The sequence below is a fragment of the Paenibacillus sp. URB8-2 genome (genome assembly GCF_013393385.1).
In the GTDB taxonomy this organism is placed as follows: Bacteria; Bacillota; Bacilli; order Paenibacillales; family Paenibacillaceae; genus Paenibacillus_AQ.
The window spans coordinates 2017680-2133022 of record NZ_AP023239.1; the positions used below are offsets into that span (position 1 = coordinate 2017680).

A 115343-nucleotide genomic window follows, 5' to 3' on the forward strand; every position below is an offset into this window, starting at 1 on the left:
GGTAAAGTGGCTGAAAGAGCAGGGACATGAGCTGGAGCTTCGCCATATCGTAGAGCAGACGCCGGGAGTCGATGAACTGGCCGGGTTGGCCGCAGCAAGCGGCCTTGAGCTCAAAAAATTTTTCAACACAAGCGGCGAGGTCTACAAGCGGGAAAATCTGAAGGAGAAGCTGCCGGGCCTAGGCGAGCGCGAACAGCTGGAGCTGCTGGCCGGGAACGGAATGCTGATCAAACGCCCCATTGTCGTCTCAGGTAGCAAGGTTACGGTAGGTTTCAAGGAAGAAGAATACCGCAAAGCCTGGGGAAATGAGTAAAGGAGGAGAACGGCCATGAGTGGAGAAGGAAGAGGCCGCGTAATGATCGTGGACGGCATGGCGCTGCTGTTCCGGGCCTATTACGCCACCGCCTACGGAGGCTATATACGCAAGACAAGCGCCGGTTTGCCGACCAATGCCGTGTACGGCTTTTTGCAGTATTTTTTCGACGCCGTGTCAACTTTTGAGCCCTCTCACGTCGTTTGCTGCTGGGATTTGGGCAAGAGTACGTTCCGCACCGAAAAATTTGGCAGCTACAAATCGAACCGTGCAGAGCCTCCGCTGGAGCTGATTCCGCAGTTCGATCTGGTCAAAGAAGTGGTCGCCGAGCTTGGTGTTCCGAACGTGGGCATCCCCGGATTTGAGGCGGACGACTGCATTGGCACACTGGCTTCCTGCTTCAGCGGGGAGTCCGAGGTATACATTTTGACCGGAGATCATGACATGCTTCAGCTGGTTAATGACCGGGTCCGTGTCGTTATTATGAAAAAGGGCCGGTCCAACTACAAGGTGTATGATCCGGCGACCCTGCTGGAAGAAAAAGGACTGTCCCCTTCTCAGGTCGTCGACCTGAAGGGATTCATGGGCGACACGAGCGACAATTACCCCGGCGTCCGGGGAATCGGCGAAAAGACGGCGCTTAAGCTGCTGGCTGAATATCGAACGGTGGAGGGCGTAATCGAAAATCTGCATCTGCTGCCCAAGGGGGTGCGGAGCAAGATCGAAGCGGATCTGGACATGCTTCATCTGTCCCGGGAACTGGCGGAGATCCGCTGCGACGTTCCGCTCGTCTGCACGCTGACCGAGTGTCTGTGGGAAGTGCAGCGGGAATCGGCAGCGCGCAAGTTCAAAGAGCTTGAATTCGGCAGCCTGATGTATCTGATTGCGGCGGCGGAGGAAGAGCTGAAGGAAGACGGAATCGTTGAAATTGAGCTTCCGGACTGGCAGAGCCGCTCAATCGGAGCCGGTTCCATAAAGAACGACCCGTTTGCCTAAACGGGTATCGTATACGCAAGCAAAAGACTGTTCCAGATCGCGCGGCAGGCGCTCTGTGAACAGTCTTTTTAATGAGGGTCGAACGCGGCGGCCTCCCGTTATTTCTTCGGATGTATGGGCCCGGCGGATCATATGCACGAGTCGTCTAAAGCTTCATGCCTGTCTACAGTCTCAACGTTAGGGCAAGATTCCGGGCATCCAGATTATGCTATGCGCTTGTCATTCTTTTGGTACGCAAAGTATAATAAATAACGGATATGCGCTGCTGAGTGAAAGCGTATGCAAGAACAGAGGGGAGACGGGCAAGTGAGAGTATTGGGCGCGATTGAAGCGGGAGGAACAAAGTTTGTATGCGGTATTGGACATGAGGACGGAAGCATTATCGACCGGGTAAGCTTTCCGACTACCCATCCGGAAGAGACGATGGCGCAGGTGTACCGCTATTTCGAGGGTAAAAAAGTCGAAGCGATCGGCATAGGCTCGTTTGGGCCGATCGATCCGGTTCCGGGCAGCCCGACATACGGCTATGTTACGACGACGCCGAAGCCGTATTGGGGCCAATATAATCTGGTCGGCGCAGTCCGCGAAAAAATTGACGTGCCGATCGGCTTCGATACCGATGTCAACGGCGCAGCGCTAGGTGAATATACATGGGGCGCGGCGCGGGGATTAGACAGCTGCCTCTACATTACGGTAGGAACCGGCATCGGGGCGGGAGCCGTTGTAGGCGGCAGATTGATCCATGGGCTGTCCCATCCGGAAATGGGGCATATTTATGTCCGCCGCCATCCGGATGACGCTTTTGCGGGCACATGCCCTTATCATGGAGATTGCCTGGAAGGCCTGGCCGCAGGTCCCGCGCTTGGACAACGCTGGCAGGTGCCGGGTGCGGAACTGGGCCCGGATCATCCCGCCTGGGAGATGGAGGCCCATTATCTGGCTCATGCTCTGATGAGCTATGTACTGATTCTGTCTCCGCAGAAAATTGTCATGGGCGGCGGCGTCATGAAGCAGAGCCATCTCTTTCCGCTGATCCGCGCCAAGCTCCAGGAACTGCTGAAGGGCTACGTGCAGCATGCTTCGCTGACCGCCGATATCGACAGCTATATCGTGCCGCCTCAGCTCGGGGACAATGCCGGACTGGCCGGTGCGATCGGGTTGGCCGGCATGGCCCTCGCCCAGGAGTAGTAGACTGCTTATTCGTCTTTAGGACGTCTTTTGGGCAAAAGGGATTGACTGTTCGGAAATATATGGTATTGTATGAATTAACAGTATAGCCGTTAAGCAGAGGAAGCGCCTCTTTCACGATTGCCGTGAGAGAGGCGCTTTTTTTGCGTTAAACCTAACGGATGCTTCAGCTTGGAAGCTAAAGACGGCGTGCCTGCGGGCGCGGGATTCATGGTGAACGGTCCTTTGCCCGCCGCATACTGAACATTAAAAAAAGTAAAGGCAGGGAAGCAACATGCAAATCGTATTTATGAACCGGTTGTCCAAAAATTCAGGCGATTCCGCGGGAGGATTCGCCCAGCTGTGGATTGGCGAGGAAGAGGGGGAATGGCGTCTGGGCTGGCGTGATTTCGGCGAAAATCCGGAAAGCGTTGATTCCTTATGGTATGAGGGCAGCTCCTGGAACGAAATGTTGGGCGTATACAGGCATGAGCTGGCGGTCAAAATGGGGGAGGGCTACCGGCCGCTTATTGACGGTGTCTTCCATGAAGAGGAGGCCCTGACGGGACGGAATCAGGAGCAGCTGAAGCTCCAGTATTACAGCGAGCAGAACGTAAATGAGTCCATATATGAAGAATTGTGCGCATGGAGACGGAAGAAAGCTTCTTCTGAGCGCAAAGCGCCGTATTTGCTGGCGAGCAACCGCCTGCTGCGCCTGCTTAGCTCTTTCCTGCCTCATTCGGAGGAAGAACTCCTGCAAATTCCGGGTGTGGGAGAAGCCAAGGCTTCGCAGTACGGTCCGGAGATATTGGCCATTACTTCCGCGGCGGAGCGCAGCCATTCCTTCCCCTTAAGCTGGGTCGGCGGGGAGGTCGATGAGGACTCCTTTACCTCCTGGCTTTACAAGCAGAAGGAGATCAAATACAAGAAGCAGTTGGAGCGTTTGCGCTTGCGGCGGCTGCTTCTTCAGGGCATCGCGGACGGCTGCGGAATAGAGGAGCTTAAAGAGCGAAGCGCCTCTTCGCGCAGGGAGATCCTGGAGGCCGTGGAGGAACTGGAGAAGGAGGGTTATATTGTCGATTCGCTGATCGACCGGGAACTGGAAAGTATGCCTTCCGTGGAGCAGGAGGCGGTTTGGAGCGCTTACAGAGAGATGGGGGATATGCTCTTAAAGCCGGTGCTGCACAAAGTCTACGGTGAAGATATCGCGTCCGCGGGTAGCCTGGATCTGCATTACGAACGACTGCGGCTGATCCGGATCCGCTTTCGCAGGGAGAGCGAGGGAACGCAAGGAGTGGTCACTCACCCGCAGGAGCAAGTGTAAACCCGGTTAAGCCAAAAGAAGGTCTCCCGGCGCCGGCCAGCGCTTAAGGAGACCTTCTGATTAACGGAATCGTGGGACCGGCTGTCAGAGCCATTCCTTTTTACGGAACACATACAACATCCCGCATCCCAGCGTTACCATAACGCCGATGACGCCATAGTAGCCGTATTTCGTATGAATTTCGGGAATATTGTCAAAGTTCATCCCGTATATGCCTGTAATCACGGTCAGTGGCATAAATATCGTCGTAATCGCCGTAAACACCCGCATGATTTCATTGGCGCGGTTGGCGATACTGGATTGATAAGCTTCTCGCAAGTTGCCCATCAGATCGCGGTACGTCTCAAATGTCTCGGAAATTTTGACTGCGTTTTCGTAGATGTCGCTGAAATATTTCTGCAGCTGGTCGTCGATCAGCCGAAGATCTCTTTTGTTGAGGGTGTTGATGACTTCCTTCTGCGGACCGAGCATTTTCTTCAGCCACAGAATTTCGCTTCGCAGACCGATAATTTCGCTTAAGTGCGACTTCTTGGTATGCATCAGAATATCTTCTTCCAGCTTCTCGATCCTTACTTCGATCCGGTCGCCGACGGCGAAATAATTGTCCACGACAAGGTCGATCAGCAGGTAAAGGAACCGGTCAGGCGTGCTGACTTCCTGCTCCCACAAAATGGGCTTCAGTGCACGCAGCTCGTGAATCTTCTGCTTCGTAACGGTAATAATAAAATGCCGCCCGAGAAAAACATTAAGGGCCCGCAGGAAAATTTCCTCATCATCAAAGCGGATACTGTTAACTACAATAAAATAATGGCTCTCGTAAATTTCAATTTTGGGACGCTGCTCCTCGTCGCTGAGACAGTCCTCCACAGCCAAATCATGAAGATTAAACAGAGGCTGCAGCAGCTCCAAATCCTCCACGTCGGCGTCGATCCAGTAGAACCCTTCTGCCGGAGGGGTAATGGTCAGCTCAATATCGTCGACAGGCGTAAAGATGCCTGCGTTAACCAGCCGGATTTTCATCTGATTCACTCCTTCTCTCCCTAGCTTGCCCAGGGGATATGCTTATGAAAGCACAGGGAAAAAATCAGCTTGGCCGGAGTTTGTGTACGATATGGGCCGCTTTATATTCCGAAGGCATGAAGAAGAAGGGCTCCCGCCGCCGGCAAGCTGATGTTAATCCTGTACGGTTGTTCCTGATCAGCACTGTACTGCGTACTCGGGTCGCCTTCCATTCTTCTTCTCACCTCTTTATTAAATAATTTATAATTGGGGGTTCCCTCAAAGCACCTGCGATAGGCTTCACACCCAAGGCTCCGCTTGTGGGACGATCTTCTGAAACACTTGTCTAGTATAACGCCGGGTATTGGCTCTTTCAAGCTAAATTGTTGTCATAATCGGGACTCTAAAACCAGTGTATGGACTTGACGAAAGTTAGGTTCATGATTATAGTGATCTATAAGAATTTAAAATTGAATATGACCAAATCTTATCAAGAGCAGGTGGAGGGACTAGCCCGATGAAACCCGGCAACCGGCGTGAAAGCGCACGGTGCTAATTCTTGCAGAGACGCGAACGCATTTGAATGAGTTATGGCGCGTTGTCTGACAGATGAGAGAGTATCATATGTGCATAAATATGACCTTTCTCGTTTGCTGCGGGAAAGGTTTTTATTTGTTTCTATTACACCGCATCCAGCGGTTTCCATTTTAATGAAGGAGTGAGTAGCAATGCCGATCAAGATTCCCGACAGTTTGCCCGCCAAGGAGGTTCTGTCAGGGGAAAATATTTTCGTTATGGATGAAAGCCAAGCCTTTCACCAGGATATCCGCCCTTTGCGGATTGCCATCCTAAACTTGATGCCGACTAAAGAAACTACAGAAACGCAGCTGCTGCGTCTGGTCGGCAACTCGCCTTTGCAGGTCGACGTCACGCTGCTTCATCCGAGCTCGCATACGTCGAAGAATACGTCCGCGGAGCATCTCAAGAGCTTTTACAAGACATTTGACGAGATCAGCCACCGCCGATTGGACGGCCTTATCGTGACAGGCGCCCCGGTGGAGCAGATGGATTTCGAGGATGTGAATTACTGGGATGAGATGAAAAAGATTTTTGAGTGGAGCAAGGATAACGTCACTTCGACGATGCACATATGCTGGGCGGCGCAAGCGGGGCTGTATTATCATTACGGGGTCCGTAAGGTCGGTCTGTCCGAGAAGTGCTTTGGAGTGTTCCCGCACAGCACCGCTGCGCCGAATACGAAGCTTCTGAGGGGGTTTGACGAGTTGTTCTATGTGCCCCACTCCCGGCACACGGACATCTCCCGCGAAGATGTCGAGAATACGCCGGATTTGCAAATATTGGCGGAGTCGGAGGAGGCCGGCATTTATCTCGTCGCCACCGAAGACGGCCGGCAGATTTTTGTGACGGGCCACTCTGAGTACGATCCGTTCTCCCTGAAATGGGAGTATGAGCGCGATGCCACGAAGGGAATGGATATAGCGCTGCCGAAGCATTACTTCCCGAAAGACGATCCGACCCGGACGCCGCCGGCTGTATGGCGCGCCCACGCGAACCTGCTGTTCTCCAACTGGCTTAACTATTACGTCTACCAGGAAACGCCCTACGATATCGGACCGACGATATGATTGCTTTCCAGATTGGACAAACTTAACGTTGAAGATATAAGTTCTTTTACCCGCATTAGCTTTTTAGATACAACGGGAATCGCTAAGCTCCTAGTATCGGGGGAGGCAAATCCCGCACTAACTTTCTGGAGGTTAATCATGGACGACAAACTCAGGATTGAAAGCAGGCTGGCCCAAATCGGCTCGCAGGAGGACCCGGCGACGGGCGCAGTGAATTATCCGATATACCAGTCGACGGCATTCCGTCACCCCCGGCTTGGACAGAGCACGGGCTTTGACTACATTCGTACCAAAAACCCTACACGCTCTGTGCTGGAGCGGGCGGCAGCCGAACTGGAATCCGGTGACGCGGGCTTTGCCTGCAGCTCCGGGATGGCCGCGCTGCAGACGATTTTCACCCTGTTCGGGCAGGGGGATCACCTGATCGTTTCGCTGGACTTGTACGGCGGCACTTACCGGATGCTGGAACGGATTATGTCCAAATTTGGTGTCTCCGCTTCCTATGTAGATACGAATGATATGGACGCTCTGGAATCGGCCCGCAGAGAGAACACGAAGGCGGTCTTCATCGAAACGCCGACCAATCCGCTGATGATGATCACCGATATTCAGGCCGTGTGTACCTGGGCCCGCCGTCACGAAATGCTTACGATCGTGGACAATACGCTGCTGACACCGTATTTCCAGCGGCCGCTCGAACTGGGCGCAGATATTATCATCCACAGCGCGACCAAATATTTGGGCGGGCATAACGACGTGCTGGCAGGCCTGATTATCACGAAGGGCAAGGAACTGTCTGAGGAGATGGCCATCCTGCATAATTCGATCGGCGCCGTGCTAAGTCCAAGCGACAGCTACCAGTTAATGAGAGGCATGAAGACGCTGGCGCTGCGCATGGAACGCCATGAGAGCAACTCGCTGGCGATTGCACAGTTTCTGAAAGGGCATCCGGCGATTGCGGAGGTATTCCATCCGGGTCTTCCGGAGCATCCCGGATTCGAAATTCAGCAGCGGCAGGCAACCGGCAACACCGGTATCTTTTCATTCAAGGTGAAGGATGCGAGATATGTGGAGCCCGTATTGCGCCATATCAGGCTGGTTGCGTTCGCGGAAAGCCTTGGCGGTGTCGAGTCGCTGATGACCTATCCCGCAGTGCAGACCCATGCCGATATTCCGGTAGAAATCCGCGATGCGGTCGGCGTGGACGACAGGCTGCTGCGTTTCTCGGTCGGCATCGAGCATATCGATGATCTGATTGCCGATTTGAATCAAGCGCTGGAGGCGGCGCGGGCCGAACTTGAAGCGGATAACGGCCAAGCTGGCCAGCCGGTCCGAGAAGCGGCGGATTTGCTGTAAGGCCGTGAAACGGAAGCGGCGTCAACATTAAGTGAGACGGCATCGCCTTAAGCTGGCGGCGCCGTTTTTTTTATAATATAAAAATCTATAAGTTTCACGCTTATTATTGGCCTTATATTTCTACGAGAAACGGATGCCTCCTCTACGGAGGACGCGAAGCCGTTTCTTCTTGTGTTGGATTTTTTTCACAAAACCCCCCGAAAGATCAGGCAATTCTACGAATGAATATAACTTTTATTAGTTGTTATATGCAGTTAAGAGGGCAGGAGAATAAAAATACGTTTTTCAAGCACGGCGGATTGTGATACGATGAATGAACGAATATATTCCTTTGTCATATAAATTTTATGGATTCATTAGGGATGGTTGTATAAGGAGGCTGCGAACAATGGGATCAATCGATCGCATTTTGAATAAAGCGCTCCAGGGTGAACGCCTTGGGCTTGAAGATACGGTCAGACTGTTTGAGAGCAACGAAATTGAGAAAATGGGCGCTGCGGCGGATGTCATTATGAAAAGATGGCATCCCGAGCCGATAACGACGTTCGTCATTGGCCGCAACATAAATTATACAAATATATGCGATGTGTACTGCCGGTTTTGCGCGTTTTACCGCAGACCCGGTTCAGAAGAAGGCTATGTTCTGCCGGATGAGACGATTTTTGACAAAATCAGAGAAACCGTGGCCGTGGATGGAACCGAGATCCTGATGCAGGGCGGTACGAATCCCAATTTGCCGTTTGATTATTATACGAACCTGCTGCGTAACATCAAAGAGCGATTCCCCGGCATCACGATGCATTCCTTCTCCCCTGCGGAGATCATGAAGATGAAGGAGATCTCGGGGCTGTCCCTGGAGGAGACGGTGCGCCAGATTCATGCGGCAGGTCTCGATTCGCTGCCGGGAGGCGGCGCGGAAATCCTGGACAACCGCACTCGGCGCAAGATCAGCCGACTGAAGGGCTCGTGGCATGACTGGATGGACGTGATGCGGACAGCGCACCGGATCGGCATGAATACGACGGCAACAATGGTAATCGGCCTTGGCGAGAGCATGGAGGAACGCGCGCTGCATCTTCTCCGTGTGCGTGAAGCCCAGGACGAGTGCATTGAGCATAACTACAACTCGGAAGGGTTCCTGGCATTTATCTCCTGGACATTTCAGCCGGATAATACGAACCTTAAGCTGGACAGACAGACGCCTGAGGAATATCTCAAGACTGTCGCGGTCAGCCGGCTTGTGCTTGACAACATCAAGAACTTCCAATCCTCCTGGGTGACAATGGGCCCGGAGGTTGGCAAGCTGTCGCTGCAATACGGCTGCAACGATTTCGGCAGCACGATGATCGAGGAGAATGTCGTGTCCTCGGCGGGGGCGACGTACAAGGTCAACATCGAGTCGATCCTGCAAATCATCCGCGAGGCCGGCAAAATCCCGGCGACGCGCAACACACAATACGATATTCTGAAAGTATTCGACGACGTCTCCGCCAAAGTGCAGAGCGATTTTGTGATGCAGAACTGATAGGGGCAAGCAAACAGCCCGAGGCCGCTGAGGCTTCGGGCTGTTTGCGCTGAAGCTAGTGCCGGGTAAAGGGACAGCTTCGGCGGATAATTCGGACAGGGCAGCTTTCGGCCATAAGCGGCGAAGGCTGCCCTGTGCGACGTTGTAGGGCAGAATCTTAACGAAAATCTATTCGGCGGCTTCCCATTTGCAGCGGACCGGGGAGATAATCGCTTTTTCTTTTTTAAGCTCATTGAATGCCTTGTCAATCTCCTTGCGGTCCAGACCGGAGAGCTTCTCTACCTCGCCTGCGCTGACAGGCTTGCCTGCCGATTTAATCGTTTCCAGCACCTGCTCCTTAACGCTCATTGCTTCATTCACCTCCTCGTTTATAATCGCTTTAATTAAAAGCTTGTCCATAGATTAAATAGTAATTGTCTATCAGATTCATAGTATAGGAAGATCCGGTTACGCATCTGTGATATTTTTCTGAAGCATAATATTCCTGGAAAATTTAGATTTACAACAATATCCAAAAGTGATATCATAAAAATATCAAATACATATCCTTTTGGAGGTGCCTTATGAAAGAAAAAATGCTTAGGCCTGTCAGCGGTTTCTGGATTATCGCTTTGATCCTTGTTTGTGCGGGAGGCGGAGTTTATGGTGCGGTTCGGGGCTACGATGCCGTTCCGGTCATTTTGTTCTTGGCGGCTGCGGTTCTGATGACAAGCATTACGGTGGTGCAGCCCAACAAGTCGGTCGTGGTCACTTTCTTCGGCCAGTACGTCGGGACCATATCGGCAAGCGGCCTGTGGGCCGTTATTCCGTTCAGTGTGCGCAAGACGGTTTCCCTGCGGGTCCGCAATTTCAACAGCGTCAAGCTGAAGGTCAACGATGTTGAGGGCAATCCGATCGAAATCGCAGCCGTCGTCGTGTTCAAAGTCATTAACTCGGCAAAAGCGCTGTTCGATGTCGACAAGTACATGGAATTTGTCGAAATCCAGAGTGAGACGGCGCTGCGCCACGTAGCCAGCAAATATCCGTATGATGGTTTCAGCGGAACCGGCATGTCCCTGCGCGCTAACGCCGATGAAATTGCCAAGGAATTGGCCGGCGAGCTCCAGGACCGTCTGTCTCTGTCAGGGGTTGAAGTGCTGGAGGCGCGGCTGACGCATCTGGCGTATTCCACCGAAATCGCAAGCACGATGCTTCAACGCCAGCAGGCGTCGGCCATTTTGTCCGCGCGGCAGATCATCGTGGAAGGCGCGGTCGGCATGGTGGATATGGCGATCAAGCAGCTTAAGGAGAGCGGCGTAGTGGAACTGGACGAAGAACGGAAGGCGGCCATGATCAACAATCTGATGGTGGCTATCGTATCCGAGCGCGGAGCGAGCCCGGTCATCAACGCCGGCTCGTTGTATTAAGGCGGTCTATCATGGCGGCCAAGAAGAACTTTCCGCTGCGCATCGATCCCGGGCTGTACGAAGCGCTGGAGCGTTGGGCGGGGGAGGAGTTCCGCAGTGTGAACGGACACATCGAGTTTTTGCTGCGGGAGAGCCTGAAACGCGCTGGCCGCTTGCCGGATCGAAAGACAGGCGAAGAACGGTCCTGAACGGAACCTGTCGATTCTTTTTGAATTCACGGCTTGACGAAAGCAGCCGCCGGAATTATAATTACACATTATTCACGCAAACAGCATTGACAAAGACATGAATCGACTTCCAGGCCCGTACAGAGAGAGGAAACGTTAGCGCTGCAATTTCCTCCGGAATCCGGTTTTCGGTTTACCCCTTTGTAGCTGCGGTTATGAACTTTCCGTGCAAGGCGCATCGGTTGATCCGTTATGCCCCGGAAACAGTAAGAACCGCCGGTTCATGGCCGTTATCTCCATGCTGAACAAGGATTCTGCCGTTGCCTGACCGTTTCTTGAGTCTGGGGACATGACGCAGAATTGAATTTGGGTGGAACCACGGGTGCAACACTCGTCCCTGCGCGGGACGGGTGTTTTTTGTATGCGTGGATATGTCCGTTCCGCAAGGCCTTTACGCGGCTGACCGCCGCTGTGATAAGTTGACCACTACTTCGAGGAGGAAATGACAATGGCAGTAAGCATCAAGTTACCGGACGGCTCGGTCCGGGAGTACGCGGAAGGCAGCAGCATCGACGATGTAGCGTCTTCCATCAGCAGCGGGCTGCGCAAGAACGCCGCCGCCGGCAAGCTGAACGGGGTAATCGTCGATTTGTCCGCCAAACTGAGCGAGGGAGATCTTGTGGAGATCGTAACGCTGGACTCCCCAGAAGGACTGGAGGTTATGCGGCACAGCACCGCCCACCTGATGGCCCAGGCGGTCAAACGGCTGTTCGGCGCCAAAGAGGTCAAGCTCGGAGTCGGACCGACGATTGAGGACGGGTTCTACTATGACATGGATCTGGAGTATCCGCTGAATCCGGAGGACCTGCAGAAGATTGAGAAAGAAATGGAGCGCATCGTATCGGAGAACCTGCTGATTGTCCGTAAGGAAGTGAGCCGCAAAGAAGCGCTGGACCGGTTCGGGGAGCTTGGCGATCCGTACAAAATCGAGCTTATTCAGGCGCTTTCGGAGGACAGCGTGATCACGATATACGAGCAGGGCGAATTTTTCGACCTGTGCCGCGGGCCGCATCTCCCTTCGACCGGCAAAATCAAAGTGTTTAAGCTGATGAACGTGGCCGGAGCGTACTGGCGCGGCGACGCCAAGAACAAAATGCTGCAGCGTGTATACGGCACCGCCTGGATCAAGAAAGCACAGCTTGACGAGTATCTCCGCCTGCTGGAAGAAGCGAAGAAGCGCGATCACCGCAAGCTGGGCAAGGAACTGGAAATTTTCACATTCAATCAGCTGGTCGGCCAGGGACTGCCGATCTGGCTGCCTAAGGGCGCCAAGCTGCGCAGTATTCTGGAACGCTATATCGTTGATCTGGAAGCCAGCCTCGGATATCAGCATGTCTATACTCCGGTTCTGGGCAACGTCGATCTGTACAAGACTTCCGGACACTGGGAGCATTATCAGGAAGACATGTTCCCGAAGATGACCATCGACACCGAGGAATTTGTGCTGCGTCCGATGAACTGTCCGCATCATATGATGGTGTACAAGAGCAGCATGCACAGCTACCGCGACCTGCCGATTCGGATCGCCGAACTTGGAACCATGCACCGTTACGAAATGTCCGGCGCGCTGACCGGTCTGCACCGCGTCCGTTCCATGACTTTGAACGACTCGCATATCTTCTGCCGTCTGGATCAGATTAAGAGCGAATTCAGCCGCGTGCTGGAGCTGGTGAAACAGGTGTACAGCGACTTCGGCATTGATGATTACCGTTTCCGGCTGTCCTACCGTGATCCGGCCGATACCGAGAAGTACTTCCAAGACGATAATATGTGGGAGACCGCTCAGCGCATGCTGCGCGAGGTAGTCGAGGATGCGGGCCTGCCGTTCTACGAAGCGGAGGGAGAAGCCGCGTTCTACGGTCCGAAGCTGGACGTGCAGATCAAAACTGCGCTCGGTAAAGAAGAGACGCTATCGACCGTTCAGATCGACTTCCTGCTGCCGGAACGCTTTGAGCTGGAATATGTCGGCGACGACGGGCAGAAGCACCGTCCGGTCGTGCTTCACCGAGGCGTCCTGAGCACCATGGAGCGTTTCGTCGCCTTCTTGCTGGAGAACTTTGCTGGCGCGCTGCCGCTCTGGCTGTCTCCGCAGCAGGTGAAGGTCATCCCGGTATCGAGCGCTTTTGACGACTATGCGGGTGAGGTGGTCGACAAGCTGCGTCGCCGCGGTCTGAGAGCCGAAGCCGACCTTCGGAACGAGAAGCTGGGCTACAAGATCCGCGAAGCCCAGTTGGAGAAGCTGCCGTATATGTTCATCGTCGGCGAGAATGAGAAGAACAGCAGCAGCGTCTCCGTCCGCAAACGCGGCGAAGGCGATATCGGGGCGAAGCCGCTGGATGAGGTGATCGAAAGCCTCGCTGCCGAAGTTTCAACCAAGTCCATCTTCTAAAATAAACAAATTATTGGTCACGTAAGACCTCTGCCAACACTCCGTGAGGCGGTTAATCCGCCTCATGTATAAAATTTTGGGAAACGGGAAACCTTCGCTAATAAGGGGGAGGGTTTCATGATGAACAAAATGGGTGTTTGGCAGAGGTCTTGGTGTATATTGGTTACTTTTGCATTATTGGTTGCACTATCCTTCATATATACGAAGGCGGGTCGCGAAGCGGACCGGGAGTACCGGTTTCCGCCGGTCCAGGCTGAGGCTGCGTCCGCGCCGATCTTCCATGCCGGTTCTGCGGCACAGGCTTTTGACAGCGGCGGGGGCCGGCCGAGAATTAAGCTGCTCCGCGCTACGATATTTCCGCATCAATCACCGGAGTTCGTCACTGCGTCCGAACGCTCCGAGGCATTAAAACACCGGGCCAAAATACCGGCACCCGGAAATAAATCTTCCATTCCCGTTGCCGCACCGGCGCCGGAACAAATCATCCGTACCTTCAAAGTGACGGCCACCGGTTATACCGCGGGCTTCGAATCGACCGGCAAGCGTCCGAATCATCCGGAATACGGAATTACCTACTCCGGCGTCAAAGTGCGGAGAGACAAGAATGCCGTTTCAACCATTGCCGCCGATCCGAAGGTGCTGCCGCTGGGAAGCATATTGTATGTGCCGGGATATGGTTATGCGGTGGTCGCGGACACCGGTTCGGCGATCAAGGGGCATAAAGTAGATCTGTACTTTTCGACTACCAGGCAGGTGTACAAAGAATGGGGCAAAAGAATGGTCGAGGTCCAACTGATCAAACGCGGCAGCGGCAAATGCACGGAAGCCATGCTGAAAAATATCGGCAGAGCGATCCGCGCTTACGACACTGTACCTCAGGAAATGCTTGAGGAAATTATTTAAAGGGCAAGCCATGAACTTTATTTCACATGACAATTGTATAATCGGCCGCCTGCCTAGCCATAATACGGACTGGGGCACAGCAGTTAGCCTCTGATCCGTCCTCTGTGCGGCGTTAACACGGCATCGCGTGAGGAAGCAAAGGGAGGTGACCAACGTGGCTAAAAAACCGAAGGTTCAAGAAAACTACAAGACACCGAACGAAAAGTTCAACGCCGAGTTCGCTGTCGAGAATGATGCGGCAACGAAGCAAGGTGGCATCGCCAAACCGGTCCAAAAACCGCAAGCCTAACCATGCCATAAGAAATAACCGTCGGCTCTTGGCCGAAACGATGTCCCGTTCTCGTGAGAGGCGGGGCATTTTTGTTTGTCCAAATATATAATGTTCACGCTTGTAAATAGCCCTGACTTTCTATGAGAAACGTACTGCGGCAAGACGTAAGTTTTTTTCCTCGGTGTAAAAACTTCCAACCCCTCCGTCCGAAGACCGAGAAGGTTTTCATTCCCCCGCCGCTGTTATCAAGACAAAGCCTGTTGTAAACTTAGTCCATAAGGCAAAAGAGCTACTCTAAGCTAAAGGGGAAATGACAGATGAGAAGACGAATAGCCAGCCAAGTATTCGGCGGTTTGATTCTGATCGGAATCGGCGTGCTGTTTCTGCTCCGGCAGATGGGATATGCGAAATTTGATATCGGTTACCTGTTCTCCAATTTCTGGCCGGTTGTGCTGATCATAATAGGAAGTAAGCGGCTGCTGGCGGGAGGCCGTGACGGCGGCAGAGGCTTTTCTTCTATCGGAGCGCTGTTCATTGTGGCCTTGGGCGTTTATTTTCTGGGGCGGAATCTAGAATGGTTCGACCTTTCCGCAGGGGATTTCTTCACCATGATCATTCCGGTCGCGCTGATTGGCGGCGGGCTCATGGTTATCTTCAGACCGCACCGTTCTGGACCGCCTGTACCGCCGCCTGCACCGCCGAGATTCTATCCTGAGGACAAGCCGGCGAACGACGCGCCTCCCCGGCCGCTGGAATCGACATTTGACGAAGAATTTGAACGGAAATTCGGCAGAACCAACGAGGAAAACGGCTCCATCGGCAGTTCGTCAGGCAAAGCAGGAGTGACCGATTGGGATCGTTATCTGCGCAAAGATGAAGATATGGACCGGACAGGTGAGAAAGGCTGGCAGGAGAACCGTGATCGCCACCAACGCAGACGCCAGGAGCGGGAGGAACGCCACGAACGCAGGAACCAAGAGCGCTGGGAACGTCATGAACGCAAGCATGGACATTATGACGGGCATGAATGGAGCCATAGCGGCGACAAGGAAACGACGAACCGATCCACTTTTATCGGCGATATCCATATGGGGCGTGAGCATTTTCAGCTCAAAAATACGAATATTTCCCAGTTTATCGGCGATACGGTGCTCGATCTGACCAACGCGCAAATTCCGTACGGCGAGACAAAGATCAATCTTTCCGCATTTATCGGCGATCTCAAAGTCTACGTTCCGGACGATATGGATCTCGGCATTTCCGTTAACAGCAGCTCGTTCATTGGCGATATGGAAGTGCTGGAGCAGTCGCGCAGCGGGTTTATGAGCAGCATGCAGTGCAAGACGCCTTATTATAAAGAAGCCGGCAAAAAAATCCGTATCAATGTCAGCGCTTTTATCGGAGATATCAAGGTTAAGACGGTGGGTTGACCGATGGGAACGATTATTAAAAATACGAAATGGGTGCTGCTGCTCTATTTTCTGCTATGCGGAAGTGTAACGGCCGTGCTGATGTACGCCGGAAGCTGTTTGGGCTATATTGAAGTTGAGGATTACCGGATGTGGGTGTATCTGTGCCTGGGCATTGTGCTGTTCACTGCCGTTATCGGATATATGGCCGTGCAGCGGATCCAGAGGCGGATCGATCATCTGGATCTTAATATGCTTCAGGTCGCCAAGGGCAATCTTTCCGTGAGGATGCCGGATAGCGACGATCCTTCTTTTGCAAGAGTGTATCATGAGTTCAATACAATGATGGATACGGTTGAGAAAAAAATGAAGCTGCTTCAGCGTCTGGGCGAGCAGGAGGTCATCGAGAAGGAAAAGGCGGCGGAGAGCGCCGTGCTCGAGGAGCGGCGGAGGATGGCCCGCGATTTGCACGACACGGTGAGCCAGCAGCTGTTCGCCATCCATATGTCAGCCTCTTCGCTTCCGAAGGTGCTTGAACGGAATGAAGCGCAGGGGCGGACGGTGATGGACCAGCTGATCACCATGTCGCAAATGGCGCAGAAGCAGATGCGGGCGCTGATCGCCCAGCTTCGGCCGGTGGAGCTTGAAGGCCGGAACCTGTTCGAGGCGCTGGAGAAATGGTTCCCGGATTACTGCCGTCAGAACGGGCTTAAGGGCATGAAGGAGCTTGAACTTCAGGGCGAGCTGTCCGAGGCGATTGAGCATCAGCTATTCCTGATTATACAGGAAGCGATGGCCAATATCGTGAAGCATTCGGGGGCGCGGCTGGTCAGTCTGTCTCTGCGCGAGGGACCGCGGCTGGTTGCGCTCAGCATCAGCGATGACGGGCAGGGGTTTGAGCTTGCGCACAGCAAGCAGGGATCGTACGGGTTGACAACGATGCGGGAACGCGCGGAGAAGCTCGGCGGCCAGGTTGAAATCATCAGCCGCAAGGGAGCGGGGACGACGATCCGCGTACATATCCCCAAGTTTGTTCAGGGGAACGGCGGCCGGATGCCTGCCGGAGGAGCCGAAAAGGCAAGTAATGAAGACGGGGAAGAGGAGGCAAGCGGCGAATGAACGCGATCAAAATACTGCTGGTGGATGACCATGACATGGTCCGGATGGGACTTAAAACGTATCTGATGCTGGAGCCGATGTTCGATGTGGTCGCCGAGGCCTCGAACGGACGGGAGGCGCTGGAACTGCTGCGTTCCGGCGGCGAGGAAGGGCTTCCCGATCTGGTTCTGATGGATCTGATGATGCCAGTGATGAACGGTGTGGAGACGACCCGGGCGGTGCTGTCCGAGTTTCCGGGGATGAAGATTGTTATATTGACTAGCTTCCTCGAAGATGATCTCGTAGTGGACGCCATCGAGGCGGGAGCGGTCAGCTACGTGCTGAAGACGGTGTCGGCGGAGGAGCTGATTTATGCGCTTCAAGGTGCATACCGCGGCATGCCGGTGATGACCGGCGACGTATCCCAGGCCTTGACGCGCGGCATCCGCCAGCGCACGGTGCAGGACGATACATCCGGGCTGACCGAACGGGAGAGGGAGGTTTTGCTGCTGATTGCGGAAGGCAAGAGCAACAAGGATATCGGCGAGGAGCTGCATATCAGCATCAAGACAGTCAAGACGCATGTCAGCAATCTGCTGATGAAATGCGAATTGGAGGATCGCACGCAGCTCGCCATCTATGCGCACCGCAAAGGATGGGTTACACAGGGCTAGGCATCCGGTGCGCTTTCCAGGATGAACGGACGCAATCTTAAACTCTATTATTCGGATCTTGTGTTATACAAAAAGCAAACTTGTCCAATGAAGTCCGGCGCTGTACGGAAAAAGCGCAGGGCTTTTTTACTATCTGCCGAATGTTTTATCTTCGTTTAAATTGTTTTTAATGTCAGTTTAAGGTTTGAAGTACAAAATAAAACCAAGAAAGCAAAATGAATTCTTGTCCTTGAGGACAGAGTGCGGGAGGGCAAAAACAATGGACGACAACAAAAACAGATATAACGGTGAAGGCGATGGCCGCTTCGAAAGACAATCTCCGGATCGGGAACAGAACGGCGACGGACAATCTCCAGAATCGAACTCTTCTTATTATTATTCATACGGCCCTTTTAAATCTCTTAATAATAATGAGAGAAACAGTGAAGGCGTAGAGCATTATAACCGGCGGGAGCCGGAACGGGTAGAAATTACCCCTCCCCAGCCGATCAAGCCTGTCCCTTACCAGCTGTCGCGCCCTTCGGGTTACGGAGGCGGCTATGGAGGCGGCAACGGTTCGGATGGCGGAAATGGCTGGCAGTATAACCGCAAGCCGAAGAAACCCGTGAAAACCGCAGTCCTGTCCTTCATTGCCGGCATGCTCGTGCTCTCCGGCTCCATGTTCATGGCCGATAGGGGGAACTGGTTTACAGGGGATCAGGCAACGTCGGCAACGGCCTTGAGCTCACAGGGCCAGGCGGCTGACGAGAGCGCAAGCGTAGCGCCGGCGACGACAACGACAAAGCTTGTGACCGGTTCTGACGGCGTGTCCAGTGTCGTCGATGAAGCGGGACCGGCAGTCGTCAAGATTGAGACGCTGGTCAAGACGAGCTCCAGAGGCAGCCAGAGCAATCCGAACGCCAACGATCCATTCTATCAATTCTTTTTCGGAGACCAGTTCGGCGGCAATTCTTCGGGAGGTTCGCAGCAAAACAATGGCGGCAACGGTTCCGGTTTAAATTCGCAGCTGACGCCATACGGTATCGGCACCGGATTTATTTATGATAAAGCCGGTTACATTCTGACCAATCAGCACGTTGTCGAGAATGCCGACGTCATTCAGGTGACCGTCGACGGCAACACGAAGCCGTACGAAGCGAAGCTGCTCGGCTCCAGCAAGGATTTGGACCTCGCGGTGCTGAAGATCGAAGGCGACAATAATTTTTCGACTGTGCCGCTTGGAGATTCGAACACCATCAAAGTCGGCTCTGAGGTTGTGGCGATCGGCAACCCGCAGGGATTCGATCATACGGTTACCGCAGGAGTGCTCAGCGCGAAAGGGCGCAGCATCGATATTAATGAAGAGGACGGAAGCGGCACCCGCAATTATTCCGATCTGCTTCAAACGGATGCTTCCATTAACCCCGGCAATTCCGGCGGGCCGCTTCTTAACGCCGAAGGCCAGGTTATCGGCATGAACGTTGCCGTCAGCACGGACTCACAAGGTATCGGCTTCGCGATTCCGGTGAATAAAATCAAGGAAGTCGTCGACAAGCTGGAAGCCAATCAGGCTATCCCGAAAGATCCGGTTCCGTTTATTGGCGCTTCGCTAATGACGATTACCGATGAAGTGGCGAAGCAAATGGGTACCGACATCAAGGAAGGCTCCGTCGTGGCGGAAATCATTTACAAATCTCCGGCCTACGTTGCCGACCTGCGTCCGTACGATATCATTACCGGCATTGATGGAACAAAGTACGCGACCAGCCAGGAACTGATCGACTTTATCAAGACCAAGAAGGTCGGCGATAAAATTACGCTGAACGTCGTCAGAGACGGCAAGAATCTGGATCTGTCCGTAACGATTGGCAACAAGAACGACTTTAACACCACACAGACCGGACAGCAGTAATCGGGTCAACAAGGAAGCGGGAGGGGCAGCCCTTCCGCTTTTGCGGTATAAGTGCGCGCGAATGCGTTCACTGCTACAATAGAGAAAAAAAGGAATCGAACAAAGGGGCGGCTTATGCGACCGAATATTTTAATTATTGACGATGATGAAAAAATCATTTCTATGCTGCGGAGAGGACTCGCTTTCGAGGGGTATGACGTCAAGACGGCTTCTAACGGGGCGGACGGCCTGCGGGCCGTATTAAACGGTGATCCGGATGTCGTTGTTCTCGATGTCATGATGCCGCAGGTGGACGGCTTTGAGGTGTGCCGCAGGCTCAGAGAGGGCGGCAGCACCGTTCCCGTATTGATGCTTACGGCCAAGGATGAGGTGGAGCACCGGGTGAAGGGGCTTGATCTTGGAGCGGACGATTATCTTGTCAAGCCGTTCGCGCTCGAAGAGCTGCTGGCGCGGGTGAGAGCCCTGCTTCGCCGCAAGAGCGAACAGAGTGGAGGCGGCGAGCAGGCCGTCGTCTATGAGGATCTTATGCTGGACGTCGACTCGCGGGAAGTAACACGCGAGGGCAAGCGGCTGGAGCTGACAGCGAAGGAATTTGAGCTGCTACATCTTTTTATGCAAAATCCGAAACGGGTATTGTCCCGGGATCTGATTATGGATAAAATCTGGGGCTACGATTACAGCGGAGAATCCAACGTGCTGGAGGTTTATATCGCCATGCTTCGCCAGAAGACGGAGGAGCACGGAGGCAAACGCCTGATTCAGACGATCCGGGGAGCTGGCTATATCCTAAGAGGTGACAACTAAGATGTCGATCAAGCTGCGGCTGACCGCGTGGTATTCGGGAATATTGGCCGTCATGCTGCTGGCCTTTTCAGCCGCCATTTACGGTTTTTTCTATATTAATACTTACGGAGATTTGAAAGACCGGCTCCGGGATCAGGCGAAAGGCGAATCGCTGGACGTTGTCTTTGATAACCGACTGGATGCCCAGAATTTGTACGGGCAAATGTACTTTTACGACAGCGGCAAGCTTATCCAGAGCTTGAATTTGACGAATATTGATCTGCGGTTCGATATTCCTCCGCGGAAGAACCTCAAGGGTGATGGGTTTAAAGATGCCTATTACAAGGGTTATCATTTTTTGATTTACCAAAAAGCGGTCAATGTCCAAGGCTACGATCACAATCCGGCGGCTATTCTGCAGATGGCGGCATATACCGGCGAACAGGATAAGCTGCTCGAACGGCTGAAGACCATTCTGATCGCCGGCTCCTTCGCCACGCTGATCGCCGCCTTTACCTTCGGCCTGTTCCTTGCCCGCAAGGCGATGAGTCCGATCGGCAAGGTGATCGAAGCTGCCGAGGGTATCCAGACCGGCAATGACCTCAGTGTGCGGATCGAATACGACGGACCGCCTGACGAAATCGGAAGGCTGATCCGGACGGTGAACAGCATGATTGGACGGATGGAAGGGTTTTACAAAAATCTGGAGGAATCGTACGCGGCCCAGCGCCGCTTCGTGTCGGACGCCTCGCATGAGCTTCGCACCCCGCTGACAACGATCCGCGGGAACATCGAGCTGCTCCAGAAGGTGTGGGAACTGGAGCCGGGAGAAAATCTGGTGATGGATGAGGCGGCCATCCGGCAAATGTCGATGGAATCGGTGCGCGATATCGCGGACGAGGCGAAGCGCATGAGCCGGCTTGTCGGCGACATGCTGTCTTTGGCCAGAGCCGATACGGGCCGGACCTTCGAGAAGGAGCCGGTGGCGCTGGAGCCGATGATGGTCGAGGTGGCCCGCCGCGCCGCCTTCCTTCCGCGTGAAGCGGAGTGGGTGGCGGGCGACTTGTCGGTGCTCAACGGCAAATATGTGCTGGGCAACAAAGATTATTTGCAGCAGATGCTGTTCATTTTCATTGACAATGCGTTCAAATACACGCCGTCTGGAGAGGTGAGCTTTGACGCCGTAGTTTATCAATCCCAGGTCGGCTTGCGGGTTAAGGATACCGGCATCGGTATGGAGAAAGACGAGGTGCCGTATATATTCGACCGGTTCTACAGGGCGGATGAATCCCGAGGCATTACCGAAGGCATCGGACTCGGGCTGTCCATTGCAAAATGGATCATTGACGAGCACGGCGGCTCGGTCGAGGTGGTTACCCGGCAGGGCGAAGGCACAACGTTCGTAATCTGGCTGCCCCTTCTCTTTGCCGCCCCTCTGGAATAGGGTATAATGAACGGGCTTGATTCTATTACACTCAATGACGGCAGAAAGCTGGTGAAGCAATGGAAGTGATGAAAATTTCTCCCCGGGGATACTGCTACGGCGTGGTCGATGCGATGGTCATGGCGCGTCAGGCCGCGAAAAATCTCGATCTTCCCCGGCCGATTTATATACTAGGCATGATTGTTCATAACAGTCATGTTACCCATTCTTTTGAGGACGAGGGCATCATTACACTGGACGGAAGCAATCGTCTGGACATTCTGGACAAGATCGACAGCGGCACCGTCATTTTCACCGCGCACGGTGTTTCGCCCGAGGTTCGCAAGAAAGCGCGGGCCAAGGGGTTGACGACAGTCGACGCAACTTGCCCCGATGTAACGAAGACGCATGATCTCATTCAAGAGAAGGTTGCGGAAGGCTGTGAAATCATCTATATCGGCAAGAAGGGCCATCCCGAGCCGGAAGGCGCCGTGGGTATCGCTCCGGAACATGTGCATCTGATCGAAAAGGAAGAGGAGATTTCCTCGCTTTCCCTTCCGGCAGGCTCCCGAATTGTCATTACGAACCAGACGACGATGAGCCAATGGGATATCAAGCATATTATGAAGAAGCTGCTGGAGACCTTCCCCGGCGCCGAGGTGCATAACGAGATTTGCATGGCCACACAGGTTCGGCAGGAAGCCGTGGCGGAGCAGGCCGGACAGGCTGACCTCGTCATCGTTGTGGGCGACCCGCGCAGCAACAACTCCAACCGGCTTGCCCAGGTGTCCGAGGAGATCGCCGGCGTTCCGGCTCACCGGATCGCCGACGTATCGGAGCTGGAGCTTGAGTGGCTGAAGGGCGTATCGAAAGTGGCCGTCACTTCAGGGGCGTCTACGCCGACGCCGATCACTAAGGAAGTCATTGCCTTTCTGGAGCAGTACGACCCGGGAGATCCCGATACATGGGAACTAAAACGGACGGTCAACATGGCAAAGCTGCTACCGCCGGTCAAGGCCAAAGCCGGGCAGTCCTCCTGACAACCGATTCATACGGTGCGCGGGTTTCAGCGCTCTGCTTCCTCAGCGACACAGGGCGCTTTTTCTCTGCCATCCACATCCTCTTTATTTGATTTTCACCGTATTTTCCGTCAGCCGGTTGGCGCCGATTTCACGAAAGCCTGCTGCGTTCAACTCAAAAGCGGCTCGAATATTAATTTTTTTGAATAAAGGGTTGACGGATTTGGCATTCTATCATAGAATTACTTTAGTGATTAAAAGCATAAAAGCTTAAAAGCGTCGTAGCATAATAGTATTGATAATCCACCATTAAATTATACAGGTTCGGAAAGGAAGGAATCAGATGATCGTTATTACATCCAATCAAACACCGGAGGAACAAATCAACGACATTATCGCAGTAATTGAGAAGGAGGGCCTTCAGGCGCACCTTTCCAAAGGAGCGGACCGTACGGTCATCGGTCTGGTAGGCAGTGTAACCCCGAAGCTTGCGGAGCATCTTCGCCAAATGAAGGGCGTAGAGAATGTAGTCAAAATCTCCAAATCCTATAAGCTTGCGAGCAGAGACTTTCATCCGGATGATACGGTCATCGAGGTTAAAGGAGTTAAGATCGGCGGAGAGCATCTGGCTATCATGGGCGGCCCGTGCGCCGTGGAATCACCGGAGCAGATTGACGAAATTGCAAAGCTCGTAAAAGCGGCCGGAGCACAGGTGCTTCGCGGCGGAGCGTTCAAGCCCCGCACCGGACCTTACAGCTTCCAAGGAGTCGGCGTGGAAGGGCTGAAGATGATGGCGGACGCTGGTGAACGCCACGGCCTGCTGACCATCACAGAGGTTATGACGCCAGAGTATGTTGACGTGTGCGCGGAATACGCAGATATTCTTCAAGTGGGCACGCGGAATATGCAGAACTTTGATCTGCTGCGCGCGCTTGGCACCTGCGGCCGTCCAGTACTGCTGAAACGCGGTTTCAGCGCGACATACGACGAGCTGCTGAATGCGGCCGAGTACATTTTGGCCGGCGGCAACCGGGACGTTATGCTCTGCGAGCGCGGTATCCGCACCTTCGAGACCTACACCCGCAATACGCTGGATCTCTCGGCAATTCCTGTCCTTCAAGGACTGAGCCATCTGCCAGTTATTTCCGACCCGAGCCACGGAACGGGCCGCCGCGAGCTGGTGGAGCCTATGGCCAAAGCGTCCGTAGCCGCAGGCGCCAACGGTCTGATTATCGAAATGCATACCGATCCAGACAACTCCATGACGGGAGACGGAGTCCAATCCCTGTTCCCGGACCAATTCGACAACCTGCTGCGCGATCTGGAGAAACTGGCTCCGCTGGTCGGCAAGAAATTCTCCAGCCAAGTGGCCGTACCGGTTGTTTAAGGGAAATGTATGACCCGGCCTGTGCTCTGTGAAACAGGGCGCAAGCTGAATATCTAATATTTAGTACAATTGTTAAAAACGGGTTTGATGTTAGAAAAGCAGACAGCCTTTTCTCCTCAAAATATGAGGAAGCGAAAGGGCTGTTTGCCGCGTTTTTCCATCTCCAAATGCCATCTGCGAAATAATTCACTAAAGCGTAAGAATATCTCACATTGGCTTAAAAAATACCTCACATAAGCATTGACGATGTCAGGTTTGAGTTTTATAATGACGACAGTTAAAATTAATACAAGAACATTTGCATAGTGGGTACGGCTTAATGTTCAAACTTGAGGAGGAAAAAATTTCATGTCGGTTGAAAAAGTGTTGCAAACGATTAAAGAGAACAACATTGAATGGGTAGATTTCCGCTTTGTTGATTTGGGTGGACGGGCCCATCATATTGCTTTGCCGGCTGCTGCTGTTGACGAGGAGACCTTTGTAAATGGCGTAGCTTTTGACGGTTCTTCCATCGCCGGGTTCCGCGGAATTGAAGAGTCTGACATGGTAATGATGCCGGATACAACTACTACATATGTTGATCCTTTCACTGCTCATCCTACGCTCAACATTATGTGTGACATTTTTACTCCTGACGGAGAGCGTTATGAGCGTGACCCGCGCGGTATCGCAGTTAAAGCGGAAGAATACTTGCAAAAGAGCGGCGTAGGTACCGCAGCATTCTTCGCACCTGAATCCGAGTTCTTCATTTTTGACGACGTTCGTTACGAGAGCGGAATGAACAGCTCTTCCTACTTCGTTGATTCCGAAGAAGCGGTCTGGAACTCGAACCGTAAGGAAGAAGGCGGCAACCTCGGCTTTAAAGTAGGCGTCAAAGGCGGTTATGTACCGGTTGCTCCGGTTGATACTCAACAAGACATCCGCAGTGAAATGTGTCGACTGCTGGCTGAAGCCGGACTGGTTATCGAGCGTCATCACCATGAAGTTGCTACAGCTGGACAAGCTGAGATCAACTTCCGCTTCGATACACTGAAGAAAACTGCCGACAACCTGTTGACTTACAAATACATCGTGCAAAACACTGCCCGTCAATACGGCAAAGTGGCAACTTTCATGCCAAAACCGATCTTTGGCGACAATGGTAGCGGCATGCACGTTCACCAATCGATCTTTAACGGCGACAGCCCGCTGTTCTATGAAAAAGGCGGATATGCTAATCTGAGCGAGATGGCTCTGAACTACATCGGCGGTATCCTGTATCATGCTCCGGCACTGATCGCTCTGACCAACCCGAGCACGAACTCCTTCAAACGTCTGGTTCCTGGCTACGAAGCTCCGGTTAACCTGGTATTCTCTAAAGGTAACCGTTCCGCAGCAGTTCGTATCCCGGTAGCTGCCGTAACACCTAAAGGTTGCCGCATCGAGTTCCGTACTCCGGATACCACGGCTAACCCTTACCTGGCCTTCTCCGCAATGCTGCTGGCTGGTCTGGACGGCATCAAGAAGAAGATCAACCCAGTTGAGCTTGGCTATGGCCCGCTCGACAAGAACATTTACGAACTGCCAAATGAAGAAAAAGCGAAAATCCGCAGCGTACCGGGCAGCCTGAACGAAGCGCTCGACGCTCTGGAAGCTGACTATGAGTTCCTGACAGAAGGCGGCGTCTTCACTAAAGACTTCATCGACAACTACATCGAACTGAAACGCGGCGAGGCTCAAGCGGTTGCCATTCGTGTTCATCCGCATGAATACTCCCTGTACTTCGATGTATAAGAATTAATAATTCAAGAAAGGGTGTCCCACAAGCCATGCAAATGGCTTCTGGGGCACCCTTTTATTTTTGTGTAGTATGAGTGGGTAAGAAGCCCCTGGTGTGAATCCGGGCAAGGATGCCTCCATATCCGGGACGCCGGTAGAATTAATAATAGGGTGGGTCTTTCAGCTTGCTACCGCAGGACTCCCTTATGATGAGTTCCGGCTCGACCACAAAGGAGCTCGTCTCGGACTGGTTATTGATGAGATCGTACAGCATAAGCGCCGCCAGCCTTCCGATTTTCTCTTTGTTCTGCCGAATGGTGCTTAGCTGGGGTGTCGTGAAGCGGGAAGCCTCAATATCGTCGCACCCAATCACGGCTACAGTCTCAGGGACCGACAGCGAGCATTCCTTGAGCGCCCGCATGGCTCCTATGGCCAGCTGGTCTGAGGCGGCGAATATGGCCCTTGGTAAGCTTCCTGACGCAATCATACGCTGCATGGCCTCGTAGCCGCTCGCTTCGAAGAAGTTCCCCCCGTTAACAAACCACTTTTCGTTCACAGGCAGACCGAAGCTTTCAATCGTATTTCGGTAGCCGCTCTCACGCATATTAGAAATGTCCGATTCCTGCGTGCTGCCGATGTAGCCCAACTCCCGATATCCAAGCAGATAGAAATGCTCGACAACTTTGGAGGAGATTTTATAATTGTCGGACATAATGTAGCCGGAGCTGCGCCCGGATAGTTTCATATCCACGCCTATACACGGAATGTCGCTGTTGTCCAATTGGCTTATGGAAGGTTCCAATTCCTGTCCGGAGATAACCACACAGCCATCTACATGGTAATGACGGCAGCGGGCCAGATAATCGTTGTTGCCGCCGCTCTGAAATTTTTCATTGGAGAAGAAGACAAGATCGTAGCCGAGAAGGCCCATCTGTTTTTTAAATGAATTTAGAACCTCGACAAAAAAAGGATGAGTGAAATCGACGTTAAGCTTGCCCGCAAAAATAACGCCAATGAGATTTGAGGTTTTCGTGGCCAATGTCTTCGCGGAGTTCGAAGGAACATAGCCTGTCTCCTGCATAATCTGCAGCACTTTGCTTCGGGTTTCTTCCGAAATTTCGCTGTAATTATTAATAATTTTAGAAACTGTAGAGACAGAAACACCAGCAATTTTCGCAATATCTTTAATATTCAAGGACATCGTAACGTCTCCTTTTGTAAAAATGTCTGATGCTTAGGACGCAGAAAGCACTATTAAAACTTTCAAATTAAAAAGATAGTTTACGAAAATGGTTTCGCAGATAATTCTATAGAAGTTGCTCCGTTCAGTCAATAATGAAATGATGATTGAACACAAAAATGCTGATACATCAATGATTTCTTATAAAAGCACCCCTAATATTTAGGAGGCGAAATCAAAATAAAAAACAGTTTACAAACCTTCCCAACAGTGCAATAATGAAATCGACGAAACCGCTTTCCGAACAAGGATGACATGAGCAAATGAAATTTACGAAAACGGAAAAAAGTTTCGTTATATTTCATCTAATTTTAATTTGGGGGGTAACCAAATGTTCAAGAAGCTTTCTGTGGTTATGTTGAGCAGTATGCTCCTGTTCACCCTAACGGCATGTGGAAGCGGCAATAACGGTGCGGCGAACGGGACCAATGCTTCGAGCACTGCAGCCGCCGGCGACCCAACCGCAAAACCGGCATCTGTGGAGAAAAAAGTGATTAAGATTTTGCATTGGAAGCAGGAAAATATCAACAAAGCGATTGAGGAAATCAACAAGAAATTTGAAGAGAAATACCCCGAATATAAGGTGGAATACACGACAACAGGTCCAGACGATGAGTACAAACAAGCGCAAAGAGCAAGAATTACCGCTGGCGATGTGGATATCCTAGCCGATCTGTCAGGCATGAGATTGTCGCCGAAGGAATGGACCCCGGGAGCCAAGGTTCCGGACTGGCAGCAATGGATTGACTCCGGTCTTATCGCCGATCTCTCGGACCAGCCATTCGTCAAAAATTACAATGCGAACGATATTTCAAAAGCAGGGACTTACAACGGCAAAGTTTACGCGCTGCCGACCGGCAAAGTCGCAATGTCCGGATTTTTTTACAACAAAGAAATTTTCGAACAGAACGGCCTAGCTGTCCCAACGACATGGACTGAATTTATCAAAGCACTCGATACAATAAAATCCAAGAATATTATTCCGATTGTAGTGGCCGGTAAAGATGTATGGCCTCTAAAACTGCCGGTATTCGGCCTGCAGGCGAAAATTCTGGGCGGCGGCGATCAGGAAAAATGGATTGAGGGCGTATGGAAGGGCGAAACGAAGTACAACGACAAGGAAGCTGTGGAAGTGCTCGACAAAATGAAAACGCTTCAAGATAAGTATATCATCGAGGGATTCATGGGTATTGACTATGCGACAGCGCCTTCCATCTTCGCGACCGGCAAAGCGGCGATGATAGCAGACGGAACCTGGGATGCTCCGACGATCGCGACGGCCAATCCGGATTTGAAGTTTGGTTTCTTCCCGATTCCGGCTACGGAAGATGCGGCCAAGAACAAGTCGCTTGTCGGCAAATACGATGTAACCTGGTATGCGGCTGAAAAGGGCCCGAACAAAGAAGGAGCGATAAAGTGGCTGGAATTCTTCTCAGAACCGGAAAATTACTCTGCGTATGTTCAAGCGGCAGGCTTCCTGCCGACTCAAGACAATATTCAAACGAACAGTGAATTTATCGATAAAGAACTTTCTCCTTATCTGACCGGCGGTTTCGAGCTTGCCTATGAGATTTTGATGATTAACCGCGATAATGTCGGCGAGCATCTGGCTGCCGAAGGCGTTCATACCGAATACCTTGCCCCTGGCGGAGAATTTAAAACGGCAAAAGAATTGGCTGATGTTCAGCAAAAAGAATGGGAAGCCGCTGCTCCCAAATAAAAAAGTCTAATGGACGGAATTAGGGTCTGCCCATAGCAGGCCCTAATCTTTTATAAAAGAGTTGGGCGGGTGAGAGAGATGTATCCATTCGGGAAGGGCATATCGCGGTTTGTGCCGTTTCTGCTGCTGCTAATCCCTTTGGCACTGTATGTTATGTTCTATTTTGGACCTTCGGTGATGACGGTTATTTACTCTTTTACAAATATAACGAATGTGCCCGGAAACGGGATGAAATTTATAGGTCTTGATAATTATCATGATGTCTTTTTCTCCGGAAATTCAGGCGAGCGGGTGGATTCAATCATTCGGACGCTTTATTTCATGTTCATCGTAACGGTTGTGCAGAACGGTGTCGCGCTGCTTGTGGCCGTCATCATTAACCAGAAGCTCAAGGGCGACTATTTTTTCCGGTCCGTATTTTTTCTTCCGGTTGTTCTCGGGGTAGCGGTTGTGGCTCTGGTCTGGAGCATGATGTTCGATCCGCTCAGCGGTCCGGTCAATCAGCTGTATAATGCGCTGTTCGGTTACAAGGACATGTTCTTCGGAAGCTTTACCCACGCCTTTCGCTACATTATATTTGTGCAAATCTGGATGTATATGGGGTACTCGATGCTGATCTTTCTGGCCGGTCTGCAATCGGTGCCGAAAGAATTGTATGAAGCGGGCTATATCGACGGAACAACCAAATGGCAATCCTTTAGGCATATTACCTTTTCGCTGATTGCTCCCTCTTTTACGGTCAACATGCTTCTCTCGATTATCGGGGCGATGTCCACCTTCGATATTATATTGGCGACAACCGACGGACGCTTCAATACCCGAACGATGGCCTATGACGTCTATAAGGAGACCTTCCGCGGCAGTTTGGAAATGGGCTTGCCCTCCGCTCTTTCCGTTGTGCAGTTTCTGATTATACTTGTCTTTGTCATCGTTGCCGTCAAACAAATGCGCAAGAGAGAGGTGGAGTACTGATGAAGCAATCGAAATCCGCCAAAGTTCTCTCTTATGCGGTCGTGACTCTTCTGCTTGTGCTTTATATCGTGCCGCTGCTGCTTGTATTTAACGTCTCTTTTAAATCCTTTACGGAATATCTTCTTAACCCTATCGGTCTCGTGTCCGATATTCAGTGGAACAACTATAAAGACGCGTGGACGCAGGGGAATTTCTCCAATTATTTTCTGAACAGTCTGCTGTACACGGGTGTAGCGACGGTATTGACGCTGATCGTCTCGTTGTTCGGAGCTTTTCCGGTAGCCAGGAACTATGTGAGATGGAGCGGGCTGATCTATCTTTTCTTTTTGCTGTCGCAGTTTTTGCCCAATCCGATGGTGGCCCAGTTCAAGCTGATGCTCGCCATGAAACAGGAATTCGGCTTTGTGGGCTATGATACGAAGCTGGGATATATTTTGCTGAAAACAAGCGGCACCGGCATCGTGTTCATGATGTTTACCGGTTACATTAAATCGATCAGCCGGGAACTGGATGAGGCTGCCGGAATGGACGGTTGCGGCTACAGCCGGTATTTATTCCAGATCGTGCTGCCGCTGATGAAGCCGGTGATTGCCACGGGCGTCATTTTGACCGCAATCGGCATTTGGAATGATTTTGTCGGCCCGGTGATGTATCTGCCAAGTCCGGCGAATTATCCGATTACATTCGGGCTCAAGGAATTCCGCGGGCAATACGGAAATAACTGGCCGATGCTGGCCTGCGGCATTATGATCGTCTCCACGCCGCTGATCGTGCTGTATACCTTTATTCAAAAATATATTGTGGACGGCGCTCTTGCCGGCGCGGTGAAAGCCTGATGTCGTTGTAAATGCCGGCGGTTTGACATGGGAATATACGATGACGGTTCCAACCGGAGCAACGATCGATTATTTCTTTTACGTATATCACTAACGGTTTCGGCGGATAACATAGGTGTAACGGGGTACGATATTTACAGGGACGGCGCTATGGTTGGATCGACAACCGGCGCAACGACGTATACGGATACGGGCTTGACGGCTAACACCGCTTACAGCTTCACGATCAAGGCGAAGGATGCGGCGGGCAATGTATCGGCGGCAAGCTCCGCGCTGACCGTAACTACACGTCCCGCCATTGCGGGAGTCTTTACTTACAGCGTTACGTAAGTATCTGCGACTTCGGCCAAATGGGTATTCACGCCGAATCCATCGGTCAGTTCAGTTATCCTGCACTATACCGCCTTCTTGGATCAATTCCGCCCGGATAATAAATTGTATAAACAGTCGGCTTATGCATTAAGAGTATTCAGTACTTTTGCGCAAATGCGGGCGCAAACCTCCAAAAACATACATATATCTCCTATTTCCCATTTTTCATGTGAATAATTATACTTGCTGCCATGTTAGATTATTGCTATCATTACGATATTGAAAGAAGAGAAAGGGTGGGAATATTTTGAGCAAGAGAGCTTATAATTTCAACGCCGGTCCGGCGGCTTTACCTCTTGAGGTGCTGGAGCGCGCACAGGCGGAATTCGTCGATTTCCGGGAGACTGGAATGTCGATTATGGAAATGTCGCACCGCGGAGCCGTATACGAATCCGTTCACAACGAAGCGCAGGAACGTCTGCTTTCGCTTTTGGGCAATCCGCAGGGCTATAAAGTATTATTCATTCAAGGCGGCGCCACGACACAGTTCGCCATGATTCCGCTGAATTTCCTCTCCGAAGGCAAAGTGGGCAGCTACGTAATGACGGGAAGCTGGGCCGATAAAGCGTTCAAGGAAGCCAAAATCGCGGGTGGAGCTCATGTTGCGGCTACATCCGAAGACAAGAAATTCCTTGCCATCCCGGATCTCGGTTCGATCAAGCCTGCGGACAACGCAGCCTACCTGCACATTACTTCCAACGAAACGATTGAAGGCACCCAGTATAGCGAGTTCCCGGATACCGGTTCTCTTCCGCTGATTGCGGATATGTCGAGCGATATCTTGAGCCGCGCGTTTGACGTTAACAAGTTCGGACTGATTTATGCCGGCGCGCAAAAAAATCTCGGACCTTCGGGTGTGACCGTTGTGATCGCGAAAGAAGAGCTCATTGCTGAATCTCCTTCCAACATTCCGACAATCTTGCGTTACAGCACCCATTACAAAAATAACTCTCTCTACAATACGCCGCCATCCTATTCGATCTACATGGTTAACCAAGTCCTGAAATGGATCGAAGAGCAGGGCGGCTTGGCCGGCGTCGAAGCGAAGAACCGCGACAAGGCCGGATTGCTGTATAACACCATCGACGGCAGCGGCGGGTTCTACCGTGGCGTAGCGGAGCTGGGCAGCCGCTCCATCATGAACGTTACGTTCCGGATGCAGTCCGAAGAGCTGGAGAAGAAATTTATCAAGGCTTCGGAGCAGGAAGGCTTCGTCGGTCTTAAAGGACACCGCAGTGTAGGAGGACTTCGCGCTTCCATTTATAACGCCGTTCCTTATGAGAGCATCAAGGCGCTGACCGATTTCATGAGTCACTTCCAGAAGACTCAAGGCTAATCAACTATTCAGAAGAAATTAGAAGACCTTCCGCCGCTGGCGGAAGGTCTTCTAAACGAATGGATACTTTTTTCAAAATCCCCGCAAAGTAACAGAGGCATGGCTTCGATCGCAAGCTCCGCTTTGAGAGGTTATTACCTGCGCTGGAAATCTTGGAACCGTAAGGAGAGACTTGCATGGCACTTCACATTGTACTGGTAGAGCCGGAGATTCCGGCCAACACGGGGAACATTTCCCGCACCTGCGCGGCAACCGGCACCCATCTGCATTTGGTGCGTCCGCTCGGTTTCCGTACCGACGATGCTACACTAAAGCGGGCCGGACTGGATTATTGGCACGCCGTTCACATTGAATATCACGATTCTTTCGGAGAAGTCCTTGAGATGTATCCGGATGGACGTTTCTTTTATGCAACGACCAAGGCTGACAAGCGGTACACCGATTATTCTTTTCAGGACGGCGACTTTTTTGTATTCGGCAAAGAAACGAAAGGATTGCCGGAGAGCATCCTGAATGCGGGACGGGAAACAACGATGCGTATGCCGATGACCGGAGATGTAAGATCGCTGAATTTGTCCAATTCGGCAGCAATTATCGTATACGAGGCACTCCGGCAGCTGAACTTTCCGGGGTTGACCTAAAGAAGTTACAGAAATTTATTTTTTATCAGCAGGATTCGACATTTCGGCATCGAATTATTCAACGTATATGGAAATTTAATCATATCTATTAATCAGTTGAATAGGAAAGGTGTGCGTTAGATGAAGCCTGCTGGTGTAGTGCGCAAGGTGGATCAGCTCGGCAGAATTGTTCTGCCCAAATCCCTGCGTAAAAGGTATCAAATGAATGAGGGGGACCCTGTTGAAATTTTGGTTCAGGGGGACCATATCATTTTGGAACGTTATCGTCCAAAATGCGTATTTTGCGGTTCGATGGAAGAGGTTAGCGAATATAAGGATCGTTACATTTGCGGCCAATGCCTGGGTGAAATGACCCAACTGCAAAGACACGCTTAAGCAAAATAGAATCTTCCCGAAACGCTTCAAGCCGTAAGCGTATTCGCCGGAAGCAGAGCGCTGCATTCATGCGGCGCTTTCTCTTTTACAGGATGTGAATCTCTCTCTCCTGCCCCAATAAGAATATCCTTCCTATCTTTCTCTACAATTCCCTGAAAAAAAAGCCCCCTCCTTGATTCCGGAGGAAGCGCAGCCTTTATAGGCCCTTGGTCTTATCATCATTATAAGAGGCGGTAAGAATTCCGGTCAGAAACAGCAGGAATACAAGGAAGACAATCCAAAAGGTCAATGAGAACGACATTCGGGCACCTCCAAAAGGAAATGTTATCATCACTATCATTATAACCGGGACGTAAATAAAAACAAATGTTATTGTGATATGCCGCATAGACATTATTGACTGAATTGTTATTTGAAAAACAAAAAGCTTGTCGGTACCGGCCGCAGAGCGCCGTCCGACGGCTTGTTCACGACTCGCCCGTTAAATACTAGCGAGGTGGAACCCCCGCCATCCAGATTATAGGCATCGCTTACGCCCATCCGGTACAGCTTGTCTTGAATTTCCTCCAGCGTAGCTCCCGAGCTGCCGTTCTCATTGTAGCCCTCGGCTACGATAATAAGCAGCTGATTGTCTTTGTATTTGCCGATTGCTGTGCGCGGCGCACGTCTCGGGGATATCTCCCATTTCGCGGGTATTTCCGTCTTGTAACCGTCCTGCAGCAGCACCGGCACAAAGGAGGCACCAAACGCCGGCTTCAACTCGTCGAGCTGCTCTCGGCTGTGAAACTTCCCGCCGATCAGCCGCCCCTCCTTGTTCAGCCCAACGAAGCTTAAATCCTTGTAGCTGGGTTCAAAGCCCGTTAAATATTGACCGCCCACGATCGTGGTGCTGAGCGGGTATCTTTTGCCGTCCTGATCGGCAAAGCCTCCGGCGTTGATGCCGGCGACGGCTCCGTACCGGTTGGCCGCCTGGAGCGTTGTTTCCGAGCTGCCGGGACCTCCCTCTCCGAGACTCATGGTCATCGCTGTCTTATCCTTGAGCTTGATCTTCAACGCGTAGCCTGTATAACTACCGGGATTGACCCGGTACAACTCTATCGAAATCCGGCTGCTGTTAATGGTATCGTACGGAAAGCCAAGCTTGGCCGTAATTCGCCGGTTGTATATCGACTCCGGGCGGCCCGCCTGTGTCTTGGCCTTATCCACAATCGCATTCATAGCGGCGGTCGTTTCCATGTACCGCTTCGCGCTGGAGCTTACGGCGTGGATAGTGTAAGTGGCAGTGTCCTGGGCTTTGTCCAGCTGATCCTTGATTCCGGACGTCAGCTGCACAGGACCCGCAGAAGGCGCAAACCGCTGCGTTTCCAGCTTCAGCGTAAATGACGGCTGATACAACGTCAGGCACAGCAGCAGGCCGATGAACGGGGCGGTAACGAGCATAAAGAAACGGTTCACTCTTTTGACCGGCGTTATCATTTCAGCAAATCCATCTCTTTCTGCAACGCGTCCAGCTGCTTGCGGACTTCGCTTAACTGGGTGTAAAGCTTGTTGCTGTTGTCCGTCTTTGTACTTGCGTTATCTTTGGTAAAAGTAAGAAGCTCATTGAACGACTGCACTTTATCCTGCAAATCGCTTACTTCCTGTGAAAGAACCGACAGTTTCTCCTCGTAATCCGTTTGCACCGCGGCCAACTGCTGCTGGCTCTGCGCGGCAAGTTGCTTAAGCATCTGATCCTTCAAATGATTCGTATAGCCGTACACGGCATAGCCGCCGGCGGCGATCACGATTAACCAGAACAACAGGAACCATTTGACGGAGGAGCCGTTTCTCGTCGCGGCGCGTGAAGGATAGACGTCCGGCGATTTCATTGACGGCTGCATAAATTAATCACCTCGAACCTATTTGTGAGACCCTATTCTACCAGAATTGCGCCTGTTTCGCAAAAAGAATAGAGGAAGATTCAGGAAAAAAGTGATTGCATCCTTTGAAAGCAGTGCGTTACAATTTCACTAGATTATTCAATGCATAAATGTATCCAAGGCATAGGAAAAAAGGCGGAATATCATTGCGTCAATCTTGAAAGATCAGAACGCACAAGCTGTGCTCTTATCCTTGTTCTGATCTTTTTGCGAGAAACGGATGTCTTCTCTTTCGTAGGGGACCTCAGCCGTTTCTTCTTATTTGCATCATCCGGGAAACGCGAAATGCATGCCTTTGTCGGGTAAATTACATAGTAGCAGGAGGTTTGGGCTTTAATGAGGAAGGTTTGGCAGGTAGTGATTATGGGCTGTCATCCCACGAGTATGCTGGGAACGAAATTGATACTGGAAGAGGCGGGAAATCTGATTGTACTCGGAACCTACTCCAATTGGGAGGAAGGAGCCGCCATGGTGAAGGAGGAGCAGCCGGAGCTGGTGCTTCTGGACTACTGTATGCCGGATGACATGATCGAGACAATACTGCCCGGGATGAAAAAAGAGACTTCGGCGTCCCATTTTGTCGTTATGACCGACAGAGAAGGCAGGGAACTGCTATTGCCGCTGTTAAAATTGGGCGCGAGCGGCATTATATCGAAAGGAGCGTCGCCCAGCCAGCTGCTGCAGATGATCGAAGGACTGAGGGAAGGCTTTCTATCCATGCCGCTCGACTGGCTGGAGATGGGGATCTGGCCAATCAGTCCGTCCGAAGAAGGAGACATCCTGCTGAAGCTTACCCCGACCGAGAGATTTATTATGGAGCGGATCGTTCAGGGAATCACCTACGATAAAATAGCGACGGAGATTGAAGTGAGCCGCCGATCCATTGACAATTATCTGCGCAAGATTTATGTTAAACTCGAAGTTTCCACGCGGGCGCAGGCAATTGAGAAGTATGCGCTGTATTCGCGTCAGGTCCGACACGTGTACGCATAGCATCCGGCGGGGCGTCATAACGCGGCTTCTTCCGGAATATTCATTCATGAGAGCATGAAGGGAGGGACGCCGCATGAAATACGATTTTTCCGCCCGGGCGCATACGCTGATGTCTTCGCCGCTGCTGAGCATCCGGACACAGACCCGCAGAGGTTCTGTGATTTCTCTGGCCGAAGAGCTGCCGGCGGAAGAACTGTTCCCGCTGCCATTGCTGGCCGAAGCGGCGTCTACCGTTATTTCGGCCGATGCACAGGCGCTTCAATACGGAGATCCCGAAGGATATGGGCCGCTAAGAGAATGGCTAGCAGAGGATTGGCTGAACAGCAAAGGAGTACATATTTCCCGGGACGGCGTTCTGCTGACAACGGGCAGCCAGCAGGCGGTAGATCTTCTGTCCCGGGTATACATTGATCCGGGCGACTGCGTGCTTGTGGAAAATCCCACTTCTCCCGGTTTCCTACAGGCGCTGCGGATGCAGGGAGCGGTCATTATTCCGGTCAATGGCGACCGCGAGGGACTGCTGCCGGAGGATTTGCGGGAGAAGATTATTAAGAACCGTCCCAAATTGCTGTTTGCCGCACCGAGTTTTACGAATCCGAGCGGCATCCTCTGGAGTCTGAAGCGCCGCAAAGAAGTGCTTGAGCTGTGCATTTCGCATAATGTGCTCATTTTGGAAGATGATTCTTATGGAGATCTGCATTTCAAGAACCAGGATCGGAGCGGTCGTAAATATCCTTCTCTATATGCCCTGGAAGACGCGGGTGAGAGCGGACATGTGCTGTACATCGGTTCTTTCAGCAAGACGGTGGCGCCAGCGCTTCGGACGGGCTGGGCGGCGGGCAGCCGTGAGCTGATCAATGTAATGGCGGCCGCAAAGGGAATGGCGGATTGGCAGTCCAGTTCGCTGAACCAGCGTTTACTGTACCATCTGCTGCATGTGTCCGCGTTCGATCTGCGCGAGCATATTGCGCTGCTGAACCGCGAATACGGCACAAGGCTGAAGCTGATGGCAGAGCTGCTCAAGCGCGCCGCCTGGAAGGACAGCACTTACGATCTTCCTTCCGGCGGCATGTTCCTGTGGGTTTCGCTGCCGGAAGGACTGGATGCCGGAATTTTGCTGAAGAACGCCCTCCGCAAGGGCGTCGTCTTCCTGCCGGGGCCGCTCTGTACGGCCGACGACAGCGGGAGCCGTTATATCCGTCTTAATTTTAGCCATCCCGGCCGCGACGAGCTGCTGCTTGGGATGAATTTGATGAGTGAAGCCGTAACGGAATTTACGGCCCGCAGTTAATGAGAATATACGCGGCGGAGTTGCTTCCGCAGGCATAACCAAAGAGCCCATTCTCCAGACCGTCCTAGGAGAATAGGCTCTTTTTCCGCGCCGCTGCGCAAGGAAGTTGATGTTAATCTTCGCCGGCGTTTATGCGGTCCGCCAGCGACTGGGAGACCGACACGGCGGCATATTCCAGCAGCGCAGCGCTTCCCGCCGCCTCAAGCGTATACCGGCCGCGGGCGACCCGCTTGAACCAGCCGTAGTAGTTGTTCTGTAGGATGGCCGCCGCCGCGGGCACCCCGCTGCGCCGGCGTAGCTCCGCCGGCGTCACGCCCCTCGGCGGCGCGCTCCTCGTCGCCGCGCCCCCGGCCACGGCGACGGGCTTCGCCGCCGCCGTGCCGCCGCCGGTCCCCGCGGCAGAGCGCGGCTCGCCCACGGCGGCGGCCAGGGCGGCCTCGCGCTCCGCGGCCTCGCGCTCCGCGGCCTCCAGCGCGGCGGCTACGCGCAGCGCCTTCTCGCGGTAGGCGGTGACGAGCTTCACGCGCGCGCTGCCGCCCGTGTTGTAGTCACCGCTGCGCTCGCGGAACTCATGGAGCAGGCGCTCCCGCCGCCGCCCGCCGCTCCGGACCGGGCCCGCTGGCGCCTCAGGCTCCGCCAGCACCTCCACTAGCGGGGCCTTCGTCTTGTAGAAGACGACAGTGACGAGCCCGAGTCCCAGGCGGCGGCACAGGCTGCTCAGTTCGCCCCAGCGCTGGCTCGCGGCCCCTTTTTTCTCCCGGCATCTCTCGACCGCCAAATAGACAACCGGACTCAGCTTCAGCCGCTCGATCCCCTGCAGCAGCAGGGAGAGGTTGAAGGTCTTCTTCATCTCCACAATCAGCGGCGGTTCTCCGTCTTCCCGGACGCCGACCAAGTCGCAGGAGCGCACCTCGCCCTTGATCACATAGCCTTGTCGTTCAAAAAAAAATTTTAAAGGAGCATACAGTTCTGTTTCGCGCTTCACCGCCATAGTTTGTCTCCTTTGTCACATTTACAGCCGATTCTCTATTATAGCACATCAAAAAAGAGGTCAATATTTCGGGTTTTCCGCATAGGTATGTATTACACTTTTCGAATGCAGACCCCGCTGGGCGGCGGAAGCGTCGGAAGGGACGGCGGCAGGCAGGCGGATATTTGGCGAGGGTAACCGGGCGAAGCCCGAAGGACATCACGCGAGGGTCACAAGAGCGCAAGGTGAGGAGGCAGCGAGCAATGGACATTTTTGAACGTATAGCATCGTACCGGGCAGAGAACGAACGTATGGCGTGGAGCGGAACCTTCAAGGAATATATAGAACTGCTAAAAAAAGATCCCACTCCCGCCAAAACAGCCCATGCCCGTGTGTATGACATGATCAAATCGCATGGTGTGGAGGAAATCAACGGCCGCAAACGCTACAAATTTTTCGAGCAGGAAATTTTCGGGCTGGACCGCGCCGTCGAGAAGCTGGTGGAGGAGTACTTCCATTCGGCCGCGCGGCGGCTGGACGTTCGCAAACGGATACTGCTGCTGATGGGTCCGGTGAGCGGCGGCAAATCGACGCTGGTTACGCTGCTGAAGCGCGGGCTGGAACAGTATTCCCGTACGATACAAGGGGCGGTATACGCGATCGAAGGATGCCCGATGCACGAGGAGCCGCTGCATTTGATTCCGAATGAGCTTCGTCCGGAGATCGAGAAGGAGCTGGGCGTGCGCATCGAGGGCAACTTATGCCCTTCCTGCCAGATGCGGCTGAAAAATGAGTTCAGCGGCGACATTGAGAAAGTGAAGGTAGTGCGGGTGCTTCTGTCGGAAGAAGAGCGTATCGGCATCGGAACATTCAGTCCGTCCGACCCGAAATCGCAGGATATAGCCGACTTGACAGGCAGCATCGACTTTTCGACCATAACCGAATTCGGTTCGGAATCCGATCCCCGGGCTTACCGGTTCGACGGCGAGCTGAACAAGGCCAACCGCGGACTGATGGAGTTCCAGGAAATGCTGAAATGCGATGAGAAGTTCCTGTGGAACCTGCTGTCGCTGACGCAGGAGGGCAATTTCAAGGCCGGACGGTTTGCGCTGATCAGCGCCGACGAGCTTATTGTCGCTCACACGAACGAAACGGAGTACAAGGCGTTTATTTCGAATAAGAAGAACGAGGCGCTTCAGTCGCGGATGATCGTTATGCCGGTGCCTTACAATCTGAAGGTCTCGGAAGAGGAGAAGATTTACGCCAAGCTGATCGCCCAGAGCGACATGAAGCATGTGCATATAGCGCCTCACGCGCTGCGTGCCGCCGCGATTTTCTCGGTCTTGACAAGGCTTAGAGAAAGCAAGAAGCAGGGCATGGACCTCATCAAAAAGCTGCGGATGTACGACGGCGAAGAGGTTGAAGGCTATAAGGAAGCCGACCTGAAGGAGATGCAGAACGAATATCTGGACGAAGGCATGTCCGGGATCGACCCTCGCTATGTTATCAATCGCATCTCCAGCGCGCTGATCAAGGGCGATCTGGAATGCATGAACGCGCTTGATGTGCTGCGGGCGATCAAGGACGGCCTGGACCAGCATCCTTCGATTACGAAGGAGGAGCGGGAGCGGTATTTGAACTTCATTTCAATCGCCCGGAAAGAATACGACACGCTGGCCAAGAACGAAGTGCAGAAGGCGTTCGTCTACTCTTTCGAGGAGTCGGCCAAGACGCTGTTCGAGAACTATCTCGACAATATCGAGGCGTTCTGCAACTGGACCAAAATCCGCGATCCGCTGACCGACGAGGAGATGGAGCCGGATGAGCGGCTGATGCGTTCCATCGAGGAGCAGATCGGCATCTCGGAGAATGCCAAGAAGGCTTTTCGTGAAGAGATTCTGATCCGGATCTCCGCGTATTCCCGCAAGGGTAAAAAGTTCGAGTACAGCAACCACGACCGTCTCCGTGAGGCGATCGAGAAGAAGCTGTTCACGGATCTCAAGGATATCGTCAAGATCACGACTTCGTCCAAAACCCCGGATGAAAGCCAGCTGAAGCGGATCAACGAGGTTTCCCGCCGGCTGATCGATGAGCATAACTACTGCCCGATCTGCGCCAATGAGCTGCTGCGGTATGTGGGAAGCCTGCTGAACCGGTAAGCATTTGTCGAATATATAGGCAAGTATGCAATAAATCTTTAAAAAGGACCGCTGGCGGCAGCGGTCCTTTTTCCATATGGCATATAATTATTTCACTATATGAAAAATCATCAATAGTAAATCAATAGTGATCATCATCCAAGGAGCCGCACCTGCGATTCATGCCGGGTTGCTCTTTTTTCTCAGAAAAAATTCAGACTCGGGGGGCGCAATATCATATATAATAGATTTCAATGTACTATTGACAGGGGCGAGAACATGAAAAAACGATTTTACATTTTACCCTCCATTCTTTTTTTGTTCTTCTTTTCTTATGGGCGTATCCTCTTATACCGGCAGAAGGATATCCGCGTGGGATTTACCGCACTCTATGCTCCAACCTTGAAGGATATCGGGATCGGCATTTTGATTTTGTTCGTTTTTTATACGCTTTCAAAGGTGAATCTTATCGCTTCGTTTGTTTTGGCGCTGGTACTGGGCGTTTTCCATTTGGCGAATGTCGAATATATTTACGCGCTGGATCACGTGGTCAACCTGAAAGATATCACCATGGCGTCGGACAAGGAATTTATTGCAGGCACGTTGTTTCACGTCAGCTTCCCGATCTATTCCATCCTGCTGATGGCGTCTCTAATGGCGTCGATCTTTTTTCTCCGCAAACTGCCGTTGTTCCCGCTAAAGACCAAACGGTATAATCTGCTCGCATTCGCCGGGCTGCTGATTCTCTATCTGGTCATCGCCATTCAATCTAGCGGGGATTGGAAGAACGGCAATTTCGTCTCGGCTTCGATCCGCAATTCGGTCGCATTGCTGACTTTCAATGAGGAAGCGCTGACGGATTATCCTCCGGATATCGAGCGGCAGATCAACACTTCGCAGCAGCTTAAAGACGGTGAATATTTGCTTAACAATCATACGGGCAAGAAAAATATTCTGATGGTCGTCATGGAAGGCATTCCCGGCGCCTATTCGCCCGCCAACCAGGAGTTTCTGAATATCCCGAACGATATCAAGATGACGAGTCTGGGTAAAATCAAAGATCACAGCCTCATTCTTCCCAACTACATAACCCATAACAACCAGACGATCAGAGGGATGTACTCGCTCGTCAGCGGAGACTATCCGAAGATGGACGCGTCCACGCCGAAGGCGTACGAATATTTGCAAAAAGACCCCAGCTACCGCGAAGAGCTTCTGCCGAAGCTGCTGAAGAACCGCGGCTATAACACGGCGTTTATCCAGGCGGCGGAGCTGGAGTATATGTCCAAGGGCGATTTTATGACGGCGGCGGGCTTCGATACGGTAATCGGCGGGGAGAGTTTCAGGAATCCTTACGTTCCCTTCGGATGGGGACCTGATGATAAAGCCTTTTTCGAGCAATCGCAAAAATATATCGACGAACTGAACGGCAAGGGCAAGCCGTGGTTTGCCGCCATGCTGACGGTCGGAACCCATCATCCCTACGCTGTGTCGGACGATTATGCGAAGCAGTATCCGAGCCGCAAGGCGGCGGCTGTAGCTTATCTGAATGAGGCGCTGTCCGGGTTCATCGACTATATTGATCATTCAAGCTTTGCCAAAGACACTCTGGTACTGTTCGTGTCCGACGAATCGCATGGGGTCAATGACCAGCCTTACGGTTCGAACTGGGGGATTTTTGCGGCATATTCACCCGATATTGACGGCCAGATTGTCAACGACGGCGTATACGGGCAGAAGGATATTCTTCTTTCGCTCCTGGATTATGCCGACCCTGATCTGGATGCTTACACCACAGGCCGAAGCGTGTTCCGAAAATATACCGAAGATTCGCCGATCCTGTTCGCTTCCCACTATAACGGCGATATTTTCTACTCGACCGGGAAGGGGACCGTGTATCAGGTGGATAACAGCGGCCAGCTGTACAGCCTGACCTCTGAGAACGGGGAGCTGTTCAGCAGCAAGTACGAGAGAACTTCCCTGTCGGACAGCACACTGAAAAAGAAAATACTTACCTATAAAAATTACATCGACAAGTCCTCGGCGGGGGATCAAAAAATCGTGATCACCAAAGACAAAGAAATCCCTTTTGCGGGTGGAGGGGAAGCCGTCGTTACCGACGGACAGTTCATCACGCTCCCTGCGGAATCGTATGTCGACATTCAGGTGGACTATGATGCTTCTTCGATGGCCGCCGCCGATTGGCTTGTTCTGAAATTTGAAGATTACAGCGGCCACAAAAGCGTACGAATGATCGACAAGCAGACGGGCAGCGGCAAAATAACGTTCCGGTTCTACAATGAGAAGGTGGGCTACGGATACGCCTTCAATTTGAAGACCGCGCTTCATTCCAATGATTATTCGGGTGCCGAAAAGGCAATCCAAATCAATAGGATCACTGTGGAATTTTCAAAGACCGTTCCGGCTGCCAGCCCGTCACCGGCTGCAAGTCCCGGAATATCGGCTGGTCCGTCGCCGGCTGCCAGCTCCGGGCCGGAGCATGTGGAGGTCGTCGACATGGATGCAGGGAACGAGTAGGCGAAAGAAATGGCGTCAAAAGAAATGGTGTCAAAAAAGGAAAGGCCCGCGGACATTGTCCACGGGCTTTTCGATTGGACGGCGCATCCTGCCGTCTTTGCGTATTCTTCGGCGTTCAAGGCAGCGGCTCAGACGAACTTCCGCAGCACCTTTTTGCCGTCGTAGGAGAAACACGCTTTCTTGTCTTCGATGACGGTCTCCAGATGGACGGTCTTGCCCCACAGTGTGTAAATATGAGGCAGCGTCCGTTCCAGATACTTCAGATCAAGCTCGATGCCCTCATAGCAGTGGACGATGTACAGCTCGCCGTTGCGCTCAAAGTTGCCGTCCTGTACGACCAGATAAGGCGAACCGCCGTTGATGCGGGCCTGCACCAGCTGATCCCTGACATTTTCCCAGGCCTTGTCGGTGATCTTCCATTCCGGCCCTTTCTTCTCGAAGACGTACAGATCGAGATCCTCGACCAATTCTTTGGTCAGATAGCTGCGGATGAAGGAGATATCGGAGTCGAGCTCCCGTACCTCGAAGATTTTGTCCCGGTCCCAGCGGCGCTCAATATCTTCGAGAATCTTCAGGCCCAAATAATACGGATTCAGGCTCTGGCGGGAGGGCTGCACGACCGAAGAATTCAGCTTGGCGTACTCGACCGTCTCCTCCGGCGTCAGGTCCAGCTCCCGCATGATACGCTGATGCCAGTACGAAGCCCAGCCTTCGTTCATGATCTTCGTCTCCATCTGCGGCCAGAAGTAGAGCATCTCGTCATGCAACATTGTCATAATATCGCGCTGCCAGTCCTCCAGGCTGGCGGAGTACTGCTGAATGAACCAGACGACATCCTTCTCCGGCTCCGCAGGGAAGGGCTTATATCCGGCCGCCGGATTCTGTGCGGTGGCTTCGGCGTCCTTATCGAGCCGCCAAAGTTCCTCGTAAGGGTTGGCATCCAGGATATCCTGCGCCGATTCCCGGCGCTCCTTCAGCCGCCCCTCAACAAAACGGCTATTGCCCGCCTTGCCCTGCTGGATCAGACTCGGGTCGATGTGCTCCTGGATGGCCAGAACGGCGTCGATGAATCTCTCAACCGTGTCCATCCCGTACTTGATCGCATACTCGCCGATCCGGTCTGCCGTGGCCGACATGCTTTCCACCATATTCCGGTTCGACTGGGAGAAGCGCATATTGTTCTTGAAGAAGTCGCAGTGCGCGAGCACGTGGGCGACGATCAGCTTGTTCTGGACCAGCGAGTTGCCGTCGAGAAGAAAGGCGTAGCACGGATTGGAGTTAATGACCAATTCGTATATTTTGCTCAGACCGAAATCATATTGAGATTTCATCTTGTGAAACGTCTTGCCGAAGCTCCAGTGGCCGAAACGCGTCGGCATTCCGTAAGCTCCGAATGTATAAATAATATCGGCAGGGCAAATCTCGTAGCGCATGGGATAGAAATCCAGGCCAAAGCCGGAGGCGATTTCCGTAATCTCGGCTATAGCCTTCTCAAGCGCCTGTATCTCGTCGCTGGGCATGTACCCATCTCCTTTCCACCTGTGAATACTGTTAGCGGCAGAGCCGTTCACAAGATGTATATGGCTGGAGGAATGTTTTTATGCTCCCTAAGAGCAGGCGAGAATCCGTTAATGGCTTGTTGAAATTGAAAAATATTTTTAACCCCATTGCCAATCAAAGTCCAATAATATCCGTTAAATTAAAATTCGGGAAATTCGGAAATTCCATCTGCTTTATACATTGGTTCATCAGATAAAACGGATTTTGAGCGCTTGAATATATTCATAGGGATCAACTTTAAACTCCTTCATTCGCGCAAGCGCTACACGAGCGTAGTGGTCCAGAGAACTTTGTAGCGGTCATGTCTCATTTCCAACCTCATTCAGCAATTTCTCGAACTCTTCATCGCTGTCACTGTATGTGGAAATACCATTCTTACGATCATTTTGTGCTTGGTGAATTTGGGATAGAACACCGTCATCGTTAAATATTAACGAAGTCATTCTTTTCTTCTGTTCCTCTGTAAATGTAGGCTGTTTATCTTTCCATTGCAGAGTAACATTAAATCCGAAGTTTTCTTCAATCAGCTGCACTAGATCTTTAAGCTCAACATAAGTTTTGTCCTTAAAGCTTTGCTCTAATTGTTCTTTGGAAATGGACATTCGGATTACCTTCCTTTTCGTTATAATAACATAAGCGAGATAGTTTTCTTATGATAAGATTACACTAATTAACACTTAAGCAACGTTAAGTTTTTTTGACTATAAGGGCCGTTCTGCAAAAACTGACCCGAGCGCTGGAACAAAAGGAGACGATTGCTGAAGAGCTTCTAAAGCTACAACACCGTATGCTTTGAAAAAAACAAGGATCAGCCGAAAAACGGTATGGAGAATAACGTTGAAAAATACACTTCACTCTATCGATTTTTACTGAACACCCAAGGGGAACAAGCGACTATGACTATAGGTCAAATTGAAGTGGTATTAGGTTTCGCCCTGCCTCCTTCTGCAAGTAAGCATCACCCATGGTGAGCTAAGACACATTCATATGCCAAGTCGTGGCTGCTCGCAGGTTAGGAGTGTATTCGGTTACGCTTGGAGTGGAGATAGTATTTAGAAAAATAAGCGAGGTGTAGCTCTGTTGAAAATTGAAATCGGAGAATCCTTGATGCTCTCATGGCTGAGACATGCAAAGAACTGCCAACTTGTCCAATTGAACTGGAAGCCATCGGTGAAGTCATGGGAATCTTATAATGATGCTGTCGTCGAAAGTATGATGAAGGATTCAGACCAATACTTTAAAGGGAAATACAGCCTTGACTTGTTTAAGCAAAACAGTTCTTACTCGCAGTTGCTCCAACAAGCCGAGATTGATGCTTTGGGCATGGAGGTAGGAGGGGCGAACGTTGTTCAAAACATATACGGCATTGATGTGGCTTTCCATGAAAATGGCTTGAATTATGGTTCGAAAAAGGAAGAGACGATATCCAGAGTACTGAAGAAAATGATTCGCACAGCGATGGCAATTCATGGATATTTTAATTTGAATACTGGAAATATCATATTTGCAGCTCCTAAAATATCTGCTGCGATACGTGAACCTCTGCAACTCTACATAAGTGAACTCCAAGAGCTGTTTCACGGAAAAGGGTTGAATTTTCGCTTTGAGCTCCTGTGCAATGCGGACTTCAAGGAGAAGATTTTCAATGTGGTTACAACCTTATCAAATTCTGTGTCCGACACTTCGGAGTTATTTATGCGAAGCATACAAATGTACAATCTCTTCGTGGATGATAAGCAGGCTATGAGCTTGCCGAAAACCGCAACTAAGACGAAGAAATTACCTGCTGTTTTTAAAGGGTCTGAGGTTATTAAGATTGGTGCTTTGGTTAGTTCTAGTTTTGAGCGTCTGATTGCAAATGATGTATTAACTGAGCAAGAGATTGAGCGGTTGCAGCGGCTGGACTACGCCAAGAGAACATTTAATATCACTTATCCTGTTTTAAAAAAGGTCGATTCTACTATATCCATGACGGAACAGCGGAATGTGAACGGTCATCCCAGATTCTACGCCGATCCATATAAGATTAATGGAACAGATTATTTGTTATGCAATCATTGGGTGGAGGAGCTTAGCAGAAGTTATTTCGATGCGTGGCTTAGACGGATTGATGAGACAAATTAAGGGGGCTCAACTTGAGCAGTATCGAGACTTTCTCGACAGCCTGAAGATTAGGTATCTCCAAACCTAATCTTTTTATTTTGTCGTCGAATACATAACAAGCTCTGCCAAATCGAGCACAATATTAGCTTCCATCAATACATCCAATCCAAGTAACCCATTGATCTTAAGTTTCTCGTGAAGCGATCCAATATCCAACTTGTAATCGTTGATTTGAAAACTACCTAATTGAATCGAATCAATAGTTTTGCGAAAGCAACTTTCTTCACCACCAATGCCGAATGCAGTAACGATCTCATCTCCAGTCTCAAAGTAAACGCCAATGTCTGCTACAGTATCAGCAGATAGCAAGGTATGAGAAGCCCCTGTATCAATAACTAGTTTGTCTATAGTCAGAGCTTGTCCTTTGTAATTCAAGATAAGGGACGTTTGCAGCAAACCATCGACGTATTCAATTTTCATGTTGCACTACACCCCGCAAGCCTCGAAGCGTGCGGATCTCGACCTTCAGTTCATCATTTGCAGTGTGGGACACGATCACGCCGTCCTTCGATTTAAGCAGTTCTTTGGTTGCTTCCTTCGGGTCCTGAATGGCACGAATCAGTGCGACTTCATCTACAAACTTGGTGTTTCCTTCAATATGGGATGCAAGGATTTGCAGCTTGACGTATTGATCGGGATATATCTTACGAACTTCTTCCCATTGCACGGCTGGCACCTCCAGTTCGGTTTGTCCTTTTATTGTATCAGATAATGGGCAATTAAAAAGCTCTCTATAACGATGCATATCGTTCGTGGAGAGCTGCTTTGCGTAAGCACTTATCGAGCCGCCAAAGTTCCTCATAAGGGTTGGCATCCAGGATATCCTGCACCGATTCCCGGCGCTACTTCGGCCGCCCCTCAACAAAACGGCTGTTGCCCGGCTGGTCCTGCCGGATCAGACTCGGGTCGATGTGCTCCAGGATGGCCAGAACGGCGTCGATGAAACTTTCGACGGTATCCATCCCGTACTTGATCGCATACTCGCCGATCCGGTCTGCCGTGGCCGACATGCTTTCCACCATATTCCGGTTCGACTGGGAGAAGCGCATATGGAGAGAAGCCTTTAATTATGAGTATGCCTTACCATGAAAGTTAACAAAATATCCTGTTAAACCTTTCAAAATTTTTGCTATAATAATCTTAACTTCTACTCGAATCTACACCAGCAGACTATTTTCGCCTACCGGATCGGCTGGCGGTGCTTTTTATTTGATTACAATCGCAACAATGCAAAGCGGTTACATGGCAAAGTGCCCGTCGCAATGCCTTTTTACGGAGGCATTTAGTTAGTTTAGAGAGGAAGTAGACTGTGCATAGGGATAAAATAGCCATTTTAAAGCGGCTAATTGCCGAAGAAGGCATATATAGAGCACTGTATGAGCACCATCCGGACTGCGTCTACGTTCTCGATCTTGGGGGGCGCTCCATCGGTGCGAACCGCTCCGCTGAACAACTGGCTGCACCCGAGGAAATAAGGGGTATCTGGAGCAAGGCGCTTTTGTTCGGAAGCCGGACCGAAGCCGGGCGTCATTTTGTGCTGGCCTCCGCGGGCAATACGACTTCGTTTCATTTAAAGTTCATTCAAAGATCCGGCATCGTCGCGTCCGCCGAGGTGACATTTATTCCGATTAAGAATAAGGAAGAAGTGGTTGGCGTATTCGCCATTGTCCGGAATATCACTGCCGAGATTGTGGCGGAGAATGAAGGGCGCGCGCCCGGGGCCGTCTATCCGGAGCTGGACGCGTTGCTTAAAGACCCGCAGAGCCTGATCCTGGATTCGGTAACGGAAGGCATCTTCGGACTCGACAGGGAAGGGAAAATTATCTTCATCAACAAAACCGCGATGTTCATGCTGGGATACTCCAGCGAGGAGATCATCGGTGTACACAGCCTCTCGCATATCCATCATACCCGGCCTGACGGCTCCCGTTACTGCCCGAAGGAATGCCCGATTCTTATGACGGTCGAGGACGGGACTTCAAGGACCATGATTGAGGAGATTTTCTGGCGCAAGGACGGCACCAGCTTCTGGGTGAACTACAGAGTGTCTCCCATCATGGAACGCGGCCAGATTGATGGTGCGGTCGTCGCCTTCAGCGATATTACGAACGAGCGGGAAGTTAGAAGGGCGAAGGAGTCCGCCGAACAGGCTTCGCGGGCAAAGTCGGAGTTTCTGGCTATGATCAGCCACGAGATCCGGACACCGATGAACGGCATGATCGGAATGGCCGACCTGCTGCTGGACAGCGAGCTGGGGGAAGAGCAGCGGACGTATGCGGATATCCTGCGCAGCAGCAGCTACAGTCTGCTTAATATTTTGAACGACATTCTAGATTTCAGCAAAATCGAAGCCGGCAAAATGCCGCTGGAGCCCGAACAGTTCGGCCTGAGAGAGATGCTTAGCGTCATCATCGATCTGTTCACTCCGAAGGCGGAGGAGAAGGGATTGGCCCTTCGCTGGTGGGCGGATACGAGCGTCCCGGAGACCATCAAGGCCGATCCGAGCCGTCTCCGGCAGATCATCGTCAACCTGGTTGGCAATGCGCTGAAATTCACCGAGAAGGGAAGCGTGACGCTGTCCGTCAAGAACATTCTGCTGCCGGAATCGCCGAACTATCTGCTGGAATTCTCCGTAAGGGATACTGGGGTCGGCATTGCCGAGGACAAGCTTGGCTTGCTGTTTCAGTCGTTCTCCCAGCTTCATCCGATGATTAACCGCAAATACGGCGGCACCGGGCTGGGGCTGGCCATCTGCAAGCAGCTGGTGGAGCTTATGGGCGGCACGATCTTTGTGGAGAGCGAGGAAGGGCGCGGTTCCATCTTCAGGTTCATGCTGCCCTTTGTCAAAGAAGAGGCGGAAGTTCAAGTATAAATTCAAACCAACCTTCTCAAATCTTTGGTTCAAGGCGCTGCGAAATCAGTGCCGATCGCGATCCTCGTTCTTAAGATACATCAGCCCCACAGTATGCGGTCCGCAGTGGCTGCCGATAACGCAGCCCGCTTCAATAACAACGATTTCCTTCACGCCTGCAGCTTCCAGAGCGTCACGCAAATACTTGGCGTCTTCCTCGGCCTGCGTATGCGCGACGATCAGCAGTTCCCTGTCCATCCGGTCGATGTCTGAAAGCGCGTGGGAGAGCATCTGCTCCACCGCTTTTTCTTTTTTGCCGCGGACCTTGCTCACGGGAACGATGGTGCCGTCGACCATTCGAAGCACCGGACGAATCTTGAGCAGGCTGCCGATAAAATTCTGCATGCCGGAACAGCGGCCGCCCATATGTAAATAATCAAGCGTATCAATGACGAATTCCGTACTGAGCCGGTTCCGTTCCTGCTCCAGCATCGAGACAATCTCGTCGGAGCTGCCGCCATGGAGCGCGGCCTGGGCCGCCTTAACAGCCAGCAGGGCAATTCCGCCGCACAATGTGCCGGAATCCACTACCTTCACGCGTTCGGAAGGAAATTCCTCTGCGGCAAGCCGCGCGTTCTGATAGGTGGAGGACAGGGAGGAGGAGAGGCTGAGATAGACAATGTCGTCGCCGTTCTCAATCGCAGGTGCAAAGGCATTCATGAAATCGGCAGGCGAAGGGGCTGCCGTCTTGGGCAGCGCGGAGGTTGCGCTCACCTTCCGGTACACCTGATCCGGTGTAATATCCACGCCGTCTCTGTAAGTGGCGTCATCAAACACAACATACAGCGGGATAACGCCGATATCATAGGTTTCTTTCCAGCCTTGCGGCATATCGGAGGTGCTGTCGGTAAAAATTTTAACGTTAGGCATGAAATTCTCCTTCACCGATGATCGGATCTCCTTGAGTCTGAGCAAGTATCGCGTATACGTTTATTATAACATCCCTATGCTCCTGCTGGCGATGGTCCGTTCCAGCCTGTTCAAGATTGCATGCCCTATGTAATCAAAATCGGCCGGACACATAGATTGCGTGTGCCCGGCCGGTTCTTATATTGCTCAATACGCTTGGTCAGTTTATGACTTCTTCATAACCGGAACCCATACCTCGCAGCGGTAATCTTCCGAGGACGGGTCCCCGGGCGGATACAGCTCGAATTCGGGTCCGCCCGAATGCTCGTAGCCGGTGCCCGGGAACCATTCCTGGAAGATCCGTGCCCATACACTCTGAATTGCACTGGGCATGGGGCCGACCGAAGTGAAGACGGCCCAGGTTGCGGCCGGAATGACGGTAGAGGAATAGCCTTCCGGGGCGGGTTCACCGTTCTCCACGGCAATCCAATAAGTCAGCGTCTCCTGCTCGTGATTCATTTCGGCGCATATCCCGAGCAAATCGTGGATGCCCTCTCCCAGCTCAAGCAGTTTGTCATACGTGCCGTCCTCGTTGCATTTTAGCCAGAAACGCGGAATCTCCCGCAGGTTCTCTCCATCACGGCAGGAAGTCTCCATCTTTTTGCCAACTACCTTGAACACTTCTTTGTGTACGATACGATAATCCATTTCTTTATCTCCCTTCAAGGACAAGTGGAAGGAGAGGCGGGGAAAAGCTTTCAGAACGGTCCCCGGCTCGCGCGCCGCCGAGGGCGTAATCCCGTGCGCCTTGCGGAACGCCTTGGCGAATGCCTCCGGCGAGTCGTAACCGTATTTGAGCGCAACGTCCAGCACCCGGACCGGCGTCATCGCCAGCTCCTGCGCGGCCAGCGTCAGCCGGCGCTTGCGGATGTATTCGGCTACGGTTACGCCGGTTAGCAGATTGAACATCCGCTGAAAGTGGAATGGCGAAGAGCAGGCCGCTTTGGCGATTTCATCCATATTCACCGGTTCCGTCATATGGCGTTCCATATAATCCAAAGCGTCCCTCATGCGGTTCAGCCATTCCATCGCTCGCCATCTCCTTTGCATTTATCCTATCATGCAGCGCTGCCCCGGTCCTGTTCTTCCGTGCTCCCTTGGGACAGTATCCCTCGATCATCCACACCAGTATAACCCACATGTGGAAGCTGCGCTCGATCCTTTGCTCTCGTTGCGGCATCGCACAATAAAACCGCCCGGCCAATAGCCGGGCGGCAGCAGCGTTTAAATGATTACAGGGATGCCTTGCGCAGTTACTTCGCCAAGTCCGTTCACCGTGTACTCTTTATCGTAGATCAAGATGGAAGCCGGAGTTTCGGTTTCGTTGGAAACCGTAACGCCTTGGTCGGTAACGGATACCTTGAGCCGGGAACCGCGGAACATGATTTTGAACGAATATGATTTCCAATGGCCAGGGTTGAACGGTTTCAGGATCAGACGGTCGCCTTGAACACGCAGTCCGCCGAAGCCGTGTACAATGGACATCCAGGTGCCGGCCATGCTGGTCGTATGGCAGCCGTCCTCGGTATCGTTGTTGTAGTTGTCCAGATCGAGTCTGGAAGTGCGCAAGTACATCTCGTATGCCTTCTCCTTGTATCCGAGCTCGCAGGCGAGTATCGAATGGATGCATGGAGAGAGGGAGGACTCGTGGACGGTGATCGGCTCATAGAAGTCGAAGTTCCGTTTTTTCGTCTCCAGGTCGTAGCGGTCGTTCAGGAAGTAGAGTCCCTGAAGTACGTCGGCCTGCTTGATATAGCAAGAGCGCAGAATGCGGTCCCATGACCATTTCTGGTTCAGCGGCAGATGCTCGGGCGCCAGTTCCTTGACCGGGAGAATCACTTTATCGAGGAAGCCGTCCTGCTGCAGGAAGATGCCTTTTTCCTCGTCGGCCGGATAGTACATTTTGTCGATAATCTCCCGCCATTTCTCCGTCTCGCTTTCCAAAAGTCCAAGCTTGTCAACCAGTTCGCCATAGCGCGATTCTTCATTCTGTTGCAAATAGGCGAGCGCTTCCAGCGTATACTCCATCGTCCAGGCTGCGATCCGGTTCGTGTACCAGTTGTTATTGACATTGTTCTCGTACTCGTTCGGTCCGGTAACGCCGAGCATGACGTATTTGTCTTTATGCGGTACGTAGTGCACGCGCTCTTCCCAGAAACGGGAGATTTCCGCCAGCACCTCAAGGCCGTATTGCCCGAGATACGACTTGTCGCCGGTGTAGTTTACATAGTTGTAGATGGCATAGGCGATAGCCCCGTTGCGGTGGATTTCCTCAAAAGTGATCTCCCATTCGTTATGGCATTCCTCGCCGTTCATCGTCACCATCGGATACAGCGCGCCTTTGGTGAAGCCGAGCTTGCTGGCATTCTCCTTGGCCTTCTCCAGATGTTTGTAGCGGTAAATCAGCAGGTTCCGGGCAATGGAAGAATCCGCGGTGCTAAGATAGAAAGGAACGCAGTAGGCTTCCGTGTCCCAGTAGGTGCTGCCGCCGTATTTTTCACCGGTGAAGCCCTTGGGTCCGATATTCAGCCGGTCATCCTCTCCAGTATAGGTCTGGTTCAGCTGAAAAATATTGAAGCGGATCGCCTGCTGGGCGGAAGGGTCGCCTTCAATAATGATATCGCTTTCTTTCCATTTATCCTTCCAGGCATTCGTCTGCTCGGTCAGCAGAGCCACAAAACCGGCTTCCCTTGCCGACTGGAGAGCGCTTTGTGCCGCCTGGGCGAGCTGTCCCAGACCGTAGTTGCGGGAAGTCACGCTTGCGGCGTATTTGTAGATAACGACCTGCTCCCCCTGATGCACCGGAACCTGGACGTTGTTAGCCACATATTTGTCTCGCTGAACCGGTTCGGCGTCGGCTTCCAGTTTAACTCCGGCAACGACAATATCATACGCCATGGCCGTGGTTATATGAAAATCGAGCTTTTTCGTCTTCAGGGTCAGATAGCCGCCCCCTGGGAAACTGCTCTTCTCGACCTCATTCCAGAACTTCTCGTCATAGTTGGAATCCTTGTTCTTGATGTCCCCGTCCAAATAAGGGGTTACGGTGATCGTTCCCGCAAAATTGAGCGGTGTAACCGAATAGCGGATGGCTCCGATCTCCCGCCGGGTCATGCTGACGATGCGGATGCTCTCCACTTTGACTTCCTTACCGTCCGCGAGGGCAGCGGTGAAGCTGCGGGACAGCGTGCCTTCCTTCATGTTCAGCACCCGCCGGAATTCCGATACAATGCATGCGGCGAGATCCAGCGGAGCGCCATCAATATCGATGTCGATGCCAATCCAGTTGGTGCTGTTCAATACTTTGGCAAAATACTCGGGATAGCCGTTCTTCCACCAGCCGACCCGGGTCTTGTCGGGATAGTACACACCGGCCATATAGCTGCCTTGAAGGCTGGGCCCGCTGTACCGCTCTTCAAAATTGGCGCGTCCGCCCATATAGCCGTTGCCCAAACTGAATACGCTTTCGGAAATCTCTTGGGTTTGGGGATCGAACGAGTCTTCAATAATGGACCATTCATCGATTTTTAAATACGCTTTCATTGCGGACCGTCTCCTTTTATTTACATTTAATCTAAAATGAATCGTTAGTATGCCTGAATTTAAACGGAGGCAAAAGCTTCCTTGAGCCGGGCGACGCTCATCTCCTGCAGAGAAGGGACGACAATGTTCGCAGCTCCGAGCGTCTCCGGCGAACCGATGCCTATGCTCGCCATGCCCCCGCGGATCGCGGCCTCGATTCCGGCTTCGGCGTCTTCGAAGACGACGCATTCGGCGGAAGAGACCCCGAGCGCTTCGGCTCCCAGCAGGAACACTTCCGGATCGGGCTTGGCAGCGGACGTTTTGGTTCCGTCGATAATCGCGTCAAAATATGGGGTGAGCCCGGTATTGTTCAGAATCGTCATCGCGTTCTTGCTGGCAGACCCTAGTGCGATCAATATTCCCTGGCTGCGGCATTCCTTCAGGAAGTCCAGCGCCCCGGGCAGAATCTCCGAGCTGTCCATCTTCGTAATATACTCTACATAGCGGTTATTTTTACTCTCGGCCAGCTTGGCTTTTTCGGCCTCGTCCAGAGTCAGTCCGCCGATTTCCAGCAGGATGTTAAGCGAAGCAGTGCGGCTCACGCCTTTCAGCCGCTCGTTGTCCTTCTCTGTGAACTCGAAACCGAGCTGATCCGCAAGCTCCTTCCAGGCGATGTAATGGTACTTGGCTGTATCGACTAGCACACCGTCGAGATCGAACAGGCAAGCTTTGACTTCTTTCATTTTTATCCTCCTCAACATTTGTATTGCCATTATTGGAGTTAGTGCAAACGTTTGTGCAAAGCTTAAAAAAACAAATGAAGCATGCAGAGCTTCATTTATTTACATGTTCCCGGCATCATTTCTTGCCGGGTGAATACATGGAGGATTCGCGGACAATCAAACGATGGGGAATGATAAAGCGGTTCGTGTAGCCAGGTTCGGTATTCTGCTTCTGAATCGCTTGAATCAATATTTGGGAAGCGGTATAGCCCAGATGGTAAATTCCGATATCGATGCTGCTGATCGGCGGAGTGGACAGCTCGGACAGCGGAATATTGTTAAAGCTGACGAGCGCGAGATCTGCAGGAACCGTGTAATTCAGTTCGTTCAGTCCGCGGAGTACGCCGAAGGAAACGATATCGTCCACCACAACAAGCGCCGTCGGACGGCTCGGGAGATTCATGAAGAATGACATAGCGCGGTAGCCGCTGTCCTGCAGAAACTCCCCTTCCACAATCCATTCGGATTTCAGTTCCAGGCCGTTCTGCTCCATAGCTTTCCGGTAGCCCTCCAGCCGGTCTCGGGAAACGATCAGATTCGGAGGTCCGCTGACGAAGCCAATTCGCTCATGTCCCATGGAGATAAGGTGACTCGTGGCATCATAAGCCGCCATCATATTATCGGTATCTACCGACAGGATATCGTCATACTTGTCGCTGCGCCCCACCAGGACGAAGGGGTAGCCGCCTTCCTTGAGAAAATCGATCACGGCGTCGTCTTTGCGCGAGTAGAGCAGGATCGCGCCGTCGACGCGCCGGCCTTTCAGAAGCCGTGAGACCGCTTCCAGTTCTTCTTTTTCCGTCGCGCCGGAGCTGATCAGGACATCGTAGCCTGAACGGCTTGCCTGTGTGACAATGCCGCGAATCAATTCCATAAAGAACAGATTGGAGAACAATTCTTCAGCCGGCTTCGGGAGGATGATGCAAATACTGTTCGTCGTCTTCGATACGAGACTCTTGGCCATGATGTTCGGATGATAGCCCATTTCTTCCATAATGCTCTTGACCTTGCGGGAGGTTTCCGCGCTGATTCTCGGATGGCCCGACAAAACCCGGGAGACCGTGGAAGGGGATACGCCCGCTCTCCTGGCCACATCCTTGATGGTAACCGTCATAGAAGCCTCCTTATGGAAACGTTTGCTTAAGCATATCTTAATCGAAGTCCAACCAATTGTAAATAGTTGAGCTTGTAAGCCGAGGAACATAAAAGCTAAGTAAAAGTTATAAATTTGCTGCGCCCAGGACTGCAAAGCCGTAAGCAGGCAGCTTGGCGGACAATACGCCCCGGCTTATCCGTAGCGTTTCTCCGGTGAACAGGTCTTTCCAACGTTCCTTCTCTACATTAAGACGGAAAGATTGCGCCGTATCCTCATTGTTAAGAAGCACAATCACCGATTCATCTCCCAGCCGGCGTTCATAGGCCAGCTTGCTGCCGTGGCATTTGGCTTCAAGAAAAGCCATTGTACCTGTCCGGAGCGAAGGGTGACTCTTCCGAATGGTGATCAGCTTGCGGTAGAAGCCGAACAGCTCGTGATCCTGCTTGTTCGGGTCCCACTCCATACATTTTCGGCAGCCTGGATCTTCACCGCCGTCAAGGCCGATCTCATCGCCGTAATAGATACAGGGAGCACCCATAAATGTGAATTGGAACAGCGCGGCCAGTTTCATTTTACGCTTGTCGCTTCCGGCGAGCGTCAGCAAGCGGGCGGTATCGTGGCTGCCCAGAAGATTGAAGGCGACTTCGCTGGCTTGAAGCGGGTAACGGGATAACTGCTTGCCGATCGCATGGGCAAAGCCTTCCGAGTCCAATGAGCCGCGTATGAAGAAATCGAGTACCGCCTCGGTAAATGGATAGTTCATGACGGCGTCAAATTTGTCTCCCTCCAGCCACGGGGAGGATTCATGCCAAATTTCGCCCAAAATATACGCTTCGGGGTTGGCCTGCTTGACGACCTTCCGGAAATCGCGCCAGAAACCGTGATCGACTTCGTTAGCCACGTCCAGACGCCAGCCGTCAATGCCTACTTCCTTGATCCAGTATTCGGCAACGCCCAGGAGATAACGCTTGACGTCCGGATGTTCTGTATTCAGCTTCGGCATTTCTCTCACAAAGCCAAAGGCATCGTACGTAAGAATTCCATTCTCCGAATGAACCGGAAACTTGCGGATATGAAACCAGTCCTTATAAACAGAGTTCTCCCCGTTCTCGGCGACGTCGACAAACGGGGCAAAGGTACTGCCCGAATGATTGAACACGGCGTCGAGCAGAACGCGAATTCCTCTTTCGTGACAGGCGTCAACAAGCCGTTTTAACGTCTCGGTGTCGCCGAAATGCGGATCGACTCTCATGTAGTCTTCGGTGTCGTATTTGTGATTCGAGGCAGCGGCGAAAACAGGCGTAAAGTAAATACCGGTAATGCCGAGTTCGGTCAGGTGGTCCAGATGATCGATCACACCCTGCAGGTCGCCTCCGAAAAAGTTGTCCTGTTTCGGAACGCCGCCCCAAGGCTCAACGTTTTCCGGATCAAGGCCGGGGTCACCGTTAGCGAAACGCTCCGGGAAAATTTGATAAAAGATCGAATCCCTGACCCAGGCCGGAGGAGCGAAGACGTCGCCGCGGTTGATATAAGGGAATTCAAACAGCCGATACGGACTCAAGGGACGCTCGGCTTGAAATTCGCTTTCCGTCATCCAGATCCGCTCTTTGCCCTTTTGCAGCAGAAAGCCGTATTTCAGCCGGCGGAAAGGCGGAACGGACTCGCATTCCCAATAATCGAACATCTCGTCTGAGGCAAAAACAGTCATTTGAATCAGTTCTTTGGTTTGATCCCAGGCGTATTTGTCCCCTACCCAGGCGAATACTTCGGTTAAATCGCCTTTTTTGGCGCGTAGCCGCAGATGAATCGTGTTCTCATCGTAAGCATAGGACCAGTTGACCCGAGGGCGATGATAGACAGCTTCCAGTAACATGAACAACAACCTCCCAAAAATATTTATTGACGGGGCTCTGCTTGTTCCAAGACGCCTCGTTATTCAAGCCATCCCTGTCAGGGCACAAGGAGATTACGGGTTGGAAACCATAACAAAAAGGCACATCCAAAGCCGGGAAACGACCGAGGATGTACCTGTAACAAGTAGCATTGCCTTTAAATTGGTATCCGGGAAAGCGATTACTTCCGGAATGATTAGGATTATAGCATGAGGCCAAGATTTCAGGCAATAGTTAATTCAAACCTTTGCACAAATTTGTTTTTGCTTTGAACTGGCTCATGGAAGAATAGAGATTTATTGCAGCCTTGCTCTGCTTAAAATGACTTTCTTGTTAAACCTGAACATGCATAAATATTGCTGTTCAGTAATAAATGTTTCAAACAAAGAAACGAAAACAGGAGATATCGTTTGACTTGGGAAGGTAATAGGTGATTTACCTAGTTAAATCAGCCTAAATGAGGTGAAATCCTATATGAAAGCGTTTTTACAAACAAGATATGCTATTGTATGATTGGTTCGAAATGAAGCGCTTCCAAGTTATGGGATTGTCTAATTCGACGAAATAAGATAAGAATTACGGTCCTGTGGCAGCTTTTTTGCAATCGTTTGCACAAACTGCCGAACTTGATCGCTTCAACTCAAAAATTAAGGGAATTGAACACGAAAGGGGCTAAAGAAATTGAAGATGAAAAAGTTTGTCACTCTCGCCGCTGCGTTCACAATGGTTCTTTCCATTACGGCCTGCGGGTCCGGCAATAACGAAGCGAATTCCACCCAAACGAGTGCGCCTACAGAAAGCGCTTCCGATTCTGGGGGTACGAACACAGGATCAGTGTCTTCTCAAATCGCACCCGAAGACGGAGCTGCTTTGACGGTATGGGAAAGTAAAGAAGAAAGGGCGTTCACCGAGCAAATCGCCAAGGAATTTACCCAAAAATATAATGTACCGGTCAAAATCGAAGAAGTGTCTCCAGCCGATCAAGTAACGAAGTTGTCTCAGGACGGTCCTTCGGGATTGGGGGCGGATGTTATCGTTATTCCGCATGACAATCTCGGCAAAGCGGTAGCCGCGAGTCTTATCCTTCCAAACGATGTGTTTGCCGAGGAAACCAAAAAGAACAACACCGAGGCCGCGATTACAGGAGCCAGCTTCGAGGGAGAACTGTACGGCTACCCGCGCTCCGCCGAGACCTACGCCCTGTATTACAACAAATCACTGGTGAAGGAAGCCCCGAAGTCTTTTGACGATGTACTTGCTTTCAGCAAGACGTTCACGGACAAATCGAAGAATAAATACGGGATTATGTGGGAAGTCGGCAACCTGTATTTTAACTATATGTTTATCGCTTCGACGGGCGGTTATGTCTACGGCGATAACGGCACAAACAAGGACGATATTGGCCTGAACTCCGATCAAGCCATTGAAGGCTTGAAAGCCTTTGTCAAAATAAAAGAGGCTCTGCCGATTAAGAGCGGGGATATCAACCCGGATATTAAGCGCAGCCTGTTCAATTCCGGAGACGTAGCCATGGATATTAACGGTCCGTGGGAACTGGCCGGTTATAAACAAGCACTTGGAGACAAGTTGGGTATAGCTCCACTGCCTACGGTTGACGGTAAAACGGCGGTTTCATTCTCCGGCATCAAAATCTACGGAGTTAATGCCTATTCGCAGTATCCGAATGCAGCCAAATTGTATGCTGAGTTCGCTACCGGCAAAGATGCCCAGCTTCTGCTGAATAAGCTTATCGGCTCCATCCCGACGAACAAGGAAGCTTTAGAGGACCCGCAAGTTAAGGATGATCCTTATGTGTCGGCCTTTGCCGAACAAGCGAAGAATTCCCAGCCTATGCCGTCCATACCGGAGATGAGCAATGTGTGGAGCCCGGCCAACGCGGCGCTGCCGGAAATTTGGGATAAAAATGCCGATCCGAAGGCGGCAATGGACAAAGCGGTTCAGCAAATCAAGGATTTAAACAATGGAGCCGCAGCTCAATAATCTGTGGATAAAAGGAATCACTATCGCCCGCCGCGCCAAGCCTGGCGGGCGATATAAATTCCCCGGGAGAGGAGAGCGGAGAAGGATGCGGCGACAACGCGCAACAGCCACGATACTGTCGACGATTTTTATGGGACTCGGACAAATATACAACCGCCAATTCGTTAAAGGTATCATTTTATTAATGATTGAATCGGCTTGTATCTATTATTTTGTCGGAAATTTGGGAAGAGCCTTGTGGGGGATCGTCACTTTGGGAGATACGCCCAACCATTTGGCAAAAGTGAACGGTATCACGAAAATGGTGCCCGGAGACCATTCCATTTATATTTTGATTCAGAGCTTGATTACCTTGTTTATTCTAATTTTGTTTCTGATCGCCTGGTTTATGAACATCAGGGATGCATTCCAAACCGCCAAGAAGCGGGAAGCCGGAATTGCGGTTAACAATTTCAAACAATCATTCCGCTATGTAAAGGATTATAAATTTGCGGAAACCTTTCTGATTCTTCCCGCGGTCGGTATCCTGTTCTTCACCATTATGCCGATTATCTTCATGATCCTGATTGCCTTTACGAACTATTCCGCCCCCTCGCACGTTCCGCCGGCGAAGCTTGTGGATTGGGTCGGCTTCGAAACATTCCGCAATTTACTCGCACTGAAGACATGGAGCCATACTTTTTACGGGGTCCTGACCTGGACAATCATATGGGCAATTTTATCGACGGTTACAACCTATTTCGGAGGTCTGCTGGTAGCATTGCTGATCAGCCAGCAGGGTATAAGATTCAAGGGTTTCTGGAGAGCGATTCTGATTATTCCGTATGCTGTTCCGCAGCTGATCTCCCTGCTGCTCATGCGTAATCTGTTCAATGGGCAATTCGGCCCGATCAATCAATACCTGAGATATTTCGGACTTGGCGGGCTGCCGTGGCTAACCGATCCATTTTGGGCCAAGGTAACTGTAATCATTGTGAATATGTGGGTTGGCATACCGGTGTCCATGCTGCTGATTATGGGCGTTCTTACCACGATTCCGCGGGATATGTACGAAGCGGCTGAGGTAGACGGAGCTTCCAATTTTCAAAAATTCCGCATTGTCACTCTGCCAATGGTTCTGTTCACCACCGCTCCTACGCTCATTACGCAGTTTGCGGGCAATATTAACAACTTTAACGCGATTTTTCTGCTTACGGGCGGAAATCCGGTAAACGGGAACTATCAGTATGCAGGTTCAACGGATTTGCTCGTAACATGGTTGTATAAATTAACGCTTGACCAGAACAAAAACAACATGGCGGCCGCCGTTGGGATTATTATCTTTATCATCATCGCTTCCTTTTCCATATACAACTACCGCCGGACCAATTCTTTCAAACAGGAGGACATGATCCAATGATCGGACGTAAATTGGCCAATATCATTCGTCTGGCTGTGAGTTATATCATCCTGATTGTGCTGGCGATATCCGCTTTGTATCCGGCGATATGGATTGTTCTCGGATCGCTTCGGCCCGGAAAGTCGCTGTACAGCAAGCGTTTTATTCCGGATCAGCTAACGCTTGTCCATTATAAAGAGCTCTTTACCTCTCAGGTCTATTTGTTCGGCACATGGTACATGAATACGTTGAAGATCGCTCTTTGTTCTATGGTGATCGGCGTATTGTTGATTCTGCTGACAAGCTATGCGGTATCGAGATTTCGTTTTAAGGGACGTCAGACAGCGTTGTCCACGCTGCTGATTCTCGGCATGTTCCCCGGCTTTATGAGTATGATCGCCATTTATTTGCTGCTGAAGGAGTTTCATCTTCTGGATACTCATCTGGCGCTAATTATCGTCTACGCGGCCGGCGCTCCTCTCACGGGAACGTTCATCGCCAAAGGCTTTCTCGATACGATTCCCCGTTCACTTGACGAGGCCGCGCGGATTGACGGGGCAAGCAACTTCGGCATCTTCACAAGAATTATTCTGCCATTATCACGTCCAATGATTACTTATATGGCACTGACCCAGTTTGTCGGACCGTGGGTTGACTTCATTTTCGCACGGCTGATTCTGCGGACGAAGGAAAACTGGACTGTCGCGGTTGGGATGTGGGACATGGTCAATACCATCCAGAACTCCAACTTCACCCTGTTCTCGGCCGGAGCCGTACTGATTGCTGTTCCGATTATGATATTGTTCGCCTTCCTCCAGCGCTTGCTGGTAGACGGATTGACAGCGGGAGCCAGCAAAGGGTAAGACCGTAGTAAAGGGAAATAGTTGTTATCTCGAAGAAAATAGTAAAAAGCTTCCCGCTTTTATAGCAGGGAGGCTTTTTTAGGTAATAAACTTCGTTTTCCGTTTTGTATGCTCCGCAGGCTTGATGGAGAGAGTCAAAGAATCGGCCTGTTCCCATGGCGTCCAGGGAAAATGTATTACCGCCCGGCGGGCTCTTTTTTGCCAAAAAAGGTCTTCAGCGCCTGATACACTTCTTTCTTGTCCTTGATGACATAGTGCATGAACTGCGGCTGCTTAATATGCTTGTATGCGGACATCAGCGTGCTGCTCCGGTTATACTGATTAACCTCGCCGTAGCCGAAGATGTTGCTGCGCTTCAGGAGCTCCCCGATCAGCTTGACGCAGCGCTCGTTATCGGAGCTTAAGTTGTCGCCGTCGGAGAAATGGAAAGGGTATATGTTGTACTTGGAAGGCGGATAGCGCTTGTCGATGATATCCAGCGCTTTTTGATACGCCGACGAACAGATCGTGCCGCCGCTCTCGCCCCGGGTGAAGAAATCATGCTCAGTGACCTCTTTTGCTTCCGTATGATGGGCCAGAAAGACGATCTCGACCTTCTCGTACTGGCGGCGCAGGAAGCGGGTCATCCAGAAAAAGAAGCTGCGGGCGCAGTATTTTTCAAAGGTTCCCATACTGCCCGAGGTATCCATCATGGCGATGATGACCGCATTGGAATGCGGAATGGTCGTTTCGTCCCAAGTCTTGTAGCGCAGGTCGTCGGGGCTGATGCCGTGGATTCCCGGCTTGCCTCTTCTGCCGTTGCGCCGCAGGTTTTCAAGCAAGGTGCGTTTTTTGTCGATGTTGGACATCATGCCTTTTTTGCGGATATCGTTAAAGACGATGGATTGCACTTCGATCTCTTCCTTGTCCTTCGGCTTCAGATGCGGCAGCTCGAATTCCTGAAACAGAATATCCTCCAAATCCTCCAGATCGACTTCCGCCTCTACCAGGTCCTGACCCGGCTGATCGCCCGCTTTATCTCCTTTGCCCGGACCTGCTTGGGATGGTTCCCGTCCCAGAACATCTCCGATTTGGCTGTCTCCGTCGCCTTGGCCGACATGCTTTTGCTTGCGGTAATTATAAATGATCCGGTACTCATCCAGACTGCGGATCGGCACTTTTACAATTTGCTTTCCATCGGACATGATAATATTTTCTTCCGTAACGAGATCGGGCAGATTGCTTTTGATCGCTTCCTTGACCTTCTGCTGGTGACGTTCCTGATCCTGATGGCCTTTACGGTGCAGGGACCAGTCTTCTTTCGAGACGACGAACGAAAAGGGCTGTGATGATTGCGACAAAGAGGACCACCTCCCATGGAATATGGAAAAACGAAATTCAATCGCGGCTTAGGCGCGAACCGGCATATGGGATAGAGTTCGGCTGAGAGCCGAGGCGAGGTAAGCCGTTAGTTGTAACTAAAGTATATTCACAGGGGCGAGGGATATGTGCGCTTAAAGTAGCGGAGATGGCAGGATGAAGGACCCGATCCGACTTCACTGTAATGGACCGCGATATTTTGGCAGAACCGGAAGAAATACTGTCGCCAAAGCCCGAATGACGATAGTTAACGGCAGAATCGCATACAGCGCTTCCCATTAGAGATTGCAGGAGACAGACCCCGGAGCGGGTCCGTTTTTTGTGCAGCTTAATCACTCAGTGTTCAAACTTGTAAACGTTTGGTAACTCTTGGGTAAGCGGTTTTCATTATAATAAAAGAAATCCCTGCTAAAAGGAGCTTCTTCAATGAAACTTAAAGCTGCCGCGCTACTGCTCTCCGCCCTGCTTATACCCTTTTCCCCCTCTGCGGCATCGGCTTCCGGGACGGGCGGTGTTGCAATAGACTGGAACGGCGAATCCGTCCGCACAACCGTGCCTTCCTATATTGAGAACGGGGTTACCTTCGTATCCATCGATTTGATCTCGAAGCTGAATGGATTATCCGCAAGCTGGCTCCCGGACGAAGGGTTAGCCAGACTCTGGGTGGACCGCGGAGGCGTCTTCAATTTCAAGCCGGGGACCGGCTATGCCGACGATATGGACAAGCGTTATCCGCTGGGAGCGGTAATCGCTGTTAAGGATGGAGAGGTGATGCTGCCGCTGCGGTTTATCGCCGAAATGGCCGGAGCCGACATCTCATGGGATCAAACGAACAACAAAGTGTCGGTCATACAGAAGCGGATGGCCGTTGCATCCGTACCCGGAACCCGAAACCGTCTTTTTGCCATGTCGGAGGATAAAGGGGAGTACATGGGCATCACTTTGGAGTGGAACGGAATGCTGAAATCCTTTCCTTTATGGCGCAATCCCTACACTGTGGGATCGCCTCCGCAGCTGCTGGCCCAAGATATTAGCGGCGACGGGAGGCCGGAAGCGATTATTCTGCTTAATGCGGGAAGCGGAACGGGTGTTTATCTTGAAGAACCGCATGTTGTCGACAGCCGAACGTTTAAAGAAATCCGGATACAGGATCCGCTTGAAGCCGCCCGACAAAGGCTGGTTTCCACCGTGGAACGCGCAGGCAAAGATACCGTGATCCGTGTAACGGCGGACGGAACGGTCTGGGAACGGCATTTGGACAAGCAGGAGAGCGACGGGGAATCGCCAGGCGGTCTAACCTTCGGTTCCATCATTAAATACGAAGTGCGCGGCGGCAAGCTTGTCGCCATACTCGCAGGCGCGGAGGGCATAGAGAACTATCTCGGTGAAGCCGTTGTAACGTACACTTTGCAGAACGGAGCTTACACCGCCAAGTCCGTCTCGTTTTCTTTTTACCAGTAATTCTTCATCATCGGTGAAAACCATTTGCAACCTTAGCGCGGGGTGGGACGTTAAAAGGGTAAGTGTGCATCGCACGAGAACCTTAAGGAGGCAGAACTACATGAAACCACAACGTTCCATTTCGGCCGCGGCTGCTTTTGCCGTATTTTTGCTTGCCCTTACGGCTTGCACGGGAGATAAGCCAGCCGCAGACCCCACGGATGCGCCCGTCACGGCTTCGCCGACCACCGCAGCCACGGCCAGTCCCGAACCGACCACGGCGCCCGAACCGTCCCTCTTGCCGAGCCAGCCGGCGGACGGAGAGACGCAGGTTATTAAAGGAACGGGCATATACAATGGACAAATCGATAACCATTCAATAGAAATCCAGACGGAAGAAGGTCCGCTTGCCTTTGAACTCGGTGCCGGAATGGAGAATATGCCGGAAATGCTGAATGAAGAGGACAAGGTCGCCTTTGAATACGTGGAAAAAGAGGTAGCAGGCGACACTTCGATCAAGCAGCGGGTGCTCACCAAGCTGAGCGCTTCGAAAGGAAGCGCGGATAACTCGTCCGAATTGCCGCGCACGAAGCAGTTGGCGCTTACGCTTGAAGGCAACCGGGAAGAGAAGACCGCTACGCTCGCTTCGGGCGACGGTTATGCGCTGTATGTGTTCGACATTCTCAGCTTCGATCCGGCGAAGGGCAGGCTTTATCTGAAGGTGGATTCCGACTATTACGCCGATATCGAGAAGCTTCCAGCCGACTTCAACCTCGACTATCTGCTCCTAGAAGGGCGTGAAGAGCTGTCCAAGACCGGAGAGGTCAAGGAGCTTAAAGGAGAAGAGAGAGAACAGGCTATGCAAGGCACCCGGCTGTTTCTGACTGCGACCGGCAATAACGGGATAAAAAAGTATATCGTCAAAGAATCCGGCGGGCAGGGCTATATTATTAAAATGAATATCCCGTACGGCGATGCCACGGAAGGATTTCCGCCGCATGCCTTCGCTTCATTGAATTCGCTGGTGAACCGCTAAACGAAGGAAAGAGCGCACACGCTTGAAGGACAAAACGGCCCCTCAGGCCTTGTCTTCCGAAGCTTCCGGAGACAAGCAGAGGGGCCGTTCTGCGTTCGAAGCTGCATTTTTGGAGGAAGGCAATAGCTTCCGATTCTACTGCAGGGCGCCAGCACTCATCAGGACGACCGCAATGAGCAGCAGGAACACAAGCAGTATAATTCCGTTGATAATCGTTCCGATGACCCCGAATACTTTGCGCCTTCCGCGCAGGGCAAGACCGATGATCCCTACCACTACGCCGATGAAATTAAGCGCCGCTAGCGCAAGCACTGCCATGCCTAGAAACAGGAAAGCCCCGCCCGATTGGCCATTCAGCATGCTTGTTTCATTCATCGCGGGTCCGACCATGGCTCCGGCGACGATGAAGGTAACGATGTATCCCGCAAGTGTCACCACCCCGATGACAAAGGAGGCGATGCCCGGACCGGAATGCTTGAGCTTTCGCTGTTCCTCGGGGTATGGAGCGAAGGCGGAGGCGCCGGGATAGGGTTCGATTTGCGGCGTGTCTTTTTTCGGGAATTCATGTTCATCCATAGGCTTAAGTCTGCTCCTTTACGAATGATTTAACTGCATTCCGAGAGAAGTCCCCTTCCTCTACAGGGAGGGGATGAATTTCGGTCAGCTCTGAATGGAAAATTATTGCTCTGCGTCGCGATCATTTGATATAATCAGTCTTAGTTAGATATAAGGCTGGTGTATCAATGAAATTAGATTCAAATAATCACTCGGTATTCTCCTTAAACTACCATCTCATCCTCAGCATTAAATACCGCGAAAAAGTGCTTTCCGACGAGATCTCCGAGTATGCTAAGGCCATTTTTGAACGGATTGGAGAAAACTATCATATTACGCTGAGCTAGTGGAATCACGATAACGATCACATTCATGTACTTTTCAAGGCGCATCCCAACACCGAACTATCCAAATTTATCAATGCCTATAAAAGTGCCAGTTCTCGCCTCATCAAAAAAGATTTTCCCGAAGCCAAAACGAAGCTGTGGAAAGAGTACTTTTGGTCGCAAAGCTTCTGCCTAACTACTGTGGGCGGCGCTCCCTTGGACGTATTGAAAACCTATATTGAAAATCAGGGAAAGAAGGCGAAAACCAAATGATCCGATGTGTCAAAACACCATTCCACACCTCCAAAACGGATCTGGAACGTTTGTTTGCGTGTAACCGGATTTCAGCGGAAGTTTGGAACCAGTGTCTGGTCATCGCTAAGGACTATGCCCTACAGCACGATGGAAAGTGGATCGGGAAAACGGAACTTCAAGCGGCGCTCAAAAATCAGTTTCCTCTGCATTCCCAGTCGCTACAGGCGGTTTGCCATAAATATCTCTTTGCCAGAGATAGTGCAAAACAAGCCAGAAAGCAGGGCCTGCGCACCAAATACCCTTACAAAAAGAAGAAGCACTTCAACAGCAAGTGGGTGGATCAAGCATTCAAAATCGAGGGCAACACGATCTACTTAAGTCTGGGTATCCAAAGCGGCAAGCGCCAGCAGCCGATTAAAATCACCGTCCCGCGTATGCCGGAAGCGGACATCAAGGAAATCGAGCTGGTGTATGACCGGAAACTGATGATTTCCATGAGTTATGATGACGGACAAGCGGCAGCAGAGAATCCAGGCAGCCAGACCGTAGGCGTTGACCTGGGGGAAATCCATTCCATCACGGCAACGACCACCGAAAACAAGTCGATCATCATCACCGGAAGAAAAGTAAGAAGCATTCACAGGCTGAGAAACAAGAAGCTGGCCGAGATCCAAAAGCTCATGAGCAAATGCCAAAAAGGCAGCCGGCAATGGAAAAAATACAACCGGACTAAAAAATACATACTCAGCAAAAGCGAGCGCCAACTGAATGATGCCATCCACAAAACCACAAGGCAATTCGTAGAATGGTGCACGGAAAACGAGGTCAAAGAGACGATTGTCGGCCAAGTGGACGGCGTGCAGCGGAACACGAAAAAGAAGAAGAGAAAGACATTAAATCAAAAGCTATCCAACTGGAGCTTTGGCAAGATTCAGAAGCAGCTTGGCTACAAACTGGAAGCCAAGGGAATCGCCATAAAAAAGATAAATGAAAGCTACACCAGCCAACAATGTCCTTGTTGCGGTCGAAGAAAAAAGACGTCCACCCGAAATTACAACTGTTCCTGTGGCTATACTGAACACCGGGATGTGCATGGGAGCAAAGGGATATTATCCAAGTATCTGCATGGAGATATCCGTTATTTGGGCGAAACGAAAGAAATCAAGTATCTACGGATCGCGTGAGTGCGAGAAGTAGTAGAAGGTGAGTTCCCACCCACTTGTACAAGTGTTGCTTACTGAACCCTGCCGTTAGATTTCCGCATTCAGCGAAAGCAGATAGCCAACCTATGTGCTTATCGAAAGTAACGGTAGGGGCTGGTAAGAAACTCCTGCTTCTAAGCAAAGTGTAAGCAGGGGAGGTTCATTATGTATATGCTATTACCTATTTTTCACAACGCGGCCAGAAATGCAAGGTCCTTTGTAAAAAGGTGAACACTGGATTTGAAGGCATTGCATCCGTTATGATAGAAGTATTCGATACGCGTGCCGCAAAAGCCTCGTTATTCACGGCACATGATAAGGAGTTGTCAGTCTTTGCAGCGGACATTTATGACTTGGGGGGCCCTGCTCGCCATGCTGGCGGTAGCCGTCGGCGCTTTCGGAGCCCATATCCTGAGAGCCTCGCTCGATGAAAGGGCGTTGGCGGTTTATGAAACGGGCGTCCAGTATCACATGATGCATGCGCTGGGTCTGCTGATTGTCGGCCTTGCCGCTGGACAATGGGGCGAAAGCGGCCGGCTCCGCTGGTCCGGCGGATTGCTGCTTGCCGGCATCGTCCTGTTCTCGGGCAGCCTCTATGCGCTGAGTATTTCCGGAATCAAGGTTCTGGGGGCTATAACGCCCCTGGGCGGAGTATGTTTCATTGCCGGTTGGCTGCTGTTTGCTCTGGAGGGCTGGTCTCGGAGAAAGGCAAGCTGATGGAAGGACGGACGTTCCGCCAAAAGAGCGCGCCTGAACCTCACTGAGCCGATCATATGCGCTTAAGCAACGAGGGTGCCTTTAGACCAGCTCATGGTCTAAAGGCACCCTCGTTTGTTTTTACAAAAACTCGTCGATTTCATTCAGCCTGAACGTGTATACCTGCTTCTCGTCTACATGATAGACATTAATAGTGCTTGTCTCTTCGTCAAAATTTAGAATGCGGCACGGGAGCGACATCTGCTTGCCCTGACGGTTGGCCCTTAACCGGACCAGCCGGTTATCCCGGATAAACGCGCGAATCTGTCCGAAGGCGTCTGCGGGGCTTTCTATGGTCGCCGGCGGGGGAGACGCAGCTTTCGAAGACGAAGCCGGAATGGAAGACTTATAGCCCGATAGCTTCTTTAGTAGAGCACTTTCATACTTGGACAACGTTTTGGGCGGATTCAGCAGGCTGTCGATCTTTTTTCCCAAGGGAAGTTCCGATTTGATTTTGAAATCAGCTACAACATCGCTGCCGTTCATCAGTTCAAGCAAATATTGTAAAGCAAGCGGGTTGGTACGGGCATTAATCAAGATGTCGATGTTAAACAGATAATGATCGTCTGCGCTTAGTGTTTTTTTGTCCATAAATCCCCCAGCTTTTATCCTTAGGAATGGTTCTTTGTAAACAAACTATAACATTAAATGCGAAATAATTATATAGTATAATTTTAAGTGAATGGGCCTTTTGTCTCCTAATTATCCCGAGAAATCGGGACCAACGTCCACACGCCGTCTTCAATGCAGGAATACACATAGAGCGGGGAAATAATATGGGAGGTGCCTGTTGATGGTGACTTTGGAGCCTGTTGCGGTTGGCGATTATATCATGCTTGGCGTCGAAGTAAAGCTGCCCAAAACGACGCTGCTGACGATCAGCACCGATAAAGGTTATATTATGTGCGGCGCGCTTGATGTCGGATTGCTTAACGAACGTCTTGCGGATCGGGGAATCATTGCCGGCAGAGCGGTGGGAGTGCGCACCTTGGAGCAGCTGCTCGCCGCTCCGCTGGAATCCGTTACGTTCGAAGCGGAGAAGCTTGGAATCGTTCCGGGCATGACCGGATCCGAAGCTTTGCTTAAGATGCTGTAGAGAAACACACAGTGGAATGGGGCCAAAGGGCCCCTTTTTCAAAATATAAGTTAAGATGAACAAAAAGGCCAGCTCACGTTTGCAGGACGTAGGTTAAAATGGAAGCGAGAACCCCCATTTCAGAGCTACAAGCAAAGGAGCTGGTTGGAATGAATTATACCACAAAATATGTAGGATTGGATGTATCGAAAGAAACAATAGCGGTGGCGGTAGCGGAAAGCGGCAGAGACGCCGCCCGCTATGTGGGAGCGATCAAGCACGAAGCTGGAGCGATCCGCAAACTGCTGAAACAACTGGGAAAAAAGGGAGATCTGGAGATTTGCTACGAGGCTGGACCGACAGGCTACGGACTGCACCGTTTGCTGACGAGCCTGGGTGTGCGTTGCATGGTGGTGGCGCCATCGCTCATCCCGGTACGGCGTGGAGATCAGGTCAAGACGGACCGACGGGATGCTTTGCGCCTTTCGGAGCTGCTTCGGGCCGGCGAACTGAGCGGGGTCTACGTGCCAAGCGCGGAAGACGAAGCGCTGCGGGACCTGGTGCGGGCGCGGGAAGACGCCCGGGAAGATCTGCACCGGGCGAAGCAGCGGCTGCTGAAGTTTCTGTTGCGGTACTCAATCACACCGCCGGCGGGAATTAAACGTAGATGGACGAAACGCTACCGGCTGTGGCTGGAAGGGCTGAAGCTGGAGCAGGAAGCGCAAGCGATAACGTTTCGGGAATATTTGCACGCCGTGAAAGAAGGAGAAGAGCGGCTGAAGAGGATCGAAACGGGACTTTTGGAGCAGGCCGCCCAGGGCGCGAACGGAGCGTTGGTCAAGGCGCTGCAAGGGTTGCGAGGGGTGGCATTCGTGACGGCGGTGTCGCTGGTGGCCGAAATCGGCAGTTTCCGGCGTTTTCGCAGCCCGATGCAACTGATGGCGTACCTGGGGCTGGTGCCGAGGGAGTATTCGTCAGGGCAGAGTGTGCGGCGGGGGAAACTGACAAAGACGGGGAACCGGCATGCGCGGCGTTTGCTGGTGGAAGCGGCGTGGAGCTACCGGCACAAGCCGGCGGTGCGGGGCGAAATCGCCAAGCGACAGGAAGAATTAAACCCGCAGATTCAGCTGATTTCATGGAAGGCCCAGGAACGGTTGCATACGAAATACCGGAAGCTGGTACAACGAGGTAAGGCGAAGAATCTGGCGGTGGCCGCAGTGGCGCGTGAATTATGCGGGTTTGTGTGGGCGGTGGCCTGCGAAGTGGAGAGCGCTGCGGCCCACTAGAGTCATCTCCCTCTGCAACAGGCAGAAGCAGAACGTCCGGGCTGGAAGGCTGGGCCCGGGACAAAAGAAAAGGTTGGAGAGAATCCGCGATACATTCTTGCACCCGGGATTCATCCCAGGACGTGCGTTCTAAGTTTGCGGAAGCTCTCCATACGAAGGCTTACCCTGTGGTATCCAACCCACGAATAGCAGTGTGCAAGCCGACGACTGCATTTTTGTCCCGTGCCGAGCCATTTAGCCCCTGTGTGTAACTGTGTGCTTGACAGATTTGTTCATAGCAGACTGTATAAGCTGTGCGCTTAACATTTTGACTTATATTTCTACGAGAAACGGTACCTAAAAGCGATACTCGTATCGCCACTTCGGAAGCTTAAGCTGCTAAAAGGACGGCGAAGCCGTTTCTTCTTGATGATCAGCGTTCCGCCGGATTTTACATATATAAAAATGGGTTACGCGTTTGTGAAAAACCGCTGGTAGGGCGGGCAGGCATAAGCGGGAATTCCTTTGAGCATCCTACGGAAGTCGATCAATCCTGTATTTTGACAAATTTATGGATATCCGGTCATATTGTTTCGTCTGGGCGCACATAGGGGTAATTGGTCATTAGACAGCAGCAGGGGCCGGATCACGCATGATATGCCGGCTACATTTTGGAATAAGGAAGGGATTAATAATGGCTAAAGCAACGAACAAAGTAGATTCTACCTCAATCGAGCAAGTATTGAACCGGCAGGTTGCCAATCTGAATGTACTGTATGTCAAAATACACAATTTTCACTGGTATGTAAAAGGCGAGCAGTTCTTTTCGCTTCATGTCAAATTCGAAGAATTGTACGATGAGGTTACGGTGAAAATGGACGAGGTAGCTGAGCGTTTGCTGAGCATCAAGGGAACGCCGGCGGCTACTTTGAAGGAATATCTTGAGATTGCGACCATTCAGGAAGCAACCGGCAAAGAGGACACTCGCGCGATGGTACAATCGCTGATCGAGGATTTTACGACCGTGGCCGAAGAGCTGACGGAAGGCATTGAGCTGGCGGAGGAAGGCAGCGACCACCCGACGGCGGACCTGTTCATCAAAATCCGCAGCGACTTCGAAAAGCATGCTTGGATGCTGCGTTCTTACCTCGGCTGAGGGCAGGGGTTAGGCGATATCATTCACAGGTATTCTTTTGCGGACAAGCCTCCTTCGGGAGGCTTTTTGCATTATCAGACAAATCGCTCTAGCTTCTGGAACGGCTGTTTTGGAAAATATTTCAGAGGTATGCCGCGGCTAAGGAAGGAAATGTATACATGGCGTGCTTTTTTAGCTCTATTCAGACTCCGGACATAGGGTTTGGACGACCGCTCGCGGAAGCTTTTTTAACATCGGCCTGTCGAAATAGACCGAATACCGTTATAATAGAAACATAATCAGCCGAAATATTGGGATGGAAGGAGGGATAAGCAATGAAACTCAACCCTGTCGCTCTGAAAGAATGGGCTTCTGTCATTGATGTTCTTGCCGAGGGAGATCAGATCCTGGTTATGCGAAAAGGCGGCATCGAGGAAGAAACGAGGCGGTTTGAGCTAAAGAGCCGCTCCTTTTACTTGTTTCCTACCTATGAGCATCAGCGGACCCATCTCGTCAAGGATCCCTATCAATCATTCGTGGAACGTTCACTTGCGGAATATGATGCGGGGGCCGAACTTGTGAAGCTTACCGCCTATGCCGAGGCCGTCGATGATCTTGAAGTGCGAGATCATGAACAGCTTGAGCTGCTCTATCCCTATCATATGTGGACCGGGAATTTGGCCGAGGAGCGGTTGAGATGGAAGGCGAAGGAGCCTTTGCATGTATTGCTGCTCAGGGTATACAAGCTGGAGGAGCCGGCTCAGATCAAGGCGCTTCCGGAATATGGCGGCTGCCGCTCTTGGATCGAGCTTCCGTCGCTCCCGGATGGCGCCGGATTAAGTCCGGTTTTGAGTGAAGAGTCCTTTGAAGAACAGCGCAGGAGAATTAAGTCCATATTAGGGCAATAATATGACAATAATGGTGAAAATTCGTTGAAACATTTTGAAAAAATGAAAATTCAGTTTGTAAAGACAGATCCATTATAATAAAATTAGTGAAAATCATTGATAATCAGTGAGAATCAAATTATAATTATTTTAATTTGATAAGCACTCTAAAACATAATGCTGGGATCAGGGCTAACCTGTTTAAATACACATCTGATTTCGCAAATCGATCAATGGAGGGAATGAACGTTATGGCAGCAGAATTTGTCATTGAGGGTTTGAAAGCGACGATTGAGGGGAAAGAGATTTTAAAGGGGTTCAACCTTCAAATGAAGGGCGGCGAGGTTCATGCCATCATGGGGCCGAACGGCACCGGTAAAAGTACGCTTGCTTCTTCGCTCATGGGCCATCCGAAATACGAAGTGACGGAAGGAACCGTAACCCTTGAGGGCGAAGATGTGCTGGAAATGGCCGTTGACGAGCGCGCTCGCGCCGGATTGTTCCTTGCTATGCAGTATCCCAGTGAAATCGCCGGTGTAACGAACTCCGACTTTCTCCGCAGCGCGATCAACGCGCGCCGTGAAGAGGGAAGTGAAATTTCGCTGATCAAGTTTATCCGCCAAATGGAAGGAAAAATGAAGGAACTGGAAATGAACCCCGAGTTCATGCACCGCTATTTGAACGAAGGCTTCTCCGGTGGCGAGAAGAAACGCAACGAAATCCTGCAAATGATGTTGCTGGAACCGAAAATCGTCATTCTGGACGAAATTGACTCCGGTCTGGATATCGACGCTTTGAGAGTTGTAGCCCAAGGGGTAAACGCTATGCGAAGCGAAGACCGCGGATTCCTGGTTATTACCCACTACCAACGTTTGCTCAACTATATCAAGCCTGACTTTGTTCATATAATGATGCAGGGAAGAATCGTCAAATCCGGCGGTCCGGAGCTGGCGGAACGTCTGGAAGCCGAAGGCTACGAATGGGTGAAGGAAGAACTCGGAATCGAAGATGAGACCGTAGGACAGGAAGCTTAAGAACACCTGGAAGGAGGAGACCATAATGATGACCCAAACCATTCTTCCGGTGGACGCCGGCCGATTGAGTGAACTGTCGCTAAGAAGCGGAGAGCCGGAATGGCTGAAGGAAAGCCGCCTGAAGGCGCTGGAGCTTGCCGCGGAACTGGAACTGCCGAAGCTGGAGAAGACACGGATTGAGCGCTGGAATATACACCAATACGGGAGTTATAAAGAAAGCGCGGCGATTGCCGCATTGAACGAAGCACCCTCCTCCATTGCCGCAATTGTAGGCAGCGCGGAGGAAGGCAGCCTTATCATTCAACGGAATTCCGGAGCGGTCTATACTCGTCTTGCCCCAGAACTTGCGGAGCAGGGAGTAATCTTTACGGATCTGCAGACGGCGGTGAAGGAACACGGAGAGCTCGTGCAGCGCTATCTGCACACTGCAGTCAAACCGGAGGAGCATTCGGTCGCGGCGCTGCACGCGGCGCTGTGGAACGGAGGCGTGTTCCTGTACATTCCGAAGAATGTAGTGGTCGAGACACCGGTGCAGGCCGTATTCCTGACGGACGACGCGGAGGCTGCGTTTGCCCCTCATGTCCTGATCGTGGCCGACAGCAACAGCTCGGTGACTTATGTCGACAACTACGTGTCGGGCAAGAATGAAGCCGGACTTCATAACGGCGCCGTGGAAGTGTTCGTCGGAGCCGGAGCGAAAGTTCGCTTCGCCACGGTGCATCAATTCGGAGCGGATACTACGGATGTTACGTACCGCCGTGCCATCGTTGAGAATGACGGAACGGTCGAGTGGATTGTCGGCGAGTTGAACGACGGCAATACAGCCAGCGATACGAAGTCGGTGCTCAAGGGCAACGGGGCAAGCTCCGACGCGAAAGTCATTGCGGTAGGCTCGGGTTCGCAAAAGCTCAACTACACGACGCAGGCGCAGCATTTTGGCAAAAATACGCCAAGTAATATGATTACCCGCGCGGTTATGCGGGAAAGTGCCACGTCGATTATCAACGGAATCACCAAAATTGAGAAAGGCGCTACGCGCGCAGACGGCCAGCAGACGGAAAAAGTGCTGATGCTGAGCCCGAAGGCACGCGGCGACGCCAATCCGATCCTGCTGATTGACGAAGACGACGTGACTGCAGGACACGCGGCTTCCGTCGGGCAGGTCAATCCGGAGCAAATCTACTATCTGATGTCCCGCGGCATTTCGCGCGCCGAAGCGGAGAGACTTGTTATTTATGGCTTCCTTGCGCCGGTTGTTTCGCAAATTCCACTAGAGGGACTGCGTGAACAGCTGAAGTCTCTTGTGGAAAGGAAGTTGGGACAATGAACAAGGCCATCCGGGAGCAATTCCCCATTCTGAATCAGAACGTCAACGGCCATCCGCTCGTGTACCTGGACAGCGCTGCGACTTCGCAGAAGCCCCGGCAGGTCATTGAAGCGATCAAGGCCTATTATGAACATGATAATTCCAACGTTCACCGCGGCGTCCATACGCTGGGCAGCCGCGCCACCGATGCCTACGAAGGAGCCCGAGAGAAGGTTGCTAAATTTATTAACGCGCGCAGTACCAAGGAGATCATATTTACCCGCGGTACGACGACTGCTCTTAATCTGGTAGCTTCTTCTTACGGTCCTTCCGCCGTCGGAGAGGGCGATGAAATCGTAATTACCCTGATGGAGCACCACAGCAACCTGATTCCGTGGCAGCAGCTTGCCAAGAAGACGGGAGCGACGCTGAAGTTCATTCCGCTGCAGAAAGACGGAACCATTCTGCTGGAAGACGCCGAGAAGACGATTACGGACAGAACGAAGATCGTATCCGTAGCCTATGTTTCCAACGTAATGGGCGTTACAAGTCCGGTGAAGGAGCTGGCGGCGATTGCCCACCGGCACGGCGCGGTTATGGTGGTGGACGGCGCGCAGAGCACGCCGCATATGAAAGTCGACGTTCAGGATCTGGACTGCGACTTCTATGCACTGTCCGGCCATAAGATGTGCGCGCCTACCGGCATTGGCGCCCTTTACGGCAAGAGAGCGCTGCTTGAAGCGATGGAGCCGGTGGAATTTGGCGGGGAAATGATCGATGACGTCGGTCTTTACGAGTCGACCTGGAAGGAACTGCCGTGGAAGTTCGAGGGAGGCACGCCAATAATTGCGGGCGCTGTCGGCCTCGGAGCGGCAATTGATTTCCTTCAGGAGGTTGGTCTGGATGAGATTCACCGGCATGAGATCAAGCTCGCGGCCTATACCGAGCAGCGTCTTGCCGAAATCGATGGTATATCCATCTACGGACCGCGTAACCGGCAAGTGGGCGTCGTAACCTTTAATCTGGGGGATGTTCACCCGCATGACGTAGCCACCGTGCTCGATGCGGAGGGAATTGCGGTCCGGGCGGGGCATCACTGCTGCCAGCCGCTGATGCGCTGGTTGGAGGTTAGTTCAACGGCACGGGCCAGCCTGTACTTGTACAACAACGAAGAAGATATTGAACGGCTGGCCTCGGCATTAATCCGGACAAAGGAGTATTTCGCCGATGCAATTGGATGATTTGTACAGACGTGTGATCATGGATCATTATAAGAATCCCCGGAACCGTGGCTTGTTCGAAGATGACGCCATGAAGGTGGAACTGAACAATCCTACGTGTGGAGACCGTATTACGCTGCAGCTGAAGGTGGAGGACGGAGTCGTTAAAGAGGCTCGGTATGTCGGTGAAGGCTGCTCGATCAGCATGTCCTCCGCATCGATGATGACCGAGGTCGTTAAAGGCAAAACAGTGGAACAGGCACTCGACATGGCTGGCCGATTCTCTGCACTGATGAAAGGCGAGGACGTGACGTTCGGCGATTATGAAGATATCGAAGCCCTTTCCGGCGTTAACAAATTCCCGGCGCGGATCAAGTGTGCGACATTGGCCTGGAATGCGCTGCGCAAAGGCATCGACGAGGAAGAACGACACCACTAAATGAAATGAAGGAGGCATACCCCCATGGCCAAAAAAGCGCCTGAAATTGAAGAGTACAAATATGGTTTTCGGGACGAGCACAAGGCGGTATTTCAAACGGGTAAAGGGCTGACTCCGGAAATTGTCAAGGAAATTTCGGCTATCAAGAATGAACCGCAGTGGATGCTGGACTTCCGTCTGAAGTCGCTCGGTCAATTCGACAAAATGCCGCTGCCGCGTTGGGGCGGAGACCTTGACGAGCTGGACTTCAACGACATTCAGTATTATGTCAGACCCTCCGAGAAGCAGGGCAAAACCTGGGAAGAAGTTCCTTCCGAAATCAAGGAAACATTTGATAAGCTCGGTATTCCCGAAGCGGAGCAAAAGTTCCTAGCGGGCGTATCCGCACAATATGAATCCGAAGTCGTGTACCACAGCATGCAGAAAGATCTTGAAGAGCAGGGCGTTATCTTTACGGATACGGACACGGCTCTGCGTGAGCATCCCGAGATTTTCAAGGAATATTTCGGCACCGTCATTCCTCCTACCGACAATAAGTTCGCCGCACTGAACAGCGCCGTCTGGTCGGGCGGAAGCTTTATCTACGTTCCGAAGGGCGTTAAATGCGAAGTGCCGCTGCAAGCTTACTTCCGCATCAACTCCGAGAACATGGGACAATTCGAAAGAACGCTGATCATTGCCGATGAGGACAGCTTCGTGCATTACGTTGAAGGTTGTACCGCTCCGGTGTACAGCACAAATTCACTGCACAGCGCTGTCGTTGAAATCATCTGTAAAAAGAACGCACGTGTCCGTTACACGACCATTCAGAACTGGGCGCCGAATATCTACAACCTCGTTACGAAACGCGCCGTTGCGGAAGAGAACGCGACGATGGAGTGGGTTGATGGCAACATCGGTTCCAAGCTGACGATGAAATATCCGGCGGTTGTTCTGAAAGGACGCGGCGCCAAAGGCTCCGTACTCTCCATTGCGGTGGCCGGCAAAGGCCAGCACCAGGATGCGGGGGCCAAAATGATCCATTTGGCACCGGACACGACGTCCACCATCATTTCCAAATCGATCAGCAAGCACGGCGGCAAGGTTACTTACCGTGGGCTCGCTTCCTTCGGCCGTCAGGCGGAAGGCGCGAAATCGAATATCAAATGCGATACACTCATTATGGACAACGAGTCCACTTCGGATACGATTCCTTATAATGAGATTATGAACGATAACATTACACTCGAGCACGAAGCGACGGTCTCGAAGGTATCCGAGGAGCAGCTCTTCTACCTGATGAGCCGCGGTCTTACGGAAGCCGAAGCGACCCAAATGATCGTCATGGGCTTCATCGAGCCGTTCACCAAGGAACTGCCGATGGAATACGCCGTCGAGATGAACCGTCTCATCAAGTTCGAGATGGAGGGAAGTATCGGTTAACCTTGATAATTTAAGGTTTTCCGGCTTTCGGCCAGAGTTTTACCGGTTAATTCAATATCATCCAGATACGTGTCCGCCAGTGAACTTGACGCTCTTATGCCCAAGACGCTCGGACACGTATTTTATTTAGGAATACATATTTTAAATTGTGTTGAAAAATTAGGGGGAGTACCATGAGTTTCGTGTCTGTTTTGGGCCGGGAGAAATTTTTGTGTGTAATGAGCGATGGAAAGCTGCTCGGCGAGAACAATGAGATTTTGCAGGAAGACTATCAGAAATTTATTAATATCGGAAACAGCGCTTTTATTGCTTTCGCAGGCAGTCAAGGGGCTTGTGAAGAGCTTTCGGTTCAGATGCTTCCATACTTTGATGAAAAAACGGACTTTTCCGCAATTAATAATGCTTTGATCGATTTTTTTAATGCTGAAGATCCAAATCAAAGGGATGTAAAAGTAATGATTGCTTTTGGAGGAATAAACCTCGAAGGCCATATTGAGTTCTATACGATTGATTCAAAAACGAACAAAAGTGAGAAGTACTTCCCGGAAGGAGAAGATATTAAATTCTGTTTTCTGCGCAGCGGAGATTTCCTCAATGACCTTAATGTTAAGGGGAAAATGATCGAGCTGCTTCGGACAACGGGGGTTAATACGCCTACCGAGTGTATTTCCGCGCAAAAACTGCTGAATGATTATGTTGCCGACCATGATACTTCGGTTAATAAGAAGACTTCGAGAATGGTCATCAAAAAATAAGGTGTGAAAGCTGAGACAGAATAAATATTAGTAGACGCGAACACTTGTTCTGTGATAATATGGCAGTAGAAATTCAAACCCAGGAATGAAAGGATGTTGAAGGCATGGCTAAACTGACCCCTTACATTTTTTCGGAGGATGCTAGATCACAAGCTTCGTTTTACACTGAGGCGCTTGGCGGGGAAATTTTGGGCGTTATGACTTTCGCAGATGGTCCAGGGCCGAATACGGAGTACAAGGACAAGGTTATGCATCTCAGCTTTACGGCTGCCGGTATTTTGTTCTATATGAGCGATTCTTTTAAGCCGATCGAGCGGGGAAACGGGTTGGCTCTTACGCTGGAATTCTCTGCCGAAGAAGAGGCTTATGCAGCTTTTGATAAGCTTGCTAAGGCGGCAAAGTAATCGACGGGTTGAAGAAGCAATTTTGGGGAGCGCACTTCGGCCAGCTTGAGGACAAGTATGGGGTAACATGGCAAGTTACGACGGAGATGGAAGCGCCCGAACCATCCTGATGCCATCCGAGGCCTCTATGTCCGACATCTAAGAATAACAGGGTTAACGACGAGCGTTTCCGCAGTGGAGACGCTTTTTTATTTGTTATCGATCTTTTCCCAGGAAGAGCAGCATTTGTGAGAAAACAGAAGCATTCTATGAACACGGGTACCTGTTTAGATAGGCTAATCGGGGAATTCCAGGATTTAGCACAGAATCCGGCCATTTTTCCGCTTTGCTCCATTAAATTAGGAGTGATAAACTGCTTAAAGTCGCTAAAAATTGAAAGCGTTAAATTATGGAAATGTGTGAAATAAAGGAGGAGAGACATGGATGTTCTTAGGCAACTGCGGGGCTTTTACCGGGAGAGGCTGCATTTTCTGATTCTTTCGATTGTTTGTTTAGCCGCCGCAACGGCAGTGGGGCTGATTACACCAAACCTGCTGAGGAAGCTGATTGACGATGTTATCTTGCCCATGAAATTCGATGAAGTTCCTCTGCTTGCTCTGACGGTACTGGCTGTGGTGTGCGTGAAGGCAGGTTTACAGTTCGCACACGGATTTTTCGGAGGAAGGGTTGGGAATTATCTGGCCTATCGTCTCCGCAACGCCTGCTACGAGAAGCTGCAGTTTTTGTCATTCCGTTATTACGACACCGCGAAGACCGGAGATCTCATGTCCCGGCTGACCGGCGATCTGGAGGCGATCCGGCTGTTTATCGGCTTCGGATTTGCACAGCTGCTGAATGTCTTCTTCATGGTGCTCTTCGGATCAATCATGATGTTCTCGCTCAATTGGCAGCTTACGCTAGTGACGCTCGTAACGATGCCGTTACTGGCTGCAGTAGCTTTTAAATTCGAATCCCGCATTCATCCGGCTTTTCAGGAGATGAGACTTGCGCTCAGCGCGCTGACAACAGCGGTTCAGGAGAACGTAACCGGCGTGAGGACGGTCAAATCTTTTGCCAGAGAGCCTTACGAGGTAGAGAAATTCTCCGGACGCAATGAGCGTTATAAGAATAATCAGATTTTTGCAGCCGGCCTGTGGAGCAAGTTCTTTCCGATCATGGAGTTTCTGGCTTGCGCCTGTGTGGCTATTCTGCTTGGAGTGGGCGGGACGCTGGTCATTAACGAAAGAATGACGCTCGGCGAACTGGTCGCTTTTTTCAGTCTGATCTGGTATATTATCGCTCCCGTATGGGGTTTGGGCTTTCATATCAACAATTATACCCAGTCGAAGGCTTCCGGAGAAAGAGTGCTGGAAGTGTTGAATCATTGGATCGACGTCAAGGACCAACCGGATGCGCTGGAGGTGGATGCGGCTGAAGTAAAGGGTCATATCGAGTTTGATCATGTTACTTTTGCTTATGGAAATAAGCTGGCGGCCGTTACGGATATTGACTTTGAAGCAAAAGCGGGCTCGGTTATCGGCTTTCTTGGCGGGACCGGCTCGGGCAAATCGACGATAATCCAGCTGCTCATGCGGGCTTATGATGTCAATGAGGGCAGCATCAGACTGGACGGCACCGATATCAGGGAGCTGGGAGTCCGAAGTTTAAGGTCGCAGATCGCCACCGTGTTCCAAGAGACTTTTCTGTTCTCTTCCTCTATCCGGAACAATATCGCTTACGGGCTGAAGGATGTAACGATGGAGGAGGTCATCCGCGCAGCCAAGCTGGCACAGGCGCATGATTTTATAATGGAGATGCCGGAAGGGTACGACACTGTTGTCGGGGAGCGCGGCATGGGGCTCTCGGGAGGCCAGAAGCAGCGGGTAGCCATCGCGAGAGCTCTATTGAAGAACCCGCGGATTCTGATCCTTGACGATGCCACAAGCGCCGTTGATATGGAAACGGAGCATGAAATACAGGCAGGGTTTCAGGAGGTCATGCGCGGGCGGACGACGCTGATTATCGCGCACCGCATTTCTTCTCTCCGGCATGCCGATCAGATCCTTGTTCTGGATGAAGGGGAAATCGTGCAGCGCGGCACCCATGAACAGTTGATTCAGGTTCCAGGAGCTTACCGCGATGTGTACCGGATTCAATACGCCGATTATTTGGCGAGAGCCGCCGGAGGTGAAGACCAATGAGCCATGTAACGGTGAAGAGTAAAAATGGAGTGCCCGGCTCTTTGGAGACCGAAACGGACGTGTCGGCGCAGGAGAGATTTGTCTACAAGGATGACGACGTCATCGACAAAGCCTTCGACTGGAAGCAGTTTAGCCGGCTATTTGGCTACATGAAGCCGTACGCAAGACAAATGCTGCCGCTTGTCCTGCTGATGATGGTATTAGGCACGATCACAAAGCTTGCGGTGCCGTTCCTCACCAGTCAGGCGATCGATAAGGCCATCGCGCCGAAAGAAGGAAGCCCGAATCTAACACTGCTATATTTTCTGACGGCAGGCGTTATCGTACTATACATCGTTCAGTGGATTGCCGGTGTCTACCGGATCAAATACACCAATGTGATCGGCCAAAGAGTCATATACGATCTTCGCGCCGATCTGTTCAAGCATATCCAGAAGCTGTCGTTCAACTTCTTCGACAAGCGTCCGGCAGGATCGGTGCTGGTGAGGGTGACCAATGATATTAACTCTCTCCAGGATCTGTTCACGAACGGGGTCGTCAACTCGATTATCGACTGCGTACAGCTTGCCGGAATTATCGTTATTTTGCTGGCTCTGAACTGGAAGCTGGGCCTTGCGGTCATGGTGACGGTGCCGATCATGTTCTTCGTCTCGACCAAGCTCCGCAAGACGATCCGCATCGCCTGGCAGGAGGTCCGGATCAAGAACTCACGGATCAATTCGCATTTGAACGAGTCGATTCAAGGCATTCGGGTAACCCAGGCCTATACCCAGGAACTCGAAAATATGAACTATTTTGACGCCATGAACAGAGACAGCAAGAAATCCTGGGACAAGGCGTCGGCAATGAACCAGACTTTCGGACCGATTATCGAGATAACGGGCGGTATCGGAACACTGATTCTGTTCTGGCTCGGGGCGCACCTGATCCAGACCGGCAATCTGACGGTCGGCGTGCTCGTGGCATTCAGCACCTATGTGAGCAACTTTTGGGACCCGATCAACCGGCTGGGGCAGACCTATAACCAGCTACTTGTAGCCATGGCCTCTTCGGAGCGTATTTTCGAGTATCTCGATGAAGAGCCGCTTGTCAAAGATAGTCCTGGCGCTAAACCGCTGCCGACGATCCGCGGCGATATCAACTTCCAGAAAGTCTATTTCGAATATGAAAAAGGCCGCGCCGCGCTAAAAGGAATCGACCTTGATGTAAAAGCGGGGCAGTCGATCGCGCTTGTCGGCCATACCGGTTCGGGCAAGAGCACCATCATTAATCTGATCGGGCGATTCTATGACATAACGGGCGGCAGGATTACAATAGACGGCCAGGACATCCGGGAGGTCAATTTGAGCAGTCTCCGAAGCCAGATTGGCATCGTGCTGCAGGACACGTTTATATTCTCCGGCACCATCCGGGATAATATCCGCTTCGGTCGGCTGGGTGCCTCAGACACGGATGTGGAAGAAGCGGCCAAAGCGGTGGATGCCCATGATTTTATCAAGAAGCTTCCGGGCGGCTACGATACCGAGGTGGAGGAGCGCGGCAGCGCGCTGTCCATGGGGCAGCGTCAGCTGTTGTCTTTTGCCAGGGCGCTGCTGGCCGATCCGCGCATTCTGATCCTGGATGAAGCGACGGCGAGCATCGATACCGAGACGGAGTTGAAAATACAAGAGGCGTTGAAGGTGCTGCTTAAAGGCCGGACGTCGTTTATCGTCGCCCACCGGCTGTCCACGATCCGCCATGCGGACAAAATCGTCGTTCTCGATCATGGAGAAATTAAGGAAATGGGAACGCACCGCGAATTAACGGAACGGGAAGGCATTTACAACGGTCTGATCGAAGCGCAGTTCCGGTTTCTGTGACAAATGCCCCTGCGGCGCCTTGATTTGATAGGCGCCGCCGGGGCATTTTTGTAAGAATATGTAGCGAGTTACAGCTTCTCAATCTTGAATACAAAGCGCCATGTGGCCGTATTTCCGGAATACCGTCCGCGATTCTCGGTAACGGTGACATTTAAGGTTTTATTGATCGAGGATTTAAGAGAAGACAATTTGACCGTGACAGTGTCGAATCCGTCTTCGGGATATTTGTCCTGCTCCTGTGCTTCCGCTCGAAGCTTGATCGAACCCGTTGCGCTTACGGTCACTGAAGACCCTTCCTCAAGCTCCTTGCCGTTGACATAACCGCCCCACCACCACTCATTGCCCACATGCTCGTTCTCAACCAGTTCCGCGCTTACGTAGGTTACTTTAAACTTCGCTGCCTTTCCTGCCGCTAAAAGCGGCTGGGCCGAGAGGATAAAGGCCAGCATGAACAAAAGACTCACCTTTACCGCTTGCTTAATCACGTGTTGCATCTCCTTGTGAACTATTTTCTTCCAATTATAGCACCCGAATTTTACTAGGTATATAGAACTATATGGAAATAGGATGAGGTATGATACATTCAGGGCATCAGATTGAAAAGGAATGATCACAAGCCATGGACTGTTAACCTATCCGCCATAAGAAAATCGGTTGATCCGAGTTTTCCGGGATAGGAGCAGTATGCGCTTTTTTATAGCTGCAGCAAGTAAACCGGCCTTCATTAAGAAGGATGGTATCTTTGTACACAGCATGCGCCTCCTATCCGATTACCGGACAAGGGGGCTTTTTGTATTTTGAGAGAGTGCAGTAGAGGAGGGGTTAATGATGACAAATCGGCAGTATGAGATTTTGGAGCGTCTTCCAACGGTGATGGAGCATAACGCTCTATGGAAATCCGTCGGTTGGGGAGAGGTCGATCCGGAAATGACGGAATGCTCCATCGCAGGCTCCGTGCATGGCGTTGTCGCGGTTTGCGGTGAGGAGGTTATCGGTATGGGGAGAACCGTCGGCGACGGATCGATGTATTTTTATATCCAGGACGTGGCGGTTCTGCCCGAACATCAGCATAAAGGAGTAGGCCAATTAATCGTTGAGCGTCTGCTGGCTGATATCGAAAAGCGCCGGATTTCCGGCGGCATCGCTTTTGTAGGGCTTTTTGCGGCTACCGGAAAGGAGGTCTTCTACGAGCGCTTCGGATTTAAAGATCATTCGCCCGATATGACGGGCATGTTTGCCGTGCTGAAATGAAATAAAAGGAGCAGCTGTGCTGTGTCCATTATTCCATATAAATTTCTACGATTGCGATCTGCCGTTCCCGGGCCAGGTCGATGAAGCGGCCTTCGCTCTGTACGAGAGGCCGAAATACGTCGATTGGATTATTCATAATGATGATGCCCATTTCGCCGGTGCTGAGCAGCACTCTTTTTCCGATAAAGTTCGGAATCAGATGCTGGATAAAGGCTTGTACGAATTTGCCGTTCAGCTTGCCGAAGCCGAGATTGTGCAATTCCCGCAAAACACTGATAAATTCCTGCTTTGACTGAAACACGCGGGCTGTTGTCATTGCACTGTACACGTCCGCGATTGCGGCGATTTGGGCGTAAGGATGAATCTCGCTTGATACCAGACGGGCGGGATAACCCGAACCGTCCTCGCGCTCATGATGCTGAAGAGCCACGAGCGCCGTGTTCTGGTCGCTCATGGAGTTGCGGATGATTTCATAGCCGTATGTAGTGTGCCGCTTGACCTCCTGAAATTCCTCCGGAGTCAGTTTGCCGGGCTTGTTCAGTAAGGCTGTCGGGATTCGGCATTTGCCGATGTCGAGCAAATATCCTGCCCGGGAAATTTCGTAGCATTCCTGCTTGGTATAACCGAGCCAGGAAGCAATATAATAGGTTAGCATGCCGACCTGAAGGGAATGGTTGTAGGTATATTCATCCTCACGATCCAGCAGAAGGAGCAGAGTAACAATATCTTTATGCTGGTCGAGCGAATTAAGCAGGGGGTTCAGGATATCGTCAACCATGGACCGGTTAAAGCTTCCTGTGGTTAACGCTTCCAGATAGAGGGATTTAAAACCTTCAATACTTTGGTTAAATTCCGTATTGACCGTCTGAAAGACACGCGGAACCGAAGCGCTCGATTGAGGAGCGTCCTCAATGTCAACATAGTCCACATCATGCTGCATCAGTCTGGAAATGTCATCCTCCCGGAGCTGGGCTCCTTTGGAAAGCACATAAATGCCCCTCTTGCTGAAGGTATCGTCCTTCAGACAATCGCCGGGCTTTAAATCCGTGACGTGCACTCTCAAAACTAATGTCACCTCTTCCAGTTATTTACTTAAAGAATAACAAGAACAGGTAAAATTTTCAATGAAAATCAGCGGGGGGGAATAGGCCGATTGTTGCTGGAAGCGGGGTCCGCACCCTTCCATGTTTCGGATGATTCGCCTATGTCTTTCTTCCATATTGGCACCATGCGTTTCAGCTCTTCGATCGCATAGCGGCTGGCCTCGTAACAGGCGGCACGATGCGGGGAAGATACGGCGATTACGACGCTGGCCTCTTGTACGCCTACATGTCCGATGCGGTGGGAAATGGCGCAGCGCGCCTGCCATCGTTCCATGACTTCCCTGCCGATTTTCTCAAACTTGGAGAGGGCCATCGGAACATAGGCCTCGTAGTGCAGGGCCGAAGTCCGCTCGCTGCCGGTCATCTCCCGTGTCGTCCCGACAAAGACTAGGGAAGCACCGTGATCCTTGTCCAGCACTTTGTTCAGGATGTCTTCCGTACGGAGCGGCTGCTCCGTTACGGTATAGAGTCCATCCTGAGTGCTGTTCTCCTCCGGGGAGGGCTCTCCTCCGGAAACCGGAGGAATAAGCGCCACTTCAGAGGATTCGGTAATTACAGTGTCTTCGGGAGCGTATTCGCGATCGACGGCCACCATGGAAACGGCGATCTGACCGGCGGCTTCCGGATAGGAAGCGGACAGGAGCTCCTTGAGCTTACCGGCGGTTACCGGAGGCTCGGCTACGTGGAAATTCAGGGTCTGGGAGCCGATGACTTCAGCCAGCCCCGCGAAAAGACGAATGGAAAGTTGCATGCTCTGTTCACCTCGCTAATGATCATAATGACTACAATATACCATAATGTCTTTGAAAATGTTATGCTAGGCACTATAGACAAACTGCCTGCCGCCCCTTATGGGCGCGGCTTCACAGCCGGAAGGAGCTTGGACGATGAGGCCTGAAACAGGGCGTCTTACAATTCTTCATACCAATGACATTCACAGCCACTTCGAGATGATGAGCCCGCTTGCCGCCGCTATTGCAAGGCAGAAAAAAGAGGCCTGGAGCAGTCCCGTACTGCTGTTCGATATCGGTGATCATATGGATCGGGCCGCCGCGGAAACCGAAGGCACCTTGGGGCAGGCGAATATCGATATGATCAACCTTACGGGCTATGACGCCGTTACGATCGGAAATAATGAAGGCCTGACCTTTTCTAAGGAGATGCTGTCATCCGTCTTTACCGGCATCCAGTGCCCGGTCGTCTGCTGCAACATGGTGGAGATTGCAACGGGTGAGCCGCCGCATTGGATGCAGCGCCACGCGATTCTGGAGAAAGAAGGCGTGCGGATCGGAGTAACGGGAGCAACCGCGCCCTTCGCCTCGTTCTATTCGCTGCTCGGATGGGATGCGCTTGAGCCGGAAGAATGCCTTCGGGAACAATGCCGGCTGCTCGCGCCGCAGGTGGATATTGTGATTATCCTTTCGCATTTGGGCCTGCCCGCAGACCGGCGGCTAGCTGAGCGTCTGGACGGGGTTCATGCCATTCTGGGCGGCCATACGCATCATGTACTGGAACAGCCGCTGATTATTGGCGGGACGGCGGTGTGCGGCGCCGGCAAATTCGGACGCTATCTGGGGCGCCTCGATTTTGAACGTGACGAGGGTTCGGGACATTTCCGTTATGTAACAGGAGAGTGCGTACCCGTCGATCCGACATTCTCGGAACCCTCGGTCTCCTCGGCTGCCATCCAGCATTTGGAACGCGGAAGAGAAGTGCTGAGCGAGACGGTTGCCATTACCGACCGGCCGCTGGCTCTGGATCTCGGGGGAGAGTCCCCTTTTGCCAATCTGCTGGCGCAGTCGGTAAGAAGATTCACAGGGACTCCTCTTTCGCTGGTCAATGCCGGTCAACTTCTCGGCCCCCTTCCGGACGGAGAGATCACGACCGGCATGCTGCATGCGCTGTGTCCATCCCCGATTAATGCCTGCATTATGCGGCTGTCCGGCCAGGATATCCGCACAGCGCTTCAGCAGAGTCTGACGGCGGAGTTCCGTCAGAAGGTCATTTACGGATACGGCTTCCGGGGAGAACGGCTCGGCGGACTGGCAGTGGACGGATTAAAAATCTTGTACGATCCTCATGCGATGCCGTATGATACAAATATTGCAGTTTTTGTCGACGGACAGCCGCTTGAGGACCGCCGGGAGTATACGGTCGGGACGCTCGACATGTTCACTTTTCACATGGGATATGAGTCGATTGGCAACGGCGATGACGTTCGGTTCCTGCTGCCTCATTTCCTCCGGGATTTGCTGCGGCTGGAGCTGCAGCGTCCGGGAAGTCTGGACGAGTGCGCGAAGACCCGCTGGGAGCTGAGAAACCACTAGCGGGAGCACCCGTTCATTTCTCTCGGAATTTCAAATTTCCGGGGTTCCCGCACAGTGTACGAGCAAGCATCGGAGCTGAATCCCCGCATTACGGGGCTGTCTTATCACCCAAATTGCAGAACTGTTTAGGAGGCCAAATATGGACACAATCACAGCTATTATTCTCGCTATCGTTGAGGGGATCACCGAATTCATTCCCGTATCCTCCACCGGTCACATGATCCTGACGACCGTGCTCCTTGGATTTGACGAACAGGATAATTTGATGAAGACGTTTGAAATCTTTATCCAACTTGGGGCGATTCTCGCGATTGCTCTCGTTTACCGCCGCCGGATCCTTAATCTGCTCGGAATCGGCCGCAAGACCGAAAGGGGAGGCGTCATGCCCCGTTCGCGGCTCAACCTCATTCACGTTCTTCTTGGTATCGTGCCTGCGCTTGCCGTCGCTTTTGTCGCCCGCGATTTTATCAAGAGCCTGTTCGGAGCGAGCACGGTGCTGTGGGCTCTGGTCGCAGGGGGGATTCTGATGATCGTCGCCGAATGGGTCAACAAGCGCAAAGTGCGGATCACCGCGCAAGAATTGGATGACCTGTCCTACGGACAAGCTCTGGCGATCGGATTGTATCAGATTATTTCCGTGCTGTGGCCCGGCTTCTCGCGCTCCGGGTCGACAATTTCGGGCGGCATGCTGAGCGGGGTCAGTTACAAGGCTTCTGCGGATTTCTCCTTTTTGATCGCTATCCCGATTATGTGCGCGGCGTCCGGTTACGAACTGCTCGATTCCTACAAGGATATCACCGGCGACACGATCGGAATTTTTGCCATCGGATTCCTGGTTTCGTTTGTTGTAGCATATCTCGTTGTTATTATGTTCATGCGGCTGATTCAAAAAATCCGGCTCACCCATTTTGCCATTTACCGCTTTTTACTTGCCGCTTTCTTCTGGCTGTTCGTTATGCGCTAAGATCCGTTTTTCGCGGAGGCGTCACCTTTATCGACTCGCTTACTGGATGTAACGGTATAACTACCCGAGCAATCATGAATATTTTGTATGGCACCCAATTACCGTTAAGGCAGGAGTGAGCCCAAGTTGCGTTTGGTACCTATCAATCGGCTTCAAGAGGGGATGAAGCTGGGTAAAAAAATATATAACGATGAAGGATTAGTGCTGCTCGCGGATGGTGTGGAGCTTACCGGTCCGCTGATCAACCGCTTGGCCAGAATGGATATCGGTTATGTATACATACACGATGCGCTGACGGAAGATGTGGAAATTCCGACGATGCTTCATGATGAGACCCGCAATCAGGCGCTCAAGACGATACGTACCCAGTTCCAGGATATGTCGAACTCATCGGACATTAAGAAAGGCTTTTATCATCTCAACAAAAAATTTTCCAATGTCATGGACTCCATTCTCGACGACATGTCTTCGCAGGAAGATCCGATGATTATGCTTCATGATATGCATACGACCGACAATTACCTGTATGTCCATTCACTGAATGTTTGTCTTTATACTTTGGTGCTCGGAATCGCTCACGGCTACAACAGCGCCGACTTGAGAGTACTCGGGCTTGGCTCGCTGCTCCACGATATCGGCAAGACGCAAATTCCCGTCAAAATCGTCCAAAAGCCGGGCATGCTAAGCGATGAGGAATTCCGGCACATGCGCGCCCATACCGAGATCGGTTATAAGATTCTGAAAGAGGAGCCGAACATTCCTCTCCTGGCCGCCCATTGCGCCTATCAGCATCACGAACGAGTGAACGGGTCCGGGTACCCCCGCGGTATTCTCGGTCCGCAGATTCACGAATATGCGAAATGGATCGGCGTGGCGGATTCCTATGATGCTATGACCTCTAACCGTGTGTATAAAAAGGCCATGCTGCCGCACCAGGCGGTGGAGGCGCTGTACGTCGGTTCTGGTACGCTCTACGAGCAGCAGCAGCTGGAGATCTTCCGGGATCGTGTGGCGATTTACCCGATCGGCTTGAACGTCAAACTGAGCACGGGAGAGACCGGTGTTATCGTCAAAATCGATCCAAGCATGCCCCACAGGCCCGTAGTTCGGATAAATGAGGGTCCGGAAGGCGAGAAGGTGGCTCCCTATGAACTCGATCTGCGCAAAATCCTGTCGGTGGTGATCTCCGATATGACGGTTTAGCAGCGGGTATCTGCAAAAGAATCTTTAAGGGTTCCGTATGGAACCGGCCCCCATGCAGCGGGAACGGGGACGAAGGCGCCTCCAGCCGGAGGATGTCTTCGCCCTTTTTTGTTGCATCTTGCTTTTTGCCCTCCTGCCGCCGCAGAAGCGGCCTTAACGTTTGCGGAACAATGCGTTTTTTTAAAAGTTCATGGTATGATATAGGGTAAGGCAGACGTTTTTCGCGGTTTTTTTGGTTAATAAAGAGAATAAGCATTTGCTATTGAAGGAGTTATTGCCACATGAACAGGATTCAATCACCAACCTCAATACCAAAGGAGCTGTCGCCAAGCTACGATCCGTGGGACCCTATCTCCTCTCTGAGCCGATACGGAAAGCATATGCTTACCAGTGTGGAAATGACAGTCACCAATCTGTGCAATATGCGCTGCGAGCACTGTGCGGTCGGCGACAGTCTGACGACACGGGAAGGAGAATTGCTGCCGCTTGAGAATATGCTGAACCGGCTGGAGGAAGCGGAGCATCTGGAGACGATCAGCATTACCGGCGGAGAACCGATGTTCCGCGCGGATACCGTGGACAACATGATTGTGCCCTTGCTTAAATATGCGAGGGAGCGCGGATTGCGCTCGCAGATTAATTCGAATCTGACGATGCCCTATTCCCGGTATGAGAAGCTGCTCCCTTATCTTGACGTTATGCATATCTCGTTCAACTATGTGAACGGGGACGATTTTCATGAGGTTGGTTTTGCGGGCAGCGGCCATGCCGTGGCGAAAGAGACGGCTTACCGGCTGTATGACACGATGCTGGAGAATGCGCAGCGGCTCAGCCGGGAGGGCATGTTCATTTCCGCGGAATCGATGATCAACTACCGGACACACGGCAAGCTGCCGGAAATTCACCGGTTAATCGGGGAAATGGGCTGCCGTAGACACGAAGTTCATCCGATGTACGCTTCCAATTTCGCGTCTTCGCTTCCGGTCCTGTCGCTGAAGGAGACGGCTGCCGCCATTCAGGCCCTTCTGGACCAGCGGAATCCTGATTTGTGGATGCTGTTCGGAACGCTGCCCTTTTTTGCTTGCAGCTTTCTGGAGGAGGACCGCGAGCTGCTGCGCCGTCTGAAGTCCGAGAAGAACGTTACGGTGCGTAACGACCCCGACGGCCGAAACCGTGTCAATGTCAATCTGTTCACCGGCGATGTATTCGTTACGGACTTTGCCGATATCCCCGCCTTTGGAAATATCGCCGAGCGGAAGCTGGACGATATTTTTGCGGAATGGCTGAGCGAGCACCCGCTCAATCAAAAGGTGAACTGCCACTGCGCCGACGCCGGCTGCTGCGGCCCCAATCTCTTGGTAAAAGATATGTACTACCCGGATATTGACTTTAAATCGAGAAAAGCGATCACTCTGTAGAAATGGGGCGTTGTTATCGTGCATACGGAATTTGAGATCGGAAGTTTAGTGCTTAACCTTCTGCTTGTTCTGTTGCTCGTCTTTTTAAACGGTGTCTTTGTGGCCGCGGAATTCTCACTTGTGAAGGTCCGCCAGTCCCGGCTGACCCAACTTCAAAGCGAAGGCAATAAACTGGCCGGTTATGCACTCAAGGTCAACCATCGGCTGGACTCTTATCTGTCCGCCACCCAGTTCGGCATAACGCTGGCTTCGCTCGGTCTCGGCTGGGTGGGGGAACCGGCGATTTCGGAGCTGCTCGTGGAGCCGTTGATGTTCAAACTGGGGGTTACCGACCATTCCCTGATTTCCACCGTATCGGTCGTTATCGGCTTCTCCATCATCACCTTCCTACATATTGTGCTTGGTGAGCTTGCGCCCAAATCCCTGGCGATCCAGAAGACGGATGGCACAGCGCTTCTGCTGTCGGCTCCATTGATGTTCTTTTACAAGGTGTTCTTGCCGTTCATCTGGGTTCTGAACGCGTCGGCAAACGGGCTGCTGCGTCTCATCGGCGTGGAGCCGGCGAGCGAGGCGGAGGCTGCCCACTCCGAGGAGGAAATTCGCATTCTGATGAATCAGAGCGCGAAGAGCGGTGTCATCGACAAGGACGAGATGAAGCTGATGGACAATATCTTCGAGTTCTCCGATCTTTTGGCCCGCGAGGTTATGCTTCCCCGGACGGATATGGATTGCCTGTATACGAATCTTTCCGTGGAGGAGAATTTGCGGATTGTGACGGAGACCAAGCATTCCCGTTATCCCGTTGCGCTGGAAGACAAGGACCGGATTATCGGCTTCGTCCATATTACCGATTTTTTGCTTGCTCCTCGGGAGCAGCAGAGCAATTTGGCCAGCCTTGTCCGTCCGATTCTGAATGTGCCGGAATCGATCGAAATCAGCCACGCGCTGCGGCTGATGCAGAAGCATCATTCCCAGCTGACGCTGGTTGTGGACGAATACGGCGGCACGGCCGGCCTGCTTACGGCGGAAGAAATACTCGAAGAAATTGTCGGCGACCTGCATGACGAATTCGAGGATGAGCGGCCGGAAGTGGAGCACAAGGAAGGCGGCTACATCTCGGTCTCCGGCCGGCTGCTGATCGAGGATATCAATGATTTGACGGGCATTGAGATCGAGGACGACGAAGTCGACTCCATTGGCGGCTGGCTGTTCAAGGAACTTGAGGGCAATCCCGCCAAGGGCAAACGCAGAGTCGTCGATCATGTGATATTCGAGGTCGAGGAATCCACTCGGCTCCGCATTACCCGGATCAACATCCACCGGGAGCCGGGCGCTTCCAAAGAAGAAGAAGAGGAAGTCCGGGATCGAAACGATTAATGATAATGACAGCCCCGCACATTTATAATCTCAAAAGACTCGCCCCGCGCCTTACGGCGCTCTAACGGGGCGAGTTTTTATTTAGGCTTTAGCCAGTTGAGTGCGTGAAACGCGCGAAACAAAAAACCACCCGCTATGCGGGTGGAGGGATCAAGGGTTTGACCAACAAGAGGGAGTAGAAATTTTAGAAGGTCACATGATGCCAGATCACGTACACATGCTGGTAGCAATTCCGCCAAAGATATCAGTGTCATCATTCATGGGATATATAAAAGGGAAAAATTCGCTAATGATCTTTGAGAAGCATGCCCAATTAAAGTATAAATATGGGAATCGGAAATTTTGGGCAGAAGGATATTATGTGAGTACAGTGGGTTTGAATGAAGCAACCGTAGCTAATTACATTCGTGAACAAGAAGCACACGACCAGGCAATAGATAAACTGAGTGTAAAAGAATATGAAGATCCGTTTAGCGACAATAGGGGCAAAAAGAAATAGACCAGTTTAACTGGTAAGTGGAAGTGACAAATTACACTGAGCCTGAACAGATTTGTGGTCAGGCTAGCGTCTTTAGGCGCAGTTTGGCAACAGGGGGTTATACCCCAAGAGCAAACCACCCGTTGGACGGGTGGTTATGATTTTTTTTCTGAACATCGTCTACATACCGGGCGGACTACATAAATTAATTACGAAGATAATCCTCGGGAGAGCAAGATTTACGCAAAGCCGGGGAAAGCGAAGGAGGAATAGCCGTTGACTTCACAAGCGCCAAACTCCCAAGAACGCGTATATTCGGTTTACGTAGGGCCGTTCGATCCCTGTCCGCCGGTGCCCTGCAAGACGTATGTCGTGCCCCCTCATTTGTTTTTGGGCTTCCAACCCCCGAATCTGCCGCAGTTTAACCTTCCGGAAGCCTTGAAGATCGGCACGCTCTGGCCCGCGCTGTACAGCACGTATACACCTCATATCAGAGGAGGGAATTAGCAAATGGAAGCAACCCCCTGCGATCCCCGCTATTATGAATTGCTGGAGCAGCTTCAGACGCTTGATTTTGCGCTGGTTGAGCTGAATCTTTACCTGGACACTCACCCGACCGATCTGCAAAGCATCCAGCAGTTCAACCAGCTTATCCAGGAACGGACCCGGCTGGCAAAGCAGTTCCAGGAGCTGTATGGTCCGCTGCAAAATTTCGGGCGCGCGTATTCGAAATGTCCCTGGGAGTGGAGCGAAAGTCCCTGGCCTTGGCAGGTATAAACAAACGCAGAGGCGAAAAAGGAGGTTAAGCGCATGTGGGTTTACGAAAAAAAGCTGCAATACCCGGTCCGGGTGAGCAAGTGCGACGTCCGGATGGCGAAATATCTGATCGAACAGTACGGAGGAGCGGATGGAGAGCTTGCCGCCGCCCTTCGCTATATGAATCAAAGATATACCATCCCGGGTAAGGTCATCGGGGTGCTTAACGACATTTCAACGGAAGAGCTGGCTCATCTGGAAATGATAGCCACAATGGTCTACAAGCTGACCAAAGACGCGACTGTGCAGCAGTTGGAGGAGGCGGGTCTTGGCGCCCATTATGTCAACCATGACTCCGCACTTTATTATGAGAATGCCGGAGGTGTGCCGTGGACGGCAGCTTATATTCAGGCAAAAGGGGACCCGATTGCCGATCTGTATGAGGACATTGCCGCAGAGGAAAAAGCGCGGGCTACATATCAGTGGCTGATCAATATGACCGACGACGTGGATTTGCAGGACAGCCTCAAATTCCTGAGAGAGCGGGAGATTGTGCATTCTCAGCGCTTCAGGGAAGCCGTTGAGATTCTCAAGGAAGACGGGGAGTACAAGAGGGTGTTCTGACAAAATAACAAGAATGGATGAGCCATCCTCTTTGAGGAGGGCATCCGCTGGAAATAAATGCCCCGCTAAGTCGGCGGGGTATTTATTTTGACGTATGCGCGGCCTCATACGATTCCTTTAACGGATCGGGAATCCGGTTCGAGTCGGCGGCCCTGCGGTCCGATCGGTGCTTCAAAAGCTCGGATACCGTTACGACGGCATAATGCCGTTTGCGCAGCTCGGGAAGGATGATTTTGAGCGCCTCGACCGTCTGGGTACTGTTGTATACATAATCATGCATCAGGATGATATCACCGCTGCGCACATTGTTCAACACTCTGTTAACTATGCGGCCGACTCCCGGTTTGGCCCAGTCCCAAGTATCCTGATGCCAGGACCACAGCACTAGCTGCATGTGGTTCTGTTTGATAATATCGACGACCGCCTCGTTATACCAGCCGCCGGGAGGGCGGAACAGGATGGGCTTTTGCTGAGTCGCCTGCATAACTGCATCCTGAGTGCTGCTGATTTCTTTCAGAATCCGGATGGAGGATGCTCCCTGGAAAGAGGGGTGGTGGAAAGTATGATTGCCGATTTCATGACCTTCTTCAAGTTCGGTACGCAAAATTTCGGGATGACGCATCGCCTTGTCGCCGACGACGAAAAAGGTAGCCTTCGCCCCGTATTGTTTGAGCAGACTAAGAATTTCCGGGGTGAGCTTCCGGTCGGGTCCGTCGTCGAACGTAAGGGCGACGAGCTTATCCGCAGTGGGTACCTCCCAGACAATTTCTCCGTGTTCCTCGTAATATTCCCTGCTTTTTGGACCCGCCTCCGAAGCGGCGTTCGCGCTCCCTCCGGCAAGAGCTGTGGACAGCAGCAAGCAAATGGACAGTCGATAGACTCGCAATTTCTCATTCTCCTCTCGGCGCTTTTAAAAAACACTTAATTGTTGCACATAGAGCTAGGCTTCCTTGAACGGGCTCCGATTATACGAGGTTTCCGTAATGCGGCCCGCTCTTTCTTTTTGCACTTTAATAGAATGGATCAATAGAGTAGAATAGGAGGGATGCTGGAAAAACTGGCAGGTAAAGCGTTAAAAGAGAGGGGGATTTAGGTTGCGCAGACTCCCGTTAGTCATCATCATGATCCTGCTGGCTCTATCCATTCCGGCCGGGACGGGAACGGCGGCTGCCGTTTCCAATAAAGCAGGGGCTTCTTCCGATATAAGGCTGGTATTTGCCGGCGACGTTTTGCTGGATGGCTACGTCGGGGACCAGATTGCAAAATACGGAGTGAACTATCCCTTCGTTAAGGTGGCGCCCGTACTCAAGAAGGCGGATGTGGCCTTTGCAAATCTGGAGACGCCCGTTTCGACAAAAGGCGAGGCGGCGAATAAAACATTCGTTTTCCGGTCGAAGCCGGGCACGCTGGCCGGTTTGCAATATGCCGGGATTGACGGAGTAACCGTTGCCAATAATCATATCCTGGATTACGGTCAAGCGGGGATGCTGGACACATTGTCCTATCTCGACAAGTACGGTATAGGCCGTACGGGAGCGGGCAGAAATACGGAGGAAGCATTCAGGCCTTATACAAAGACCGTAAATGGCAGGAAAATCGCTATCCTGGGCGTAAGCCGTGTTCTGTCGGATTCTTCGTGGTATGCGGGCAAGAACAAACCGGGAGCGGCCTCGGCTTATACTCCGGAACCGCTGCTGGGCAAGATTAAACAGTCGGCCCAAAACAATGATTTTACGGTTGTTTATATCCATTGGAATCAGGAATTCAAGGATTACCCTGAGAAGTACGCCCGCACTCTTGCCAAACAGATGATCGACAGCGGTGCCGATTTGATTATCGGAGCGCACAGCCACTGCTTGATGGGGATCGAATATTACAAGCACAAGCCAATCTACTATTCTCTCGGTAATTTTGTATTTAACCGCTCTACCCGAGGCGGAGAGAAGACGCTGGATTCGGTGCTCGCGAATTTCCAGATTGCCGGAAACAAGCTGTCGGCCAGCATAACGCCGGTCAAAATCTTGCACGGCCAGCCGGTGTTCATGGATGTGAACTACAACAAGAAGATCATACAGTTGTTGAACAAACTGTCATTCAATGCCGTCGTCGATTCGAAGGGAAAGGTATCCGAGAGAAGTGCAGGCGCAAAATGACAGAAGGAGAAGGGCGGCCGTGTGGCCGCTCTTTTTAAAATATAAGAATGTTTAAGCCGGGGGCTTAACATTTTGACTTATATTTCTACGAGAAGCGTACTTGCGTCTTATAAAGACGCCGTCAGGCGTTTCTTCTTGGTTTTCCCGGAGTCTCTTGCAAAGGTGCTTGAAAAAAACATAGGCCTCGCTTAGTGGCGTTCTTTTGGAATAAACTTGCCAATCGCTCTGATTTTAGTTTAAATTAGTAGTAAATAGACTTGATTTTTGTCGAATTCGGGAAGGTTTGTGTGTTGAATTTGTCGATTGTTATCGGAAGATGTAGAAATATGAATTGACAGGAAAGTTGTGACACTTTACAATTCAAGTTAGAGCGTAATCATTTCTATCCGTTAATGGAACTTTCGCTTTTCTATGTAAATCATTATATAAAGTGTTATTTCAAGGGAGGATTCATTGAATGAAGGCAACAGGAATCGTAAGAAAAGTGGATGAGCTGGGACGTATCGTCATTCCGATCGAGCTTCGCCGCACAATGGGAATCGATATTAAGGACCCGCTTGAAATTTTCGTCGACGGAGAGAAGATTATTCTCAGAAAATATGAACCAACCTGCATTTTTTCCGGGAGCTCGGAGAATCTGATTAACTTCAAGGGCAAGATGGTCAGCAAGGACATTCTCGACGAACTGCTCGAGAGCTTTAATCAGGTATAAATTCAAATTAGCGGAAACGAAAAGATTGAGCCTGACCGCACAGGTCAGCGCTTTTTTTAAGACGGCGCCCCGTGAGAGCGGGAGGCTGAATATAATAGCGAAACGGCAGGATGGGAAGTTCCATGGGAACAGCCAACCTGCCGTTTTTGATTGCGGGGATATTTATAAGCTTTATTGCGGCAGCTCGAGAACATCCTCCAGCTTTCGGATGAACCTGGACAATGTCTTTTGTTTTCCATTATTATAGGGCGTGTAAATGATACTTGCCGGGAGATGAAAGGCATTTCCGGATAATCCACGGGAAGGGAAGAGTCATCCATGAGCAGAGAAGAGCTGGGAACGGAACGACAAGAAACGAAGCCGACGCTACAAAAGCCCGAGGCGATGGTGTTCGATATGGACGGCACACTGTTTCAGACGGAAAGTCTGCTGCTGCCCGCCTACCATAAAATGTTTGATATTCTGCGCGAAGAGGGTCTTTATTCGGGGCCGACGCCGCCGGAGGAGCGGATATTGGGCTGCCTCGGCATGCTGCTGTCGGATATTTGGAAGAACGTCATGCCGGAAGCGGGCGAAAAGGTTCACCGGCGCGCCGACGAACTGCTGCTAAGGCTGGAGATCGAAGGCCTCGAGGCGGGCGGCTCCTTGCTGTATCCCAAGGTTCCCGAGACGCTTCGGAAGCTGAAGGAGCGGGGCGTCCGGCTGTTTGTATGCAGCAATGGCCTGGAGGAGTACATTCATAGTATTGTCGTCGTACATAAGCTGGATGATGTGTTCGAAGGCTTGTACAGCGCGGGCGGTCAGGGTACCTCCACCAAGGTTGATCTGCTGAAGCTTCTTCTGGACAATTACGGCATCGGCAGCGCCTGGATGGTAGGAGACCGTTCTTCCGATGTCCAGGCGGGCAAGGAGAATGGACAGACCGTAATCGGCTGTGCTTATGCCGGATTTGGCCGCAATGACGAGCTTAAAGGCTCGGATGAGATTATCCGTTCCTTTGACCAGCTTCTGGAGCTGTATAACGGTGCGCAGTAAAAGAAGAGCGCAGGAGCGCAAATAAAACCCCAACGAAGCAATCCTGTCCACACGCAAGGCGGGTGGAGGCGATTCGCTTGTTGGGGTTATTTGCTGCCGGAACATGGCTGCGCCTCTTTACTCCTCGATTTTCTTCGAGGATGAAGGCGCCAGCTTGGTCCGGTATATCCATAGCGCGTATTCCAGCGGCTGCTTTAGCGCTTTGCGGTAGGTTTCTCTCTCGCCGGCCCTGGAGAACACTTCCCGGGCCGGTTTGGGATTAACCTCAAGCACATAGATCCTTCCTTCCCGGTCAATGGCCAGATCGAGCGCCAGTTCGCATAAGGTGCCGAAGCTGTCTTCCAGAAAAGCGGCGGCGTCCAGACCGAGCTTCTCGGCCGATTGTATCGCTTTCGCCGCTTTCTCGCTGCTGCCCAGCCACTCCTTCAACAGCGTTTCCGCTTTAACCGCATGACCGCCGCCGTGCAGATTGGAGGTCACGCTCTTGGCTGCTCCTACCCGGCCGGCTATGCCGGTCAGTGCCCAATTGCCTTGGCTGTTCTTCTGAACGAGCATCCGGTAATCGTGGAACCGGCCGCCGGGAAGACGCAGCGGAATACCCTGCTGAACGAGAAAACGGCCGCTGATGCACCACTGGCGCACGATCGACTCCAGCCGGGCCAGGGAAACCCGGCGGGGCTGAATAATCCGGCGGTTTTGGCGCCGGCCCTGGATATCGAACATCCCCCGTGGATCTTTCAGCCGCTCGATGCGCAGAATTCCTCTTCCGCCCGTGCCGTTGATTGGCTTGATATATACCACCGGACTGACCTTGAGTATCTTGTGCAGGTCTGCTGATGAGTGATACAGCAGAGTATCCGGCATATGTTGCCGGAAGCGGCTTTTTTGCGAGAACGTCTGGTGAATCGTCCATTTGTTACGCAGCGGCCGGTTCAGGAAGGTGAGGTGATTGTAACGCGAGCGGAATTGAAGCAGCTGCTGGAAGCGCACACTGCGCTGTATGCGGCACCGGTCGTAAATCATATCGGGAAAGGTCCGCCATTTTCGGCTCCATTCTCCCGTTGCCGGATCAAATACCATCGCATGAATGCGCTGCTTTCCACTGTCGACATCCATCGGCGTGAACACGAAGACGTCCAGTCCGATTCGCTTGCCTTCCGTGATCATTTTGCGATACACCTGTTTTTCTTCAAGCTGCCGGGCGTTGTTCAGATACAGGGTTAGAATGCCTAAGACGGGTTGAGTCACAGGGATTCACCTTCTTGCAATGAAATGGCTGCCCGTCTCAGTTCTGCCGCCTTCCCGGCCGCTTCTGCCCGCGAGAACGCGGGCGGGAAGGAACGCAGGTGCAGGACGGCCGCGCCGGAGGGGCTCCGAGTTAGCCCCACAGCGGCGAGGCCGGCATTGAAGCACATCTTCAGGCTGGCCGCATTGTCCGAAGCGACACGGCATTCGAGCTTTCCGAGACGTTCGAGCTGCGCCCGCAACAGCGAGGCGCCTATGCCTTTGCCCCGGTACAGGGTGTGAACGGCGATCACGCAAGTTTCTTTGCCGTAATCCGTCACAAAGCTTAAGGCTGCGAGCTGGCTGCCGAGCTGATCGCGGATGGTTGCCGTAAGCAGCGACGAACCGGGAGCAGACAGGCGCTCAGGCGTCAGATCTGCCAGTGTCATCCAGCCTTCCGGGGTAATCCGTTTGTCGGCATGGCGGCGGAGAAAGGCAAGGAGCGCGTCGCGCTGCCGGCTCCACTGCGCGGGGCCGGCGGCGTAAATGGAAGATATCCGCATATTGGCTGATCACATCCTTTGCGGAGAGATTGCGGTTTGGCGGGACAAGTGCTGGCTGTATTGAAAGATCCGTTCGAGCGAGAGCCTCCGGATGTCCGGTTCGTCGAATTTCATGGGCCGGGAATTGGCCTCGAAGAACCAGAGACCGCCCCTTTCATCGACGCCAAGGTCCATGGACATTTCGCCCAGCATATAGCCGGAAGCCCGCTCGATTTGCCGGGCGATCAGCAGGGCGGTTGAGGACACGCTTTTCAGGATGGATACGGACCGTTCGGGTCCGAACATGGCTTCAAGCATGCTTGAAGGCTCTTCGACGCTGCCGCCGCGCGGAACATGGGTCGTAATGCTGCGGGAGCCGGCCAGTCTTGCGCCGATGCCTGTAACCCCCCATCCGCCCTTGCCGTTTTTCTGCAGGAGCACACGCAGGTCGAAAGGTCTTCCCTTGCATGTCGCAAGCTCAATCGCCTGCTGAACGATATATCGAGAGTCGCCTCGTTCCTTCCCGATGCGGGACCAGAGACGTTCCATCGACGCCGCCTTATACGTGACGTTCTTTTTGCCGCTTTGGATTTGCAGCCGGTACGGAAGGTCTCCTTCGGTGTGATATTTGATCCGCATGATACCTTTTCCCGCCTTGCCGCTCTCAGGCTTGAGATACAGGCTGCTGTGGGTTTTCAGCATCGACGACAGCGTTCGCGAGCTTCTCAGCCGCCGTGTTGCCGGCACATGCCGGGAAGTGGCATGCGAGCCTTTCAGCCATTCGAATAGGCTCCATTTATTGAAAAAGTAAGGATTGTACAGCCGAATGCCCGGATGCTCCAGACATTCGGCGATTTTGCGGGCTACCGCGGGTTTGGCTTCTTCCTCGCGGGTTGAAATGCGGTTGTATACGACTTGCGGCGGCGGAAGCTGGACGGAGATCCAAGACTTGCCCGGACCCGGTACATACCCGGCAACATAGGGACTCTCCAGCTTCAACTCGCGCACGGTAATCACATAAGCGAGATAGCCAAGTTCCTTTCCTGTACGAATGATATCGCGAAAGTTTTTATGATTGCCACGGAACTGCCTGTTCTTGTCTCTGGTCGTCAATATGGCGATGACGGGTCGGCCGTCTTCGTACCTGATGTTCACATATCATCCCTCCTGCGGAACTTGCTGAGGTATAGGCAGTGCTCCAGTATATGCTCGATGGAGGCTTTGCCTTCAGCCCGCAGGGAAGGGTGGCGGAAAATGGACCGCCCGGGCTTGGCGTTTGCCTCGAACATCCAGATCTCTTCATCCTGGTCGATGCCAAGATCGAAGCCGATCTCTCCGAGCAGATGGCGGTGCTGGGTTTCCAACGATTCCGCCAGCCGGATGGCCGTTTGCTTCGCCCGCTGCAGCACCTCGTCGGCATTGGCTCCGAATACGCGTCCGAGTGCCTGCTGCGGCGTAAGGAGGGAGCCTCCATTTTTAAGATGGGTCGTTACGCTGCCCCGTCCGGCCTTTTTCGCTCCGATGCCAACCACGACCCACTGGTTGCTGCCGTTCTTGTGCATATGGAACCGGAAGTCGATCGGGCAGCCGTCGATTTCGATCAGCCGGATGCCCTGCTGAACGACATAGCTCTGCAGGGTGCGTCCGTGGCGGGACTGCAGCAGCCGCATCAGGCTGTCAAAGGTTCCGAAGCGCAGCAGCACGTTCTTGCCGCCCCGGCGGTAACGGGCGAAATATCCGCGTTTGGGCAGATAGGTCAGCCGGTAAATGCCGTGGCCGAGGCTTCCGGCGGATGGCTTGTAATAGACGAAATGATGGCGTTCCAGCATATCTTTAATGAGATCGGGGTCCGGGCTGCTGTGCGTTTCGGGCACATGCTGGTTGGCGAAGCTGTCGTTTTCAAGCAGACGGTAAATATCCGATTTGTTAAAGAAGCTCCAGTTGAAAAATGGGATTTTCTTACGGATGAACCGTTCCCGCAGCTGGTTGATCGCCGGCGAGGTTTCCGCCCGCCTGCTGGGCAGCCGGTTATAGATGACGTCGGGCAGAGGCACCATCTTGCGCTCGAACTTGCCGTTTTCCGTCAGAAAGTAGCCGTTTACGCGTTCCTGCTGCCAGTTAATGTCCCGGGGCATGAACGCGAAGATATAGCACATGTTGCCGCCTTCGCGAAGCAATTGCTTGATAAATCCCGTTCGGGAACCGAACGGCTGGGCCGAAGCAGCCGGACCGTCGGACAGGACGCCCACAAGCGGACCTAGCTGAACCTCGTCGTTCTGCAGGTTGCGCAAGTAGACGTTGCCCGTTTTAGGCACCTTGATGGCGTTTTGGACGCCCGAAGCCAGAAAAAGATGCTTTCCGGCGCGCTTGATCGGCTTAATCACCGCCGGAATGGCGTCTTTGCCGAGCCTCAGCCGGATGTTCCTCTTCCCGGACAGCTTCAAGCTTTTCATCAGCGCCCCCGATATATATACAACTCTTTGGGGCTGCTTGGTGAAATGGACATTGCAAAATGTGAGACCCATTTATGAATCCTCCTTAGGCACCATTGATATCAATCTTCCGGATAATCCGCGTAAGCTTTCGGCGCTGCGGGGAGAACGGCGCCGCGTCAGCAGCAGGTATCGGGCGTAAGAGAGAGGGTTTTCCGCCGAGCGCCGCGCGGCGTCTCTGTCGCCCGTCAGCGTGAATGCCGAGCGGCCCGGCTTGGAGTTCGCCTCCAGCAGCCAGATCCGGCCTCCGGGATCGATGCCGAAATCGAGCCCGAGCTCGCCGAGACGCCCGAAGGCTGCCTCCAGCAGCGGCGGAAGAAAGGCGGCGCTAAGTTCCACCTCACGCAGAATATCTTCCGCGGCCCCGCCGTATTGCTTCCGCAAAAAGGAAGCGGGATGCACCGCGGTTCCTCCGCCGTGAAGGTTCGAGGTAAGCGAACCGTACGGGCCAAGGCGGGCAGCCATTCCGGCGAGCGTCCAGCCGCCGCCGCCGTCCTTCTGCATAAGCACGCGGACATCGAACGGCTGTCCACCGCCGGTCAGCCGCAGGAACGGCTGCATGATAAAGCCCTGCTTGCCGATAAAGCGGTCGATCCATTCCAGTCCGTCGCGGCGGTCATCAAAGCCGCGGACGATCTCCCGGTTTTCTCCATCCCGGCCCCTTACAAACAGTCCTCCGGATGACGTTCCCCAGAGTGCAGCATGCAGGGTACGCTTTCCGTGTGTGCCTGCCCGGGGCTTCAGAAAGACCCCGTCTTCCCGTTCCGCGAGCATTCGCTCCAGGCTGCGCCGGCCTGCATACCGTTTGGTCTCGGGCAGTAGAGAAGACGCTCTGCGGCTTCGCCGCAGGATTTGATGGACCTTCCACTTGTCCGGCAGCCCTCTCGACCATTCCAGGCTGCGCGCCAGCGCATGCAGTGCCCGGGAGGCGTTCCGTCTTTCCTCCGGATTCCTGCAGAACATCCGGTTATACACAATATCGGGTGCTTCGGCTGTCGCTGCTCGCCATTCTTCGCCGGTTCGGACAAATCCGCTCACCGTCCGGCCGTCGTCCGATACGCCATCGGGAGTGAAGATGATGACGCGCAGACCGTAGGATGGAGCGTCCCGGCACAGTGCGCTGCAGAAGGCGGGTTCGGCCACCGGGGAACCTTTGACGCCTCGGCAGGTCAGAATACCGAGACAGCCTATTTCGGTCACAGGCATGGCGTCCTCCTTACAAACCGGCCAGGTATCGGCAGTATTGGATCATCTGCTTGACGGACGGTCTGATTTTGGTGTCGTTCAGCGGAGTGTTGTCGTTCTTGGACGGTTTCGAATTCACTTCCAATAGCCACGTTCGGCCGGATTGATCCATTCCGAGGTCGATGCCCAGTTCGCCGAAATGGGCTGGAATATTGGCCTCTACGCCTTTGGCTATGGCAAGCGCCGCCCGGGGCAGTTGGAGATTCGCGCTTTCCTTGGCGCCGGGTGGAATGGAGCTTTTGCCGACCGCTTCGCGAACGGTGCTGAGACTGCCGCCCCGCGCCAGATTCGAGACGAAATGGTTGTTCCCCGCGGTGCGGGCGACAATGGAGGTGACCCCCCATATCCCTTTGCCGTTCTTTTGCACAAGCGCGCGGAAATCGACAGGCCTTCGTCCGATCTCCATCAGCGGCAGACCTTGCTGAATCTGGTAGCGGGTGGTCTTCATCTTTGGCGCGATCGTCTGAAACAATTTGGCGAGGGTTGGGTAACTCTGCTTGCGGGTGCCCAGCGGTGTCGTGGACTGCAGCCGGTAGCCGCCTTCTTCTCGGGAAATCCGCAGAATGCCTTTGCCGAGACTGCCCCGGACAGGCTTCAGAAACACAACCGGATAATGGCCGCACATTCTCTTGAGAATCGCAAATCCGCTGAGCGGGTGGGACTCCGGCAAGTAACGCTGGAGGGCGGGGTCCCGTCGCAGCGCGTCGAACACCTCGGTCTTGTCAAGGAATTTTTCATTGAAAAAATGAGTGCCGTACCTTGATTTTACTTCGGCCAAAAAATGCTGTACGCTAGGTTTATTCTCCGCCTTGCGCGTCGTGAGCCTGTTATTGATGACATCGGCAATGGGCAGCTTCGATTTTTTCCAGCCCTCGTCATACACCCAGCCAGAAATGGTGGAGCTGGTGGTCTCCAGTGCTTCCGGCGTAAAGAAATAGACAAAGGCACCTTGTGTATGGCAGGCATTCGTCAATTCACGGCAGAACAGGGTGATCGGACCGAACAGCCTTTCAGGACGCTCGGGATGCTCCCGGCTGACGAGTACTCCGATCAGCGGTCCGAGCCGGAGCGTCCGGCTTCCGGGAATGTAGGAGGCGTTCAGAACATTCCGCGCCTTCCATCCGGTCTTTCTCGCCAGCCCCTCGCTGACGCGCAGGTTCTCGGATCTGGGGACCGGAATGACGGTGACCTCCTGACGGAAAGAACCGAAGGCAAGCAGGATTGGTCCGTGCGCCGGGATTTTGAGTTTTTTGATGAGCCGGTCGCCAAGCATGACGGCGTTCTCCTGCAGGATGCCCGAGTGCACCGTATGGACCGGGATCTTTAGCTTTGACATCGTGGATCTCCTTCCGGTAGCAGCGTGATGCCGGCTGTTTGACAGCTGAGGTCTACATATCATTCATCATATGGAGTCATACGCCCCTTGGTGATTGACCCATCTCCCGAAAGGCCCCTTATTCACAAGGAAGGCACTGGGCTAACAAAACTAAGTGAACGCTTCCGAAGCAAGTTTTGCCGACGATTACTCAATGAGGCTATGCTAACAAAACTAAGTGAACGCTTCCGAAGCAAGTTTCGCGAAGAATCCCTAGCAGCTTATGCTAACAAAACTTTTAGGAGGAACTTAACATGAACATCTACGACAAGGCGCATGAATTGGCCCGCGCAATCAAGGAAAGCAGCGAGGTGGCGGATATTTCCGCCGCGCTTAAGCTGGTGGAGGCTGATCCGAGCAGCAAGGAGATGCTGGACAATTTTCGCAGCAGCCAGCAGGAGCTTCAGGAACGGATGATGTCGGGGGAAATGCCGGCACAGGAAGAGATGGAGAAGATGGAGAAGCTGTTTGAAGTGCTGAATATGAACCTCAGCATCCGCCGCCTGTTCGAAGCGGAACGGCGCCTAAGCGTCATTATTGAAGACGTGAACAAGATTATTACCGGCAGCTTGGAACATCTGTACGGAACGGACGTTTAAAGGCACTCAGGCATTCATTTTTCCAAAATTAATACCAAAGAGGGTGCTTGCAGCCGGTAGACTCGGCGGCAAGCACCCTCTTTTATTCAAATATTAGAATGAATAAGCTGTGCGCTTATCATTTTGTCTTATATTTCTACGAGAAACGTACTTGCGTCTTATAAAGACGCCGTCAGCCGTTTCTTCTTGCTGCGATAGTTTTTTACCCAGCGGTCTCCTGCTTGCCTTCGATAATGCATAGCAGAATGCCGGCGGCCATGCCGAGCCTCCGGTCCAGCCGCCCCCGGGCATCATCCGAAAAATCGGCCAGAATTTTGGTGACGAACGGATTAAAGTTCCGGTGGAACCGCCCGCATTCCCTTTCATCCGCTTCAAGAAGATAAGTCTGCGGAATAAAAGGAATCAGCCGCCTGAGCAGCGCCAGGAAGGTGTTCTCCTCCTTGATCACCCCGATTTCCGAGTCGCCTGGGCCGAGAATAATCCACTCGTCCTTCAGGATCGATTTGAGTCCTCTGCGGCGCAAAGCACCGACAAGCTCGCCCGTCTCCGAATCCGTGACATCGTAAGTGGCGGACAGGTCGATCATATGGCGGGCTTTGATGCGGAGCAGCTCTGTGCTCATGCTCTCGTCGGTATAGATCGAAATATCCTCCTTCAGCTTGAACGCCTTGAGCTGCGAATAGAGGACAAGCCTTTCCGCGCTGTCATAGATATGGACCTTCGCTCCCAGGATGGACAGCACTTTTTTGCGGATCGTATATTCACTATGGTTGAATGCTTCATTCATTTCTTTAATCGCCTCCACTGAAAATCGTAGTGCCATCTTCTCATATCCGTCTTCTCATTTCCATAACTTTACACATAGGACCTCCGGCACGCAAACGAACAACTGGCCTGCCCTTGTCCGCTCTTCCCGGCATTTTGTACATCTTGTCTCATAATTTGGACGGCCTGCTCATAGAGTAGAGTATAGATTCGTTAGTGAAGGAGCTGTCTGAAGAGATGAGAAAAAGAAACAAGTTCAAGCATGTGGTTTACCTGGCGCTGGCGCTGGCTATGCTCCTGTATGCGCTGCCGAAATTGTCGCCTGACGGCCCAACTCCGGTGTTCGTGTTCGGAGCGGTGTGGGTGGCCTTTGCGCTGCTCGTAATTGCCGCTCACCTGCATTTTATTATCGGGGTGGACGAGGAGAAGAAGAAACGGCTGGAAGTGGTGCGGAAGGCGAAGCTGGAAATGTGGCAGGGAAAATGGAACGAAGAAGGACGGGCTACCCAAAGATTATAGCCCTTTTGGCATACGGTCTGTCCGGCATTGATCCGGGCAGGCCGTTTTTGTTGATTCGGGGTGCCTATGCCATCAAAGACCAAGTAATCATTTGACGATCGTACCCGATTGCGACTACAATACAGATACAGTGTAGTACAGTTTTGGGTTCGGAGGTGTAACAGTTGGACAATCAAGGCGATGCAGTCACAAAGCACGAACAGCTGCTGCAGCATATTGAAAACTTAAAGGTGGGCGTTAAAATATCGGTCCGGAAGCTGGCGAAGGAAATGGCTGTCAGCGATGGAACGGCTTACCGGGCGGTCAAGGAAGCGGAGAACTTGGGGATTGTTATTACCAAGGAGCGTATTGGAACTGTCCGGGTGGAAAAGAAGCCCAGGGGTATCTCAGAGCAGCTTACGTTCGGCGATGTGGTTGACATTGTTGAGGGACATGTGCTTGGAGGGGCGAACGGACTGGACAAGCCTTTGCATAAATATATAATCGGCGCCATGAAGATCGATGCCATGATCCGCTATATCGATGCGGACAGCCTGCTGATCGTCGGCAACCGCGACGACGTGCATTCGCTGGCGCTGGAGCAGGGCGCGGGCGTGCTTGTGACCGGTGGCTTCGGGACCAGCCGCGAGGTCAAGGAGCTGGCGGACAAGCTTGATCTTCCGGTCATCTCATCGCGCCACGATACCTTCACCGTAGCCTACATGATCAACCGCGCGATTTTTGACCGGTTAATCAAGAAAAAGATTATGCTTGTCGAGGATATTGTCGACCGTAAACCGCGGATCAATACGCTGAAAATATCCAGCACGATCGGTGAGCTGCTCCGTTTGTCCAAGGAGAGCGGAGAGCAGCGCTTTCCCGTTACCGATGAATGGAACCGCGTTATCGGCATCGTCGGCCGCCGCGATGTTGAGGATCTGCCGGAGGACCAAACGATCGAGAAGATGATGATCCGCGGTCCGGTCACGGCCGGTCTGCAGACGTCGCTTGCCTCGGCGGCCCAGATCATGATGTGGGAAGGCATCGACTTCCTGCCCATTATCGACCGCAACCGCAAGCTGGTAGGATCGCTTACCCGCAAGGAGGTTCTGCAGAGCTTAAGGGACGTGCGCAATCAGCCGCAGCTTGGGGAGACCTTCGACCATCTTATCTGGAACGGGTTTGCCGAGGAGCGGGACGAGGAGGGCAAGCTGTTTTTTCACGGCTTTATTACCCCGCAGATGGCGACGGATCTGGGCACCATCTCCGAAGGGGTTATTTCGACGCTGATGATGCATGCCGCTTTCAAGGCGGCCAAGGATATAACGGGAAACGATCATGTGCTGGACAATATGTCCACCTATTTTGTACGGCCGGTCCAGATCGAGGACTCCGTTATCGTTACGCCGAGGCTGCTGGAAAGCAGCCGACGGACCTGCAAGCTGGAAATCGAGATCAGCCATCACGACAGCCTGGTCGCCAAATCCGTATTGATGCTGCAATCGATCGATCACAGATAAGGCCAGACTTAGAGATTGCTCCGCCGGGACTCCGCTGGGCCGGAAAGGTGAATAGGACTTCGTCATTTTAAAGGGCTTCGTCCTTTATGACGAAGTCCTTTTTATTTCTTCAACCCTCTAAAGGATTAGGGTGACGGTATCTCCTTGGAGGATGCCCTTGGGCCAAAAGTTGACATTTCTTGCATCTTTATTGCAAACGGAAAACCGATTATTTAGAATTGGAACAAAGTAAGAGCGGTTTTCAGAAAATTTCCCATCAGCTTTTCCTTCTACACGTAGAAAAGCCTGTTCGTTGCCGGTTTCGGCTATCCGTTAAAGCAAGATATGGAACGGCCCACATTTACCAGCGGGAAGGGATGAAGAAATGAAAAGAATCATGATTCACGCGTACACCAAATTCAATCTGGGCGACGATCTCTTCGTCAAGCTGCTATGCGAGAGGTATCCGGAAACCCACTTTGTTCTCCCCGCCCGGAGCGAGTACAAGCAGTGCTTCGCATCCCTGTCCAACCTTACACTATATCCGATCGAATCGATTTGGGCTCGTGGAATCCGAAAGCTTCTCAAGAAATTTAATGGCACCGAGTTTCAGAATATCCTGCTGAAGAGACTGGCCCGGCGCTGCGACGGCGTCGTCCAGATCGGGGGTTCGGTATTTATGCAGGGGGCTAGATGGAAGGAGGATTACGCTTGGAAGCTGGACGTTTTCGACAGCAGAAAACCGTTCTTTGTCCTCGGCGCCAACTTTGGACCGTACAAGGACGAAGCGTTTTACGTCAAGCATAGAGAGCTGTTCTCCACGTACACCGATATCTGTTTTCGGGACCGGTACTCCTACGACCTGTTCAAGGATCTGGGCAACGTGAGGCTGGCGCCGGACATTATTTTCCAGCACGCCAAGCCGGATAACCTGAGGAACGGGAAATATGTAGTCATTTCCGTCATCAAGCCCTCGGACCGCGAAAGCCTTAAAGACCTCGATGCGATGTATTACAACAAAATAAAAGAGATCGCCGTCGCTTTCGTCGAAGAAGGGTACGGGGTGAAGCTGATGTCTTTCTGTGAGTATGAAGGGGACGAGGAAGCGGTCAAAGCCATCCATTCTTTAATTCCTCAGGTGTACGCCGACCGTGTGGAACCCTATTTTTACCGGACCAACCTGGAGGAAGCCGTCGGACTTTTGGCCTCTTCCGGCATGATCGTCGCAACGCGGTTCCACGCCATGATTCTCGGCTGGGTGTTCGGCAAGCCCGTGTTTCCCATCGCCTACAGCGAGAAGACGACCAACGTCATGAACGACGCCGGTTTTACGGGTGCCTATGCCGATCTCAAAACGATGGAGTCCTTGGAACCGGAAGCGGTTGTCCGGAGCTTGGACACAAACCGGCTGAACGTCTCCGTTCTGGCTAGACAGGCCGAGCGGCATTTCGAAAAGCTGGACAATTATTTGGGGAAAAACAAAAATGCCAAAGAAGCTTCGGCAGCCATAAATCCCGGCGTCTTTGCAAGGAGGGGCCATGAAAGCTAAACGGAGCATTCTTAACCTCGTCTTCGGTTTGGGCAGCCAGCTGATTACGATCGTTCTCAGCATTTTCATTCCCCGGCTGATCATGGTCCATTACGGGTCGGAGGCAAACGGGCTTGTGTCTTCCGTTGTCCAAATCATCGCATACCTGGCTCTGCTGGAAGCGGGCGTTGGCGCGGCTTCGCTGCAGGCGTTGTACAAGCCGATCTCTAAAAATGACCGTGAAGGCATTAACTCCATCCTTTCGGCTACCGCCATGTATTACAAAAAAACGGGCTTTTACTATCTGCTCTCAGTTATCGCCATTGCGGTGGTTTACCCGTTCGCGGTCAAATCGGAGCTTGGCATGTGGCAGGTTATGGGCATTGTTCTGTTCAACGGCCTGGGCGGGGCCATCAATTACTACTATCAGGGCAAATTCAGGGTGTACCTGCTCGCCGAAGGAAAAAGCTATGTCGATACCTCGGTCGTCACCGTCGGCAATATTATCAACAACCTGGTGCGGATCGTCCTGCTGATGCAGAGCGTGGATATCGTGCTTGTGCAGGCTTCCTATTTTGCCGTGACGATGCTTCAGATGGTCGCTTTCCATATCTACAAGAAACGGCATTATAAATGGCTGGATTTCAACAAAGAGCCGGATCTTGCGGCCATCAACCAGAAAAATTTCGTGCTGGTCCACGAGCTGTCCTATATGATTTTTCGGAACACGGACGTGCTGGTGCTGACCTTTTTCACCAATCTGAAAATCGTCAGCGTCTACGTGATGTACAACATGATCTTTACCATTATCGACAACATCGTTAATACGGTAAATACAAGTGTCAGATTCGCTTTGGGGCAGAGCTATCATGAAGGACGAAGCCGATTCATCAAGCTATACGACGCTTACGAGCTGTACTTCATGGCTTTTGTCTTCTCGCTGCTGACCATTGCCTATATTCTGATCCTGCCGTTCATCACGCTGTACACATCCGGCGTCAATGACGTCAATTATGTGCTGTACTGGATTCCGATCCTGTTCGTGGCCCAAAAGCTGCTGATCAACGCGCGTTCTTCCGCCAACAATGTCATCAATATCGCCGGCCATTTCAAAAACACGCTGAGCCGTTCGCTGCTGGAATCGGGCATCAATCTCGGCGCTTCACTGATTCTGGTGAACTTTATGGGCATCTACGGCGTGCTTCTTGGCACGGTGGCCGCGCTGGTGTACCGTTCCACGGATATCATCTTTTATGCCAACCGGAAATTGATGAATCGCAGTCCATGGATCACGTTCCGGAGATGGCTCACGAATATTGCCGTATTAGCGGGTATTGTGTATCTGAACAACCTGGTAAACTATTCATTCGATTCCTACCTTTCAATTATTTTGGGGGCATTCGTCCTTGGTATCATCATTTTGCCGCTCTATATTGCCGTGGCTTCGCTGCTTGAACGCGAGGTATTTATGTACAGTCTCGGACTGTTCAGGGGCCTGGGCGTAAAGATGAGGGCCAAGTTCGTTCCCGGCAAGGTCAAGGTCAGCGGTTGACATCGAAAAATAGAGTATCGCTGCATTAAAGATCGCGACTGGAGGAATGGGAATGGTTCAACAAGAGGATATGCGGCAAGTCTGCCGCAGGTTTATGGACAGCGTGAGCCGGGAAATCGGCGGTGGTCCGGCAACGGAAGAAGAGGTGTTCGGAAAATGCCGGACGCTCGCGGAGCGGGAGCAGCCGGAGTCGCGGGAAGCGCTGACGGCGCTGTCGCGGATTATCGCCCGCCAGGCTGCGGGCAAGGATGCCGCGGAGGTTCTCCGCTTCTACCTGGACAGCCAGTTCGGGTTAAGCGATTCGGAAGAGGCCGGCCTGCTGGAGGAAAAGCTCGGGGCGCTGCATAGCAGCGCCGGGTCTGCTTCGGCGGAGGGTGCCGTGGTCGGCGCCGAATCCGGCGGCGTGCCCAAAATCAGCGTCATTATTACTACGTATAACCGCAAACCGTTCCTGCGCCAGGCAGTGGAAAGCATCCTGGCCCAGAATTATCCGAATAAAGAAATTGTCGTAATCGACGACGCCTCAACGGATGGCACTGAGGTTATGATGGAGGAGTGCTTCGGAGACGAGCCGCGCGTCATTTACATGCGGAATGAGACCAACAAGGGACCTGGCGCGAACCGGCTTGCGGCTTTTACCGCTCACGGAGATGGGGAATACATTCTTTTCCTCGATGACGACGATTATTTGATCGACAGCGGATATTTCAGCAGGGCTGCGGCTTTTCATCAGAGCCGTCCCGGTCTTTCCTTCGTGGCCGCCAACGTCTTTCTTGAATATTCCGCGTCGCAGCGGCTGCAGCTTCAGGAGATCGGGCTTTCCGAGGTGACCGACCGGCGCGCCTATTTTCTGAATTTCGAGCGTCCCGGCTACGGGAAGCCGGCTTCCACGCTGACTACCCTGTTCAGGCGGGAAGCTCTGATCGACATGGATATTCTTCATATGAATATGGTGAACGACGCGTCCATCTATCTGCGTTCCCTGCTGGTCGGCGACGCCGGGTTCATCGATGCGGTGGCCGGCGTATACCGGATTCACGGGAATAACATTACCTTTAATCTTTCCCGGGATTTTCTGGTGCGGAATCTGGAAGAGAAGCGCAGCATCCGCAACCTGGCCGTCGAGCGGTACAACTACAAGAAGAAGGAAATGACCGGCTGGTTCAACAACACCGCTTACGATACGATCGTCTATTATCTTCGGAACTCGGCCAAATCGAAGGAAGATTACACATACATGTATCAATGGACGCGCAGCAACTGCCCGGATATATACGGGAAGGTGAAGCAGGAATTCAGGGTGCGGTTGATCAAAAAGCAGATTCTCCAGGTTCCCTTGATCCGAAAGCTGATTGGACGCTGACCGGCAGGAGAACAACAAACAGCCTTCTTGTCCCGAAAGGGAAGAAGGCTGTTTGAGCCGGTTATAAATCCCGTACGCCGCTTGCGGATTGCTTACTTCTGAGGCCGGGACTTCCCCAGACGGCTGTAATAGCCGTAGCTGCGCAGCCCGGAGAACACGTTGAAGGCGCCCAGTACGAGAAATACCGCTTCCACCACGATGCTGATCGTGGAGCCCCGGAACAGAAACATCGACATTAGAGCCAGCAGAACGAGCATCGATCCGAGCAAAATATTCATGACCGCCCGTTTCAGCCCCCGCTCGCCGGGAGTTGCGGCGCGGCGGAAGGAGGCGCTGTAAAAGGCGGCGCCGAGGACGGAGAGCGTCAGCAGGAGAAACAGGAGATATTTGATAAACAGGATCATGGGCGCACCCCTTTAGGCTTCGTCTGCCGCCTCAAAGCTCTTGCCCGGCCGACGGCGAACTAAAGCGTTTTCTTCCCGTATTGTAGCATGTTTTTTCGGGTCTGCCCACGGAATCATGCCTTTTTACCCGCGATTGTTCGGCGTGATCTCCACCCATATTTGCAGGACGCCCTCCATGACAAGCATCGTTCGAATGCGGACCGCATATTCCATGTCGCGCACAATGTATACCTTGCCGCTCAGCAGAAGACGGGCCATCTTGCTGTCCTCGTCGATGTCGAAGACGCTGCGGCCGCGCATCGGCGCGAGGTCGCCGCTCATTTTGAGGATAATCTCCTTTACGGTTGCCGGATCCAGCCCGTTTGTGGTTTCCCTTGATCCGCCGCTTTCGGACCGGATTTTGATTTCCTTGATGACCGTCGAGCTGTTTTTGTATTTTTTCAGGGTCAGAATATCCTTTTCATACTGCTCCACCTGCACGCGCAGGCCCTGATTATCCAGCCAGAGCGCGCTGAAGCCCATATGGAAAATCGCGTTGTACACCGCGCTGCCGACGATCATCCC

General features: G+C 52.2%; 104 protein-coding genes, 3 pseudogenes and 1 riboswitch (2 of these 108 cut by a window edge). Of the genes and pseudogenes, 74 read left to right on the forward strand and 33 right to left on the reverse strand.

What is annotated here, in order from left to right; genetic code table 11:
* From PUR_RS09155 to PUR_RS09170, 4 genes are all read left to right on the forward strand, one after another.
* On the forward strand, positions 1-313 hold the 3' portion of the coding sequence (locus PUR_RS09155) for an arsenate reductase family protein (RefSeq protein ID WP_179034974.1). The gene continues 53 nt to the left of window position 1, outside the view; 313 of the gene's 366 nt are visible here — the last part of the coding sequence; its start codon lies off the left edge, out of view; the stop codon is at positions 311-313.
* A gap of 15 nt (positions 314-328) precedes the next feature.
* Positions 329-1309, forward strand: a complete 981-nt coding sequence (locus tag PUR_RS09160; RefSeq protein ID WP_179034975.1) for a 5'-3' exonuclease — start codon at positions 329-331, stop codon at positions 1307-1309.
* A gap of 306 nt (positions 1310-1615) precedes the next feature.
* Positions 1616-2497 carry an ROK family protein gene (locus PUR_RS09165; RefSeq protein WP_269474711.1) on the forward strand — a complete coding sequence of 294 codons (882 nt, stop codon included), beginning with the start codon at positions 1616-1618 and terminating at the stop codon, positions 2495-2497.
* Positions 2498-2771: 274 nt separating this feature from the next.
* Entirely contained in the window at positions 2772-3800 is a 1029-nt protein-coding gene (locus PUR_RS09170; protein WP_179034977.1) for an HRDC domain-containing protein, read from the forward strand.
* Between the two features lie 84 nt (positions 3801-3884).
* On the opposite strand, the gene corA is transcribed toward PUR_RS09170, so the two are convergent.
* Positions 3885-4820, reverse strand: coding sequence for a magnesium/cobalt transporter CorA (gene corA / locus PUR_RS09175; protein ID WP_124694877.1), 936 nt, complete (start codon positions 4818-4820; stop codon positions 3885-3887).
* Positions 4821-5283: 463 nt separating this feature from the next.
* A riboswitch (SAM riboswitch) is annotated at positions 5284-5415 on the forward strand.
* A gap of 112 nt (positions 5416-5527) precedes the next feature.
* Between corA and metA the strand changes: the two genes are divergently transcribed.
* The 3 genes from metA (at position 5528) to mqnC (ending at position 9326) form a co-directional block, all read left to right on the forward strand.
* A complete protein-coding gene (gene metA, locus PUR_RS09180; protein ID WP_179034978.1) occupies positions 5528-6445 on the forward strand; it encodes a homoserine O-acetyltransferase MetA in 918 nt (305 codons plus the stop codon).
* Between the two features lie 138 nt (positions 6446-6583).
* Positions 6584-7801, forward strand: coding sequence for an aminotransferase class I/II-fold pyridoxal phosphate-dependent enzyme (locus PUR_RS09185; protein WP_179034979.1), 1218 nt, complete (start codon positions 6584-6586; stop codon positions 7799-7801).
* 388 nt (positions 7802-8189) lie between these two features.
* Positions 8190-9326, forward strand: a complete 1137-nt coding sequence (gene mqnC / locus PUR_RS09190) for a cyclic dehypoxanthinyl futalosine synthase (RefSeq protein WP_179034980.1) — start codon at positions 8190-8192, stop codon at positions 9324-9326.
* A 168-nt stretch (positions 9327-9494) separates the two neighbouring features.
* Here mqnC and PUR_RS09195 read toward each other — a convergent pair whose 3' ends face one another.
* Positions 9495-9674, reverse strand: coding sequence for a transcriptional regulator (locus PUR_RS09195; RefSeq protein ID WP_179034981.1), 180 nt, complete (start codon positions 9672-9674; stop codon positions 9495-9497).
* A gap of 215 nt (positions 9675-9889) precedes the next feature.
* On the opposite strand from PUR_RS09195, the gene PUR_RS09200 reads away from it, so the two are divergent.
* The 14 genes from PUR_RS09200 (at position 9890) to glnA (ending at position 25979) form a co-directional block, all read left to right on the forward strand.
* Complete coding sequence (locus PUR_RS09200) at positions 9890-10732, forward strand: SPFH domain-containing protein (RefSeq protein WP_179034982.1); 843 nt, start codon at positions 9890-9892, stop codon at positions 10730-10732.
* Between the two features lie 11 nt (positions 10733-10743).
* Complete coding sequence (locus tag PUR_RS09205; RefSeq protein ID WP_179034983.1) at positions 10744-10920, forward strand: type II toxin-antitoxin system antitoxin; 177 nt, start codon at positions 10744-10746, stop codon at positions 10918-10920.
* A gap of 487 nt (positions 10921-11407) precedes the next feature.
* Positions 11408-13348 carry a threonine--tRNA ligase gene (gene thrS / locus PUR_RS09210; protein WP_179034984.1) on the forward strand — a complete coding sequence of 647 codons (1941 nt, stop codon included), beginning with the start codon at positions 11408-11410 and terminating at the stop codon, positions 13346-13348.
* A 330-nt stretch (positions 13349-13678) separates the two neighbouring features.
* Positions 13679-14251: a 3D domain-containing protein gene (locus PUR_RS09215; protein WP_442953834.1), complete on the forward strand. Its 573-nt coding sequence runs from the start codon at positions 13679-13681 to the stop codon at positions 14249-14251.
* Between the two features lie 154 nt (positions 14252-14405).
* Entirely contained in the window at positions 14406-14540 is a 135-nt protein-coding gene (locus PUR_RS26290) for a hypothetical protein (RefSeq protein WP_269474712.1), read from the forward strand.
* A 299-nt stretch (positions 14541-14839) separates the two neighbouring features.
* Complete coding sequence (gene liaF / locus PUR_RS09220; protein WP_179034985.1) at positions 14840-15952, forward strand: cell wall-active antibiotics response protein LiaF; 1113 nt, start codon at positions 14840-14842, stop codon at positions 15950-15952.
* 3 nt (positions 15953-15955) lie between these two features.
* Positions 15956-17050: a HAMP domain-containing sensor histidine kinase gene (locus tag PUR_RS09225; protein ID WP_232101787.1), complete on the forward strand. Its 1095-nt coding sequence runs from the start codon at positions 15956-15958 to the stop codon at positions 17048-17050.
* On the forward strand, positions 17047-17703 hold the full coding sequence (locus PUR_RS09230) for a response regulator (protein WP_179034986.1): 657 nt from the start codon (positions 17047-17049) through the stop codon (positions 17701-17703). Before PUR_RS09225 ends, PUR_RS09230 begins: the two co-directional genes overlap by 4 nt.
* A gap of 259 nt (positions 17704-17962) precedes the next feature.
* Positions 17963-19594 carry a S1C family serine protease gene (locus PUR_RS09235; RefSeq protein WP_179034987.1) on the forward strand — a complete coding sequence of 544 codons (1632 nt, stop codon included), beginning with the start codon at positions 17963-17965 and terminating at the stop codon, positions 19592-19594.
* A gap of 114 nt (positions 19595-19708) precedes the next feature.
* The gene (locus tag PUR_RS09240; protein WP_179034988.1) at positions 19709-20398 is read left to right on the forward strand and encodes a response regulator transcription factor; all 690 of its coding nucleotides are present in this window, start codon (positions 19709-19711) and stop codon (positions 20396-20398) included.
* Position 20399: 1 nt separating this feature from the next.
* Positions 20400-21821, forward strand: a complete 1422-nt coding sequence (locus PUR_RS09245) for a sensor histidine kinase (RefSeq protein WP_179034989.1) — start codon at positions 20400-20402, stop codon at positions 21819-21821.
* Between the two features lie 59 nt (positions 21822-21880).
* Entirely contained in the window at positions 21881-22840 is a 960-nt protein-coding gene (locus PUR_RS09250) for a 4-hydroxy-3-methylbut-2-enyl diphosphate reductase (protein WP_179034990.1), read from the forward strand.
* A 322-nt stretch (positions 22841-23162) separates the two neighbouring features.
* Entirely contained in the window at positions 23163-24206 is a 1044-nt protein-coding gene (gene aroF, locus PUR_RS09255) for a 3-deoxy-7-phosphoheptulonate synthase (protein WP_179034991.1), read from the forward strand.
* Positions 24207-24554: 348 nt separating this feature from the next.
* Positions 24555-25979: a type I glutamate--ammonia ligase gene (gene glnA, locus PUR_RS09260; RefSeq protein ID WP_179034992.1), complete on the forward strand. Its 1425-nt coding sequence runs from the start codon at positions 24555-24557 to the stop codon at positions 25977-25979.
* Positions 25980-26124: 145 nt separating this feature from the next.
* Here the strand turns inward: glnA and PUR_RS09265 are convergent, their stop codons facing one another.
* Entirely contained in the window at positions 26125-27159 is a 1035-nt protein-coding gene (locus tag PUR_RS09265; protein WP_179037832.1) for a LacI family DNA-binding transcriptional regulator, read from the reverse strand.
* Between the two features lie 376 nt (positions 27160-27535).
* On the opposite strand from PUR_RS09265, the gene PUR_RS09270 reads away from it, so the two are divergent.
* The 7 genes from PUR_RS09270 (at position 27536) to PUR_RS09300 (ending at position 33456) form a co-directional block, all read left to right on the forward strand.
* On the forward strand, positions 27536-28924 hold the full coding sequence (locus PUR_RS09270; RefSeq protein WP_179034993.1) for an ABC transporter substrate-binding protein: 1389 nt from the start codon (positions 27536-27538) through the stop codon (positions 28922-28924).
* A gap of 78 nt (positions 28925-29002) precedes the next feature.
* Positions 29003-29896, forward strand: coding sequence for a carbohydrate ABC transporter permease (locus PUR_RS09275; RefSeq protein WP_179034994.1), 894 nt, complete (start codon positions 29003-29005; stop codon positions 29894-29896).
* Entirely contained in the window at positions 29896-30732 is an 837-nt protein-coding gene (locus tag PUR_RS09280) for a carbohydrate ABC transporter permease (RefSeq protein ID WP_179034995.1), read from the forward strand. The genes PUR_RS09275 and PUR_RS09280 overlap by 1 nt, the downstream gene beginning before the upstream one ends.
* A 27-nt stretch (positions 30733-30759) precedes the next feature.
* Positions 30760-31062 carry a fibronectin type III domain-containing protein gene (locus PUR_RS09285; RefSeq protein WP_442953796.1) on the forward strand — a complete coding sequence of 101 codons (303 nt, stop codon included), beginning with the start codon at positions 30760-30762 and terminating at the stop codon, positions 31060-31062.
* 286 nt (positions 31063-31348) lie between these two features.
* The gene (serC, locus tag PUR_RS09290; protein WP_179037833.1) at positions 31349-32440 is read left to right on the forward strand and encodes a 3-phosphoserine/phosphohydroxythreonine transaminase; all 1092 of its coding nucleotides are present in this window, start codon (positions 31349-31351) and stop codon (positions 32438-32440) included.
* A 176-nt stretch (positions 32441-32616) separates the two neighbouring features.
* Positions 32617-33081, forward strand: coding sequence for a tRNA (uridine(34)/cytosine(34)/5-carboxymethylaminomethyluridine(34)-2'-O)-methyltransferase TrmL (gene trmL / locus PUR_RS09295; RefSeq protein ID WP_179034996.1), 465 nt, complete (start codon positions 32617-32619; stop codon positions 33079-33081).
* A gap of 120 nt (positions 33082-33201) precedes the next feature.
* Entirely contained in the window at positions 33202-33456 is a 255-nt protein-coding gene (locus PUR_RS09300) for an AbrB/MazE/SpoVT family DNA-binding domain-containing protein (protein WP_179034997.1), read from the forward strand.
* A gap of 408 nt (positions 33457-33864) precedes the next feature.
* Here PUR_RS09300 and PUR_RS09305 read toward each other — a convergent pair whose 3' ends face one another.
* Complete coding sequence (locus tag PUR_RS09305) at positions 33865-34932, reverse strand: phosphodiester glycosidase family protein (RefSeq protein ID WP_179034998.1); 1068 nt, start codon at positions 34930-34932, stop codon at positions 33865-33867.
* Complete coding sequence (locus PUR_RS09310; protein WP_179034999.1) at positions 34929-35336, reverse strand: hypothetical protein; 408 nt, start codon at positions 35334-35336, stop codon at positions 34929-34931. The genes PUR_RS09305 and PUR_RS09310 overlap by 4 nt, the downstream gene beginning before the upstream one ends.
* 375 nt (positions 35337-35711) lie before the next feature.
* Here PUR_RS09310 and PUR_RS09315 point away from each other — a divergent pair, with 375 nt between their 5' ends.
* Positions 35712-36368, forward strand: coding sequence for a response regulator (locus PUR_RS09315; protein WP_179035000.1), 657 nt, complete (start codon positions 35712-35714; stop codon positions 36366-36368).
* A 73-nt stretch (positions 36369-36441) separates the two neighbouring features.
* Positions 36442-37659 (forward strand): aminotransferase-like domain-containing protein, encoded by a 1218-nt coding sequence (locus PUR_RS09320; RefSeq protein WP_179035001.1) that lies wholly within the window; start codon positions 36442-36444, stop codon positions 37657-37659.
* 112 nt (positions 37660-37771) lie between these two features.
* On the opposite strand, the gene PUR_RS09325 is transcribed toward PUR_RS09320, so the two are convergent.
* On the reverse strand, positions 37772-38650 hold the full coding sequence (locus PUR_RS09325) for a DUF2161 family putative PD-(D/E)XK-type phosphodiesterase (protein ID WP_179035002.1): 879 nt from the start codon (positions 38648-38650) through the stop codon (positions 37772-37774).
* Between the two features lie 242 nt (positions 38651-38892).
* On the opposite strand from PUR_RS09325, the gene PUR_RS09330 reads away from it, so the two are divergent.
* Both PUR_RS09330 and PUR_RS09335 read left to right on the forward strand, forming a co-directional pair.
* Positions 38893-40788, forward strand: a complete 1896-nt coding sequence (locus PUR_RS09330; RefSeq protein WP_179035003.1) for a PrkA family serine protein kinase — start codon at positions 38893-38895, stop codon at positions 40786-40788.
* Between the two features lie 258 nt (positions 40789-41046).
* The gene (locus PUR_RS09335) at positions 41047-43305 is read left to right on the forward strand and encodes an LTA synthase family protein (protein WP_232101788.1); all 2259 of its coding nucleotides are present in this window, start codon (positions 41047-41049) and stop codon (positions 43303-43305) included.
* 128 nt (positions 43306-43433) lie between these two features.
* Here the strand turns inward: PUR_RS09335 and PUR_RS09340 are convergent, their stop codons facing one another.
* Together PUR_RS09340 and PUR_RS09345 are read right to left on the reverse strand one after the other, a co-directional pair.
* Positions 43434-44825 (reverse strand): SpoVR family protein, encoded by a 1392-nt coding sequence (locus PUR_RS09340; RefSeq protein ID WP_179035005.1) that lies wholly within the window; start codon positions 44823-44825, stop codon positions 43434-43436.
* A 339-nt stretch (positions 44826-45164) separates the two neighbouring features.
* Complete coding sequence (locus PUR_RS09345) at positions 45165-45467, reverse strand: hypothetical protein (protein ID WP_179035006.1); 303 nt, start codon at positions 45465-45467, stop codon at positions 45165-45167.
* A 478-nt stretch (positions 45468-45945) separates the two neighbouring features.
* Between PUR_RS09345 and PUR_RS09350 the strand changes: the two genes are divergently transcribed.
* Positions 45946-46989, forward strand: a complete 1044-nt coding sequence (locus PUR_RS09350; RefSeq protein WP_179035007.1) for a hypothetical protein — start codon at positions 45946-45948, stop codon at positions 46987-46989.
* Between the two features lie 72 nt (positions 46990-47061).
* On the opposite strand, the gene PUR_RS09355 is transcribed toward PUR_RS09350, so the two are convergent.
* The 3 genes and pseudogenes from PUR_RS09355 to PUR_RS09365 all read right to left on the reverse strand — a co-directional run.
* On the reverse strand, positions 47062-47448 hold the full coding sequence (locus PUR_RS09355) for a retropepsin-like aspartic protease (protein WP_179035008.1): 387 nt from the start codon (positions 47446-47448) through the stop codon (positions 47062-47064).
* Positions 47438-47830: a hypothetical protein gene (locus tag PUR_RS09360; RefSeq protein ID WP_232101789.1), complete on the reverse strand. Its 393-nt coding sequence runs from the start codon at positions 47828-47830 to the stop codon at positions 47438-47440. The genes PUR_RS09355 and PUR_RS09360 overlap by 11 nt, the downstream gene beginning before the upstream one ends.
* A gap of 90 nt (positions 47831-47920) precedes the next feature.
* Positions 47921-48074: pseudogene (locus tag PUR_RS09365) on the reverse strand (SpoVR family protein); the annotation flags it as partial.
* Positions 48075-48337: 263 nt separating this feature from the next.
* Between PUR_RS09365 and PUR_RS09370 the strand changes: the two are divergent.
* Positions 48338-49900, forward strand: coding sequence for an ATP-binding protein (locus PUR_RS09370; RefSeq protein WP_179035010.1), 1563 nt, complete (start codon positions 48338-48340; stop codon positions 49898-49900).
* A 45-nt stretch (positions 49901-49945) separates the two neighbouring features.
* Here the strand turns inward: PUR_RS09370 and PUR_RS09375 are convergent, their stop codons facing one another.
* From PUR_RS09375 to PUR_RS09400, 6 genes are all read right to left on the reverse strand, one after another.
* Entirely contained in the window at positions 49946-50809 is an 864-nt protein-coding gene (locus tag PUR_RS09375) for a DegV family protein (protein WP_179035011.1), read from the reverse strand.
* Between the two features lie 204 nt (positions 50810-51013).
* On the reverse strand, positions 51014-51877 hold the full coding sequence (locus PUR_RS09380; RefSeq protein WP_179035012.1) for an AraC family transcriptional regulator: 864 nt from the start codon (positions 51875-51877) through the stop codon (positions 51014-51016).
* A 195-nt stretch (positions 51878-52072) separates the two neighbouring features.
* Positions 52073-54391, reverse strand: a complete 2319-nt coding sequence (locus PUR_RS09385; RefSeq protein ID WP_179035013.1) for a glycoside hydrolase family 65 protein — start codon at positions 54389-54391, stop codon at positions 52073-52075.
* A gap of 59 nt (positions 54392-54450) precedes the next feature.
* Positions 54451-55113 carry a beta-phosphoglucomutase gene (pgmB, locus tag PUR_RS09390; protein ID WP_179035014.1) on the reverse strand — a complete coding sequence of 221 codons (663 nt, stop codon included), beginning with the start codon at positions 55111-55113 and terminating at the stop codon, positions 54451-54453.
* A 115-nt stretch (positions 55114-55228) separates the two neighbouring features.
* Positions 55229-56266, reverse strand: coding sequence for a LacI family DNA-binding transcriptional regulator (locus PUR_RS09395; RefSeq protein WP_179035015.1), 1038 nt, complete (start codon positions 56264-56266; stop codon positions 55229-55231).
* Between the two features lie 106 nt (positions 56267-56372).
* Positions 56373-58121, reverse strand: coding sequence for an alpha-glycosidase (locus PUR_RS09400; protein ID WP_179035016.1), 1749 nt, complete (start codon positions 58119-58121; stop codon positions 56373-56375).
* Between the two features lie 700 nt (positions 58122-58821).
* Here PUR_RS09400 and PUR_RS09405 point away from each other — a divergent pair.
* The 3 genes from PUR_RS09405 to PUR_RS09415 all read left to right on the forward strand — a co-directional run bounded on the left by PUR_RS09405 (position 58822) and on the right by PUR_RS09415 (position 62382).
* Positions 58822-60141, forward strand: coding sequence for a sugar ABC transporter substrate-binding protein (locus tag PUR_RS09405; RefSeq protein WP_179035017.1), 1320 nt, complete (start codon positions 58822-58824; stop codon positions 60139-60141).
* Between the two features lie 85 nt (positions 60142-60226).
* The gene (locus PUR_RS09410) at positions 60227-61540 is read left to right on the forward strand and encodes a carbohydrate ABC transporter permease (protein ID WP_179035018.1); all 1314 of its coding nucleotides are present in this window, start codon (positions 60227-60229) and stop codon (positions 61538-61540) included.
* Complete coding sequence (locus PUR_RS09415) at positions 61537-62382, forward strand: sugar ABC transporter permease (protein WP_179035019.1); 846 nt, start codon at positions 61537-61539, stop codon at positions 62380-62382. The genes PUR_RS09410 and PUR_RS09415 overlap by 4 nt, the downstream gene beginning before the upstream one ends.
* Before the next feature lie 176 nt (positions 62383-62558).
* Here PUR_RS09415 and yhbH read toward each other — a convergent pair whose 3' ends face one another.
* Positions 62559-63722, reverse strand: a complete 1164-nt coding sequence (gene yhbH, locus PUR_RS09420) for a sporulation protein YhbH (RefSeq protein WP_179035020.1) — start codon at positions 63720-63722, stop codon at positions 62559-62561.
* A 445-nt stretch (positions 63723-64167) separates the two neighbouring features.
* Between yhbH and PUR_RS09425 the strand changes: the two genes are divergently transcribed.
* Together PUR_RS09425 and PUR_RS09430 are read left to right on the forward strand one after the other, a co-directional pair.
* Positions 64168-65202, forward strand: coding sequence for a stalk domain-containing protein (locus PUR_RS09425; protein WP_179035021.1), 1035 nt, complete (start codon positions 64168-64170; stop codon positions 65200-65202).
* A 100-nt stretch (positions 65203-65302) separates the two neighbouring features.
* Complete coding sequence (locus PUR_RS09430) at positions 65303-66217, forward strand: hypothetical protein (RefSeq protein ID WP_179035022.1); 915 nt, start codon at positions 65303-65305, stop codon at positions 66215-66217.
* A 135-nt stretch (positions 66218-66352) separates the two neighbouring features.
* Here PUR_RS09430 and PUR_RS09435 read toward each other — a convergent pair whose 3' ends face one another.
* Positions 66353-66793 carry a hypothetical protein gene (locus PUR_RS09435; RefSeq protein ID WP_179035023.1) on the reverse strand — a complete coding sequence of 147 codons (441 nt, stop codon included), beginning with the start codon at positions 66791-66793 and terminating at the stop codon, positions 66353-66355.
* Positions 66794-66960: 167 nt separating this feature from the next.
* On the opposite strand from PUR_RS09435, the pseudogene tnpA (PUR_RS09440) reads away from it, so the two are divergent.
* The 3 genes and pseudogenes from tnpA (PUR_RS09440) to PUR_RS09450 all read left to right on the forward strand — a co-directional run bounded on the left by tnpA (PUR_RS09440) (position 66961) and on the right by PUR_RS09450 (position 69272).
* A pseudogene (tnpA, locus tag PUR_RS09440) lies at positions 66961-67371 on the forward strand (IS200/IS605 family transposase).
* Positions 67368-68537 carry an RNA-guided endonuclease InsQ/TnpB family protein gene (locus PUR_RS09445; RefSeq protein WP_179035024.1) on the forward strand — a complete coding sequence of 390 codons (1170 nt, stop codon included), beginning with the start codon at positions 67368-67370 and terminating at the stop codon, positions 68535-68537. The pseudogene tnpA (PUR_RS09440) and the gene PUR_RS09445 overlap by 4 nt, the downstream one beginning before the upstream one ends.
* A gap of 351 nt (positions 68538-68888) precedes the next feature.
* Positions 68889-69272 (forward strand): DUF423 domain-containing protein, encoded by a 384-nt coding sequence (locus tag PUR_RS09450; RefSeq protein WP_179035025.1) that lies wholly within the window; start codon positions 68889-68891, stop codon positions 69270-69272.
* Between the two features lie 120 nt (positions 69273-69392).
* On the opposite strand, the gene PUR_RS09455 is transcribed toward PUR_RS09450, so the two are convergent.
* Positions 69393-69902: a hypothetical protein gene (locus PUR_RS09455; RefSeq protein ID WP_179035026.1), complete on the reverse strand. Its 510-nt coding sequence runs from the start codon at positions 69900-69902 to the stop codon at positions 69393-69395.
* A 202-nt stretch (positions 69903-70104) separates the two neighbouring features.
* On the opposite strand from PUR_RS09455, the gene PUR_RS09460 reads away from it, so the two are divergent.
* The 13 genes from PUR_RS09460 (at position 70105) to PUR_RS09520 (ending at position 84292) form a co-directional block, all read left to right on the forward strand.
* Positions 70105-70407 (forward strand): YunC family protein, encoded by a 303-nt coding sequence (locus PUR_RS09460; RefSeq protein WP_179035027.1) that lies wholly within the window; start codon positions 70105-70107, stop codon positions 70405-70407.
* A gap of 149 nt (positions 70408-70556) precedes the next feature.
* Complete coding sequence (locus tag PUR_RS09465; protein ID WP_179033711.1) at positions 70557-71672, forward strand: IS110 family RNA-guided transposase; 1116 nt, start codon at positions 70557-70559, stop codon at positions 71670-71672.
* Between the two features lie 673 nt (positions 71673-72345).
* The gene (locus PUR_RS09470; protein WP_124694680.1) at positions 72346-72807 is read left to right on the forward strand and encodes a Dps family protein; all 462 of its coding nucleotides are present in this window, start codon (positions 72346-72348) and stop codon (positions 72805-72807) included.
* Positions 72808-73121: 314 nt separating this feature from the next.
* Positions 73122-73694: a DUF1802 family protein gene (locus PUR_RS09475; protein WP_179035028.1), complete on the forward strand. Its 573-nt coding sequence runs from the start codon at positions 73122-73124 to the stop codon at positions 73692-73694.
* Positions 73695-73924: 230 nt separating this feature from the next.
* A complete protein-coding gene (sufC, locus tag PUR_RS09480) occupies positions 73925-74707 on the forward strand; it encodes a Fe-S cluster assembly ATPase SufC (protein ID WP_124694678.1) in 783 nt (260 codons plus the stop codon).
* 25 nt (positions 74708-74732) lie between these two features.
* Positions 74733-76034, forward strand: coding sequence for a Fe-S cluster assembly protein SufD (gene sufD / locus PUR_RS09485; protein WP_179035029.1), 1302 nt, complete (start codon positions 74733-74735; stop codon positions 76032-76034).
* Positions 76031-77254, forward strand: a complete 1224-nt coding sequence (locus PUR_RS09490; RefSeq protein ID WP_179035030.1) for a cysteine desulfurase — start codon at positions 76031-76033, stop codon at positions 77252-77254. Before sufD ends, PUR_RS09490 begins: the two co-directional genes overlap by 4 nt.
* Complete coding sequence (sufU, locus tag PUR_RS09495; RefSeq protein ID WP_179035031.1) at positions 77241-77672, forward strand: Fe-S cluster assembly sulfur transfer protein SufU; 432 nt, start codon at positions 77241-77243, stop codon at positions 77670-77672. The genes PUR_RS09490 and sufU overlap by 14 nt, the downstream gene beginning before the upstream one ends.
* Positions 77673-77696: 24 nt before the next feature.
* A complete protein-coding gene (sufB, locus tag PUR_RS09500; RefSeq protein WP_179035032.1) occupies positions 77697-79094 on the forward strand; it encodes a Fe-S cluster assembly protein SufB in 1398 nt (465 codons plus the stop codon).
* A gap of 173 nt (positions 79095-79267) precedes the next feature.
* Entirely contained in the window at positions 79268-79849 is a 582-nt protein-coding gene (locus PUR_RS09505; RefSeq protein WP_179035033.1) for a hypothetical protein, read from the forward strand.
* 104 nt (positions 79850-79953) lie between these two features.
* A complete protein-coding gene (locus PUR_RS09510) occupies positions 79954-80253 on the forward strand; it encodes a VOC family protein (RefSeq protein ID WP_332107941.1) in 300 nt (99 codons plus the stop codon).
* Positions 80254-80672: 419 nt separating this feature from the next.
* Positions 80673-82433: an ABC transporter ATP-binding protein gene (locus PUR_RS09515; RefSeq protein ID WP_179035034.1), complete on the forward strand. Its 1761-nt coding sequence runs from the start codon at positions 80673-80675 to the stop codon at positions 82431-82433.
* Entirely contained in the window at positions 82430-84292 is a 1863-nt protein-coding gene (locus tag PUR_RS09520) for an ABC transporter ATP-binding protein (RefSeq protein WP_179035035.1), read from the forward strand. The genes PUR_RS09515 and PUR_RS09520 overlap by 4 nt, the downstream gene beginning before the upstream one ends.
* A 68-nt stretch (positions 84293-84360) precedes the next feature.
* Here the strand turns inward: PUR_RS09520 and PUR_RS09525 are convergent, their stop codons facing one another.
* On the reverse strand, positions 84361-84777 hold the full coding sequence (locus tag PUR_RS09525) for a hypothetical protein (RefSeq protein WP_232101790.1): 417 nt from the start codon (positions 84775-84777) through the stop codon (positions 84361-84363).
* 340 nt (positions 84778-85117) lie between these two features.
* On the opposite strand from PUR_RS09525, the gene PUR_RS09530 reads away from it, so the two are divergent.
* Positions 85118-85543, forward strand: coding sequence for a GNAT family N-acetyltransferase (locus PUR_RS09530; RefSeq protein WP_179035036.1), 426 nt, complete (start codon positions 85118-85120; stop codon positions 85541-85543).
* A 28-nt stretch (positions 85544-85571) separates the two neighbouring features.
* On the opposite strand, the gene PUR_RS09535 is transcribed toward PUR_RS09530, so the two are convergent.
* Both PUR_RS09535 and PUR_RS09540 read right to left on the reverse strand, forming a co-directional pair.
* Positions 85572-86606, reverse strand: coding sequence for an HD-GYP domain-containing protein (locus PUR_RS09535; protein ID WP_179035037.1), 1035 nt, complete (start codon positions 86604-86606; stop codon positions 85572-85574).
* Between the two features lie 68 nt (positions 86607-86674).
* On the reverse strand, positions 86675-87397 hold the full coding sequence (locus tag PUR_RS09540) for a molybdenum cofactor biosynthesis protein (RefSeq protein WP_179035038.1): 723 nt from the start codon (positions 87395-87397) through the stop codon (positions 86675-86677).
* Positions 87398-87533: 136 nt separating this feature from the next.
* Between PUR_RS09540 and PUR_RS09545 the strand changes: the two genes are divergently transcribed.
* The 9 genes and pseudogenes from PUR_RS09545 to PUR_RS09585 all read left to right on the forward strand — a co-directional run bounded on the left by PUR_RS09545 (position 87534) and on the right by PUR_RS09585 (position 95793).
* Positions 87534-88973 carry a bifunctional metallophosphatase/5'-nucleotidase gene (locus PUR_RS09545; protein WP_179035039.1) on the forward strand — a complete coding sequence of 480 codons (1440 nt, stop codon included), beginning with the start codon at positions 87534-87536 and terminating at the stop codon, positions 88971-88973.
* A 139-nt stretch (positions 88974-89112) separates the two neighbouring features.
* The gene (locus tag PUR_RS09550) at positions 89113-89937 is read left to right on the forward strand and encodes an undecaprenyl-diphosphate phosphatase (RefSeq protein WP_179035040.1); all 825 of its coding nucleotides are present in this window, start codon (positions 89113-89115) and stop codon (positions 89935-89937) included.
* 126 nt (positions 89938-90063) lie between these two features.
* The gene (locus PUR_RS09555; protein WP_232101791.1) at positions 90064-91140 is read left to right on the forward strand and encodes an HD-GYP domain-containing protein; all 1077 of its coding nucleotides are present in this window, start codon (positions 90064-90066) and stop codon (positions 91138-91140) included.
* A 281-nt stretch (positions 91141-91421) separates the two neighbouring features.
* The gene (gene yfkAB, locus PUR_RS09560) at positions 91422-92558 is read left to right on the forward strand and encodes a radical SAM/CxCxxxxC motif protein YfkAB (protein ID WP_179035041.1); all 1137 of its coding nucleotides are present in this window, start codon (positions 91422-91424) and stop codon (positions 92556-92558) included.
* Between the two features lie 18 nt (positions 92559-92576).
* Entirely contained in the window at positions 92577-93935 is a 1359-nt protein-coding gene (locus tag PUR_RS09565; protein WP_179035042.1) for a hemolysin family protein, read from the forward strand.
* A gap of 163 nt (positions 93936-94098) precedes the next feature.
* Positions 94099-94434 (forward strand): annotated as a pseudogene (tnpA, locus tag PUR_RS09570) (IS200/IS605 family transposase); the annotation flags it as partial.
* Between the two features lie 255 nt (positions 94435-94689).
* Positions 94690-94920: a spore coat associated protein CotJA gene (locus PUR_RS09575; RefSeq protein ID WP_179035043.1), complete on the forward strand. Its 231-nt coding sequence runs from the start codon at positions 94690-94692 to the stop codon at positions 94918-94920.
* A gap of 3 nt (positions 94921-94923) precedes the next feature.
* On the forward strand, positions 94924-95190 hold the full coding sequence (locus tag PUR_RS09580; protein WP_179035044.1) for a spore coat protein CotJB: 267 nt from the start codon (positions 94924-94926) through the stop codon (positions 95188-95190).
* Between the two features lie 33 nt (positions 95191-95223).
* Entirely contained in the window at positions 95224-95793 is a 570-nt protein-coding gene (locus PUR_RS09585; protein WP_179035045.1) for a manganese catalase family protein, read from the forward strand.
* A gap of 82 nt (positions 95794-95875) precedes the next feature.
* Here the strand turns inward: PUR_RS09585 and PUR_RS09590 are convergent, their stop codons facing one another.
* On the reverse strand, positions 95876-96679 hold the full coding sequence (locus PUR_RS09590; RefSeq protein WP_179035046.1) for a polysaccharide deacetylase family protein: 804 nt from the start codon (positions 96677-96679) through the stop codon (positions 95876-95878).
* A gap of 235 nt (positions 96680-96914) precedes the next feature.
* Here PUR_RS09590 and PUR_RS09595 point away from each other — a divergent pair, with 235 nt between their 5' ends.
* From PUR_RS09595 to PUR_RS09605, 3 genes are all read left to right on the forward strand, one after another.
* Positions 96915-97946 (forward strand): CapA family protein, encoded by a 1032-nt coding sequence (locus tag PUR_RS09595; RefSeq protein WP_442953835.1) that lies wholly within the window; start codon positions 96915-96917, stop codon positions 97944-97946.
* 457 nt (positions 97947-98403) lie between these two features.
* Positions 98404-98658 (forward strand): AbrB/MazE/SpoVT family DNA-binding domain-containing protein, encoded by a 255-nt coding sequence (locus PUR_RS09600; protein WP_179035048.1) that lies wholly within the window; start codon positions 98404-98406, stop codon positions 98656-98658.
* 318 nt (positions 98659-98976) lie between these two features.
* Positions 98977-99693 carry an HAD family hydrolase gene (locus PUR_RS09605; RefSeq protein WP_179035049.1) on the forward strand — a complete coding sequence of 239 codons (717 nt, stop codon included), beginning with the start codon at positions 98977-98979 and terminating at the stop codon, positions 99691-99693.
* A 117-nt stretch (positions 99694-99810) separates the two neighbouring features.
* Here the strand turns inward: PUR_RS09605 and PUR_RS09610 are convergent, their stop codons facing one another.
* From PUR_RS09610 to PUR_RS09635, 6 genes are read right to left on the reverse strand one after another with little or no spacing between them, the layout of a single operon-like run.
* The gene (locus tag PUR_RS09610; protein ID WP_179035050.1) at positions 99811-100941 is read right to left on the reverse strand and encodes a YheC/YheD family endospore coat-associated protein; all 1131 of its coding nucleotides are present in this window, start codon (positions 100939-100941) and stop codon (positions 99811-99813) included.
* Positions 100938-101480 (reverse strand): GNAT family N-acetyltransferase, encoded by a 543-nt coding sequence (locus PUR_RS09615; protein ID WP_179035051.1) that lies wholly within the window; start codon positions 101478-101480, stop codon positions 100938-100940. Before PUR_RS09615 ends, PUR_RS09610 begins: the two co-directional genes overlap by 4 nt.
* A gap of 9 nt (positions 101481-101489) precedes the next feature.
* Positions 101490-102614 carry a YheC/YheD family endospore coat-associated protein gene (locus PUR_RS09620; RefSeq protein ID WP_179035052.1) on the reverse strand — a complete coding sequence of 375 codons (1125 nt, stop codon included), beginning with the start codon at positions 102612-102614 and terminating at the stop codon, positions 101490-101492.
* Positions 102611-103984 carry a YheC/YheD family endospore coat-associated protein gene (locus PUR_RS09625; RefSeq protein WP_179035053.1) on the reverse strand — a complete coding sequence of 458 codons (1374 nt, stop codon included), beginning with the start codon at positions 103982-103984 and terminating at the stop codon, positions 102611-102613. The genes PUR_RS09620 and PUR_RS09625 overlap by 4 nt, the downstream gene beginning before the upstream one ends.
* The gene (locus PUR_RS09630) at positions 103985-105157 is read right to left on the reverse strand and encodes a YheC/YheD family endospore coat-associated protein (protein ID WP_179035054.1); all 1173 of its coding nucleotides are present in this window, start codon (positions 105155-105157) and stop codon (positions 103985-103987) included. It abuts the gene before it with no gap.
* A 10-nt stretch (positions 105158-105167) separates the two neighbouring features.
* Complete coding sequence (locus tag PUR_RS09635) at positions 105168-106532, reverse strand: YheC/YheD family endospore coat-associated protein (RefSeq protein WP_179035055.1); 1365 nt, start codon at positions 106530-106532, stop codon at positions 105168-105170.
* 293 nt (positions 106533-106825) lie between these two features.
* Between PUR_RS09635 and PUR_RS09640 the strand changes: the two genes are divergently transcribed.
* A complete protein-coding gene (locus tag PUR_RS09640) occupies positions 106826-107170 on the forward strand; it encodes a YlbF/YmcA family competence regulator (RefSeq protein ID WP_124694648.1) in 345 nt (114 codons plus the stop codon).
* Between the two features lie 202 nt (positions 107171-107372).
* On the opposite strand, the gene PUR_RS09645 is transcribed toward PUR_RS09640, so the two are convergent.
* Complete coding sequence (locus tag PUR_RS09645) at positions 107373-107993, reverse strand: LURP-one-related family protein (protein ID WP_232101792.1); 621 nt, start codon at positions 107991-107993, stop codon at positions 107373-107375.
* A 179-nt stretch (positions 107994-108172) separates the two neighbouring features.
* Here PUR_RS09645 and PUR_RS09650 point away from each other — a divergent pair, with 179 nt between their 5' ends.
* The 5 genes from PUR_RS09650 to PUR_RS09670 all read left to right on the forward strand — a co-directional run bounded on the left by PUR_RS09650 (position 108173) and on the right by PUR_RS09670 (position 114375).
* Entirely contained in the window at positions 108173-108454 is a 282-nt protein-coding gene (locus PUR_RS09650) for a hypothetical protein (RefSeq protein WP_179035056.1), read from the forward strand.
* Positions 108455-108618: 164 nt separating this feature from the next.
* Positions 108619-109953: a DRTGG domain-containing protein gene (locus PUR_RS09655; RefSeq protein WP_179035057.1), complete on the forward strand. Its 1335-nt coding sequence runs from the start codon at positions 108619-108621 to the stop codon at positions 109951-109953.
* Between the two features lie 364 nt (positions 109954-110317).
* A complete protein-coding gene (locus PUR_RS09660; RefSeq protein ID WP_179035058.1) occupies positions 110318-111481 on the forward strand; it encodes a polysaccharide pyruvyl transferase family protein in 1164 nt (387 codons plus the stop codon).
* Positions 111471-113012, forward strand: a complete 1542-nt coding sequence (locus PUR_RS09665) for a lipopolysaccharide biosynthesis protein (protein WP_179035059.1) — start codon at positions 111471-111473, stop codon at positions 113010-113012. The genes PUR_RS09660 and PUR_RS09665 overlap by 11 nt, the downstream gene beginning before the upstream one ends.
* A 52-nt stretch (positions 113013-113064) precedes the next feature.
* Positions 113065-114375, forward strand: a complete 1311-nt coding sequence (locus PUR_RS09670; protein WP_179035060.1) for a glycosyltransferase family 2 protein — start codon at positions 113065-113067, stop codon at positions 114373-114375.
* Between the two features lie 92 nt (positions 114376-114467).
* Here the strand turns inward: PUR_RS09670 and PUR_RS09675 are convergent, their stop codons facing one another.
* Both PUR_RS09675 and PUR_RS09680 read right to left on the reverse strand, forming a co-directional pair.
* Positions 114468-114779 (reverse strand): YtpI family protein, encoded by a 312-nt coding sequence (locus tag PUR_RS09675; RefSeq protein WP_179035061.1) that lies wholly within the window; start codon positions 114777-114779, stop codon positions 114468-114470.
* 123 nt (positions 114780-114902) lie between these two features.
* Positions 114903-115343, reverse strand: the 3' portion of a protein-coding gene (locus tag PUR_RS09680; protein ID WP_179035062.1) for a sporulation membrane protein YtrI. Its footprint extends 63 nt past the window's final position; 441 of the gene's 504 nt are visible here — the last part of the coding sequence; the start codon falls outside the window, past its right edge; the stop codon is at positions 114903-114905.

Coding starts and splice junctions, on each gene's coding strand:
- PUR_RS09160 (WP_179034975.1), top strand. CDS start 329: ATGAGTGGAGAAGGAAGAGGCCGCGTAATGATCGTGGACGGCATGGCG.
- PUR_RS09170 (WP_179034977.1), top strand. CDS start 2,772: ATGCAAATCGTATTTATGAACCGGTTGTCCAAAAATTCAGGCGATTCC.
- corA (WP_124694877.1), bottom strand. CDS start 4,820: ATGAAAATCCGGCTGGTTAACGCAGGCATCTTTACGCCTGTCGACGAT.
- metA (WP_179034978.1), top strand. CDS start 5,528: ATGCCGATCAAGATTCCCGACAGTTTGCCCGCCAAGGAGGTTCTGTCA.
- PUR_RS09185 (WP_179034979.1), top strand. CDS start 6,584: ATGGACGACAAACTCAGGATTGAAAGCAGGCTGGCCCAAATCGGCTCG.
- mqnC (WP_179034980.1), top strand. CDS start 8,190: ATGGGATCAATCGATCGCATTTTGAATAAAGCGCTCCAGGGTGAACGC.
- PUR_RS09195 (WP_179034981.1), bottom strand. CDS start 9,674: ATGAGCGTTAAGGAGCAGGTGCTGGAAACGATTAAATCGGCAGGCAAG.
- PUR_RS09200 (WP_179034982.1), top strand. CDS start 9,890: ATGAAAGAAAAAATGCTTAGGCCTGTCAGCGGTTTCTGGATTATCGCT.
- PUR_RS09205 (WP_179034983.1), top strand. CDS start 10,744: ATGGCGGCCAAGAAGAACTTTCCGCTGCGCATCGATCCCGGGCTGTAC.
- thrS (WP_179034984.1), top strand. CDS start 11,408: ATGGCAGTAAGCATCAAGTTACCGGACGGCTCGGTCCGGGAGTACGCG.
- liaF (WP_179034985.1), top strand. CDS start 14,840: ATGAGAAGACGAATAGCCAGCCAAGTATTCGGCGGTTTGATTCTGATC.
- PUR_RS09225 (WP_232101787.1), top strand. CDS start 15,956: ATGGGAACGATTATTAAAAATACGAAATGGGTGCTGCTGCTCTATTTT.
- PUR_RS09230 (WP_179034986.1), top strand. CDS start 17,047: ATGAACGCGATCAAAATACTGCTGGTGGATGACCATGACATGGTCCGG.
- PUR_RS09235 (WP_179034987.1), top strand. CDS start 17,963: ATGGACGACAACAAAAACAGATATAACGGTGAAGGCGATGGCCGCTTC.
- PUR_RS09240 (WP_179034988.1), top strand. CDS start 19,709: ATGCGACCGAATATTTTAATTATTGACGATGATGAAAAAATCATTTCT.
- PUR_RS09245 (WP_179034989.1), top strand. CDS start 20,400: ATGTCGATCAAGCTGCGGCTGACCGCGTGGTATTCGGGAATATTGGCC.
- PUR_RS09250 (WP_179034990.1), top strand. CDS start 21,881: ATGGAAGTGATGAAAATTTCTCCCCGGGGATACTGCTACGGCGTGGTC.
- aroF (WP_179034991.1), top strand. CDS start 23,163: ATGATCGTTATTACATCCAATCAAACACCGGAGGAACAAATCAACGAC.
- glnA (WP_179034992.1), top strand. CDS start 24,555: ATGTCGGTTGAAAAAGTGTTGCAAACGATTAAAGAGAACAACATTGAA.
- PUR_RS09270 (WP_179034993.1), top strand. CDS start 27,536: ATGTTCAAGAAGCTTTCTGTGGTTATGTTGAGCAGTATGCTCCTGTTC.
- PUR_RS09275 (WP_179034994.1), top strand. CDS start 29,003: ATGTATCCATTCGGGAAGGGCATATCGCGGTTTGTGCCGTTTCTGCTG.
- PUR_RS09280 (WP_179034995.1), top strand. CDS start 29,896: ATGAAGCAATCGAAATCCGCCAAAGTTCTCTCTTATGCGGTCGTGACT.
- PUR_RS09285 (WP_442953796.1), top strand. CDS start 30,760: ATGGGAATATACGATGACGGTTCCAACCGGAGCAACGATCGATTATTT.
- trmL (WP_179034996.1), top strand. CDS start 32,617: ATGGCACTTCACATTGTACTGGTAGAGCCGGAGATTCCGGCCAACACG.
- PUR_RS09300 (WP_179034997.1), top strand. CDS start 33,202: ATGAAGCCTGCTGGTGTAGTGCGCAAGGTGGATCAGCTCGGCAGAATT.
- PUR_RS09305 (WP_179034998.1), bottom strand. CDS start 34,932: ATGATAACGCCGGTCAAAAGAGTGAACCGTTTCTTTATGCTCGTTACC.
- PUR_RS09310 (WP_179034999.1), bottom strand. CDS start 35,336: ATGCAGCCGTCAATGAAATCGCCGGACGTCTATCCTTCACGCGCCGCG.
- PUR_RS09315 (WP_179035000.1), top strand. CDS start 35,712: ATGAGGAAGGTTTGGCAGGTAGTGATTATGGGCTGTCATCCCACGAGT.
- PUR_RS09320 (WP_179035001.1), top strand. CDS start 36,442: ATGAAATACGATTTTTCCGCCCGGGCGCATACGCTGATGTCTTCGCCG.
- PUR_RS09325 (WP_179035002.1), bottom strand. CDS start 38,650: ATGGCGGTGAAGCGCGAAACAGAACTGTATGCTCCTTTAAAATTTTTT.
- PUR_RS09330 (WP_179035003.1), top strand. CDS start 38,893: ATGGACATTTTTGAACGTATAGCATCGTACCGGGCAGAGAACGAACGT.
- PUR_RS09335 (WP_232101788.1), top strand. CDS start 41,047: ATGAAAAAACGATTTTACATTTTACCCTCCATTCTTTTTTTGTTCTTC.
- PUR_RS09340 (WP_179035005.1), bottom strand. CDS start 44,825: ATGCCCAGCGACGAGATACAGGCGCTTGAGAAGGCTATAGCCGAGATT.
- PUR_RS09345 (WP_179035006.1), bottom strand. CDS start 45,467: ATGTCCATTTCCAAAGAACAATTAGAGCAAAGCTTTAAGGACAAAACT.
- PUR_RS09355 (WP_179035008.1), bottom strand. CDS start 47,448: ATGAAAATTGAATACGTCGATGGTTTGCTGCAAACGTCCCTTATCTTG.
- PUR_RS09360 (WP_232101789.1), bottom strand. CDS start 47,830: ATGAGGAACTTTGGCGGCTCGATAAGTGCTTACGCAAAGCAGCTCTCC.
- PUR_RS09375 (WP_179035011.1), bottom strand. CDS start 50,809: ATGCCTAACGTTAAAATTTTTACCGACAGCACCTCCGATATGCCGCAA.
- PUR_RS09380 (WP_179035012.1), bottom strand. CDS start 51,877: ATGGAATGGCTGAACCGCATGAGGGACGCTTTGGATTATATGGAACGC.
- PUR_RS09385 (WP_179035013.1), bottom strand. CDS start 54,391: ATGAAAGCGTATTTAAAAATCGATGAATGGTCCATTATTGAAGACTCG.
- pgmB (WP_179035014.1), bottom strand. CDS start 55,113: ATGAAAGAAGTCAAAGCTTGCCTGTTCGATCTCGACGGTGTGCTAGTC.
- PUR_RS09395 (WP_179035015.1), bottom strand. CDS start 56,266: ATGACGGTTACCATCAAGGATGTGGCCAGGAGAGCGGGCGTATCCCCT.
- PUR_RS09400 (WP_179035016.1), bottom strand. CDS start 58,121: ATGTTACTGGAAGCTGTCTATCATCGCCCTCGGGTCAACTGGTCCTAT.
- PUR_RS09410 (WP_179035018.1), top strand. CDS start 60,227: ATGCGGCGACAACGCGCAACAGCCACGATACTGTCGACGATTTTTATG.
- PUR_RS09415 (WP_179035019.1), top strand. CDS start 61,537: ATGATCGGACGTAAATTGGCCAATATCATTCGTCTGGCTGTGAGTTAT.
- PUR_RS09425 (WP_179035021.1), top strand. CDS start 64,168: ATGAAACTTAAAGCTGCCGCGCTACTGCTCTCCGCCCTGCTTATACCC.
- PUR_RS09430 (WP_179035022.1), top strand. CDS start 65,303: ATGAAACCACAACGTTCCATTTCGGCCGCGGCTGCTTTTGCCGTATTT.
- PUR_RS09435 (WP_179035023.1), bottom strand. CDS start 66,793: ATGGATGAACATGAATTCCCGAAAAAAGACACGCCGCAAATCGAACCC.
- PUR_RS09445 (WP_179035024.1), top strand. CDS start 67,368: ATGATCCGATGTGTCAAAACACCATTCCACACCTCCAAAACGGATCTG.
- PUR_RS09455 (WP_179035026.1), bottom strand. CDS start 69,902: ATGGACAAAAAAACACTAAGCGCAGACGATCATTATCTGTTTAACATC.
- PUR_RS09460 (WP_179035027.1), top strand. CDS start 70,105: ATGGTGACTTTGGAGCCTGTTGCGGTTGGCGATTATATCATGCTTGGC.
- PUR_RS09465 (WP_179033711.1), top strand. CDS start 70,557: ATGAATTATACCACAAAATATGTAGGATTGGATGTATCGAAAGAAACA.
- PUR_RS09470 (WP_124694680.1), top strand. CDS start 72,346: ATGGCTAAAGCAACGAACAAAGTAGATTCTACCTCAATCGAGCAAGTA.
- PUR_RS09475 (WP_179035028.1), top strand. CDS start 73,122: ATGAAACTCAACCCTGTCGCTCTGAAAGAATGGGCTTCTGTCATTGAT.
- sufC (WP_124694678.1), top strand. CDS start 73,925: ATGGCAGCAGAATTTGTCATTGAGGGTTTGAAAGCGACGATTGAGGGG.
- sufD (WP_179035029.1), top strand. CDS start 74,733: ATGATGACCCAAACCATTCTTCCGGTGGACGCCGGCCGATTGAGTGAA.
- PUR_RS09490 (WP_179035030.1), top strand. CDS start 76,031: ATGAACAAGGCCATCCGGGAGCAATTCCCCATTCTGAATCAGAACGTC.
- sufU (WP_179035031.1), top strand. CDS start 77,241: ATGCAATTGGATGATTTGTACAGACGTGTGATCATGGATCATTATAAG.
- sufB (WP_179035032.1), top strand. CDS start 77,697: ATGGCCAAAAAAGCGCCTGAAATTGAAGAGTACAAATATGGTTTTCGG.
- PUR_RS09505 (WP_179035033.1), top strand. CDS start 79,268: ATGAGTTTCGTGTCTGTTTTGGGCCGGGAGAAATTTTTGTGTGTAATG.
- PUR_RS09510 (WP_332107941.1), top strand. CDS start 79,954: ATGGCTAAACTGACCCCTTACATTTTTTCGGAGGATGCTAGATCACAA.
- PUR_RS09515 (WP_179035034.1), top strand. CDS start 80,673: ATGGATGTTCTTAGGCAACTGCGGGGCTTTTACCGGGAGAGGCTGCAT.
- PUR_RS09520 (WP_179035035.1), top strand. CDS start 82,430: ATGAGCCATGTAACGGTGAAGAGTAAAAATGGAGTGCCCGGCTCTTTG.
- PUR_RS09530 (WP_179035036.1), top strand. CDS start 85,118: ATGATGACAAATCGGCAGTATGAGATTTTGGAGCGTCTTCCAACGGTG.
- PUR_RS09540 (WP_179035038.1), bottom strand. CDS start 87,397: ATGCAACTTTCCATTCGTCTTTTCGCGGGGCTGGCTGAAGTCATCGGC.
- PUR_RS09545 (WP_179035039.1), top strand. CDS start 87,534: ATGAGGCCTGAAACAGGGCGTCTTACAATTCTTCATACCAATGACATT.
- PUR_RS09550 (WP_179035040.1), top strand. CDS start 89,113: ATGGACACAATCACAGCTATTATTCTCGCTATCGTTGAGGGGATCACC.
- yfkAB (WP_179035041.1), top strand. CDS start 91,422: ATGAACAGGATTCAATCACCAACCTCAATACCAAAGGAGCTGTCGCCA.
- PUR_RS09580 (WP_179035044.1), top strand. CDS start 94,924: ATGGAAGCAACCCCCTGCGATCCCCGCTATTATGAATTGCTGGAGCAG.
- PUR_RS09585 (WP_179035045.1), top strand. CDS start 95,224: ATGTGGGTTTACGAAAAAAAGCTGCAATACCCGGTCCGGGTGAGCAAG.
- PUR_RS09595 (WP_442953835.1), top strand. CDS start 96,915: ATGATCCTGCTGGCTCTATCCATTCCGGCCGGGACGGGAACGGCGGCT.
- PUR_RS09600 (WP_179035048.1), top strand. CDS start 98,404: ATGAAGGCAACAGGAATCGTAAGAAAAGTGGATGAGCTGGGACGTATC.
- PUR_RS09605 (WP_179035049.1), top strand. CDS start 98,977: ATGAGCAGAGAAGAGCTGGGAACGGAACGACAAGAAACGAAGCCGACG.
- PUR_RS09615 (WP_179035051.1), bottom strand. CDS start 101,480: ATGCGGATATCTTCCATTTACGCCGCCGGCCCCGCGCAGTGGAGCCGG.
- PUR_RS09625 (WP_179035053.1), bottom strand. CDS start 103,984: ATGGGTCTCACATTTTGCAATGTCCATTTCACCAAGCAGCCCCAAAGA.
- PUR_RS09630 (WP_179035054.1), bottom strand. CDS start 105,157: ATGCCTGTGACCGAAATAGGCTGTCTCGGTATTCTGACCTGCCGAGGC.
- PUR_RS09635 (WP_179035055.1), bottom strand. CDS start 106,532: ATGTCAAAGCTAAAGATCCCGGTCCATACGGTGCACTCGGGCATCCTG.
- PUR_RS09640 (WP_124694648.1), top strand. CDS start 106,826: ATGAACATCTACGACAAGGCGCATGAATTGGCCCGCGCAATCAAGGAA.
- PUR_RS09645 (WP_232101792.1), bottom strand. CDS start 107,993: ATGGCACTACGATTTTCAGTGGAGGCGATTAAAGAAATGAATGAAGCA.
- PUR_RS09650 (WP_179035056.1), top strand. CDS start 108,173: ATGAGAAAAAGAAACAAGTTCAAGCATGTGGTTTACCTGGCGCTGGCG.
- PUR_RS09660 (WP_179035058.1), top strand. CDS start 110,318: ATGAAAAGAATCATGATTCACGCGTACACCAAATTCAATCTGGGCGAC.
- PUR_RS09665 (WP_179035059.1), top strand. CDS start 111,471: ATGAAAGCTAAACGGAGCATTCTTAACCTCGTCTTCGGTTTGGGCAGC.
- PUR_RS09670 (WP_179035060.1), top strand. CDS start 113,065: ATGGTTCAACAAGAGGATATGCGGCAAGTCTGCCGCAGGTTTATGGAC.
- PUR_RS09675 (WP_179035061.1), bottom strand. CDS start 114,779: ATGATCCTGTTTATCAAATATCTCCTGTTTCTCCTGCTGACGCTCTCC.